The sequence below is a fragment of the Streptomyces sp. NPDC089424 genome, from assembly GCF_044749345.1.
Lineage (GTDB): Bacteria > Actinomycetota > Actinomycetes > Streptomycetales > Streptomycetaceae > Streptomyces.
This window is the reverse complement of record NZ_JBIVHU010000001.1, coordinates 1,403,021-1,514,050: the sequence shown is the minus strand read 5'-3', so window position 1 is coordinate 1,514,050 and position 111,030 is coordinate 1,403,021. Positions and strand designations below refer to the sequence as shown.

Annotated in this window: 111 protein-coding genes and 4 pseudogenes (1 of these 115 running past the window's edge); 54 read left to right on the top strand and 61 right to left on the bottom strand. The window is 69.9% G+C overall.

Features of this window, described 5'->3' with window-relative positions:
- On the bottom strand, positions 1-368 hold the beginning of the coding sequence (locus ACIP2X_RS06680) for a trypsin-like serine protease (RefSeq protein ID WP_401668346.1). The gene continues 1,450 nt to the left of window position 1, outside the view; the window shows 368 of its 1,818 coding nt (coding positions 1-368); its start codon is at positions 366-368; the stop codon falls past the left edge of the window.
- Between the two features lie 294 nt (positions 369-662).
- Between ACIP2X_RS06680 and ACIP2X_RS06675 the strand changes: the two genes are divergently transcribed.
- From ACIP2X_RS06675 to ACIP2X_RS06665, 3 genes are all read left to right on the top strand, one after another.
- The gene (locus ACIP2X_RS06675; RefSeq protein WP_401668344.1) at positions 663-1,163 is read left to right on the top strand and encodes an alpha/beta fold hydrolase; all 501 of its coding nucleotides are present in this window, start codon (positions 663-665) and stop codon (positions 1,161-1,163) included.
- A 100-nt stretch (positions 1,164-1,263) separates the two neighbouring features.
- Positions 1,264-1,740, top strand: coding sequence for a DUF6924 domain-containing protein (locus ACIP2X_RS06670; protein WP_401668342.1), 477 nt, complete (start codon positions 1,264-1,266; stop codon positions 1,738-1,740).
- A gap of 222 nt (positions 1,741-1,962) precedes the next feature.
- Positions 1,963-2,370: a DUF6193 family natural product biosynthesis protein gene (locus ACIP2X_RS06665; RefSeq protein WP_401668339.1), complete on the top strand. Its 408-nt coding sequence runs from the start codon at positions 1,963-1,965 to the stop codon at positions 2,368-2,370.
- A 33-nt stretch (positions 2,371-2,403) separates the two neighbouring features.
- Here ACIP2X_RS06665 and ACIP2X_RS06660 read toward each other — a convergent pair whose 3' ends face one another.
- The 8 genes from ACIP2X_RS06660 to ACIP2X_RS06625 form a co-directional block, all read right to left on the bottom strand.
- On the bottom strand, positions 2,404-3,069 hold the full coding sequence (locus ACIP2X_RS06660) for a nitroreductase (RefSeq protein WP_401668336.1): 666 nt from the start codon (positions 3,067-3,069) through the stop codon (positions 2,404-2,406).
- Complete coding sequence (locus tag ACIP2X_RS06655) at positions 3,017-3,880, bottom strand: hypothetical protein (RefSeq protein ID WP_401668334.1); 864 nt, start codon at positions 3,878-3,880, stop codon at positions 3,017-3,019. The genes ACIP2X_RS06660 and ACIP2X_RS06655 overlap by 53 nt, the downstream gene beginning before the upstream one ends.
- A 69-nt stretch (positions 3,881-3,949) precedes the next feature.
- On the bottom strand, positions 3,950-4,255 hold the full coding sequence (locus ACIP2X_RS06650) for a hypothetical protein (protein WP_401668332.1): 306 nt from the start codon (positions 4,253-4,255) through the stop codon (positions 3,950-3,952).
- A 355-nt stretch (positions 4,256-4,610) separates the two neighbouring features.
- A complete protein-coding gene (locus ACIP2X_RS06645; protein WP_401668329.1) occupies positions 4,611-4,928 on the bottom strand; it encodes a hypothetical protein in 318 nt (105 codons plus the stop codon).
- Between the two features lie 136 nt (positions 4,929-5,064).
- Entirely contained in the window at positions 5,065-5,934 is an 870-nt protein-coding gene (locus ACIP2X_RS06640) for a GyrI-like domain-containing protein (protein WP_401668327.1), read from the bottom strand.
- Positions 5,935-6,067: 133 nt separating this feature from the next.
- Entirely contained in the window at positions 6,068-7,231 is a 1,164-nt protein-coding gene (locus ACIP2X_RS06635) for a hypothetical protein (RefSeq protein ID WP_401668324.1), read from the bottom strand.
- Between the two features lie 263 nt (positions 7,232-7,494).
- The gene (locus ACIP2X_RS06630) at positions 7,495-7,662 is read right to left on the bottom strand and encodes a hypothetical protein (RefSeq protein ID WP_401668322.1); all 168 of its coding nucleotides are present in this window, start codon (positions 7,660-7,662) and stop codon (positions 7,495-7,497) included.
- A 130-nt stretch (positions 7,663-7,792) separates the two neighbouring features.
- Positions 7,793-8,362, bottom strand: a complete 570-nt coding sequence (locus tag ACIP2X_RS06625; RefSeq protein ID WP_401668319.1) for a TetR/AcrR family transcriptional regulator — start codon at positions 8,360-8,362, stop codon at positions 7,793-7,795.
- Between the two features lie 137 nt (positions 8,363-8,499).
- Between ACIP2X_RS06625 and ACIP2X_RS06620 the strand changes: the two genes are divergently transcribed.
- Positions 8,500-9,423: an SDR family NAD(P)-dependent oxidoreductase gene (locus ACIP2X_RS06620; RefSeq protein WP_401668316.1), complete on the top strand. Its 924-nt coding sequence runs from the start codon at positions 8,500-8,502 to the stop codon at positions 9,421-9,423.
- Between the two features lie 78 nt (positions 9,424-9,501).
- Here ACIP2X_RS06620 and ACIP2X_RS06615 read toward each other — a convergent pair whose 3' ends face one another.
- The 4 genes from ACIP2X_RS06615 to ACIP2X_RS06600 all read right to left on the bottom strand — a co-directional run bounded on the left by ACIP2X_RS06615 (position 9,502) and on the right by ACIP2X_RS06600 (position 12,932).
- Positions 9,502-9,795, bottom strand: a complete 294-nt coding sequence (locus tag ACIP2X_RS06615; protein ID WP_401668314.1) for a hypothetical protein — start codon at positions 9,793-9,795, stop codon at positions 9,502-9,504.
- 128 nt (positions 9,796-9,923) lie between these two features.
- Entirely contained in the window at positions 9,924-10,724 is an 801-nt protein-coding gene (locus ACIP2X_RS06610) for an IclR family transcriptional regulator (RefSeq protein WP_401668311.1), read from the bottom strand.
- Between the two features lie 39 nt (positions 10,725-10,763).
- Positions 10,764-11,702 carry a hydroxymethylglutaryl-CoA lyase gene (locus ACIP2X_RS06605; protein ID WP_401668309.1) on the bottom strand — a complete coding sequence of 313 codons (939 nt, stop codon included), beginning with the start codon at positions 11,700-11,702 and terminating at the stop codon, positions 10,764-10,766.
- Complete coding sequence (locus ACIP2X_RS06600; protein ID WP_401668307.1) at positions 11,703-12,932, bottom strand: CaiB/BaiF CoA transferase family protein; 1,230 nt, start codon at positions 12,930-12,932, stop codon at positions 11,703-11,705.
- A 323-nt stretch (positions 12,933-13,255) separates the two neighbouring features.
- Here ACIP2X_RS06600 and ACIP2X_RS06595 point away from each other — a divergent pair, with 323 nt between their 5' ends.
- A complete protein-coding gene (locus ACIP2X_RS06595) occupies positions 13,256-14,785 on the top strand; it encodes a GntP family permease (protein WP_401668306.1) in 1,530 nt (509 codons plus the stop codon).
- Positions 14,786-14,831: 46 nt separating this feature from the next.
- Here ACIP2X_RS06595 and ACIP2X_RS06590 read toward each other — a convergent pair whose 3' ends face one another.
- From ACIP2X_RS06590 to ACIP2X_RS06580, 3 genes are all read right to left on the bottom strand, one after another.
- The gene (locus tag ACIP2X_RS06590) at positions 14,832-15,359 is read right to left on the bottom strand and encodes a hypothetical protein (protein ID WP_401668922.1); all 528 of its coding nucleotides are present in this window, start codon (positions 15,357-15,359) and stop codon (positions 14,832-14,834) included.
- 136 nt (positions 15,360-15,495) lie between these two features.
- On the bottom strand, positions 15,496-16,383 hold the full coding sequence (locus ACIP2X_RS06585; RefSeq protein WP_401668304.1) for a septum formation family protein: 888 nt from the start codon (positions 16,381-16,383) through the stop codon (positions 15,496-15,498).
- A 423-nt stretch (positions 16,384-16,806) separates the two neighbouring features.
- Positions 16,807-18,126, bottom strand: coding sequence for a tetratricopeptide repeat protein (locus ACIP2X_RS06580; RefSeq protein ID WP_401668302.1), 1,320 nt, complete (start codon positions 18,124-18,126; stop codon positions 16,807-16,809).
- 267 nt (positions 18,127-18,393) lie between these two features.
- On the opposite strand from ACIP2X_RS06580, the gene ACIP2X_RS06575 reads away from it, so the two are divergent.
- Both ACIP2X_RS06575 and ACIP2X_RS06570 read left to right on the top strand, forming a co-directional pair.
- Entirely contained in the window at positions 18,394-18,555 is a 162-nt protein-coding gene (locus tag ACIP2X_RS06575; protein WP_401668920.1) for a hypothetical protein, read from the top strand.
- Between the two features lie 408 nt (positions 18,556-18,963).
- Complete coding sequence (locus tag ACIP2X_RS06570; protein WP_401668300.1) at positions 18,964-19,725, top strand: maleylpyruvate isomerase family mycothiol-dependent enzyme; 762 nt, start codon at positions 18,964-18,966, stop codon at positions 19,723-19,725.
- Between the two features lie 236 nt (positions 19,726-19,961).
- Here the strand turns inward: ACIP2X_RS06570 and ACIP2X_RS06565 are convergent, their stop codons facing one another.
- On the bottom strand, positions 19,962-20,513 hold the full coding sequence (locus ACIP2X_RS06565) for a hypothetical protein (RefSeq protein WP_401668298.1): 552 nt from the start codon (positions 20,511-20,513) through the stop codon (positions 19,962-19,964).
- Between the two features lie 92 nt (positions 20,514-20,605).
- Here ACIP2X_RS06565 and ACIP2X_RS06560 point away from each other — a divergent pair.
- The 3 genes and pseudogenes from ACIP2X_RS06560 to ACIP2X_RS06550 form a co-directional block, all read left to right on the top strand.
- Positions 20,606-21,051: pseudogene (locus ACIP2X_RS06560) on the top strand (transposase family protein); the annotation flags it as partial.
- Between the two features lie 206 nt (positions 21,052-21,257).
- A complete protein-coding gene (locus ACIP2X_RS06555; protein ID WP_401668296.1) occupies positions 21,258-21,662 on the top strand; it encodes a type II toxin-antitoxin system PemK/MazF family toxin in 405 nt (134 codons plus the stop codon).
- 242 nt (positions 21,663-21,904) lie between these two features.
- The gene (locus tag ACIP2X_RS06550) at positions 21,905-22,126 is read left to right on the top strand and encodes a hypothetical protein (RefSeq protein ID WP_401668293.1); all 222 of its coding nucleotides are present in this window, start codon (positions 21,905-21,907) and stop codon (positions 22,124-22,126) included.
- Between the two features lie 25 nt (positions 22,127-22,151).
- On the opposite strand, the gene ACIP2X_RS06545 is transcribed toward ACIP2X_RS06550, so the two are convergent.
- The gene (locus tag ACIP2X_RS06545; protein ID WP_401668290.1) at positions 22,152-22,379 is read right to left on the bottom strand and encodes a hypothetical protein; all 228 of its coding nucleotides are present in this window, start codon (positions 22,377-22,379) and stop codon (positions 22,152-22,154) included.
- Between the two features lie 423 nt (positions 22,380-22,802).
- On the opposite strand from ACIP2X_RS06545, the gene ACIP2X_RS06540 reads away from it, so the two are divergent.
- Positions 22,803-23,009 (top strand): hypothetical protein, encoded by a 207-nt coding sequence (locus ACIP2X_RS06540; protein ID WP_401668288.1) that lies wholly within the window; start codon positions 22,803-22,805, stop codon positions 23,007-23,009.
- Between the two features lie 49 nt (positions 23,010-23,058).
- On the opposite strand, the gene ACIP2X_RS06535 is transcribed toward ACIP2X_RS06540, so the two are convergent.
- Together ACIP2X_RS06535 and ACIP2X_RS06530 are read right to left on the bottom strand one after the other, a co-directional pair.
- Positions 23,059-24,672, bottom strand: coding sequence for a phytoene desaturase family protein (locus tag ACIP2X_RS06535; protein ID WP_401668285.1), 1,614 nt, complete (start codon positions 24,670-24,672; stop codon positions 23,059-23,061).
- A 339-nt stretch (positions 24,673-25,011) separates the two neighbouring features.
- Positions 25,012-25,926, bottom strand: coding sequence for a pentapeptide repeat-containing protein (locus ACIP2X_RS06530; RefSeq protein ID WP_401668283.1), 915 nt, complete (start codon positions 25,924-25,926; stop codon positions 25,012-25,014).
- Between the two features lie 484 nt (positions 25,927-26,410).
- Between ACIP2X_RS06530 and ACIP2X_RS06525 the strand changes: the two genes are divergently transcribed.
- The 5 genes and pseudogenes from ACIP2X_RS06525 (at position 26,411) to ACIP2X_RS06505 (ending at position 30,614) form a co-directional block, all read left to right on the top strand.
- Positions 26,411-27,367: a GlxA family transcriptional regulator gene (locus ACIP2X_RS06525; protein WP_401668281.1), complete on the top strand. Its 957-nt coding sequence runs from the start codon at positions 26,411-26,413 to the stop codon at positions 27,365-27,367.
- A gap of 107 nt (positions 27,368-27,474) precedes the next feature.
- On the top strand, positions 27,475-28,473 hold the full coding sequence (gap, locus tag ACIP2X_RS06520) for a type I glyceraldehyde-3-phosphate dehydrogenase (protein WP_401668278.1): 999 nt from the start codon (positions 27,475-27,477) through the stop codon (positions 28,471-28,473).
- A 64-nt stretch (positions 28,474-28,537) separates the two neighbouring features.
- A pseudogene (locus ACIP2X_RS06515) lies at positions 28,538-28,906 on the top strand (DUF4240 domain-containing protein); the annotation flags it as partial.
- An 89-nt stretch (positions 28,907-28,995) separates the two neighbouring features.
- Entirely contained in the window at positions 28,996-29,619 is a 624-nt protein-coding gene (locus ACIP2X_RS06510; RefSeq protein ID WP_401668276.1) for a hypothetical protein, read from the top strand.
- Positions 29,616-30,614: a nucleotidyl transferase AbiEii/AbiGii toxin family protein gene (locus tag ACIP2X_RS06505; RefSeq protein WP_401668274.1), complete on the top strand. Its 999-nt coding sequence runs from the start codon at positions 29,616-29,618 to the stop codon at positions 30,612-30,614. The genes ACIP2X_RS06510 and ACIP2X_RS06505 overlap by 4 nt, the downstream gene beginning before the upstream one ends.
- Positions 30,615-30,712: 98 nt before the next feature.
- Here ACIP2X_RS06505 and ACIP2X_RS06500 read toward each other — a convergent pair whose 3' ends face one another.
- A complete protein-coding gene (locus ACIP2X_RS06500) occupies positions 30,713-31,090 on the bottom strand; it encodes a fic family toxin-antitoxin system, toxin component (RefSeq protein WP_401668272.1) in 378 nt (125 codons plus the stop codon).
- Positions 31,090-31,329 (bottom strand): hypothetical protein, encoded by a 240-nt coding sequence (locus ACIP2X_RS06495; protein ID WP_401668270.1) that lies wholly within the window; start codon positions 31,327-31,329, stop codon positions 31,090-31,092. Before ACIP2X_RS06495 ends, ACIP2X_RS06500 begins: the two co-directional genes overlap by 1 nt.
- Positions 31,330-31,842: 513 nt before the next feature.
- On the opposite strand from ACIP2X_RS06495, the gene ACIP2X_RS06490 reads away from it, so the two are divergent.
- Together ACIP2X_RS06490 and ACIP2X_RS06485 are read left to right on the top strand one after the other, a co-directional pair.
- Entirely contained in the window at positions 31,843-32,349 is a 507-nt protein-coding gene (locus ACIP2X_RS06490; RefSeq protein ID WP_401668267.1) for a hypothetical protein, read from the top strand.
- 359 nt (positions 32,350-32,708) lie between these two features.
- Positions 32,709-33,638, top strand: coding sequence for an ADP-ribosylglycohydrolase family protein (locus ACIP2X_RS06485; protein WP_401668264.1), 930 nt, complete (start codon positions 32,709-32,711; stop codon positions 33,636-33,638).
- 1,486 nt (positions 33,639-35,124) lie between these two features.
- On the opposite strand, the gene ACIP2X_RS06480 is transcribed toward ACIP2X_RS06485, so the two are convergent.
- Positions 35,125-36,069, bottom strand: coding sequence for a LysR family transcriptional regulator (locus tag ACIP2X_RS06480; protein WP_401668262.1), 945 nt, complete (start codon positions 36,067-36,069; stop codon positions 35,125-35,127).
- A gap of 295 nt (positions 36,070-36,364) precedes the next feature.
- Here ACIP2X_RS06480 and ACIP2X_RS06475 point away from each other — a divergent pair, with 295 nt between their 5' ends.
- Positions 36,365-36,670 carry a DUF6355 family natural product biosynthesis protein gene (locus ACIP2X_RS06475; RefSeq protein WP_401668260.1) on the top strand — a complete coding sequence of 102 codons (306 nt, stop codon included), beginning with the start codon at positions 36,365-36,367 and terminating at the stop codon, positions 36,668-36,670.
- Between the two features lie 241 nt (positions 36,671-36,911).
- Positions 36,912-37,286, top strand: a complete 375-nt coding sequence (locus ACIP2X_RS06470; RefSeq protein ID WP_401668258.1) for a peptidase inhibitor family I36 protein — start codon at positions 36,912-36,914, stop codon at positions 37,284-37,286.
- Between the two features lie 18 nt (positions 37,287-37,304).
- Here ACIP2X_RS06470 and ACIP2X_RS06465 read toward each other — a convergent pair whose 3' ends face one another.
- Together ACIP2X_RS06465 and ACIP2X_RS06460 are read right to left on the bottom strand one after the other, a co-directional pair.
- Positions 37,305-37,778, bottom strand: a complete 474-nt coding sequence (locus ACIP2X_RS06465; RefSeq protein ID WP_401668255.1) for a hypothetical protein — start codon at positions 37,776-37,778, stop codon at positions 37,305-37,307.
- 110 nt (positions 37,779-37,888) lie between these two features.
- A complete protein-coding gene (locus ACIP2X_RS06460; RefSeq protein ID WP_401668253.1) occupies positions 37,889-38,119 on the bottom strand; it encodes a hypothetical protein in 231 nt (76 codons plus the stop codon).
- 95 nt (positions 38,120-38,214) lie between these two features.
- Here ACIP2X_RS06460 and ACIP2X_RS06455 point away from each other — a divergent pair, with 95 nt between their 5' ends.
- Both ACIP2X_RS06455 and ACIP2X_RS06450 read left to right on the top strand, forming a co-directional pair.
- Positions 38,215-38,775: a GNAT family N-acetyltransferase gene (locus tag ACIP2X_RS06455; RefSeq protein ID WP_401668251.1), complete on the top strand. Its 561-nt coding sequence runs from the start codon at positions 38,215-38,217 to the stop codon at positions 38,773-38,775.
- Between the two features lie 250 nt (positions 38,776-39,025).
- Positions 39,026-39,235, top strand: a pseudogene (locus ACIP2X_RS06450) (SDR family oxidoreductase); the annotation flags it as partial.
- 200 nt (positions 39,236-39,435) lie between these two features.
- On the opposite strand, the gene ACIP2X_RS06445 reads toward ACIP2X_RS06450, so the two are convergent.
- Both ACIP2X_RS06445 and ACIP2X_RS06440 read right to left on the bottom strand, forming a co-directional pair.
- Positions 39,436-41,856 carry a SpoIIE family protein phosphatase gene (locus tag ACIP2X_RS06445; protein ID WP_401668248.1) on the bottom strand — a complete coding sequence of 807 codons (2,421 nt, stop codon included), beginning with the start codon at positions 41,854-41,856 and terminating at the stop codon, positions 39,436-39,438.
- Positions 41,857-42,048: 192 nt separating this feature from the next.
- The gene (locus ACIP2X_RS06440; RefSeq protein WP_401668246.1) at positions 42,049-42,642 is read right to left on the bottom strand and encodes a DinB family protein; all 594 of its coding nucleotides are present in this window, start codon (positions 42,640-42,642) and stop codon (positions 42,049-42,051) included.
- 467 nt (positions 42,643-43,109) lie between these two features.
- Between ACIP2X_RS06440 and ACIP2X_RS06435 the strand changes: the two genes are divergently transcribed.
- Positions 43,110-44,096, top strand: coding sequence for an aldo/keto reductase (locus ACIP2X_RS06435; RefSeq protein ID WP_401668244.1), 987 nt, complete (start codon positions 43,110-43,112; stop codon positions 44,094-44,096).
- A gap of 118 nt (positions 44,097-44,214) precedes the next feature.
- On the opposite strand, the gene ACIP2X_RS06430 is transcribed toward ACIP2X_RS06435, so the two are convergent.
- Positions 44,215-44,709 (bottom strand): cupin domain-containing protein, encoded by a 495-nt coding sequence (locus ACIP2X_RS06430; protein WP_401668241.1) that lies wholly within the window; start codon positions 44,707-44,709, stop codon positions 44,215-44,217.
- A gap of 345 nt (positions 44,710-45,054) precedes the next feature.
- Between ACIP2X_RS06430 and ACIP2X_RS06425 the strand changes: the two genes are divergently transcribed.
- A complete protein-coding gene (locus ACIP2X_RS06425; RefSeq protein WP_401668239.1) occupies positions 45,055-46,302 on the top strand; it encodes an epoxide hydrolase family protein in 1,248 nt (415 codons plus the stop codon).
- 38 nt (positions 46,303-46,340) lie between these two features.
- Here the strand turns inward: ACIP2X_RS06425 and ACIP2X_RS06420 are convergent, their stop codons facing one another.
- The 5 genes from ACIP2X_RS06420 to ACIP2X_RS06400 form a co-directional block, all read right to left on the bottom strand.
- The gene (locus ACIP2X_RS06420; protein ID WP_401668236.1) at positions 46,341-46,688 is read right to left on the bottom strand and encodes an ArsR/SmtB family transcription factor; all 348 of its coding nucleotides are present in this window, start codon (positions 46,686-46,688) and stop codon (positions 46,341-46,343) included.
- Between the two features lie 145 nt (positions 46,689-46,833).
- A complete protein-coding gene (gndA, locus tag ACIP2X_RS06415; RefSeq protein WP_401668234.1) occupies positions 46,834-48,273 on the bottom strand; it encodes an NADP-dependent phosphogluconate dehydrogenase in 1,440 nt (479 codons plus the stop codon).
- A gap of 168 nt (positions 48,274-48,441) precedes the next feature.
- A complete protein-coding gene (locus ACIP2X_RS06410) occupies positions 48,442-48,879 on the bottom strand; it encodes a MarR family winged helix-turn-helix transcriptional regulator (RefSeq protein WP_401668231.1) in 438 nt (145 codons plus the stop codon).
- A gap of 94 nt (positions 48,880-48,973) precedes the next feature.
- Complete coding sequence (locus ACIP2X_RS06405; protein ID WP_401668229.1) at positions 48,974-49,741, bottom strand: SDR family NAD(P)-dependent oxidoreductase; 768 nt, start codon at positions 49,739-49,741, stop codon at positions 48,974-48,976.
- Positions 49,742-49,943: 202 nt separating this feature from the next.
- Positions 49,944-50,612, bottom strand: coding sequence for a hypothetical protein (locus ACIP2X_RS06400; RefSeq protein ID WP_401668226.1), 669 nt, complete (start codon positions 50,610-50,612; stop codon positions 49,944-49,946).
- Positions 50,613-50,797: 185 nt separating this feature from the next.
- Between ACIP2X_RS06400 and ACIP2X_RS06395 the strand changes: the two genes are divergently transcribed.
- Complete coding sequence (locus ACIP2X_RS06395; protein ID WP_401668224.1) at positions 50,798-51,151, top strand: hypothetical protein; 354 nt, start codon at positions 50,798-50,800, stop codon at positions 51,149-51,151.
- 58 nt (positions 51,152-51,209) lie between these two features.
- Here the strand turns inward: ACIP2X_RS06395 and ACIP2X_RS06390 are convergent, their stop codons facing one another.
- Together ACIP2X_RS06390 and ACIP2X_RS06385 are read right to left on the bottom strand one after the other, a co-directional pair.
- Entirely contained in the window at positions 51,210-51,956 is a 747-nt protein-coding gene (locus tag ACIP2X_RS06390; RefSeq protein WP_401668221.1) for an aminoglycoside phosphotransferase family protein, read from the bottom strand.
- Positions 51,957-52,055: 99 nt separating this feature from the next.
- Entirely contained in the window at positions 52,056-52,223 is a 168-nt protein-coding gene (locus ACIP2X_RS06385) for a hypothetical protein (RefSeq protein WP_401668219.1), read from the bottom strand.
- A gap of 47 nt (positions 52,224-52,270) precedes the next feature.
- Between ACIP2X_RS06385 and ACIP2X_RS06380 the strand changes: the two genes are divergently transcribed.
- The 4 genes from ACIP2X_RS06380 (at position 52,271) to ACIP2X_RS06365 (ending at position 55,698) form a co-directional block, all read left to right on the top strand.
- Positions 52,271-52,792 (top strand): aldo/keto reductase, encoded by a 522-nt coding sequence (locus ACIP2X_RS06380; protein WP_401668917.1) that lies wholly within the window; start codon positions 52,271-52,273, stop codon positions 52,790-52,792.
- Positions 52,793-53,044: 252 nt separating this feature from the next.
- Entirely contained in the window at positions 53,045-54,370 is a 1,326-nt protein-coding gene (locus ACIP2X_RS06375; protein ID WP_401668217.1) for an FAD-dependent oxidoreductase, read from the top strand.
- A 64-nt stretch (positions 54,371-54,434) separates the two neighbouring features.
- The gene (locus ACIP2X_RS06370; protein ID WP_401668214.1) at positions 54,435-54,881 is read left to right on the top strand and encodes a hypothetical protein; all 447 of its coding nucleotides are present in this window, start codon (positions 54,435-54,437) and stop codon (positions 54,879-54,881) included.
- Positions 54,882-54,978: 97 nt separating this feature from the next.
- Complete coding sequence (locus ACIP2X_RS06365; protein ID WP_401668211.1) at positions 54,979-55,698, top strand: beta-glucanase; 720 nt, start codon at positions 54,979-54,981, stop codon at positions 55,696-55,698.
- Positions 55,699-55,753: 55 nt separating this feature from the next.
- Here the strand turns inward: ACIP2X_RS06365 and ACIP2X_RS06360 are convergent, their stop codons facing one another.
- The gene (locus tag ACIP2X_RS06360; protein WP_401668208.1) at positions 55,754-57,259 is read right to left on the bottom strand and encodes an aldehyde dehydrogenase family protein; all 1,506 of its coding nucleotides are present in this window, start codon (positions 57,257-57,259) and stop codon (positions 55,754-55,756) included.
- A gap of 325 nt (positions 57,260-57,584) precedes the next feature.
- Between ACIP2X_RS06360 and asnB the strand changes: the two genes are divergently transcribed.
- Together asnB and ACIP2X_RS06350 are read left to right on the top strand one after the other, a co-directional pair.
- Positions 57,585-59,429 (top strand): asparagine synthase (glutamine-hydrolyzing), encoded by a 1,845-nt coding sequence (gene asnB, locus ACIP2X_RS06355; protein WP_401668206.1) that lies wholly within the window; start codon positions 57,585-57,587, stop codon positions 59,427-59,429.
- 32 nt (positions 59,430-59,461) lie between these two features.
- The gene (locus ACIP2X_RS06350) at positions 59,462-59,944 is read left to right on the top strand and encodes a MarR family winged helix-turn-helix transcriptional regulator (RefSeq protein WP_401668203.1); all 483 of its coding nucleotides are present in this window, start codon (positions 59,462-59,464) and stop codon (positions 59,942-59,944) included.
- A 15-nt stretch (positions 59,945-59,959) separates the two neighbouring features.
- On the opposite strand, the gene ACIP2X_RS06345 is transcribed toward ACIP2X_RS06350, so the two are convergent.
- On the bottom strand, positions 59,960-61,087 hold the full coding sequence (locus ACIP2X_RS06345) for a PP2C family protein-serine/threonine phosphatase (RefSeq protein WP_401668201.1): 1,128 nt from the start codon (positions 61,085-61,087) through the stop codon (positions 59,960-59,962).
- Between the two features lie 195 nt (positions 61,088-61,282).
- Between ACIP2X_RS06345 and ACIP2X_RS06340 the strand changes: the two genes are divergently transcribed.
- Both ACIP2X_RS06340 and ACIP2X_RS06335 read left to right on the top strand, forming a co-directional pair.
- A complete protein-coding gene (locus ACIP2X_RS06340; protein WP_401668199.1) occupies positions 61,283-61,729 on the top strand; it encodes a hypothetical protein in 447 nt (148 codons plus the stop codon).
- A 34-nt stretch (positions 61,730-61,763) separates the two neighbouring features.
- Positions 61,764-62,327 carry a hypothetical protein gene (locus ACIP2X_RS06335; RefSeq protein WP_401668197.1) on the top strand — a complete coding sequence of 188 codons (564 nt, stop codon included), beginning with the start codon at positions 61,764-61,766 and terminating at the stop codon, positions 62,325-62,327.
- A gap of 454 nt (positions 62,328-62,781) precedes the next feature.
- Here ACIP2X_RS06335 and ACIP2X_RS06330 read toward each other — a convergent pair whose 3' ends face one another.
- A complete protein-coding gene (locus ACIP2X_RS06330; RefSeq protein WP_401668195.1) occupies positions 62,782-63,342 on the bottom strand; it encodes a hypothetical protein in 561 nt (186 codons plus the stop codon).
- 173 nt (positions 63,343-63,515) lie between these two features.
- Between ACIP2X_RS06330 and ACIP2X_RS06325 the strand changes: the two genes are divergently transcribed.
- A complete protein-coding gene (locus ACIP2X_RS06325; RefSeq protein ID WP_401668193.1) occupies positions 63,516-64,097 on the top strand; it encodes a TetR/AcrR family transcriptional regulator in 582 nt (193 codons plus the stop codon).
- Here ACIP2X_RS06325 and ACIP2X_RS06320 read toward each other — a convergent pair.
- From ACIP2X_RS06320 to ACIP2X_RS06300, 5 genes are all read right to left on the bottom strand, one after another.
- Positions 64,094-64,642 carry a YciI family protein gene (locus ACIP2X_RS06320; protein WP_401668190.1) on the bottom strand — a complete coding sequence of 183 codons (549 nt, stop codon included), beginning with the start codon at positions 64,640-64,642 and terminating at the stop codon, positions 64,094-64,096. The two genes, ACIP2X_RS06325 and ACIP2X_RS06320, sit on opposite strands and share 4 nt — an antisense overlap.
- Before the next feature lie 167 nt (positions 64,643-64,809).
- The gene (locus ACIP2X_RS06315; RefSeq protein WP_401668188.1) at positions 64,810-67,191 is read right to left on the bottom strand and encodes a beta-glucosidase; all 2,382 of its coding nucleotides are present in this window, start codon (positions 67,189-67,191) and stop codon (positions 64,810-64,812) included.
- A complete protein-coding gene (locus ACIP2X_RS06310) occupies positions 67,188-68,006 on the bottom strand; it encodes a carbohydrate ABC transporter permease (RefSeq protein WP_401668185.1) in 819 nt (272 codons plus the stop codon). The genes ACIP2X_RS06315 and ACIP2X_RS06310 overlap by 4 nt, the downstream gene beginning before the upstream one ends.
- Complete coding sequence (locus ACIP2X_RS06305; protein ID WP_401668183.1) at positions 68,003-68,959, bottom strand: carbohydrate ABC transporter permease; 957 nt, start codon at positions 68,957-68,959, stop codon at positions 68,003-68,005. Before ACIP2X_RS06305 ends, ACIP2X_RS06310 begins: the two co-directional genes overlap by 4 nt.
- 7 nt (positions 68,960-68,966) lie before the next feature.
- Positions 68,967-70,268, bottom strand: coding sequence for an ABC transporter substrate-binding protein (locus tag ACIP2X_RS06300; protein WP_401668181.1), 1,302 nt, complete (start codon positions 70,266-70,268; stop codon positions 68,967-68,969).
- Between the two features lie 138 nt (positions 70,269-70,406).
- Between ACIP2X_RS06300 and ACIP2X_RS06295 the strand changes: the two genes are divergently transcribed.
- Positions 70,407-71,429 (top strand): LacI family DNA-binding transcriptional regulator, encoded by a 1,023-nt coding sequence (locus tag ACIP2X_RS06295; protein ID WP_401668179.1) that lies wholly within the window; start codon positions 70,407-70,409, stop codon positions 71,427-71,429.
- Positions 71,430-71,570: 141 nt separating this feature from the next.
- Here the strand turns inward: ACIP2X_RS06295 and ACIP2X_RS06290 are convergent, their stop codons facing one another.
- A complete protein-coding gene (locus ACIP2X_RS06290; RefSeq protein WP_401668177.1) occupies positions 71,571-73,199 on the bottom strand; it encodes an ABC-F family ATP-binding cassette domain-containing protein in 1,629 nt (542 codons plus the stop codon).
- A 58-nt stretch (positions 73,200-73,257) separates the two neighbouring features.
- Complete coding sequence (gene abc-f / locus ACIP2X_RS06285) at positions 73,258-74,892, bottom strand: ribosomal protection-like ABC-F family protein (protein ID WP_401668174.1); 1,635 nt, start codon at positions 74,890-74,892, stop codon at positions 73,258-73,260.
- A gap of 416 nt (positions 74,893-75,308) precedes the next feature.
- On the opposite strand from abc-f, the gene ACIP2X_RS06280 reads away from it, so the two are divergent.
- Both ACIP2X_RS06280 and ACIP2X_RS06275 read left to right on the top strand, forming a co-directional pair.
- Entirely contained in the window at positions 75,309-76,493 is a 1,185-nt protein-coding gene (locus ACIP2X_RS06280; protein ID WP_401668171.1) for a hypothetical protein, read from the top strand.
- Positions 76,494-76,588: 95 nt separating this feature from the next.
- A pseudogene (locus ACIP2X_RS06275) lies at positions 76,589-76,813 on the top strand (hypothetical protein); the annotation flags it as partial.
- Here ACIP2X_RS06275 and ACIP2X_RS06270 read toward each other — a convergent pair.
- The gene (locus ACIP2X_RS06270; protein ID WP_401668169.1) at positions 76,799-77,107 is read right to left on the bottom strand and encodes a WhiB family transcriptional regulator; all 309 of its coding nucleotides are present in this window, start codon (positions 77,105-77,107) and stop codon (positions 76,799-76,801) included. The pseudogene ACIP2X_RS06275 and the gene ACIP2X_RS06270 overlap by 15 nt on opposite strands.
- A 407-nt stretch (positions 77,108-77,514) precedes the next feature.
- Between ACIP2X_RS06270 and ACIP2X_RS06265 the strand changes: the two genes are divergently transcribed.
- The 3 genes from ACIP2X_RS06265 (at position 77,515) to ACIP2X_RS06255 (ending at position 81,498) form a co-directional block, all read left to right on the top strand.
- Positions 77,515-78,858 (top strand): PP2C family protein-serine/threonine phosphatase, encoded by a 1,344-nt coding sequence (locus ACIP2X_RS06265; protein ID WP_401668167.1) that lies wholly within the window; start codon positions 77,515-77,517, stop codon positions 78,856-78,858.
- 910 nt (positions 78,859-79,768) lie between these two features.
- Positions 79,769-80,422: a nicotinamide riboside transporter PnuC gene (pnuC, locus tag ACIP2X_RS06260; RefSeq protein ID WP_401668165.1), complete on the top strand. Its 654-nt coding sequence runs from the start codon at positions 79,769-79,771 to the stop codon at positions 80,420-80,422.
- Positions 80,419-81,498 carry an AAA family ATPase gene (locus tag ACIP2X_RS06255; RefSeq protein ID WP_401668163.1) on the top strand — a complete coding sequence of 360 codons (1,080 nt, stop codon included), beginning with the start codon at positions 80,419-80,421 and terminating at the stop codon, positions 81,496-81,498. The genes pnuC and ACIP2X_RS06255 overlap by 4 nt, the downstream gene beginning before the upstream one ends.
- 22 nt (positions 81,499-81,520) lie before the next feature.
- Here the strand turns inward: ACIP2X_RS06255 and ACIP2X_RS06250 are convergent, their stop codons facing one another.
- From ACIP2X_RS06250 to ACIP2X_RS06230, 5 genes are all read right to left on the bottom strand, one after another.
- The gene (locus tag ACIP2X_RS06250) at positions 81,521-82,618 is read right to left on the bottom strand and encodes a PP2C family protein-serine/threonine phosphatase (protein WP_401668161.1); all 1,098 of its coding nucleotides are present in this window, start codon (positions 82,616-82,618) and stop codon (positions 81,521-81,523) included.
- Positions 82,619-82,689: 71 nt separating this feature from the next.
- Positions 82,690-83,385 carry a hypothetical protein gene (locus tag ACIP2X_RS06245; protein ID WP_401668159.1) on the bottom strand — a complete coding sequence of 232 codons (696 nt, stop codon included), beginning with the start codon at positions 83,383-83,385 and terminating at the stop codon, positions 82,690-82,692.
- Positions 83,386-83,467: 82 nt separating this feature from the next.
- Positions 83,468-83,836, bottom strand: a complete 369-nt coding sequence (locus ACIP2X_RS06240) for an STAS domain-containing protein (RefSeq protein WP_401668157.1) — start codon at positions 83,834-83,836, stop codon at positions 83,468-83,470.
- Complete coding sequence (locus ACIP2X_RS06235; RefSeq protein WP_401668914.1) at positions 83,833-85,095, bottom strand: PP2C family protein-serine/threonine phosphatase; 1,263 nt, start codon at positions 85,093-85,095, stop codon at positions 83,833-83,835. The genes ACIP2X_RS06240 and ACIP2X_RS06235 overlap by 4 nt, the downstream gene beginning before the upstream one ends.
- Positions 85,096-85,340: 245 nt before the next feature.
- Positions 85,341-88,061, bottom strand: a complete 2,721-nt coding sequence (locus tag ACIP2X_RS06230) for a SpoIIE family protein phosphatase (protein WP_401668155.1) — start codon at positions 88,059-88,061, stop codon at positions 85,341-85,343.
- 206 nt (positions 88,062-88,267) lie between these two features.
- Here ACIP2X_RS06230 and ACIP2X_RS06225 point away from each other — a divergent pair, with 206 nt between their 5' ends.
- The 4 genes from ACIP2X_RS06225 to ACIP2X_RS06210 all read left to right on the top strand — a co-directional run bounded on the left by ACIP2X_RS06225 (position 88,268) and on the right by ACIP2X_RS06210 (position 90,652).
- Complete coding sequence (locus ACIP2X_RS06225) at positions 88,268-88,585, top strand: hypothetical protein (protein ID WP_401668153.1); 318 nt, start codon at positions 88,268-88,270, stop codon at positions 88,583-88,585.
- 35 nt (positions 88,586-88,620) lie between these two features.
- Entirely contained in the window at positions 88,621-88,905 is a 285-nt protein-coding gene (locus tag ACIP2X_RS06220) for a hypothetical protein (protein WP_401668151.1), read from the top strand.
- Positions 88,906-89,004: 99 nt separating this feature from the next.
- Entirely contained in the window at positions 89,005-89,544 is a 540-nt protein-coding gene (locus ACIP2X_RS06215) for a hypothetical protein (RefSeq protein ID WP_401668911.1), read from the top strand.
- 178 nt (positions 89,545-89,722) lie between these two features.
- A complete protein-coding gene (locus tag ACIP2X_RS06210) occupies positions 89,723-90,652 on the top strand; it encodes a restriction endonuclease (RefSeq protein ID WP_401668149.1) in 930 nt (309 codons plus the stop codon).
- Positions 90,653-90,667: 15 nt separating this feature from the next.
- Here ACIP2X_RS06210 and ACIP2X_RS06205 read toward each other — a convergent pair whose 3' ends face one another.
- A complete protein-coding gene (locus ACIP2X_RS06205; protein WP_401668147.1) occupies positions 90,668-91,087 on the bottom strand; it encodes a hypothetical protein in 420 nt (139 codons plus the stop codon).
- Between the two features lie 390 nt (positions 91,088-91,477).
- Here ACIP2X_RS06205 and ACIP2X_RS06200 point away from each other — a divergent pair, with 390 nt between their 5' ends.
- From ACIP2X_RS06200 to ACIP2X_RS06190, 3 genes are all read left to right on the top strand, one after another.
- Positions 91,478-93,559 (top strand): NPCBM/NEW2 domain-containing protein, encoded by a 2,082-nt coding sequence (locus ACIP2X_RS06200; protein ID WP_401668144.1) that lies wholly within the window; start codon positions 91,478-91,480, stop codon positions 93,557-93,559.
- A 155-nt stretch (positions 93,560-93,714) separates the two neighbouring features.
- Entirely contained in the window at positions 93,715-94,275 is a 561-nt protein-coding gene (locus ACIP2X_RS06195) for a hypothetical protein (RefSeq protein ID WP_401668142.1), read from the top strand.
- A gap of 71 nt (positions 94,276-94,346) precedes the next feature.
- Positions 94,347-94,856: a hypothetical protein gene (locus tag ACIP2X_RS06190; RefSeq protein WP_401668140.1), complete on the top strand. Its 510-nt coding sequence runs from the start codon at positions 94,347-94,349 to the stop codon at positions 94,854-94,856.
- Positions 94,857-94,920: 64 nt separating this feature from the next.
- On the opposite strand, the gene ACIP2X_RS06185 is transcribed toward ACIP2X_RS06190, so the two are convergent.
- Entirely contained in the window at positions 94,921-95,970 is a 1,050-nt protein-coding gene (locus ACIP2X_RS06185; protein ID WP_401668138.1) for a zinc-binding dehydrogenase, read from the bottom strand.
- Between the two features lie 89 nt (positions 95,971-96,059).
- On the opposite strand from ACIP2X_RS06185, the gene ACIP2X_RS06180 reads away from it, so the two are divergent.
- Positions 96,060-96,614, top strand: a complete 555-nt coding sequence (locus ACIP2X_RS06180; RefSeq protein WP_401668909.1) for a TetR/AcrR family transcriptional regulator — start codon at positions 96,060-96,062, stop codon at positions 96,612-96,614.
- Positions 96,615-96,700: 86 nt separating this feature from the next.
- Here the strand turns inward: ACIP2X_RS06180 and ACIP2X_RS06175 are convergent, their stop codons facing one another.
- Positions 96,701-97,126, bottom strand: a complete 426-nt coding sequence (locus ACIP2X_RS06175; RefSeq protein ID WP_401668136.1) for a hypothetical protein — start codon at positions 97,124-97,126, stop codon at positions 96,701-96,703.
- A 26-nt stretch (positions 97,127-97,152) separates the two neighbouring features.
- Positions 97,153-98,184 carry an NAD-dependent epimerase/dehydratase family protein gene (locus ACIP2X_RS06170; protein ID WP_401668134.1) on the bottom strand — a complete coding sequence of 344 codons (1,032 nt, stop codon included), beginning with the start codon at positions 98,182-98,184 and terminating at the stop codon, positions 97,153-97,155.
- Positions 98,185-98,354: 170 nt separating this feature from the next.
- Between ACIP2X_RS06170 and ACIP2X_RS06165 the strand changes: the two genes are divergently transcribed.
- Complete coding sequence (locus tag ACIP2X_RS06165; RefSeq protein WP_401668132.1) at positions 98,355-98,924, top strand: TetR/AcrR family transcriptional regulator; 570 nt, start codon at positions 98,355-98,357, stop codon at positions 98,922-98,924.
- Between the two features lie 89 nt (positions 98,925-99,013).
- On the opposite strand, the gene ACIP2X_RS06160 is transcribed toward ACIP2X_RS06165, so the two are convergent.
- The gene (locus ACIP2X_RS06160; protein ID WP_401668130.1) at positions 99,014-99,637 is read right to left on the bottom strand and encodes a class I SAM-dependent methyltransferase; all 624 of its coding nucleotides are present in this window, start codon (positions 99,635-99,637) and stop codon (positions 99,014-99,016) included.
- Between the two features lie 257 nt (positions 99,638-99,894).
- Here ACIP2X_RS06160 and ACIP2X_RS06155 point away from each other — a divergent pair, with 257 nt between their 5' ends.
- The gene (locus tag ACIP2X_RS06155; protein ID WP_401668127.1) at positions 99,895-101,067 is read left to right on the top strand and encodes a sensor histidine kinase; all 1,173 of its coding nucleotides are present in this window, start codon (positions 99,895-99,897) and stop codon (positions 101,065-101,067) included.
- Positions 101,064-101,765 (top strand): response regulator, encoded by a 702-nt coding sequence (locus ACIP2X_RS06150; RefSeq protein ID WP_401668125.1) that lies wholly within the window; start codon positions 101,064-101,066, stop codon positions 101,763-101,765. The genes ACIP2X_RS06155 and ACIP2X_RS06150 overlap by 4 nt, the downstream gene beginning before the upstream one ends.
- Before the next feature lie 44 nt (positions 101,766-101,809).
- Here the strand turns inward: ACIP2X_RS06150 and ACIP2X_RS06145 are convergent, their stop codons facing one another.
- The 3 genes from ACIP2X_RS06145 to ACIP2X_RS06135 form a co-directional block, all read right to left on the bottom strand.
- Positions 101,810-102,523, bottom strand: a complete 714-nt coding sequence (locus ACIP2X_RS06145; protein WP_401668122.1) for an SDR family oxidoreductase — start codon at positions 102,521-102,523, stop codon at positions 101,810-101,812.
- Between the two features lie 97 nt (positions 102,524-102,620).
- Positions 102,621-103,463, bottom strand: a complete 843-nt coding sequence (locus ACIP2X_RS06140) for an alpha/beta fold hydrolase (RefSeq protein WP_401668119.1) — start codon at positions 103,461-103,463, stop codon at positions 102,621-102,623.
- Between the two features lie 241 nt (positions 103,464-103,704).
- Positions 103,705-104,655: an alpha/beta hydrolase gene (locus ACIP2X_RS06135; RefSeq protein ID WP_401668117.1), complete on the bottom strand. Its 951-nt coding sequence runs from the start codon at positions 104,653-104,655 to the stop codon at positions 103,705-103,707.
- 285 nt (positions 104,656-104,940) lie between these two features.
- On the opposite strand from ACIP2X_RS06135, the gene ACIP2X_RS06130 reads away from it, so the two are divergent.
- Complete coding sequence (locus ACIP2X_RS06130) at positions 104,941-106,998, top strand: SpoIIE family protein phosphatase (RefSeq protein WP_401668115.1); 2,058 nt, start codon at positions 104,941-104,943, stop codon at positions 106,996-106,998.
- A 14-nt stretch (positions 106,999-107,012) separates the two neighbouring features.
- On the opposite strand, the gene ACIP2X_RS06125 is transcribed toward ACIP2X_RS06130, so the two are convergent.
- Positions 107,013-107,699: a DUF2848 domain-containing protein gene (locus ACIP2X_RS06125; protein ID WP_401668113.1), complete on the bottom strand. Its 687-nt coding sequence runs from the start codon at positions 107,697-107,699 to the stop codon at positions 107,013-107,015.
- A gap of 144 nt (positions 107,700-107,843) precedes the next feature.
- Between ACIP2X_RS06125 and ACIP2X_RS06120 the strand changes: the two genes are divergently transcribed.
- A complete protein-coding gene (locus ACIP2X_RS06120) occupies positions 107,844-109,178 on the top strand; it encodes an MFS transporter (protein WP_401668111.1) in 1,335 nt (444 codons plus the stop codon).
- A gap of 53 nt (positions 109,179-109,231) precedes the next feature.
- Positions 109,232-110,032 (top strand): carbon-nitrogen hydrolase family protein, encoded by an 801-nt coding sequence (locus ACIP2X_RS06115; RefSeq protein ID WP_401668109.1) that lies wholly within the window; start codon positions 109,232-109,234, stop codon positions 110,030-110,032.
- A 64-nt stretch (positions 110,033-110,096) separates the two neighbouring features.
- On the opposite strand, the gene ACIP2X_RS06110 is transcribed toward ACIP2X_RS06115, so the two are convergent.
- On the bottom strand, positions 110,097-110,726 hold the full coding sequence (locus ACIP2X_RS06110) for a GntR family transcriptional regulator (RefSeq protein WP_401668106.1): 630 nt from the start codon (positions 110,724-110,726) through the stop codon (positions 110,097-110,099).
- Between the last annotated feature and the right edge of the window lie 304 nt (positions 110,727-111,030).

Sequence of the window (111,030 nt, the reverse complement as noted above, 5' to 3'; positions counted from 1 at the left end):
GCCGTCCCCTTGTCGTCGCCGTACCAGAGCTGGGCCATCCACGGCGCAGCGGTGATGGTCGTGGTGGTGCCGCCGATGATCTTGGGGTCGATGCCCTGTGCGGTCGTGCCGGCACCGAACGACGACTTGGTCAGCGCCTGCCCGGCCTTGTCGTCCCCGGCGATCGCGGTGGTCAGCCGCTGCTCGAGCTCAGCGGCGGAAGGCGCGCTGATGGCGGGATTGACAGAAGGCTGCGGCAGGGGCGTCGCCGCCTCGGCGGAGGTGGTCAGCAGCGCGGCGGCGACAGCGACGGCGACACCTGCCGCGGATACGGGCAGGGCTATGCGTATCCGGCGTCTGTGCCGACCGCCGGACGTGGTGGTGAACAACTAGGTCCCCCCAAGGGTGCACGAAGTGAAGAGAGCGTGTTGATACGCCCCTTCCTCTCAGCGCCGGAACGCCGATCTTCGTCACTCACCGGGACGGGTCTGGGTGCCGCCGGCCTCGGCCATCCGGCCCGAGCGATGCCGCCGGAGTCGCCCCACCTTCTGGCCTCGCAACCACGCGGCGTCGTGACCTCCCCCATCGAGCGTCTCGTCCAGCAGCTCGACGGTTCGGCCGACACGTTCTACGACGCGCGCTGACCGCATCCGGATCGGCTCGGAAGCCAGCCCGGAGTCGAGGTGGAGGCGCTGCGCGCCGACCCCTCCCCCATCGCGTCACTGACCGTGCCGGAGACCGTCGCCCACCTGGAGAAGGTGATCACCGAGCTGCCGGAGAAGCCGATCCTCATCGGCCACTCCTTCGGCGGGGTACTTACCCAGCTCCTGCTCGACCGGGGCCACGCCGCAGCGGGAGTGGTGATCGACTCGGCGCCGCCGCAGGGCATCCGGGTCAACCCGCCCTCCCAACTGCGGTCCCTCTTCCCCATCTTCACCAACCCGGCCAGCGGCACCGGGGGGGGCGGGCTTCACCCCGGAGCAGTTCCACTACGCCTTCACCAACACCCTGCCCGAGGCCGAAGCGCGGGCGGTCTACGACCGGTACGCCATCGCGGCGCCGGGCAGACCCCGACCGGGCCCCACTGGTGTCCCCTGGGAGGAGGTCGCCTACCACGCGCTGGACTGGGCGTCGCGTCACGCCAAGCCCTGAGTGAAGCCGCGCGTGGGGCACCTGGTTCCTGACCGGAACCGCGTGCGGAACGCCGGGTCCCGTGGGGCGTGACAGACGGACCATGAGACAGTCACAGCACGGCTCACCGATCGTCACCGAGAAGAAGGACCCATGGGAACGTTGCCCGTTGTCACTGGCCATGATGAGTTCGATACCTTGGTCGTCAGGACCGACTACCGCGACGACCAGGCGTGGCAGGACGTGGTGGCGGCGCTGATGAAGCCCTGGGGAGACGGGCAGTACGAAGCGCACGTCCACCTCGTCAACGACCCGGCCTGGGCGGAGGCTACCGTCGACGAGGTGCTGACGGCGGTCCGCGCTGACGAGAACCTGTCCATCGTCTTCCTTGCCGACCGGGCAAGCATGCAGGCCGAACACCACCCGCTGCTGGCGGTCACCACGCTGACGCGGGAGGAGTGCGTCGACGAGGAGGACTACGAGCAACTGACCGAGTTCGGCAGCGAGTTCCGCGCCATCCCCGCAGCGGTCCACGAGATCTACGCGAACCTGAGTATCGGCAACCTGGGCTTCGAGGAGTACGCGGCTTGGGCCCAGGATGATGCCGAAGGGATCTTCCGCCACTCCTGAGGGGGAAGCGGGGAAGGCGCCGTACCCGACGCTGCTCTGCGGCGAAAACTCCCCGCGCCGCCTCCTGGGCGGCGCCCGGTCCGGCGAAGCTTGCGGAGAGTGTGCCCGCTGACCCGCCGGCCGTTCACCCTGGGACCGGCCAGTCGCGGCCGAGGGTATGGGCGGAGTGCGTAAATCCCAGTCCTGATCGGTGAGTTAACGTGGGCCCCGCACAATAGCGGTATGACGAACATCGTCGACGCAGCCTGGCAGCGCATCCTGACCACTTACGGCGAACCGTCCCGGACGGCGGAGTCACCACTTCTGAAACCGTTTGCCAAGCTCGTGCGGATAGCGCATGCCGAACCGCTGCTTCGCCAGCTCTCCCCATGGACCGGTATGTGGGAGCTGCACTTCAGCAGGTGCACGGAGATGGATTACACCTGGGACATCCCGTACATCGGCACCGTGAGAGACGGCCGGTACTACGTCGAAGGACCGCATCGGAACAGCCCTCGGATCGCCGAGACGGACAGTGCGCAGGCCGCAGTGGCGATGGTCGTCGATCGCCTACCGCCACATTGCGGCCCCGCCTTCATCGGCCATGCGGGAGAACTGGCCGCCTACGAGAAGGCAAGAGACAGCAGGTAGGGCGGGCACACCCGCTCGGCGGAAGGGCCCTGGTCACACTCCGACGAAGCTCACTGTTTCCGTGAGGTCCGCCCGCCCGGTGCGTACTCGCGGTCCGTCTTCTGCCTCGAACCCCACGGAGACGCCGCAGAACATCACGAGCTCCGGTCCTGCACCGACTATCTGGCTGACAGTCTTGCGGTACATGGTCCACATCACCTGAGGACAGCTGTGCAGCCCCTCTGCCCTCAGAAGGAGCATGACCGTCTGCAGATACATTCCCGCATCGCCCCACTGTCCTGGGCCCATCTCCCGGTCGAGATAGCAGAACAGCACGACCGGCGCCCCGAACGCCCCCGAGTTCAGGGCAGCTGTCTTCATGGGCCTGGCGGGGTCGTCGCGTTCGATCCCCAGCGCCTTGTATCGCTGGGCGGCCGCGGCGTGGAAGCGGTCCAGGTACGGCGAGGCCAGTTCCGCCGGGTACATCGGATACTCCCGCTCGTCACCCGGGTCACCGGCCAGCGCCCTGGCCGTCGCACGCCTCTTCAGCTCAGCCAGGGACCCTCCTCCCACGACGTACACGCGCCACGGCTGGAGGTTGCCGCTCGACGGCGCCCGCGCGGCCGCGGCCAGCACCCGTTCGAGCACCTCCCTGGACACCGGCTCATCACTGAACGCCCGCACCGCTCGGCGACTCTCCACGGCCTCGTACACGTCCACGTCTTCGCGTCCTCTCAGCCGGCAGGCCCCCCACCGTATTCGTCGGTCGCGCCTCCCACGGCAGGCGGGCTTGAACCGCGTCCTCCCAGGCGTGCGGACAACGGTGGTGGTTCCTGTGTCCCGCGGTGAGTACGTGGCGTAGTTCCGCAAGGTGCTGGGTGTTCGTCGGAAGGTCCAACTGATCGAGGAGGGGCAGCGCGGCTGCCGGTTCCAGGTCGCCGTACACGTCGTGGAAGCTCGTCAGGAGTCCCTTGAAAACGGCTCCATGCAGGGAGGGAAGCCGCATGGCAGTGCGGTACACCGGCTCCTTCACGGGCCAGCGCACCGGGCCCGAGCACTCCAGAACCCTCCGGGCTCGGCGGAGCCGGGCCTTCGAACGATCGGCCACCACTCTGTCGATGTCGTTACCGAGCACTTCGGCAAAGGCTGTCGCAGAGGTGACGTGGTCCTGGAACCAGTCCACCCACAGCGAGTAGGAGACGGCCTCGACGTCTCCGTCCGCCTCCAGCCGTCGGCGGTGGCCGTCCCACAACAGTTCGGCAGGCAGGGGACCCGCGGCACTCTCGTGTGCGAACCGGATCTCGCAGGTGACCCAGTAGTCGTCCAGGAGGTCGAGCAGCTCGAAGGCCAGCCGTAGCTGGTCAGCTGCATCGAGGTTCTCGGCGAACACATCGCCGGCCCAGGACTGCGCCACTTCGTTGGCTGTCAGGAGCGCGTCCGGCTCGTCTTGGCTCACCCACCCGTCGCGCACCTGGTTGACGCCCCGATCAGCCAGCCATCGTCGGGCCATCTCCAACGCTTCCTCCTCCATCCAGGCAGTATGGGAGCGGCCTGCGAGTCGCGATGGGGGCCAGTATCGCTGCAACCTGGCCGGCGCCGCTCAGCGGTAGTCGTCGGGATGGTCCTGCATCCAGGCGTTGATCCGGTCGCGGACGCCGATCAGTTCCGTGCGGTGGGTTTCCAGGTTCTCCGTGGAGGTGTCGCCGTCGAGTGTCGTGCGGAGGTCCGCGATCCATGCGAGGGGCTCGGGGAAGTGGCCCGGTCCCTTGGCGTCCGCCTTCATCGCCGCGTCGAGGCCCATCAGTTCCTCGTGGACCCGGCCCAGGAAGTACCCGCAATCTCCCGCCCCTGGGGTGCAGGTGTCGTTGAGGGTGGCCTGGAGGCCGGCGAAGGCGTCGCGGACCAACTCCGGTCCCGGCGACGCGGCGAAGTCCGAGTCGGGTGCTGCCTCTTGTGCCTCGGCTGTTGGCCGGCTTCCGTAGGTGTCGAGGCCGCGGAGGAAGAAGAAAGGGATGTGTCCGGGCTTTCCGCGTCCCCGGATCGGGGTTCCGCGGCTGCGGAACAGGCCAGCAGGCAGGTCGCGAGCAGCGCAGTGCCGAACGTCGTTCCCCAGGCGGACGGAAGTTGCACAGGGTCGTCCCCTTGTAGTGATCACGGCGGACTTTACTGCACGGGCCCGTAGCCGAATCGGCGGCAGGCAAGCCGGGGTTCCGCGGTGCTCCTCGCACCTCAGGCGGGCCGCCGGGCCGAGGCCGTACGCGTCACTTCCTGCGGACGGACGCGAGTGCCAGCACCATGCTCGCGAGTAGCACGAAAACTACGAGCGAGGCGAAGAACAGAGCCTCGATCCACCCAGCGTTCGCGCCCGTCAGCGTGCCGTCCGCGGACACGCATGCCACCTCCGGGGGGAAGCTCTGGCGGCGCAGGTCACCGCAGGCGTTCGGCAGGTCGTCGTTCACGACGTACGCGTTCACCCAGCAGAGCGCCCAGCTGAGGAGGAAGACGCACAGGGACGCCAGAGATACGCCCCACAACGCGGTCGGGCGGACTGCCTCTGTGTTCGTCGCTGGTGGCGTCATGGCCGCGAGCGTAGCGGTCGGCCTGCCCGCGTTGCGGCCGTGGAGTGCGCGCTTCTGCCCGGACCGGCAGACTTCGGCGCTCAGTCACGCCCTCGCAAAGCAGGGACGTGACTGAGCGTTCGTCACTCGTGATGCGTCACGCCGGTTCGACCGGCAGCCACAGCTCACAGGTCGCGGTGCTGAAGTCTTCCGCACGCTCAAGGGTGGCTACGAGCGAGGGGCCCGGTCGCAGCCGCCACGGGTTGGAGGGGAACCAGTCGGTCGCGGTCGCCGCCCAGGTCGTCTGCAGGGCCTGCGGATGCGGTCCGCTCGTACGGAAGACCGCCCAGGTGCCCTCCGTTACCTCGATGGCGTCTAGACCGTCCGGGGCGGGCGTGTCCCGGCCCACCGCGACTCCGTGCAGGTAGGTCAGTTCGCTGCCCTCCGTGCCGTCGGGATCTACCCCGTCGCTGACCTGCAGCAGGCCTCCGGGTTCGGTGTCGCTGAGGGCCTTGAGCCGCAGGTGCTCCTCCTGCGGAATGGCGGCGATGTGCTGCTGGATGTGCGGGTTGACGCCCTGATGGATGAGCGGGACGCGCGTGGCGTGTCCGATCAGCCGGAAGGCGGGTCGATTGACGAGCCGGGTGTCCATGGGGGTGCTCCCTTCGACGGTCAGGCGGAACCTGAGCTGCGGTTGTGTGCGCAAGGGGCCTCCATGGCGGCGTACGTCTCCGGGGCCGGCACCGTGGACCGCCCGGAACGCACGTCCGAACGCCTCGGTCGAGCCGTATCCGTGCCGGACCGCGATGCTCAGCAGATCCGTCTCGCCGCGGACGACGTCGGCGGCGGCAACGGTCATGCGCCGCCGACGCACGTATTCCGACAGCGGCATGCCGGCCAACGACGAGAACATCCGGCGCAGGTGGTACTCGGTCGTGCCGAGCCCCGCCGCCAGCCCCTGGACGTCAGGCTCCTCCGCGAGGTGCTCCTCGACGAGATCGACGAGCTGGTTCAGTCCCGAGATCATGAGGCCTCCTTCCGACTCCAAGCCTGGCAGCGGGCGCCCTGGCCGTACCCGACCGCTGCGAACCGATCCGATCATGCACCGGCGCCGGCAGCAGGGGCTGTCGGGCGCTCCGCAGCGCCCGGAGGGGGCGAGGTCAGATCAGCACGCCGGTCAGTGGGTCGTACCGCAGCACCTTCGCGTAGCTCTCGCGGGGATCCTGCAGGCCCAGGACCCGCACGGTCGTCACACCGATGCGCTGGTGGTCGTCGGTCGTCACACGCAGCCAGGGCTTTGCGTCGCGCAGGACGGTGACCTGCTCGATCAGGGAGCCGTCGCGGCCCGCCGCGATCGCGTAGGCCGGGCCCTCGGGCGGCGCGATGTCGATGCCGCCGTCCTCTCGGATGGTCATGGTGGCGACGAGATCGCCACGGCCGTCGTTGGCGTCGCCGTTGAAGTCGTAGATGCGCGCGGGGTCGCCCACGTAGTGCTTCAGGCGGCCGAGACCGGTGACGTCCATGCCGTTGTAGAAATTCCGGGCATCGCTGTCGAGCCAGAAGTGGGTGTTGTGGGTCGGGGCGTTGAAGTCCGCTCCGGAGTTGTACGAGATGTGCCAGTGCGGTGGGTTGTCCGCGTGCAGGGTGTTGTTGGTCTCGAAGCCCGCGACGAACCAGCGGTGGCCCTTGGCCGCGGCCGTCGCCTTGAGACCGGAAGCGACCAGGATGGTGTGGGCGGCGACGAGCTGGTGGGTCTGGGACCTGACCTCGTTCGCCGGCCAGGGCACGTCCCGCCAGGGCCCGGCGACCCGGTCCGGGTCGTTGTGGTCGATCTTGTAGTACATGCCTGCCGAGATGTCGGGGTGGCTCCAGATCTGGAGCGTGGGCTCATTGGCCCCGATCGTCGGCCGGCTGACGGGGAGCGTGAAGGTGATCCGGTAGGGATCGGCGGGGTCACGCTTCACCGCGAGTCTGGTCTCCATGTGGACGACGGCCTTCACGAAGACTCCGGGCCAGCGGACGGAGACCTCGATGCCGGCGGCGTTCTTCGGGCCCGTGACGAAGCTGTAGAACTCGGCCCGGCTCGCCACCTGGTACTTCTCGCCCGGCAGGGCGGTGTACCCGGCGGGCAGGGTGATCTCGGGATACCCCGGCTCTCCCGCTCGCGCCCGGACGACGCGGAATGCCGCGTAAGCGGTCTCCGCCGCAGAGGCGGACTCCTCCGCGGAGGCGGACTCCCCCGCCTGGGCGGGGTGGGGCAGTGTCAGGGCGAGACCGGCGGCGGACGCGCCCGTGACCAGCGTGCGACGACTCAACAGGGACATAGGGAGGCGAGCCTTTCTCGGTGGGGCGAGCAACGGCGGCTGACACGAGTGATCGTGCTGGCACAGCGCAGCGGCGGGCCGTCCTGGGCGTGAAGGAGAGCGGAAGAGCGGGCAGCGGAGACACGCCGGGGCGGGGCGAGTTGTAGGTGTGTCGGCTCTCGCCTGACCCGGACCGCATCCGGATGCGCCCCCGCTGACTACTGCTGCCAAGTCACCCGAGTGGTGGCGTCAGCCCGGTAGCCCACCCCGCGACCTCCAGGGCGTCAGCGCCCCCCTCCCCGTGCCAGTGTCGTCGCGATCGCCGCCGTCATGCCCGCCTGCACCACCATGATCACGACAAAGTAGATCCGGACGCCGTTGGACAAGTCCACCGTGGCCAGGACGACGGCGAGCGCGACCAGCACGCCCGCACCCAACAGGGCCAGCGCCATTCCGAGAGGTCTTCTGCCGTTCATACCAGTTCTTCCTCGATCAGTAGGCACCAGGACAGGCAACGTAATTCCTGTGGAGGGACGTGCTTCCGCCGTATGCCGGTTGCGGTGATCGTCCTTCACTTGAGAGCTACTTATGGTCCGACCGCAGCAGTCCGTTGATGACCACGTCCAGGTAGGGCGTCACGGTCCGCCCGGTTGCCGGGTCTTTCGGCAGGGCGCCGACCAGTGTCAGTACCTGCACGGCCGAGATGTCGGTGCGGACGGCGCCTTCCTCCTGCGCGCGGGCGAAGAGCTTGGCGAAGTTGCGTTTCATCGGTCGGCACAAGGGCTCTACAGGGGAGGTGCTGTCCGCCAGCCCGCCACCCACCTGAGCACTCATCCCCGGATAGTCGGTCGCGCTCCGGTCGTACAACCGCAGCCATTCCACCAGCGATGAAGCCGTGTCGGGCGCGTCGAGCAGCGTACGCGCCCTGAGATCGAGTTCCTCGACCCGCTCGCGCATGAGCGCGACGAACAGGTGCTCACGGGTGGGGAAGTGCCGGTACAGCGTCCCGCGTCCGACTCCGGCCTGCTGACAGATGGCTTGCAGGGGGGCGTCGGTACCCAGGCGCGTGAACACGTCCTCGGCGGCGATCAGCAGCGCTTCGCGGTTGTGCCGCGCGTCGGAGCGCGTAGGCGGCGGTTCGGCTTCGGCCATGGCGCCAGCATAAACCCAAACGGACACTGTGTCCGGAAGCACAGAGCCAAACGGACACAGTGTCCGTATCATCGAAATCGGAGCCGGACCCGGACAGGGCGTCCGGCAGGTCACCGGGGCCTGACAGCCGACGCCTGGTGACCGAGCCGGGCGCGGCCACCCACCCGACGGGCGACCCGAGACGGCGTCGTCCGCCCAGCACTGAGGAGATCGTCATCACCAGGTCCATCGCCGTGGTCACAGGCGCCAGCCGTGGAGCGGGCAAGGGAATCGCCCTCGCTCTGGGGAAAGCAGGCGCGACCGTCTACGTCACGGGTCGCACGCGGGCCGCCGAGGAATCGCCGTACGGGGGTTCGGTCTTCGAGACGGCGGAGATGATCGACGAGGCGGGCGGACACGGGGTACCCGTGGTCGTCGATCACGCCGATGATGGCAGTGTGGAAGGGCTGTTCCAGCAGATCGCCGACGAGCAGGGGCGTCTCGACATCCTGGTCAACAACGCGGCGAAGCTGAACGGAATCACAGGGCCGATGGGCTTCTGGGAGAAGCCGCTCGAGGCGGCCGACCTGATCTCGGTCGGCTTGCGTTCCCACTACGTCGCCGCCTACTACGCAGCGCCTCTCCTGTTGGCGAACGGACGAGGGATGATCGTGGCCACCGGCCACTACGGCGCGGTGTCCTACTACCAGGGACCCGCGTACGGGGCGCAGAAGGCCGGGGCGGACAAGATGGCTGCCGACATGGCACACGAGTTGCGGCCGTACGGCGTGGCCTCCGTCTCGATCTGGATGGGTGGTCTCGACACGGAACGCGCACGCGCCTACCTGGACACCCTTCCTGCTGAGCAGCGCCCCAGTACGCCGCGTGAGTCACCGGAGTTCACCGGGCGGGTCATCTCCGCTCTGTACGCACGGGAGGACCTGATGGACTTCTCGGGTCGCACCATGATCGGTGCGGAGTTGGGCGCCCGTCTCGGCGTCACCGACATCGACGGCACCACGCCCCTCTCCCAGCGCTACCGGATGGGAGGACCGCCGGAACCACACGCAAGCCTGCTGTGAGAAGGCGAATCCCCCTCGGTGTCGGGTGCGGTGTGGAACCGCACCTCACCCGACACCGCAGGGGCACTTCGCCGGGGGTCAGGCACTCGCATGGCGTGGGCCGACCGCGCGACGCGGTGCGGCGTGATGCGCCGGCCGATCTGCTGCTGTGGCGGCCCTGAGGCGCCGCAGCCAGACAGATGCGGTGAACAGCAGTGCGGAGAAGACGACCAGCAGGAGCAGGGAGACCCACATCTGCCGGCTCGCGGAGTTCGCCCATCCCGTCCAGGCCGCCGCCGCCCACAACAGGGCTCCTCCCGCGTAGAAGGCGCGGACCCGGCGCAGTTGTCGGACGGCCCGGGAGGGAATGAGGTGATCGGTCTTCGGTGCCATGCTCAGCCGTGTACCCCCGACCGCGCCACCCAACAGACCGTTCTTGTACAGGTGGAGTCCGGACGTGCGTGCGATCTTCGGGCCCACGGAGGGCAGTTGTATCTGCCCTCCGGCGCAGGACCGGTCCGTCAGGAGGAGTCGCCCGCCCGCGCGCGGATGCCGGGGCGGTAACCCAGGAGGCGGGAGGCCTCCTCGCCGGCTTCGACGACCATGGGCGCGACCTGGGCGACGTCGGCCGGGGTCAGACGCTGGGTCGGCGCTCCGACGCCGATGGCCGCGACCAGTTCGCCGCTGCTGCCGAAGACGGGCGCACTGACCGAGGCGGCGCCCAGATCTCGTTCCTCGAACGTCGCGGAGAAGCCGTTGCGGCGTACCTCCTCCAATTGACGGTCCAGGACGTCGATGTCCACGACGGTGCGGCTGGTGTGCCGCGTGAGGCCGTGACTGACCGCGGCCCGGCGCGCCGAGGGGTCGTAGGCCATGAACACCTTGCCGGCCGATCCGGCGTGCAGGGACATCACCATGCCGATCATGAACAGCCGCATGACCACATGCCGGGTCTCCGCCAGGGAGACGACGGTCCGGAAAGCCCCGTCCCGCACATAGAGGCACGCCGTCTCACCGGTCCGGTCGCGCAGCTGCTGCAACGCGGGGCGGGTCAGCTGAACCATGTCCAGTCCGAACGTGCCCGGCGCGGACCAGCGCACCAGGCCGAGGCCGATGCGGTACCTGTCGTCGGTGCGGTCGAGGAATCCCTCGCGCGTGAGGTTGTGCACCAGACGCTGACAGGTGCTGGCGGGAAATCCGGTGGTTCTGGTGAGCTGCTGAAGGGTGAGCTCGGGCTGCTCGATCGTGAAGCATTCGAGGATCTGCCGGATCTTGTTCAGGACCAGCAGCGGCGCCGTACCGCCCTTGTCTTGCGTGCTCATCGCCACGTCTCCCCGCCGGAACTCCGCCCGTACGAGCACCTACGGTATGTCAGACAGGGCCGTGACACGCAGCGGTGCCGGTGCGGCCGGCACGGCCGCCAGCGCCGAGTCCAGCTTCCGCCCGAGCAGCGCGTGCAGTTCGTCGCGTAGCGCCACGAGCTGGTCGACATCGATGCCGGTGGCGATACCGGCGTGATGGCAGAGGTTGACGAGATCGTCGGTGGCGATGTTCCCCGCGGCACCGGGAGCGAAGGGGCAGCCGCCTACGCCGCCCAGGGCAGCGTCGAACCGGCGAATACCCAGGTGCAGGGCCTCCCAGACATTGGCTGAGGCCATGCCGTAGGTGTTGTGCAGGTGCAGACCGAGGGGCATGTCGCGGAGCTCGTCCTGAACGGCGGTCACCGTCCGCCGGATGTGCCAAGGGCTGGCCGCACCGATCGTGTCGCCCAGATGGAGGGCGGACACACCGAGGCCGGCCAGCCGGTGGGCGGTGTCCACGACGCGGCCGGGGGGCGTCTCGCCGTCGAACGGGCACACGAAGGCGGTGGCGATCGTGGCCTCCAGCTGGACCTTGGCGTCCGTGAGCGCCTCCGCCGCGGGGCGCAGCCGGTCCAGGGCCTGCCGGGTCGGGAGTCCGGCGTTGGCCCGGCTGTGGCCGTCGCTCGCCGAGACGATGAGGCGGACGTGTCGTACTCCGGCTTCGAGGGCCCGGCGGGCGCCCTTCTCGTTGAAGACCAGGGCGTGCAGGGAAGCGGCCTCGCCGGCGCACAGTTCGGTAGCCAGTCGGTCGGTGTCCGCCATCTGCGGCACCTTGTCGGGATGGACGAAGGAGCCGATCTCCAGCGACGTCACTCCGGCCTTGAGGAAGCCGTAGGCGAGGCGGAGCTTGTCGTCGGTGGGGACGATCACCGGCTCCATCTGGAGGCCGTCACGCAGCAACACCTCGGTGATCAGGACCTGGTCCGGCATGCCGTTCATTCACACCACTCCCCTGTCACGCAGCGCGGTGCGCCGTGCGTCGTCGATTCCGATCTCGGCCAGGATCTCGTCGGTGTGTTCGCCCAGGTCCGGGCCGAGCCAGCGGGTGCGGCCGGGCGCTTCGCCGAATGTGGGCACGATGCCCGGGAAGGCCACCTCGCGCTCGTCACCCTGGGCAATGCTCACCAGATGGCGCTCCAGCATGCCGCGTGCCGCGTAGTGGGGGTCGGTGGCGATCTCCGCCGCGGTGAAGATGGGACCGGACGGGATGCCGCCGTCGTCCAGGAACTTGAGGACCTCGTCGTGCGAGAAGCGCCGGGTCCAGGCGGAGATCGCGTCGTCGAGCTCCCCGGCGTGCCGGACGCGTCCGGCGTTGTCGGCAAGGCCCGCGGCCTCGGCCAGGTCCGGTCTGTCGATGACGTGCATGAGCCGCTTGAAGATGGAGTCGCCGTTGCCGCTGATGACGACGTACCGGCCGTCGGCGCACACGTAGGTGTTCGACGGCGCGATGCCCGGCAGCGAGCTGCCGGAACGCTCGCGCTCCACGGCGAAGGCGTCGTAGTCGGGGGTGAGGGACTCCATCAGGGAGTAGACCGCCTCGTACAGTGCGACGTCCACGGTGTCCCCGCGACCCGTGGCGGCGCGGCGCTGGAGGGCGGCAAGTGAGCCGATGACCGCGTACAGACCCGCCACGGAATCGGCGAGGCTGATGCCGAGCCGGGTCGGCGGCCGGTCGGGATAGCCGGTCAGGTGGCGCAGTCCGCCGACGGCTTCGGCGACGCCCCCGAATCCGGGCCGGTCGCGGTAGGGCCCGGTCTGTCCGTAGCCCGATATGCGGACGACGATCAGACGGGGGTCGGCTTCGCGCAGTTCGTCGACCCCGAGGCCCCAGCGCTCCAGCGTGCCGGGCCGGAAGTTCTCCAGGACGACGTCGCAGCGCCCGATCAGTTCCCTGGCGACCGCACGGCCTTCGGGGTGCCCCAGGTCGAGGGTGAGTGATCGCTTGTTCCGGTTCATCGCGCGGAAGAGGAGCGAGGTGTCCCCCTCGTACAGACGCCAGCGGCGCAGTTCGTCACCGCGCACCGGCCGCTCCACCTTCACCACGTCGGCGCCGAGGTCGGCCATCAGTCGGCCCGCCGACGGGGCGGCGATGAAGTTGCCCAGTTCGACCACGCGCAGTCCGTCGAGTGGCCCGGGGACACGCTGCCCACTCGCGTCGGTTGCGGCCATGTGCAGCCTCCTACCGTCAACTCACTATGTGGGTCCACACTCCAGAATGCGGTTTTCGTCCCCATCGGTCAAGGCTTACTTCATATCCCAAAACTTATACAAAATGTGACGATCGAGGCGCGACATCCGCCATTTAGTTCTATTCTTGACCATTGTCCTGCCACCATCGGCGCGCAGTCTGGGTTGCCATCCCATGAGATGAACGGGTGCAGGTCCCGTCCCGACGCCGTGACAGCGCCGTCACAGCGACCAGCGACTCGACATGCCGGCCACCGCCACCCGCGCAGCACGGCTCTCAGGGCCGCAGGCAAGGAGCGAGCGGTATGTCAGACGTTCCGGTCCTGGTCAACACGGGCGTGGCCATCCTGGCCATGGTCGTGCTGATCGTCAGATTCCACGTGAACCCCGTGATCTCCCTCGTGCTGGGCTCGCTCTACCTGGGCCTCACATCGAAACTCGGCCTCGACAAGACCGTCCAGACGATCACCAAGGGCTTCGGCGACATCATGGCCGAGGTAGGCCTGCTGATCGCCTTCGGCGTCCTCATGGGCGCGATGCTTCAGGAGATGGGCACGATCGAGCAGCTGGTGCAGCGGCTGATCCGGGTCTTCGGGCCCAAGCGGCTGCCGTACTCGATGTCCCTGACGCTGGGCACCCTGCTGCAGTCCATATACCTGGACGTGCTGCTGGTGATCTCCGCACCGCTGGCCCGCTCCGCCTCACGCCGCATCGGCCCCCTGGGCACACCCCGCATGGCCGTCGCCATGGCCATCGGCCTGGAGAGCGGCATCGTCCTGGTCGTCCCGGGAGTCGGAGCGCTGGCGCTGGCCGCGCTGCTGCACGTACCGCTGGGGACGATGCTGCTGGGGGGCGTGGTGTTGATCATCCCCACGATCCTGATCTCGGTGGCAATCATGACCTTCCTGTTCCGCAGGGGCTTCTGGAACCCGGCCACGGACGAGACCGCCGCCGAGACGTACGAGGCGGATACGGAGGCAGGTTCCGGCAGGCAAGCCGGGGAAGACCCGGTCACGGCAGGTCAGCGGACCGCGGCACCCCCCACCGCTCCGGCGAACGGGCCGGGCACCACCACGGCCGCTACCGCCACGCTCGACAGGGCCGCCGAAGAGGATGGCGGGGAAGGCGGCGGGGGCGGTAGCGGGAGGGGTGCAGGGGAAGGCGCCGACGGACTTCAGGCCGGGCACGAAGCCCCGCACCTGCTGATCAGCTTCGCTCCGCTTCTCGTAGCCCTGCTGATGATCGCCACCGGCGCCCTCGCGGACGCCGCGAACGTGCACAACCACGTGCTGGGCTTCTTGGCCGATCCGGTCGTCGCGCTTCTCGTCGGCCTGATCGGCACGGTGATCATCGGTCGGATCCGGCTGGGGCGGCAGCGGGCCGAGGACGCCATCGTGCGCGGCTTCAAGGACAGTGGCCAGATCCTCATCCTCACGGCCGTCGGCGGATCACTCGCCGCCGTGGTCGCGGCCGGAGGCTTCGGCTCCGTCCTCCGCGGCTACTTCGGCACTCACTCCTTCGCTCCCCTGCTGCTGGTCTGGGCAATCGCGGCCCTGCTGCACCTGGCGGTCGGTTCGGTCACCATCACTGCCATCACCGCAGCCGGTGTCCTCGCGCCACTCGCACCGAGCCTCGGCATCGACCCGGTGCTCATCGCGCTCGCCGCGGGCACGGGTTCGCTGTTCGCCATACATGTCACCAGCAACACGTTCTGGCTGCTCCGGTCACTCATGGGACAGACCACCCGCGGCACGCTCAAGACCTGCACGGTCGGCGTGTCCCTTGCCTCGGTCGTCGGCATCATCCTGTTGCAGCCGATCAGCCTGCTGTTCTGACGGGCGGTTGGTGACTGCGCTTCCGCCGTCGGGTGGTCCGTGCATCTCACGGACCACCATAAGCAAGATCCCTGCCGCCACTGGCCTCGATCAGCCAGTACAGCGAACCGCTGCCGAACGGGCAGCCGGTGGTGGCCACTTGAATCCAGCCGACTCCCGATTCGTCGGTTCCGGCGTGCCACCACCACCAACTGCGGTCGGCGCCGGCCCCTTCCGGGTCGAAGTCGTGCAGCCAAGCCGACAACGTCCACGGTCCCTCGTCGTCAGCTGTCTGCAACGGCAGCATCGCCCGCCACCGCCGCAGCCATGCTCCGGCACCGACGCGCTCACCAGGCTCCGGCCGAAAGGGCTCGGGCGCGCACCGCTGGATGAACCATGCCGGCAGCAGCCGCGGCCACCGCTCCCGGTCGGGCCAGTCGCCGGTCCGCTCGACCACCCGCGTCAGCACCGCACGGGCATCGGCGATGACCTGGCCGGGCTCGTCGGCCGTGAACCGGACCTCTACGAGGAACGGCCGTTGCCTACCGTCCTCAGTCGTCGGCCCGAAGCGAAGACGCCGTAGCTCGCCCTCCATCAACTCCACGCGAGGAAGGGTGCACCAGCACCGGCCTCGCGGCACCTCAATAGTGAGGCCGGTGCTGGTTGCACGGAGCGGGGCCGGGCCGGGGCCGGTGCCCTGGGAGGCTTGAGCCCCGCTCCTCGGGCGGGGGTCAGCCTGCCCAGACCTCGGCCTCGTCGGCCGGAACGGTGGTGGCCAGACCCAGCTCCTTCCGGGCGGCGACCGACTTGCCCGGGTCGATGCCCGTGAACGCCGGGTCGTAGGCGAGGTAGAACGCGTCGGCGTCCGCGGCGTCCGCCGCCTTCTTCCAGTCCCCCGCAGCCTTCGTCAACGTCTCGCGGAGCTTGCCGACCTCGGCGCCCTCGATACCGCTCAGACCCTCGACGTGTGCGTCGAGAGCGGCCGCGACGGCCTTGGCCTGCGCCTTGTAGCCGGCCAGGTCGTCCTCGACGGTGTCCTTCTCGGACTGGTTCGCCCACAGGGCCTCGTAGACCGCGTTCGAACCCTTCAGGTACGTGCTCTGCTCGGGCTTGAGGGACTTCGCCGTGTCCAGCGAGCCAGTGAACGTGCCCTTCTCCACGGTGTAGGTGCAGCTCACCGCACGGTCACCGGTGGCCCAGCTCTCGCTGGTCGGGGTGTAGTAGAAAAGCGCGACGCCCTTGGGGAGCGCCCACGTGTCCGGCGCGTACTTCTGCGCCTCGGCCGGGCAGCGGTCGTCCGCGATCGCCGCGACACCGTCGTCGCCGGGATACTTGTTGCCCTCGTCGATCGCGAACTCACCGACGACCTGACCCTCGTGAGCCTCGCCGCACGGCACGACCTCGACGGCGTAGGCAGTTCCCTCCGCATTGCCGTTCGGGTTGTAGCAGTCACCGACGTCCAGCGAGAACACCGACTGCTGGCGCGCCACCTTCCTCGCACCGTCCTTGGCACTGTCCACGGCGTCCGTGACGTCCGAACACCCCACAGCCCCTATCGCGAGCAGTGCGACAACGGCGGATATGCCGCGAAGGGAACGATACGGAGTATGGGCTGCCATGACGTGTACATCCTCTTATCTGATCTTTATGAGGTCGCGCGCATCGTATGCCATCCCGGGCACCCCGCTGCACCAGGCCCTCACCTCACTACGACGACTCCGACTCGCGACGGACGCCGAAGGTTGTATGGCCGCTGCCGAGGCCGGGAGCACGGACGAGTTCAGGCACGAGGAGATCTCGTGGCTCCCACCGGTCGGTTCAAACAACGGACTACGCCGCGGCATCCACGAAGTGCTGCCGCCGAGCATCCCGCACTCTGCACATCCGGTACGCGCATTCGCCGCGCGATCGCGGATGGGCGACCGAGCAGCACCAGGCTGGGACCACTCCTGGCACGGCAAGTCTCCCGACCTTGGAGGCGATCACCCCTGACGACCAATCCACTGGCCCGCGAGGGGAGTTGCCTCAGCAGCACGACTGGGTCAGCGGAAGCGGGAGCTGGACACCGGCCCCGTCGAGTTCAGGCCCGCTCGGTCGCCTGTCAGCCAGGTGTCGCGGACCGCGGAAACGAAGTCGGTGAGCTTCTCGACAGGATCGGCGGGTGCACCGCCGTCGCCTTCGTCCGGCGACGCGTCGGCCGCCAGGATGTCGGCGGCGATGTCCTCCTCCGGCCGACCGTCGGGAGCGCCTCGGTCGACGTTGCCGTCCTCGCCGGCGCGCAGTTGTCCCTCCCAGGGCGCGGTCGCCGACTGGTGGAGCAGGGTGACGCTGTCAGCGGTCACGACCGGCGGGTCGGTCCAGCTGCTCGCGTGCTCGTGCAGCACTTGGCCCGGCGTCCGCTCCAAGAGCCGGCCGAGGATCTCCGGACCCTGCTCGGCGTCGGCCACCACGTTCAGGTCGTACGCGACGACGACCGTGTCCTCCCGGTCGGGCGCGAAGGGCTTGGCCGGCAGCTCCAACACCTCGGCCGCCGCGAGGCCGAGAATCCTGCTTCCCCGCTCGGGCAGCAGGGACACCGACGTGGGGCGCACCCCGGCGGCGCCCAGGACCGCCTTGAGCCGCAGCAGGCCGCGCAGGCACTGGCCGTGGGTGTCCTGGAGCCAGGCGAACCGCCCGGTCATGCCCGACTCGAAGCCGTACGGGGACAGGGTGCCAAGCACCGTGCCGCCGATCACGTACTGCCACCCTCGCAAGTCGGTGGCATCCAACGGGCTCACCGGCTCGGTCCTGCCTGCTCGCTCCAGCATGCGTCGCTGGCGGGCTTGAGCGGGCAGCCACATCGCGTCCTGCGGATCGGGAAGACGGGCGTGCCGGCGACGGGCAACAGCAAGATCACCGGCCATGAGGGCGTTGTAGACCAGCAGGTAGCGGTCCGGCCAGTCGACGAGCCCGCTTTCATGCGCCGTGAGCACCTCCACGGCGTCGCGATGCCGGCCCTCACGCTCGTACGCCGAGACCAGCTCGCGCAGGACCGCCGCGGATCCCTGCGCCTGGCGCAGGGCCAGACGCAGGGCAGGTATCGCCAGGTAGGGCACACCTCGCTCGATACACGCGTAGCCGAAGTCGTAGAGAGCCTGCGCCTTTTCCGGACGGGCCGCCAACGAGTCGGCGGCCGTGCGCAGATCATCGAAACCGGCACTCCCGGCGGCCCGGGCGACCACGAGAGCGAGCTCATCGAGGGGCAGGTCATCGGTTCCCTGCCGCAACTGGCGCAGGGCTCCCGGGACATCACCCTCATCGAGAGCCTGCCACGCGTTGAGCAGTTCGGGAGTCTTCGGGCGGCGATTCTTGCGGGAGAACATGCCGAGGATTTTCATCGATGATCCGCATCACCCTCAACCGCATTATGCGGGGCCCTTCGTGCCTCGGCACGGCTTCCGCGCGCTGGAGCCGGGCCCGATTCCGGTCGGGCCCACGCGATGCCCCCTCGTGGAACCGATGCCACGGAACAAGTAAGCCTGCCTCAGGCCTCCTGACAACACGATTGGTCGGAGACGGTAGGCTCGGCGGCCGTGAGTCAGAGCGGTTCGCAAGCGGCGGCATTCTTCCGAGATGTCCGCCAGAGCCGAATGGTCTGGCTTGTCAGGAATGACGATGGAAGCCCGACTCACCTCTCCGAGGACAGCACGCGAAGTCTTCCCTTCTGGTCGACCTCGGCCCGCGCCCAAAGGGCGGCCAGGATCTGGGGACATGGGACACGTTGCATCCGTGCCCTTGGACGTCTGGTGTGAACGCGTACTGCCCGATGCCGCCCGGGATGGACTCGTGATCGGCATCAATTGGAGCGGGCCGCGGCTTGTCGGCTGGAGTTTCACCTCCGTTGAAGTTCTCAACCGACTGGCGGCGACTGACTAGCTCACAGCATCGCTCGCCAGAGCGCGCAGTCACCAGCAGCGGATGAGAGCGCATCCTAGGACGGAGAAGGCCTGACCAGCAGCAACGGCTCGATCCGATCCGCCCCGCTGGTCATCTTGCACAATCCACGGAGAACCGTTCCCCTCCCCCAGGACTCGTTCAACGAGCCAGCCAGGAAGGGGGTATGGCTACGACCAGGCTCTCCTACTCGGTGCTCCGGCTCCCCCAGCTGACGGCCCGAAAATGGGGTGCGGTCGGCTCAGCTGGGGTGATAGCCAAGCGATGTGACAGAGAGCCTTGAGTATTCCGCCCTGCTGCAACTGATCAACGAGCGGTCGGCCGCGTTCCGGAGTGCGGTTGCCGCCGCGCCCAGCCTTGACGCGCCGGTGCCGTCCTGCCCTGAGTGGACGTTGTTCGATCTGGTGCAGCACCTGGGTACGGGCCAACGCTGGTGGGCCGCGATCGTCGCCGCGGGCCCGGCGGAGGCTCCGCCGGCCAAGGATGCCGCGGCGGCGCCTCGCGAGCTCGAGGCGCTGCTCGCTTGGTACGCCGAGTCGAACGAGCTGCTCCTGAGTGCGCTGCGCGAGGCCGGACCGGAGCGCGAGTGCTGGGCGTGGTGGCGCGCCGGCGTGTCGCCGGCGAATTCCTGGGGCGTTGCCCGGCGCCGGGTGCACGAGGTGCTGGTGCACACCTACGACGCCCAGCTCGCCGCAGGCGCCGTGCAGCCGATGCCGGCGGACGTCGCGATCGACGGCGTGGCCGAGTTTCTCGACACCTGCAACTCCACGCCGGCGGCATGGCCGCACGAGGCCGCCACCATCCACTACCACGCCACCGAGGGCCGCTCCTGGCTCCTCGTGCTGGACGGCACCGGCGCCTGGCCCGCACCCCTCACGGACGACGCCGCACCCGCCTCCGCTTCGGCCACGGGCACGGCCGAGCAGCTGCTCCTCTTCGTCTGGGGCCGCCTCACGCTGAGCGATCTGAAGGTCAAGGGCGACCAGCAGGTGTTCGAGCAGCTGATCGCCTGGGAGCCCGAGGAGTAGCCGGTCGACACCGCCAGCGGACGGCCTCGTTGACGTCCGGGTCGGTCAACATCACGAACAGCTCCGCCTCCGCGCGGGAGACGGCCAGTACGGCCTCGTACAGCTCGGGCTCGAGCGCCTCCCGCAGCACTGCCGACTCAGCCAGGAAGGGGTTGCAGCTTCGACGAGCCCTTCTGCTAGAGGTTGTCCAGCAAAGGGCTCCGAGTGCGGAGCGGCCTGAAGGACTGGCAAGGTGCTCAGCCGGTGGTTCGTGAGGTGCCCAGCGACTGGGCGAAGTCGGCGAGCGTGTGAAAGTCGGTCTCCCGCAGGCCAATCCGCGGGTTGACGTGGTGGAGCAGCCCAGGTCCTTGGTGGTGGGTTGTCACGTAGGTCTGATCCAGCTCGCTCTGCTCATCGTCCACCCAGGCGAAAGGACGGCCGCCTGCGTAGTCCACCAACGGTCCGGTCTTCCAGTGCACTCCATCAGGGCGTTCCTGGAACAGGGCGTCGCCGAAGTCGACGAAGGGGAGTTCCGGGAGGCCGAGGACCGGTGCGATCCACCGGTTGGCGTCGTCCATCCATGTGGTGGCCCAGCACAGCTCGAAGCCGAGCTGGAGCAGGGTTCGCCCGTGCTCTGGGTGGAGCCAGACCCGAAGGGGGCGTCGTCGGGACGAAAGGCCCGTACCGCCCTGATGGGCGTTATTCCGGGGAACTCTGAGCGTGGTGTAGCCGTCGGGACGCCTCTCCGGCTGAGCCGCATAGGGGTTGAGTGGCCCGTCCACGTCGAGGAACAGCAGTGGTCGGTTCACGGTCTCCCCGGTCTTGCGCGCTGTGGACTGCCCTGATCAGCGTAGCTGTGGGACCTTCTCGACATGGAGCCAGCCTGAGTGATGATCATGAAGTGGCGAGTGTGATCACGGCATCGGAGCCGTTCTGGATGACCCCATTCACGGGGCTGAGCCCGCGCATCTTCGGCAAGCTACTGACCACGCTGCGGTGCTATGGAGCAGATGTGGTCCACCGAGGCAGGTCGTGGAGTTTACCGCTGGAGGACCGCGTGTTGCTGATCACGGCCTACTGGCGTACCAATCTGACGTTGCGGCAGCTAGCTCCGCTGTTCGACGTCTCGAAGTCCACAGCCGGCAGAGTCATCCCGCACCTCCGACCCTGCTCGCGCTCAGGCCCCGCAAGCGGTTCGCCAAGGACACCGTTCTCATCGTGGGCGGCGCCCTGGTCCCTACCCGGGACCACACCATCGCGGAACGGTCGAAGAACTACCGGTACTCCACCAACCACCAGGTCGTCACCCACCTCGTAGCGGACCTGGTCGGCATCCCACTTCGGCCTCCCTAGCAGGTGCTACATGCCGTCCAGGGCCCTGTCCCCCGCCCACTCGGCAATGGCATGCCAGCGGACAGGGTCTACGCTGTGACCTGCCGCCACCGCATGATCGTTTGTCTTCACACACCGATGATCAACGGTGGCCGCACCCGTCTCCACACCACGTCAGGGCTGCGCAGCTTCTGCCTGCCGTCCTGTGTATCGGAGGGCTTGTGCAACGTGGCGAAGTCTGGTGGGTGCAGTTCGACGAGCGGAGGTTGGTCGTACTGCTGTCAGGAGACGACGCGTCCGGGTTCCAGGTGATGCAGGTCGTCGCTCCGGCGGGCGTCGACATCAGCGGTCTGGGCATCGAAGTTACGATCGGCGCCGGTGAAGGGCTGCCGTTCGAAGGCGTGCTGCGGCTCGCGTTCCCGCGTCCAGGCTTCACCCCGTGCACGTGGGTGACCACCGTTTCCCAGGACGACCTGATAGAGCGGGCGGCCGTCCTGTCCTCCAGGAAGCTCAGCGAGATCGACGATGCCCGCCGACTCGCTGAACAAGCAAAGGAGCGGACCCCGGCAACGACCGCGAAGCTCAGCGAGATAAGGGACGCCCTCCGTCGCGGTGAACTCGGGTAGACGGAAAAGGAGCCGACGCCCTCGACGGCACGGTCGATCTCGGGCGAGATGATGCACGCTGACACACCTGCTGCCTCGACGCCCCTCACCATCGGGATTATGATCTACGGCTGGAGTATCAGGCCCTCTCGTTCGGATCTTGAGGGTTCAGTCGATTCCTGTGCGAAGTCCTGGGCCTGTCTGGGCCGGCGAAGGCGTAATCCGATGGCCCCTTTGCTTGCAATGTCCCTAGGGTCGCTGGGGTGACACACAACACCGTTGACCCGGCAACGATCACGCCGGAGATGGCTGCGCAGATCCGCAGGTGGCGATGTGATGAGGACTACACCTGGCGCGCTGTGGCCCAGGCCGCGTCCGACCTGTGGGGATCCGAGTGGGGCAGCAACCAGCTCTTCGGTGAAGACCTCTGTGTGGCCGCAGCGAAGTTGCTGGGCGAAAACCCCCACCGGGAACCGTGGAACTGACGCTCCTCAGATGGCCTCACTAGGATCAGCTTGCGGACCAGATGAAGAGGGCCGCGATGTGGAGTCCCGCCTGTAGGACGGTGGCAGGCTTCTCGTAGCGAGTGGCCGGCCCGCGCCTGTTCTTGTGGCGCTTGACGCAGCGCTCGACCGTGTTGCGCTGCGTGTATGCCTGGCGGTCGAACGACGGCGAACGGCCGCAGTTGCTGCCCATGCGCTTGCGGTTGGCGGTCTGGGCCCGATCAGCCAGGACCACGACGGGTGGGTGCGCGGCCGACCGATTTCCTTGCGCACGCGCAGGGCGGTCTCGTCCCGGGCGATCCCAGAGCAATTGCGAACGTGCGGAATTCGGGCGGTCATTCCCCAGCCCGCCGACCTGACCAACACTCGGATGATCAGAAAAAGCGGCCTAGATGGTCTGGGCGGCGGCGACCGTGTCCGGTCCCGTGCGAGCACGTGTATCAAGCTCCCTGACCCGGGAGTTCACCACACGGGGCCGAATTTCTCGTGCGGGTGCATCCAAGGGGGACGCCGGCGGCGAATGCCATTCCGTGGAGGTCCGGGCGCTGAAGGACATCGGGGGGCGACCTCCGGCACCGGGCGTATCACGCGATGGGCAGGAGCTTCTGGTGGGTCTCCTCCCTGCCAAGGGCAACACGTGCAGCGAGTTGGAGGCTCAGTGACCGAAGAACAGTCCCCATGGGTTGGCGACCAGGTGTACGACTCCAGCGCGGACCAAGAGGGCATCATCACCGACGTGAAGAACGGGACGTACATCCTGCGGCCCGTACACACGTGGGCCCGCACATGGACGGCTCCCAGTGCCGACACCCTGGAGATCACCGTGCCGCGGCAGGAGCGGGTCGCGAGAGATCGGCAGGGCTGACCACACACGCCGCTTCGCGATCAGGTCAACAGCTGGGCGGAATTCCCGGTCAGCGACGACCGTCGGCAGCGAGGATCAGGTTGGCCACGGTTCGGCCCGACGCGCCGCTCACGCCCGGTCCCGGCCAGGCGGACGCTCCGATCAGATAGACGCCCGGTACGGCGGTGGCGTACCCACCGCCGTGGGCCGCCAGGGGGCGCTGAGTGAGCCCCTGGGACAGCGCCATGTGCCCGGCGTTGCTGTCGCCTGGACCCGCGTTGGGGTTCGCTGCCGCCAGGTCCTTTGGACTGACCAGGTGGCGGGCCAGGATCAGTTCCTCCAGGCCGGGCAGGTGCTGGGAGGCCTCCGCGATCACGCGGTCGGCGAAGCGTTCGGCCACGGCGGTATTCCAGTCGCCGTCGGCGGTGATGGTGCCGACCGCGTCCCCGACCGGGTGCAGCGGCACGTCCAGGACTTGCAGGCGCGCCACGGCTGCGCCGGCAGGAGCCCTGCCGGGGTCGATCGCGGTGGGTTCGTGCCAGGAGATGGAAGGGTGCTCGGGCAACAGACCGTCGTCAGCTTGGCGCACGGACCTGACCAGTTCTGCCACACCTCGACCGAGATTGATGGCACCCCCTCGGTCAAGGCGGCGATCGTGGAAGTGCGGCCTGGCTGACAGGGCCAGGTTGATCTGGAAGCAGCCGCGCCGGTACTTGTAGCGCGCCGCTTGGCTGCGCACCCCCACCGGGATGTCGGCGGCGCCCCGCAGCAGGCGGCCGTAGAGCTGAGGTGGGCTTGTGGTCGCCACGACAGCCTCGGTCGCCGTGTACACAGCCCCGTCCTGAGTGCGTACTCCGGTGCCACGCCCCTCGGCGACCAGGATCTCGTCCACCTCTGCATCAGTCACCACCACCGCGCCATGCCGTTCCACGAGCGAGGTGAGCGCAGTGGTCAAGCGTCCGCTGCCTCCCTCGGCCGCCGGCATCCCCGCAGGCAGCATGGCGACGAACACAGCGGACCACAGCGCCCCACTGGCATCGTGCGGGCCCACTCCCGCGTGCAAGGACCATGGAAGGAACGCCGAGTGCGTCTCCTCCGTGTGGAAGCGGTCGGTGATCAGGTCCCACGCGCTGCCTGTCACAAGCTCCTTGAAGGGCAGTGCATTTGTGGCACGTCCGTCGTCCAGCTCGCGCAGCGCCGTAGCCGCTTCGGTAGAAGTGAGGTCCATACCGAACAGAGGCATGATCGAATCGAAGGTCGGAGCCAGATCCGCCAGGAGCCCGGTCCAGGCTTCCCGTTCTCCCAAACGGTCCAGTTCTGCCGCGAGTTCACTTGGATCAGTGGAGACGACCATGCTGCGGCCGTCGGGCAGGGAGGCTCCGCTGGACACCTCGCCCTGCAGATATCGCAGGCCGAACTCTGCCAGCTCGTCCCCCAGTTCCGCCCAGACGGGTCCGCCGACCAGGATGGGGTGCACTGCGGCGTAGGTGTCGTGCAGGAAACCAGGCAAGGTCAATTCCTCGGTACGCACGAAACCTCCGGGTACAGCTGCACGCTCCAGCAGTGCCACGCTGCGTCCGGCCTTGGCGAGGTGCACCGCCGCGACGAGGGCATTGTGCCCGGCTCCGACAAAAATCACGTCGAACGTTCGCTTTGATATATCTTGCGGACTATTCGCAGACATGTCGGAATCCTACATTCGTCCGACAGCGGCGCACGTCGCCCCTCAACTGCGCTTTTGCCGGTGGGACAGCTGTCGCGAGTGGTCGATTTACGCGGGCTCCCGCCAGCAGCACGGACGCTGGTCGCCGTATCCCGGCGCAGGAGAAGCCCTTTTCGCCCTGGTGGCAACCACTGGGGAGTCACCCCGGCTGCCGGACGGCCGGCGGGATGCGGACCGGCACCCCAACACTTGTAAGTTCAAGCACACTGGCGGAGAGCCCAGGAGTAAATACCTATACAAATGACTGAGCGTTGCCGGCGATCACGTCCTGGATACGAGCGGCTAAGGCGCCCGTTCACCTCACCGCGGCAGATCCTGTACGGATTGCGGGCGCAGCGGTGGTGCGTCTTCCGCAGCCGTGACCACCCCGGCGGCCGCGGTGTCGAAGCCCGAGGGCCACACCGTGGTGGTATCGGCCACCGCTCCGGTCAAACTGCACGTCGTGGGGTCGGTGCCGGTGAGGTCCGTGCCGCGCAGGTCGGCCTGATCAAGCCGTGCACCTCTCAGCACCGCGCCCGTCAGGTCGGCACCGGTGAGGTCGGTGGCCGCCAGGTCGGCTCCGTCGAGCCGGGCATGCCACAGGATCGCGGACCTCAGGTCGGCTTGGTGGAGGTCGGCGTCGATGAGGTTCGCACCCGCCAGCCAGGTGCCGGTCAGGTCTGCACGCCGTAGATCGGCGCCCCGCAGACCCGCGATGGCGAGGTCGCTGTAGTGCAGGTCCGCATCGGCGAGACCGGCGAAGGGCAGTCGCACCTGCCGGAGGTCGGCCCAGTCCAGTCCTAGTTGGTGGTGGTACGGAGCCTTCGCCCGACGGCCGAGCACGGTCAGCGCTGCCTGACGGTCGACGGACCGTACGGACATGGGCCCCTCGCCACCGTAGGTGCGGGCCAGTGCACCTTTGTGAGCCTCATCGCGCGCCACGGGCCGCGCGCGGAACGGATCGGAGGTCCCGGTGCGCTTGAGAAAGGCACACAGCACCTCCGCGATCGTCACGCGGTCGTCCGGCGAGTCGTGGGCGATGTGTTCGAGAGCGAAGACCGCTCCCAGGCGCACCTCGGGGCTGGAACTCCCCAACTGCTCGACCGCTGCCGTGAAACGCTGCGTGATCTGGCCCCGCCGGCCGATCTGCAACTGCCGCCAGCTGAAGAAGGCGCCAACCAGCAGCGCGACACCGGCCAGGCCCTGCAGCAGCGTGGCGCGGATGTCGTTGATCATTTTGGCGCGATCGGATGCGGGCGTCGCCGGGCCGTCCCAGTCGAGGAGGTAGCGGGGGCCACCACGGTGACGAGGGTGACCAAGAGCAAGCTGCCGCACACAGCGGCCACGGACAACGCCCGCGGCGGGCCGTTCGGGCGGGTGCCGGGAGGCTTCTGTTCGCGCACGGGATGCCCGGGTAAGGCTCGTTCTCGTCTCGCCATTCTGGCCTACCCCCACCGCTTCTCAGCCTTGTCGGCCGCCGCCGAACGTGTCGGCAGGACGTGCGCCACCACGGTATTCCAAACGCCGCGTGGCGGGTTGGGAATGGCCGGCTCCTGCGCGGACGTGCGTCCCGCTCGTGGCGGACGTCGGGCCGACGCCGCCCCCTTGAGGGCGTGTTTCCGTTCGGATCAGCTGAAGGCGTCCGTCGTCCGGTCGGTGTGTCGTCCGGTGGGTCCGTGGGCTGCGCGTAGTGAAGGCACGCCGGACGTAACCTCTTGCTGTGCCCGCACCCCGCCTCCATCGCGTAGCCGTCCTTGTCCTCGAAGGGGCGAAGCCGCTCGACGTCGGAATTCCCGCGCAGGTCTTCACGACCCGGGCGAGCATGCCGTACGAGGTGCGGGTGTGCGGGGCGGCACCCGGTCTCGTGACCGGCGGCGACGGTCTGGCGTACTCCGTCGCCCACGGCCTCGACGCGCTTGCGTGGGCCGACATCGTCTTCGTCCCCGGGTACCGGTTCCCGGACCGCGACGACCCGCCGCAGGCCGTCGTCGACGCGCTGATCACCGCCCACGACCGGGGCGCGCGGCTCGCCGCCATCTCCACCGGTGCCTTCGCGCTCGCCGCCACGGGTCTGCTCGACGGCAGGCGCGCCACGACGCACTGGCACTACACGCGGGCACTCGCCACCAGGTATCCGCTCGTCCAGGTGGACGAGAACGTGCTGTTCGTCGACGAGGGCAGCGTGCTCACCTCGGCCGGCGCCGCCTCCGGCATCGACCTGTGCCTGCACATCCTGCGCGGCGACCTCGGCGTGGCCGCGTCCAACCACGCTGCCCGGCGTCTCGTGGCAGCCCCGTACCGCAGCGGCGGCCAGGCCCAGTACGTGCCACGCAGCGTTCCCGAGCCGCTCGGTGAGCGGTACGCCGCCACCCGCGAGTGGGCGCTGCACCGCCTCGGCGAGCCCCTCACCCTCGACCTTCTGGCGCGGCAGGCGGGGGTGTCGCCGCGCACGTTCTCCCGTCGCTTCGTCGAGGAGACCGGCTACACGCCGATGCAATGGGTGATGCGCGCCCGCATCGACCTGTCCCGGGAACTGCTCGAACGTTCGCAGCGCAGCGTCGAGCAGATCGCCGCTGACGTCGGGCTCGGCACCGGCGCCAACCTGCGCCTGCATTTCCAGCGCATCCTCGGCACCACGCCGAGCGAGTACCGGCGCACCTTCACCCGGGGCGAGTAGGCCGGCTGCCACCGGGTGGCGGGATCCTTTTGAACCGTGGCGATCCGGCCACTGTCGGCGGCGGCAGGCGCGGGCGAGCCTGGTCGGGAAGGGAAGGGACATCACTTATGACTCGCATCGCCATCAACGGATTCGGCCGCATCGGACGCAATGTGCTGCGCGCTCTGCTGGAGCGTGACAGCTCCCTCGAGATCGCCGCCGTCAACGACCTGACGGAGCCCGCCACACTCGCGCGGCTGCTCGCCTACGACAGCACGGCCGGCCGGCTCGGGCGCCCGGTGACCGTCGACGGGGACGCGCTCGTGGTCGACGGCCGTCGGATCACCGTGCTGGCCGAGCGCGAACCGGCCCAGCTGCCGTGGGCCGAACTCGGAGTCGACATCGTTCTGGAAGCCACCGGCCGCTTCACCTCGGCCAAGGCCGCCCAGGCCCACCTCGACGCGGGCGCACGCAAGGTGCTCGTCAGCGCGCCGTCGGACGGCGCCGACGTCACGCTCGCCTTCGGGGTCAACTCGGACGCCTACGACCCGGCCGTCCACACGATCGTCTCGAACGCCTCCTGCACCACCAACGCGCTCGCGCCGCTGGCCAAGGTGCTGGACGACCTCGCCGGTATCGAGCACGGGTTCATGACGACGGTGCACGCCTACACGCAGGAGCAGAACCTGCAGGACGGTCCGCACCGCGACGCCCGTCGCGCCCGGGCCGCCGGTGTCAACATCGTGCCGACCACCACCGGCGCCGCCAAGGCGATCGGCCTGGTGTTGCCGAACCTCGACGGCAAGCTGTCGGGCGACTCGATCCGCGTGCCGGTGCCGGTGGGCTCGATCGTCGAGCTCAACACGACCGTCGCCCGGGACGTGACGCGCGACGACGTGCTGGCGGCGTACCGCGCCGCGGCGGACGGGCCGCTCGTCGGCGTCCTCGAATACTCCGAGGACCCGCTCGTGTCCTCCGACATCACGGGCAACCCCGCCTCTTCGATCTTCGACTCGGCCCTCACCCGCGTCGACGGGCGGCACGTGAAGGTGGTCGCCTGGTACGACAACGAGTGGGGCTTCTCGAACCGCGTGATCGACACGCTCGAGCTGCTCGCCGGCCGCTGACCGGATGCCGGGCCTCCTCTGGGCGCTGTGATGGACCAGGCGGGTCCATCACAGCGCCTCGTCACAACAGAGGAAGGTTCTCCAACAGCTCGCGGAAAGACCACGGCAGGAGATCCTCGAATACGCCGGACGCTTCGATGAGTTGCACGACGCCCTCTACCGCTGGGACGTGTGGGCGGCTGCCTACCTCATCGGGGGCGGGTGCTCCGACGACAGCTTCATGGACTTCCGTGCGGGGGTGATCGCCTTGGGTCGCCAGTGGTACGAGCACGTGGCCGCTGACCCCGATGCCCTCGCCGGGCACCCAGATGTGGTCAAGGCCGCGCACGTCAGGGACCGTTCCGAGGTGCTGTTCTGCGAGGACGTGAACTATGCGGCCAGCGAGGCGTTCGAACGGATCACTGGTGATGCGGATGCCTTCGACGAGGCTTGACACCCTTCAGCCTCTGACGGTCTCCGAGCAGGCCGTGTCGTGGGAAAACACGGATGCCGCGTACGGCGTTGGTCTGGCAGGATCCGTGAGTGCCCGTCTCCCTGTACGAATCGCATGTGACGATCCGCTGTGCTGACCGCGACGAGCAGGCGCGGTTGGACCGGTGGGCGGCCGTCGGCGGGCTGAAGCTGACCCACATCGTGCTGGCTCGCGGCCGGATGCGCGAGCAGCCCATGCTCACTCTGTCCGGCTCCTCGTCGTACGCCGAGCAGGCCGCGCGTGTGCAGGACGTGGTAGCGAGGCTCCGGGGGGACGGCTTCGAGCCGGTACGGGTGAAGACCGAGTCCACACCATGCGCTCCCGAGGTGCCGGCGCGGCTCGTCGAGGGGGACGAGCGCTACTTCGAGCACCACGTGAAGCTGCTGCTGGACGCGGACACGGACCTGGCCACGCTCGCCGCGCGTGTGGTGCCGCATGGCGCCCACCTGTCGTGGAACGCCCGGCGTGTGCGGGCCGGGGCTCGGCACGAGCGGTTCGTGACGCAGCGCTGCCGCGGGGTGACCACCGACGGCGCGGGGCTGGCCCTGGACCGGCTGTTGACGGAGTTGGGCGGTTTGACCGTGCTGGATGTGGAGCGGGAGTTCGTTCTGCACGACAGTGACCTGTCCGTGGACGACGGCTGGATCGAGGAGCCCGTGGGGGTACGAACATGAGTGGCACAGCGTGGGACGGGTTCAGCCGGCGAAGCACCCAGCTGCCCCGGGAGCCGTTGGACGAAGCCACCCGCAGGGCGGCGGACCTGCCGAGGACGCTGCAGTGGGTGCCGGGGGACGACGTGGTCCAGCGTCCCGTCTTCGACCCGTCGCTGAAGCATCACCAGAACGCCTATCGCGCGACCGACCCGCGGTTCGGCGATCCGGCGCGCGGCGAGGCGTGGCGGGCAGCCCGGCGCCAGGCCCTGCACCTCGTGCTGGACGCGATCGCCGCGTCGCAGTGGGTCGACGCGCTGATGCTGCGCGGCAGCGTGCTGATGTCCGTGTGGTTCCCGGATGCCGCCCGCGAGCCTGGTGACCTCGACTTCGTCGTCGTTCCCCATACCTGGCGAATCGACGACGGCCGCACGGACTTGATGTTGCGCGGAATCGCCGACGCGGCGCAGGCGCTGGCCGAAGCGCGCGGACGCGAGGTCGGGATCTCGGCGCGGGGGGCGGTGGTCGAGGACATCTGGACCTACGACCGGGTGCCGGGTCGCCGGATGGTGCTGCCGTGGGGCTCGCCCGGGCTGCCGGGCGGCCACGTCCAGCTCGACTTCGTCTTCAACGAGCGCCTCGCTGAGGCGCCGGAGCCGACCGAGCTGCCGGGTGGCACGGTCGTGCAGGCGGCCACGCCTGAAGTGTCCCTGGCCTGGAAGCTGATGTGGCTGATCAACGACATGCACGCCCAGGGCAAGGACCTGTACGACGCAGTGCTGCTGGCGGAACGGCACGCGCTGCGCTACGAGTTGCTGCACGAGGTGTTCCGGCTGTCGGGCGAGTGGCCTTATCCGTACCGCGAGAAAATTCTCCTCGAGGACGTGACGGAGGCGGTGGGCTATGTGGAGTGGAACCACTTCGTCACCGAGTATCCGCAACTCCGGGACGCCGAACGGGAGTATGCGGACCGGCTGGTGCGGGCCGTGACGCCGACGTTTGATGAGGCCGCCACCTGAGCCCAATGTCAGCGATTGGCCTCCGATTCAGGAAGTCGCCCCGCTCATATGGCCCGCCTCACAGCGGGATACGGCATTGACCAGAGACGTGCAGGGCCTCAAGTAGCAGTGGGCCAGGTCCGTAGCAGAGCGGCGATCTTGGCCGCAGTACAGGCGGGGCTCAGGAGGAGGTCCTTGAGGGCGACGGCATCCTCACGGGCGGGCTTGACGGCGATCCCGGCGGCATCGAGGTACATCACGCCGGTAGCTGCCGCGACAGCCATGTTGGAGCGCTCCAGCCATCGGCACCGGCCCAACGTGTGCACCAGCGCGGCAGCCCTCACGTAGGCCCCGTCGTAGACCGGCTCGCCGAACAGCTCCGCCCGGTGGCGGGCGACTGCCGAGATGGGGACACCGTAGTCGTCCGGGGCTGGATCGTCGGCGCCGGCGGCCTCTGCCACCTGCAGGATCCAGGGAACGTCGATGTGCAGTTCCATCAGGCGGCGCGCGCTCCCCCGGTCGCTTGCTGGGTTTCTTCTGCCTCGTCGAAGATCGCTTGGTGCTCGGCCAGGAAACGGGCCGCCGCCTCCACGGATCGGGCACGCAACCCGCTCGCATCGTCCTGCACCAGCCTGGCCAGGTAGTCCCCGATGCTCAGACCCAGGTCAGCGGCTCGCTTCTTCGCGAGCTCCGCCACGTCCTCGTCCACGCGCGCACCGAGCTGTGTCTTCCTCATGGCAGCATGGTAACAGCCGTTACCCGGGGTCGGCCGCCTATCGCCGAGCCGCGTTCGCTGAACATGGAGGGGAAGGGAAGATCGGCGGCGCACCTGCGGTGAGATCGGACTGCGGGCACCGCCATGCGCGCGTGGCCTCAGCCAGCGCAAGCGCGAGGTGCAGGGCCAGGGCGTCGACGTCCTCACGGAGGATGCCCACGGCGTGATGGAACGGCTCCTCCGAGAAGTGGCGCCTCTCGACCTCCGCGGGTCCGGTCGACAGAGCTGATGGCCGCCGCCTGCCACGACGCCAAGCGCACGACGTAGTCCTCGCCCTCCAGGCGGACACGGAACTGTGCTCTCAGAGTGCATCTCCTTGCTCGTCAAATGCCGTGAAAAGCGTGCCCCGCCCGCGCACTCATACAGAGAGTCGTCCCACACCGTCGTGACGGCATGACGAAGGCTTCGGCAGCTGTGCATGGAGGCAAAGGGCCCAACTGCGGGAGCCGTCAGCATTTCGACCAGGGAGTAGACATGCACGGTATGCGCCGGATCCTCAGCGTGGGAACGACCGCGTTCGTACTCGGGGCGGGGCTCTTGGCCGGTTCTTCCGGCGCGGCTCAGGCGGCGCCGTCCGACTGCACAGGGGGCGCCAACGGTTTCACCGACATCCCCGACAGTCTCAGCGGCCAGGGTGTGGCAGGGGCGGGAGCACTGGTGATCAGCAATCCCCACGCCGTCGCCTCGTGGGCGATGCAGGCGGGCAACGTGGGTGGCAGACAGATGGGCTGGGGCGTCCTGAGCACAGGAGGAGCCGGCGACTGGGGGCCCGGCGTCAGGGCCAGCGTCTGGATGTATGTCACCAACAACAACCACGCGTCGTCCATCACATGCGGCCCCTTCGAGGTGAGGTCGGCCGGCACCAGGATCACGACCCCGGCCTACCCGACCAGTAGCTCGTCGAGCCGGGCCTTCCAGGTCTGCGCGATCCTGTACAGCCCCGCAGAAGCCACCGACGCCGTGTGCACGCCGTGGTGGTAGGCCGTCGCCAGGAAGTTGGCCGGCGCGACGGGAGCCTGATCGGATGAGGTGGCCCCCAGCGGGGACCGGCCCTTGAAGGCAGGGCCCCGCGGGGCGGCCGTCCATCCGGGGCTCAGGTATCCGTCGAACACGACGGATACCGAGTCGGCAGGCGGCCTTTCGGCCGTTGCTACCGCGGTCTCGGCCTGGTTCCACAGGCGGGGCGGACGGCCTGAAAGCTGCCTTCTGCCTTGATGCACCTCGGCGTCAGACTCCGGGGGCCGGGTTGGCGACCTGGTCGCGCCGCCTTGTTGCCCACGACACGATCGGGGCTGGTAGGGGGACGGAGCCCTTCGGTTCGGCAAAGGTAGCCTGCGGGAATGACGCGCATGCAGCGGGCCGCCGGCGTGGTCGTCGGCTCGGCGGTGGGTGACGCCCTGGGCGGGCCCTTCGAGTTCGGTGCCCAAGGGGCGTTCTCCGCGCGGTTTCCCACCCCTGGTGCCGGAGACGAAATGAGCGGAGGCGGTGGCTGGGATCCCGGCGAGGCCACTGACGACACGCAGATGGCCGTCCTGGTCGCGGAGTCCCTGCTGGAGCGGGGCGGACTGGATCTGCCGGACGTCTTCGCCCGATTCCAGCGATGGGCAGCATCAGAACCGAAGGACATCGGATTGCAGACCGAGGATGTCCTGACCAGCGGCATGCCCTGGGACCTCGCCGCCAAGGTCCATTTCCAGGTCAACCAACGAGCAGCAGGGAACGGCTCCTTGATGCGGGCATCGACCTCCGCGGTCCATTTCGCGGCGGCCGGCCAAACGGCCACGATGGACGCGGCCCGCCACATCGCTGCTCTCACCCACGGCGACCGCGCGGCCTGGGAAGGCACCGCGATCTTCCACGAACTCGTTCGCCGCACCTTGGAGGGCACCGACCCGCTCGCCGAACTCCCGGGCATCCTGGCTCTTGTCCACCCCGAACACCGCGGCCGCTACGCCACAGTCCTCGGGACCGACTGGCATCCCGATCAGGCAACAGAGTTCAACGGTGCAGTCTGGCCCTGCCTCGGATCCGCCGTCTGGGCTCTGCGCACCACGACGAGTTTCGAAGACGCACTACGCGCGGCCATCGACCTCGGCGGTGACACGGACACCGTCGCGGCCGTCACCGGAGGCCTCGCGGGGGCGTACTACGGGCTGGACGCCATCCCCGCCCGCTGGACACAGCCGCTCCACGTTCCCCTCCCGGGATTCGACGGGCGCGTGCTGCACCTGGCAGATCTGATCCACCTGGCACACCGCCTCAGTGGCTGACCAGGCCGGCACAAATGTTGGTGATCGTGGAGCTTGGATGTGCGATGACGTCCGCTCCGACCACTGGAGGCGCGAACCGTGTGCCGCTGATCACCCACTTTTTCAGCCCGACGAAGACACCACCCGCCATCACAACGCGAGCCGGCTGGGGATGCGTGACCCCGCAAACTCTGTGCCCCTCCTCGAACCCTTCCCGCAGGGGACCAGGCGAGAGCTGTCGCGTCTCAGTTTGCCGTGTCCTCTGGGACAGGTTCGCCCCTGCCGACGGTCACAGCCCACGTCACGGTTGGGGGTGCCTTCACAGAAACGGTGCCAGCCCTGTCGGCGGTCCTGAGTGCGAACTGGTTGTACGTGACAGAGGGCTCCGCCGCGGAACACTCCACGACGAATGACACCTTCATCACAGGAAGCCGAACGGTGAGCTTGGCTCCGCCCGAACAACTCACCCCTACGATCAAGGGCTTGCCAACTCGCCCGCTTACGTACCGCAGGCTCCCACTGCCACTGGTGACGGTGGATTGCCCGGCGCGGATCTCGCCGAGGTCTGTGTCCAGCGGTGGCGGCATCACCGGACTGACTTTCCGCGTCCCTGATGGGATCGGCTGCTGGGAAGCCACCGCTGTCGTTGAACGGGGCTCGTGTTCTTCTGCAGCCGTGTCCTGCGAGGACGTGCAGGCGGTGGTCAGCAGGAGCAGTATCCAGGCCGCCGCCGCGGAACGGTTGCGAGACCTCAGCTTAGCCACAGGTCGGTGACGGTGTTCTTTACGCCGCGGGTGTAGTCCTCCCGACGCCGGGTCGTACGCACGCGTCGCTACGTCGGGGACACGCCGCTCTGGCCGCGGCGGGGACGCTGGCTCGACCACCGGCACATCAGTCACCCTGTGAACCGCCTTCTTCGATAGACGATCAGTCATCGAGAAATTACGGTTCGGGCATTGCGGGTGACAACAACAACTCGTGCTTACTGAGGATTTGTTGAGGAACCGCGCGTAATAGCGCAGCAACCAGCCAATCAATGACGAAGAACAGTCAATTACGTACAGTCGACTCAAAGAGCTGAAGATTGCCGCCTCAAGGGCAACGGTGTTCACCAGGCCGTGCTGGGCATCGCCTAGTGTCCCGCCCGTCCGGCGTCGTGACCCCGTCCGGCGAGGTGGAGACCGTTACGACCTCGTCGCCGGCCAGGACCTCGTCGTGGTTCTTGATCACACACGCCACCGTGACGTTCCGCAGCGTCAACGAACTGAACCTCGACGAGGCCGGGAAACGGCTCGGCATTGACCCAGCGAACCGCTTCACAGCGCAGCTCAGGCACTCAAGCTCCTGTCCAAGAGCCGGCCAGTGCCGGCAATGAGCGTCAGTATGCCTGAGTCGCCTACCTCGCTTGCGGGGCGACCTTTGGGTCAGACCGTTCGTGGCCGACGCTCCAATTCATGACGCGCCGTCCGGGTCCGGGCCAGGAGCACCGGCAGCGTGCGGCGGCGGGTCAGGGGCCAGGGCGTTGGGAGTATGTGCGGGCGGCGTGGCGGGCCGCGGTGATCGTGGGGGCGTTGCGGCGGGCGGCGAGCCAGGCCAACGACGAGACGGACGGCACCAGTCCGGCGACATCCACGTACCGGACCCCGGGGCGGGGGAAGAAGTCCCGGGCGGCGGCGGGCAGGAAGCACATGGCCTCCCCGGCAGCCACGGTGTGCAGCAGCGCCTCCATGTCGGGGACGACCGGCCCGTACTTCACGGGGCTGCCGTCGGGGCGGGGGTCCGCCGCCCAGAAGTCCCGCCATACCCGCGGTAATCGCTCCGGCATGCCGACCACCGCACGGTCGGCCAGCTGCTCCAGCGCGATCTGCGGCAGGGCCGCCAGGGGGTCGTCGGCGGACAGGCAGGCGACGCGTGGTTCGGAGGCCAGTTGATGGGTCTCGATGCCGTCGGGAACGGGCGGGCGCAGAAAGACCACGTCGGCCTCCTGACGGAAGAGCGCATCCATGTGGTCGACGAAGTTGAGGGTGACCACCTTGATCTCCGTTGCGGGGTGGCGGTCCTTGAGAACCCGCAGGACGGCCCGCGTGTGCGGCATGGCGGCCTCGGCCCCGATGGTCCCGACCGTGAGCCGGGCGGAGAGCTGGCGGGACTGCGCACCGGCGACACGGCGGAGCCGGTCGATGCCCGCGACGGCTTTCCGGGCCTCGGGCAGCAGTGCCTCTCCGGCCGCGGTGAGTTCGACCGTGCGGCTGGAACGGCGGAAGAGCTGTACCTGAAGCCGCCTCTCCAGGTCCCGGATCTGCTGGCTCAGAGCGGACTGGGAGATGAACACACGTGCCGCGGCGCGGCCGAAGTGAAGCTCCTCGCCCAGCGTCAGAAACAGCCGTAACTGGTGAACGCTGGGTTCCGCGTCGCCCGCGACCCTCGCAGCGTCCGCCCTGCCTGGCGCCATAACGTCCTCCTTATCGCATGGCGAGGATTTTCCATGATCGAACCCGCTGACAACCATGGCGCCCTCCTGCATCCTTCTGATGTCGCCCGAAACGCTGGAAGAACCGGCGGACAACGGGCGATGTCCTCCCGATGTCCCCGCCCCACGGCAACAGGCACGGCCTCCCGGGCACGTCGCATGTCGCACGTGGTCCTCCGTCACCCCGTGCCCCGGCCTCCGGACCGGCGCGCCCGCCACAGGAGAAGAGCGTCACCGGCGGCACATCGTTCCGCTGGACCAGTCGTCAAGGAGTCACATGGGTAAGAAAGTCAGCCGTCCGCTGCGTATCGCCGCGGCCGTCTTCAGCGCCGCGGCCCTCGCCGGCACGGCGCTCACCTCGACCGCCCAGGCCGCGCCCGCGGGAGACGTCTCCGCCATGGCATGCGGCTACTACGAGGCGGGGAACACCGCCTACTACGGCCACTGCGGTTCCAATCGCGTCATCATCGAGATCGATCTGGACTGGACCACCACCGAACGCTACCAATGCGTCGGAGAGGGTGAGACCGCCCTCGGCAGCACCGACGACATCGACTACGCCCACTACGTCGGGGACTGCTGACAGCACCGGCCGTCCGCCGCCCAGGCGGTCGGGCACCGCCTCATGACACAGCGGGGAACACCGCGGTGCCCTCTGCATCACCGCACGTGCGTACCGGGGAGGCGGGCCGGCCGGCCGAAAGGCCGCCCGTCTCCCCCGCCCCCGGCCGTCCGTCTCCCCCCGCCGGGGCCGACCGTCTCCACCCCGGCCGCACGGCACGACGACCACCACCGACCATCGCAAAAGGTATAGAGGATCAGTCATGCGCGTTCGTACCGCGAGTATCGCCGCCGTCTCCGCCGCCTTCGCGGCGGTCGTCGCCTCCGCCCCCGGCGCTTCGGCCGAGCCTGACCCGCCGGGCTGCCCCCGGGGCTACTTCTGTGCCTGGCAGGGTCCGGAACGCACGGGCCCCATGGTGGTGCGCACCGCGGGGAACTGGAGTGGAAGGGCGTACTACCAGTCGTTCTTCAACAACGGCTACCCGTCCCCCGGTTCCGACCATGTCGACATCCACTACGACTGGCAGGGGCTGGAGGACAAGTTCTGCGTCCACTACAACCCCGGCCCCGGCACCTACAGCGGCGATGTCGCCCCGGGCGTCGTGATCACGGGAGTCACGTGGCGCGGGGAGTGCTGAAGCGCGGCCTGTCGGGCGTCACTGCTCGTCGAGTGACGCCTGCCGGGCGAGGAACTCCTCGAACGCCGCCCTCTGTCGCGGATCCATGAAGCCCTGCCGCACCTTGCGGGACTGCTCCTCGAGCCACTGGGCCTCCTCGGGATCCACCAGCTCGGCCACCACGACGCCCTGGCGAACCACCGCCGTGCGCCCTCCGGCACGACGGCGATAGAGCGTGAACGCGCCGAACTCCGCCGGGTGGGCCAGTTCCGGTTCCTCCGCCGCGGCCCGGTCCTCGGTTCCCGCGGCATTCGTCGGGTAGGCGTCGGGGGCCCAGTGCTCCCAGAGCGCCAACGTGGCCGCGGGCACGAGCACCGCGCGTTCCGCCTCTTCGCGCCCCTCCCACAGGAACGTGACGGACACGGGCTCGCCGACCGCCTCGGCCAACCCGAGCACCCGCTCCATCTCGTCGTTGACCGGGTAACCCGCCACCACATCGATCTGAATGCCCATGAGGCTTGAGGCTAGTTGCCGCCACCGACAAGCCTGCCGAGAGTTCCTGTGCCGATGGGTCGATGAGCCGGCGTTGCCGGCGAAGGTGTCCGCACCGGTCGGCCGTGCCGCTACCGCGGGTACCGACTGGCCTCCGTTCCCAGGACGTTCAACAGGTCCAGGGCCTCGGCGCCGGACGACCCGGGCGGCGCGGTGTACAGCACGAGGTGTTGATCGCGGTCCGTGAGGGTGAGCGTGTCGCAGTCGACGGTCACCTCCCCGACGGCCGGTTGGTGGAAGGTCTTCGTGAGCATCGGGGGTGCGATGGCCGACGCCGTCGAGGTCTTGTGCTCCAGCTGCATCGGTGCGCCACGTCCGGGTCACCGGGTAAGTTCGCGCCGCGACCGTTCGGATAAACGGATGGTCAGGGTCGAGCGTGACACGGCAGCATGCCCGCATGACATTGCCCACCCCCGAGCTGCACACCGCCCGCCTGCGACTGCGGCCGTTCACCGACTCCGACGCGGCGCCGCTCTACGCGCTGCACAGCAGCGCCCACGTGCTGCGTTACTGGGACTCCCCGCCGTGGACCGAACCGGCCCGCGCCCAGCGCTTCATCGCGACCTGCCGGACAATCGAGGAGGAAGGCACGGGAGCGCGGTTGGCCGTCGACCGTGTCTCCGATGGGGCGTTCATCGGTTGGTGCGGCCTGACCAGCTGGAACCCGGACTTCCGCAGCGCGTCCCTGGGCTACGTCTTCGACGCCGCCGTGTGGGGCCACGGCTACGCCACGGAGACCGCGCACGCCGTCCTGCGGTGGGCGTTCGACACCCTGGACCTGAACCGCGTCCAGGCCGAGACCGACACCCGCAACGTGGCGTCCGCCCGGGTACTGGAGAAGCTCGGCTTCGTCCGCGAAGGCACCCTCCGCGAGGACTGCGTCGTCAACGGCGATGTCTCCGACTCCTGGGTCTTCGGCCTCCTCCGCCGCGAGTGGCACCCGACGGCCGGCCGCTAGGACCGACACCTGCCGGCTTCCGGTCCGCACCTCACCGAGGTCACCGTGGGCCGCTCCGGCGAGCTCAACGTTTTAGCTCGCCCCACCGATCCCGACCATCCGCACCGCTTGAGCATCCGGTGGCTCGTAGGGTCCGCCTGGAGCGGCAACATTCTCATCGGCGTGGACGCGGGCATCGCGATAGTGCGGGTCGACGCCGAATGCCCTGCGAACGGTGCCGCCAGCCCAGCGTGCGGGGTCTGGTCGAACCGGGTTCATGCCCGGCGGCACCGCCACGGACATGATCGACGAGTGGGAGGCGGCGACCCCGAGGACGGTCGAGGCCATCAGCGCGGCGACCCCGCTCGGCCGCATGGCCCACCCACGCGAGATCGCCGAGGCGGCGGCGTGGCTGCTCAGTGACCGCGCCTCGTGCGTGACCGGCGCCATCGTGCCGGTCGACGGCGGCGCCGGTGCGTGAACGGGGCTGCCCCGGCCGCGGACATCTCCGGCGTGTACGTGTACGTGAACGGCAGCGGGAGTCTGGTGGCGGCGATGCGGTCGTCGTCCTCGGTCGCTCGTCGCGGTGCGCGAGGACTGCCGTCGCGGACCTTGATGTCCAGTGGTGGGCCGGGATCGTCGCCTCACGTGGGTGACGTCGGCGCGCCTTGACGGGCTCGGTCAGCGGCCGGATGCGGGGGCCAGGTCCGCTTCGGCCCACAGGACTTTGCCGTCCTGCGACGGGCGGGTGCCCCATCTGCGGGAGATCCGGGCGACCTTGGCCAGGCCGCTGCCGTGACCGTCGGTGGTGCGGGCGTCGAGTCGAGGCGGGGAGTCGGCCTCGGCGTCGGTGACTTCGACGGTCAGGAACTGATGGTGGATCAGTCGAAGGCGGATCGCGCCGTCGCCTTGGCGGTCGGCGTTCGTGACCAGTTCGCCGACGATCAGTTCGATGGCGCTCTTGGAGCCGTCCAGGCCCCATGCGGACAGTTGGCCGGCGGTGAGTTCCTGGGCACGGTGGACGGCGGTGTCGTCACGGGGCAGGTTCCAGGTCGCGACCTGGGCCGGGCTCAAGGAGCGGGTGCGGACCAGGAGCAGGCTGGCGTCGTCGGACGCCTCCTGGTCCTGGACGAGCGCCGTCGCGCGGGTGCAGAGCTCTTCCAGGGACAGGTCCGTCGAGGCGAGGGCGGTGCCCAGGCTGCGCATGCCGTGCTCGATGTCGCGGTCGCGGGTCTCGATCATGCCGTCGGTGTAGAGGGCGACGAGGGTGCCCTCGGGGAGTTCCAGCTCCGTCGACTCGAAGAGGGCTCCCGCGCCGATGCCGAGCGGAACCCCGGTGGGAAGGTCGGGGAAGGACACCTTGCCTCGCGGGTCGATGATCGCGGGCGGGGGGTGACCGGCGGCCGCCATGGTGCATCGGCATGTGGCCGGGTCGTAGACGGCATACAGACAGGTGGCACCCATGACCGGTGTGTACTCGTCCGGCGCGTCGGCGTCCGCTTCGGCCAGTCGCTGCACCGTGTCGTCGAGGCGGGCCAGGAGTTCGTCGGGGGGCAGCTCCATGTCCGCGAGGGTGTGGACGGCGGTACGGAGCCTTCCCATGGCCGCGGCCGCGTTGATGCCATGTCCGACCACGTCGCCGACCACGAGGGCCACCCGGGCGCCGGACAGCGGGATCACGTCGAACCAGTCGCCCCCGACGCCCCTGTCGATCTCGGACGGCAGGTAGCGCGAAACCGCATCGACCGCCGCGCCACCCCGCAGACGGTGCGGGAGCAGACTGCGCTGCAGTGCGAGGGCAGCCGTCTGTTCACGGCAGTACTGGCGGGCCTGGTCCAGCGACCCCGCGGCGCGGCTGACGAGTTCCTCGGCCAGCAGCAGGTCGGCCTCTTGGAAGGGCCGCGGATTCTCGGTGCGGATGAACACCGCCATGCCCAGCAGGACGCGCCGCGCCTGGATGGGGACCACCATCACGGAATGTATGCCGTTCTCGCGGATCCGCTGCGCCAGTGCGGGCGACTGGTCGATCCACCCGCCTGGGACGGTGTCGACCTTCGGTTCCAGGCGGGACTTGCCGCTGCGCAGGACCTCGGCGACGGGAGAGGTGTGCGGAAGGAGTATCCGCTCACCGCGCTTCCACGGGGACTCGGGTATCCCCGGATGGATCGAGGCCACGCCGGCCCGCAGGAGAACGGGAAGGCGCTCGCCGACCGACCCGATGCGCACCGGGGGGCCCTCGCCGAACTGGACCGACTGCTCCACGTCCACGGAGACGTAGTCGGCGAACTGCGGCACGGCGAGATCAGCCAGCTCCTGCCCGGTCTGCATCACATCCAGGGTGCTGCCCAGGCGCATGCCCGCCTGTCCGAGAATGGTCAGACGCTCGCGCTCCAGCCGGCTCTCGGTGAGGTCGGCGCTGATCATGCATACGCCCAGCGCTTTGCCGTCGGCGCCCTGGAGACAGGAGATCGACACCGCGCACGGGCGCTCGTCGCCCTGCCTCGTCGGCAGCCACGTCCGGTATTCGTGCACCCTGATGCTGCCGCTCTGGAGCACCTGCCGCATCACGGCCTCGAGCGTCTCGGCCTCGACACCCGTCCACGCGTCGGTGACCCGACGCCCGAGCCGCTGGACCCGGGAGATGCCGTCGTGGCTCTCCATCGTGTCGTTCACCCAGGTGCAGCGCAGTCGCAGGTCACGCACGACGACGCCGATCGGCGCGCGGTCGAGGATCGCCCCCTGCACCAAGACGTTCACCGCGTCCGCGGACGGTACGGCGATGTCGGTCGCGGACACGAGCCAGCACACTGTTCGGTCGTGCCCCCGCACGAGCGAGACGCGCAGGCCGACCGTGAGCGAGCGGCCGTCTCTATGGCGCATGCTCGGCGCGCCCGACCAGCCGTTCCGGCCACGGCACTGCTCGACGTAGGACGTCATCGTCTGCCCTGTGCTGAAGCACGGCAGGACGAATTCGGCGGACCGGCCGACCACCTCCCGGGCGGAGCGACCGACCAGGGCCTCGGCGGCCTGCGTCCACGCCATCACGGTCCCCTGCTCGTCGATCAGGGCGAAGGCCGTGTCGGAAACGTCAGAGGTGTGCATCCTCCTGCTGAGCGTCACATGACCGGCACTGGACGTTGTCTTAGTCATGGACCGTCGCCCCCGGATGGCTCAGAGATCGAAGATATGGGGCACAGGGATAAATTTACCTCTCATCGAGCAGCCGGCCGCAGCGCTCCACCCGGACCCTCCAGCCCCCACCATGTGCGCCCGGCGCACTGGCCGGCCTGCAAGTCAGCAGCTCGATCGCCGACTGCCGAAAAGTCGGACTCGGCGCGGTACCGCTCCGTCCTGCCGGCGATAGAGGTCGCGCAGCAGTGAGATCTCGGCGCCGTGGTGGATCAGCTCCCTGTTGACGTGCTGGACGATGACCTCCATGGGGATCCGCTCGGGACCCACCGCAGGCGGATTCTCCAGGTCGTCGTCCGAGAGTTCGCGGACCCCCGCGTCCCATCTCCCGTACATCTCATCGAGCTGTTTCAGGGCCTCGTCAGCGGTCCCCGCGTAGGCGAATGTCTGGGAGTCGACGTCGTGGCCGCCGAAGTGCCATCCGACGCGATAGCCGAGGCACGAGACGATGATGTGCGCCAGCCGCCAGGCAATCGTGGTCACCGGCGCCGGCACCGGGTCGGGGGACGCGAAGTCCATCGTCCACTCCCCCGAGCCCATCGACATCGGTGCGGCCGACGTGCCGTGTGGGCGGATGCTCCAGCAGTCGCGCACCGGCTCCCAGAGGTACTCGTCATCGGTGAGACCGTCCAGCCGGGGCCGCAGGTTCTTGCGCCAGTGCCGGTCCAACTGCTCCGCGAGCCGCTCGCTTCTCGTCATTTCCGCACCCTACAGAGCGCGAAGACCTGGCCGCGGGCCTCGCGGACGCGTTCGCCGGCCGAGGGAAACGAGACGTACTGCCCGGGAGATGCGCGATCCGGAGGGGTTGCGCCGCCCTCGGCGGTGGTGCGACACAGTGGGTGCCGAGGACGGCGAAGGGCCGGGGTACTGACGGCCCTCTTTGCCCCTTCCGTGCCGGCCGGTTCGGCGGATGCAGTCCGTCCCGCCGCTTCATGCTGTGCCGCTGCGGGAACGCTACGTACTCGCCGGGCGGCGGCGGTCGTTCGGGGCGGCCGCGACCTGCGTCCCGCCCGTCCCGTCCCGCCTCCGGGTGGGTGGACACACGGTGTTATGTTGGGACTCAGGTACAACACACATTGTGTGTGCAGTCCAGTGCGTCGGGTCAGCAGCCTCTCGCGGGCATGCGCCGCCCGAGCGCGTGGCCGAGTGGGATGGGAAGTCAGCAGATGAGAACGGTTCGACTGGGCAGTCAGGGGCTGACCGTGTCGGCGCAGGGCTTCGGCGCGATGGGCATGAGCGGGGCGTACGGCGCGAGTGACGACGAGAAGGAATCCATAGCCACGCTCAACCATGCCGCGGACCTCGGCATCACCCTGTTCGACACAGCCGAGTCCTACGGCCCCTTCGAGAACGAGCGGCTGCTGGGCCGGGCCCTGGGGCACCGGCGTGACGAGATCCTGCTGGCGACCAAGTTCGGTCTCGACTTCACGGACGACGGTCAGCCCGGCCCGTTGGACGGCCGCCCGGAACACATCCGCCGCGCCGTCGATCGTTCCCTGCGCCACCTCGGCACCGACCGCATCGACCTCTACTACATGCACCGCCTCGACCCGGACACCCCGGTGGAAGAGACGATCGGCGGCATGGCGGAGATGGTCAAGGCGGGCAAGGTCCGCCACATCGGCCTGTGCGAGGTGTCCGCGGACACCGTTCGCCGGGCGCACGCCGTGCACCCGCTCACCGCCGTGCAGTCGGAGATGTCGCTGTTCAGCCGGGATCTGCTGGAGTCCGGAATCAAGCAGACCCTGGACGAACTGGGTATCGGCCTGGTGGCCTACTCCCCCATCGGACGGGGGTTCCTCTCGGGTGCGATTCGCAGCGTGGACGATCTGGAACCAGGCGACTCCCGCCGCGGACTCCCCCGGTTCTCACCGGAGAACATCGCCGCCAACCTGGAACTCGTCGAGCACGTCCGGGCCGTGGCAGAACGCCGTGGCGCCACCCCGGCGCAGGTGGCGCTCGCCTGGGTGGCAGCGCAGCAGGCGGTGCCCATCCCGGGCACCAGACGTCGCACCTACCTCGCCGAGAACGCGGCCGCGGCCGACCTGGTGCTGACGCCGGAGGATCTCGCCTCCCTGGACGCGACTGTTCGGCCCGACACCGTGCACGGTGCCCGCTACACGCCGCAGCAACTCGCCTCCACCAACCGCTGACCTCGTCCTCTTCTGCGCGGCGGCGCCTCAGCTCGCCGCCGCGGCACGAAGCCCCGGCGCCCAGGCCGTTCCGACGACACCGGATGCCTTGGTCGCGGGGCTCGCGTCGTGCGGGCGACTACTCCACGAAGTACGAGTCGTGCTTGTCGAAGAACGCGGCTCGTTCCTCCTCCGAGGCGTTCGCCAGCTGTCCCACCTGCTCGAAGTACTCCTCACGCGGCGCGCCCGGGGTGAACAGCAGCAGCATGTCCGCCGGGGCGTCGGAGTCGTTCCGGAAGGCGTGCAGCCCGCCCTGCGGCACGTGCAGGAAGTCGCCCTTGCGGGCATCCACCCACTGCACGCCGTCAAACACACGCACTGTGCCGTCCAGGATGTAGAACGACTCCGAGATCCGCTTGTGGAAGTGCGTCTTCGGACCGCCGGCCCTCGGCTTCATCTCCACGCGGTACAGCCCGAACTCACCCCTGGTGATCTCGGTGGTGGCCAGATAGTGGGTGGCGTTCTTCCCGGTACCGCTCTCGCCGATGTCCGGCGGGGTGCTGGCTGGGCGGAAGACGGCGCTGACTTCGCCGTCCTCTCCCCAGTACCGCTGTTCCGGGTAGGGATACGACATCGCTGGTTTCCTTTCCTGACGCGGCCTCGCCTGATCAAGAGCTGAGTGGGCTGTCGGCCGGCAGCCCACTCCTACACGAGACAAGCCGGCGCCGTTCGTTGTGACAGCCGACACGCGCATCCGTGTCTTGTGGCACGGCACATACCGGCGCTCGTTCCGCCGCTTTCCACACGGTGTTACCGTGGCAAATGATTCGATGTTTTACGAACATCGAACGTTGGGCCATGCGGGCCCCACCACCACGGAACCGGGCTGCGGCGAACCTTCGCCCGCCCAGCATGAGGGGACCAGAAGATCATGACGAGTGAAACACCCCGCCTTCACCGCCGACGCGCACTGCAAGCCATGGGCGCCCTCGCGGCAGGGACTGCGCTGTCGTCCGTGACGTCAGGCGACGCTCTCGCAATCACCCGAGCCGCCCCCAAGTCCGCCACCCTGCGCCTGCCCTCCTCTGCCTCCGGCGTCGTGCCGATGAGGCTCCATGTCCCCGAGAGCATGCTGCGGGATCTGCGGCAGCGGCTGGAGATGACGAGGTGGCCGGCGGAGGAGCTGGTGGACGACTGGTCACAGGGTGCGCCGCTCTGGCGGGTGCGACGCCTCGTGGAGTACTGGCAGCGTCACTACGACTGGCGTCGTGTCGAAACGCTCCTCAATTCCTTCGGCCAATACCGAACCGAGATCGACGGCGTCAGCATTCACCTGCTGCATGCGAGGTCGCCCCACCCGAATGCCATGCCGATCATGTTGACGCACGGCTGGCCCGGCTCGGTGCTCGAGTTCCGAAAGGTGATACGCCGCCTGACGCACCCGACGCAGTACGGCGGATCCGCGAGGGACGCCTTTCACGTGGTCGTCCCCTCACTGCCGGGCTTCGGATTCTCCGACCAGCCCGATGAACTGGGGTGGGGCCGCGTCAGAACGGCGCGGGCCTGGTCCGAGATCATGCCCCGCCTGGGCTACGACCACTACCTCTCGCAGGGCGGCGACTGGGGCGCAGCGGTCAATGTGCAACTGGGGGTGCTCCGGCCTCAAGGCCTGCTGGGCATCCACGTGAATTTCCCGCAGATCGTACCGCCCGACCTCGACATGGCCCACCTCACGCCGGAGGAAAAGGTCGCGATGGAGCAGCTCGGCGCGCAGCAGCGGAACGAGATCGGCTATCAGCTGGAGATGATGACCCGGCCGCAAACCGTCTCCTACTCCTTGGCCGACTCCCCCGTCGGCCAGGCCGCGTGGATCTACGAGAAGTTCGGCGTGTGGACGGACAGCGGCAGGAACCCGGAGTCCATCCTGACCATGGATGAGATGCTGGACGACATCACCCTCTACTGGCTGACCAATTCGGCAGAGTCGGCCGCGCGCTTCTACTGGGAGAATTCAGACATCACCATGAACGCGGTGAAAATAGACATCCCCATGGGCGTGACTTTGTTCCCCAAGGAGTTTTACACCCCTCCTCGCGCATGGGCGGAAAAGGCGTACTCCCGCCTCGTGTACTGGAACAAGGCGAGCAAGGGAGGACACTTCGCGGCGTTCGAGCAGCCTGCGATATTCGCCGAGGAGGTCCGCCGATTCGGCCGGCTGTTCCGCTGAGGGATCGGGCCGGGGGGCCACCCCCCGGCCCTGGTGGGTCAGGCCACCTGGTCGCGTTCGGTGACGTGCTCTCCGACGTTGTCGGCGACGGTCGCGGACAGCAACGCCGACAGCAACCCCGGGAACCGGGCGTCCAGTACATCCCGGCGCAGCGTCACATAGCATCGCGTGCCTTCCTGGCGGGTCCGGGTCACCCCCGCCTCACGCAGCACCTTGAGGTGATGGCTCATGGTGGACTTGGCGACCGGAGCGCACAGTTGGCCCCACCCGCGTTCGTGACCGTCGGACAGCAGACGGACGATCCCCAGCCGCGTCGGATCACTGAGCGCCCCCAGCAACCGTGGCAGCTCGATCTCACGGTCGGTGGGAAGCGAGTGATCAGGCATAGTGGCAAGTCTAGCGCTCGTTCGGCGCCAATCGAACGTGGTCCGACGAGGCCGCCGGATGAGCCCCTCAACCGGACATGTACGACTCTCGTCGGGCGCCGGCGGATCGGGCCGGGGTGCATGCCACCGTGTGGGACCGGCGCCGTCACAGCTGTGATTCGGAGCGTTCGGGCTGCGCCCAGTGGGTGTGGAAGCGTCCAGGCAGGTCGGTGCGGTGGTAGGTGTGGGCGCCGAAGTAGTCGCGCTGTCCCTGCACGAGGGCGGTCGGCAGGCGTTCGGCGCGCAGGGTGTCGTACGAGGACAGGGCTGCGGTGAGGGCGGGTACGGGGATGCCGCGCCGTGTGGCGGAGACGACGGTTTCCCGCCACGGCACCTGGGCGTCGGTGATCTCCTCGGCGAAGTTCCGCTCGGCGAGGAGGCTCGTCATGTGCGGGTTGGCCGAGTAGGCGGCGCGGATGCGGTCGAGGAAGGCGGCGCGGATGATGCAGCCGGCGCGCCAGATGCGTGCGACGGCGGCGAGGTCGATCTTCCAGCCGTACGCGGCCGCCGCGTCCTGGATCATCGTCCAGCCCTGGTCGTAGGCGATGACCTTCGACGCGTACAGCGCGTGCTCGACCTGCGCGGCGAAGCGTTCGGCTTCTGTGCGGCTGAGCGGAACGGGGGTGCCGCCTGGCAGTCCCCGGTAGGCGGAACGCAGATGGCTGCGGCCCGACGCGGAGCGGGCGAAGGCGGCCTGGGCGATCGTCGTGCTCGGCGACGAGAGATCGAGCGCGGCCTGCACGGTCCAGCGCCCGGTCCCCTTCTGGCCCGCGGCGTCGGCGACGATGTCGACGAAGGGCGAACCGGTGTGGACGTCGGTGTGGGCGAGTACCTCGGCGGTGATGTCCAGCAGGTACGAGTTGAGGCGCCCTCGGTTGAACGTACGGAAGACCTCCGCGATCTCGGCTGGGGTGTACCCGGCGATCTGGCGGAGCAGGTCGTAGGCCTCGGCGAGGAGTTGCATGTCGGCGTACTCGATGCCGTTGTGCACCATCTTGACGAAGTGACCGGCGCCGTCGCTGCCGACGTGGGCGCAGCAGGGCTCACCGTCCACCTTGGCGCTGATGTCCTCCAGCATCGGACCGAGGACGGCATAGGCCTCGGCCGACCCGCCGACCATGATGGAAGGTCCGTTCAGGGCGCCTTCCTCACCGCCGGATATGCCGGTGCCGACGAAGTGGATGCCCAGGTCCCGGAGCGCGGCCTCGCGGCGGCGGGTGTCCGCGAAGTGGGCGTTGCCACCGTCGATGATGATGTCGCCGGGTTCCAGGAGCGGGGCGAACTCGTCGATCACCGCGTCGGTGGCCGGGCCCGCCTGCACCATGATCATCAGGCGTCGGGGCCGCTCCAGTGCCGCGACGAGTTCCTCGGCGGTCTCTGTCGCCACGAAGGAGCCTTCCTGGCCGAATCCTTCGAGGAGTGCGCGGGTGCGTGACACGGTGCGGTTGTGTACGGCAACGGCGTAACCGTGACGGGCGAAATTGCGGGCAAGGTTGCGGCCCATGACACCGAGGCCGGTGACCCCGATGTGTGCTGTTGTGCTCATGGTTCGAGGGTTCCTTCGTGCGAGCGGCGGGGAATTGGCTGCTAGTGCAGGCGTTGTGCGCAGTCTCGTGTTCTACGTTCTATGTTCGTCGTACATAGAACAAGCTATCAAAGGTGTGTGACATCGCAGATGCCGGTAGCCACACCCTGTGTCGGACAGGGTCGGCCGTCACGGCCGTCGGGACGGCTGCAGGAAGAGGAGCAGAAGCGGGTTGATCTCGGCGGGGTTCAGCGCGGCGAGGGCCGCGGCCGTGACTGTCTCCACGACAGAACTGCCCTTGCCCATCAGTCCGTCAGCCTGTGAGGTCAGGGCGACACCGAGGATGCGGCGGTCCGTGCTGCTCGTGTGGAGGGTGATGAGACCGCGCCGGTGCAGTCGGCCGAGGAGCCGACTCGTGGCGGATGCGCTCAGACCTGTCGCCGCGGACACGGTCCGTACCTGGGGGCCGGATGAGGGATCGTGCTCCTTCAGCGCGGTCAGAGCGCGGTACTCGCGCATGCTGATCCCCAGTTCGTCCTGCACCTGCCGGTCGATGCGCGACGAAACATCGCGGTGGAGGCTGTCGAAGGTGCTCCAGCGCTGGTTCGCAGTCGTGGTTTCGTTCATTGCTCCCTCAGGGGGCGGCGAGGATCGCCGGCGCCGCGGGCGGCCCGATGATGCTGCGGCCGCCCGCGATTCGTCCGGGTCGCGGCCCGAGCTGTCAGATGAGTTCCAGGCCGCCGTCGACGGTGATCACCTGGCCGGTGGCGTGGCGGCCCGCGGGCTCTGCCAGCCTCAGGATCCAGTGGGCCATCTCGTCCGCGCTCGCGATGTGGTGCGTGGGGATCCGGTCACGCTCGTAGGCGTACATGTCGTTGGCCGCCTCCGGGGTGAGGCCGGCGTGCACCATGACGTCGGTGCGGGTGGGACCCGGGGCCACGGAGTTGACTCGTACCCCTTCACCGGCGAGCTCCAGCGCCCAGCTCCGGGTCATCTGCTCGATGGCCGCCTTGGTGGCCGCGTAGTGGGCACCGCCCGCCATGGGGCGGTGGCCGTAGGTGCTGGAGACGTTGACGATCGTCCCCGAGGTCTCGCGCAGGTGAGGCAGCGCCTCGTGGGCCAGCAGGCTCGGGGCGACGACGTTGAGGGCGAGGAGGTCGACGATCACCTGCTTCTCGGTCTCGGCCAGCGGCATGACCGCGGTCGCGCCGGCGTTGTTGATGAGGTAGTCGAGACGTCCCCATCGCTTCACCGCGCGACGGACCACCTCGGCGGGCGCGCCGTCGTCGCAGATGTCGATCGCCAGGACGTCGATCTCGGGGTGGGCCGAGGCCGTCTCGCGCAACGGCGCCTCGCGGCGGCCCACGCCGAGCACATGCGCGCCTGCCTGGGCGAACGCGATGGCCGTGGCCCGCCCGATGCCGGAGCCTGCGCCGGTGACGATGGCTACGTGCCCGGAGAAGTGGTGATCAGCGGAGTTCACAGTCACGAGGGTTCCTTGTTCGATGTTCGATGAATATTGCACTTCCCCCTCTCGACAGGACAGCCCGCCGTTCTGTGACAGCACGGTCTTCGACGTGACCGCGGTCACCCGCAGGGCGCGCGCACCGGGCCGTCCACCTGCTCATCATGAAGATGCCGGCCGGCGACGCGCATGGCGGCCTGCAGCTGGTCTACGCGTTGTCCCGTTCTCAGGCGATACCCAGGCGTGCCAGGACTCCGCCGGCAGTGGGGCCGGGAGAGCCTGAGCCACCACTGAGGGGCGAGCCCCACGTGGGGTCATGCCATGCCATCCCGGCTGAGTGCTCCAGGAGGTGCTGTGCAGTGGCCGGGGCGGCATCCCGAGGGGCTCCTACCGCGATCAGAGCAGCGGTGAGCGTCGCAACTGCCTCGTCCGGCAGGGCATGATCGATGAGCAAGGGAAGCAGCAGCAGGAGACGGGCAGCTGCGTCCTCGACCCCTTCGGCTGTCGAGCTCGGACTGTCGACGATGTGGACGAGCTCACGCCACGTCAGTGCGTCCCCGTGCAAGTCGCCGTCCCAGCTGGCGATCTGCCGGGCACTGCTCCAGGTCGGATGCGTGAACATGTGGTCGACGCCGTAGTCGCCGACAAGATTGCGGTAGACCACCACGGCCTCGTACCCGCCCTCGACCGGCACCCGGAACACCGGCCACCGCTCCGGGTCCGTGAGCAGGTCGGACATGGCGTCGACATCAGCTCCGTCATCGCCGAACCACTCCGGTTCGCCACCCGCGTCACGACAACACGGGCCCCACAAATGGTTCGGCCAGAAGCCTGGACGGTCTGCCAGTGGCTCTCCGGCGACCAGCGGGCCGCCGTCGTATCCCTCGATCAGCACGCCGTAGAGCGTGCCACCTGCCGTTGCCCCGCGATGCAACCCGTCAGCCTTGGATGTGCACCCGGCGAGGTCGCCAAAGCCGGGCCGGGTGCGGAAAAACCGTGTAGCTGCCGAGTTCGCGGTGCCGGTAGCGTCCGGTCTCCCGACTCGCCGTACCAGTGACCTACGTTCAGAGAGCGACGCACATGACCAGCCGTCGAGCGACGACAACCCTTTGGCGCCCCACCGGTCCCAAGGAACTGGATCTGGTTCGGCAGCTGAACTGGCGTGCGTGGCCGCCTCGGCTGCCCGAGCAGCCGATCTTCTACCCGGTCCTCAATGAGGACTACGCGATCCGGATCGCGCGGGATTGGAACGTGAGGCACGATGGCGCCGGTTTCGTCACTCGCTTCGAGGTCGAGTCGGAGTTCCTGAGCCGGTATCCCGTCCAGCAGGTGGGCGGACGGACGATCCTCGAACTCTGGGTCCCGGCCGAGGAGCTGGAGGAGTTCAACGCCCACATCGTCGGTGAGATCCAGGTGGTCCACGAGTTCCGCTGAGACGAGGGGATTGCCGACATCACACATCGGACCGGTACTGCGGTGCGCCCACCCAGCCTCACAGCCGGGACCTCAGCACGTCGACCTCGCAACCCGGCGCGAACGGGTCGAAGCCATGGTCGAGCAGCCAGCGCACCACGAGCAGGCTGCGCATCGACCACCAGGCGCGGATCACGTCGAGGTCGACGTCGGTGCCGTAGCCGGCGATGACGTCGCCGAGGCGCTCCTCGTGGCCGAGCGTCAGGATGGCGAGATCGAACGAGGCATCGCCCTGGCCGGCCTCGGACCAGTCGATGATGCCTGTGACCTTGTCGTCGTCGACGAACACATGGGTGATCTGCAGGTCGCCGTGCGTGAACACCGGAGTCCACCGCCGGAACGCGGCCTCGGCGACCTGGCGGTTGCGGGCGACCAGATCGGCGGGCAGGACGCCGTTCGTCACGAGCCACTCGCACTCGCCGTCGAGCTCCGCCGCCAACTCGTCGATGCTGCGGCCGGCCCGGCCGTGTCGGGCCGGCAAGGGCGCGTCGTGCAACGTCCGGATGGCGGCACCGGTCGCGGCCCACGCCGCCGACGACGCGCTGGACGGCTCGCCGAGGGAACCGAGCGCCGTCCCCGGGAGCGCGGCGAGCGCGAGCACGGGCGGCTTGCGCCACAGGACCTGCGGGGTCGGAACCGGCGCCTGGGCCATCGCCTCGACCTCGACGTCGATGCGCGCCTGATCGGCGTCCACCTTCAGGAACACGTCGCCGACCCGCAGGGTCGCGCGCTCGGAATGGGCGACGACGACTTCGACCTCATCCATGGGCGACAAGTATCGCGGGGACGGCCCTCGGCGTCGCCGGGTTTGTCACGTGCGGTTACGCGGCCGACAGCGGGCGGCCGCGGGACTGCTCCGACCTGTCTACTCAGCCCGGTCGGCTGTCTCCTCGCCCGCCGGTTCGGGTTCCTTCGCCACCGCGTCGAGGGCGGAGTGCAGATAGGGGATCAGCCGCTCGACCTCCGGACCACTGAGGGCGGTGTGACCGAGCAGCATGCGGTTCAGCAGGACTCCCCCACAGATCGCGGCCACCCGGGCGGCCATCCTGCGCGCGGCACGCACAGGCCGCGCCCGACACGCTGCGCCGCGCCGCGGCCGTCCACCCGATCACCGCGCTCCAGACCGAATGGTCGCTGTGGGCACGGGGCATCGAGTCCGAGATCCTTCCGGTCTGCCAGGAACTCAACATCAGCGTCGTCCCCTACAGCCCCCTGGGCCGGGGCGCGCTGACCGGGACCATCACCTCCCGCGACGATCTCGCCGAGAACGACCACCGGCGCGGCATGCCGTGGTACTCGGAAGAGAATTTCGAGCGCAACATGCGTACGGTCACCGCTGTCCGGGGGATCGCTGAGCGGCACCGGGCGACTCCCGGTCAGGTGGCCCTGGCGTGGCTGCTGGCCAAGGGCCCGGATGTGACGCCCATTCCGGGCACCCGTCGCGTCGCGTTCATGGAGGAGAACGCCGCGTCTGCCGAGCTGGCGCTGACCCCGGAAGAGCTCGCCACCCTCGACACCCTGACCGTCGTGGGCGACCGAGAGGGTGCTTCCGCGATGGCCGCGACGAACTGGTTCGACGGTGTGACGCCTCCGCAGCGCTGATCCGTCCCGGCTCGGTATTCGGGCAAGTAGAATCTCGCATCGCACGCCCCGGAATCACCTCTGCGCACAGAGGGTATGCGGAATTCTCATACCGAGGTCGGTAAGTGGCCCGCCCGTATATGGTGTGTACATCTACACACCTAGGCGAAGGAGGCCCGCGTGCCTCGCCTTTTCCGTCACAGGGCCAGTAGATTCGCCGAGCTGGGCACGGTAGGCCCACCTCCTGATGCTGCTCCTCTGTTCACTCGTGCCGTGGTGGGCGGAGGCAGCATCGCGGGCCTGATGGCAGCTCGGGTGCTCGCCGACCACGCCGAGCAAGTCGTGGTCATCGAAAGGGATATGGCGGAGACCGGTGCCGGTTTGCGCCCGGGTGTCCCCCACGGAGCCCAGTTGCATGTCCTGCTGCCCGCCGCACGGAGACAGTTCGACCGCTGGTTTCCCGGATTCTCCGAGCAGGCGCTGGCGGCAGGAATGCTGATGATTCCCGGAGGAACGAGGCGTTACGTAAACGGTGAGCGGAAGGTCGCGGTCCCCGATGAGATCGACCAGTTGACGGGAAGCCGGCCGCTGATCGAGAGTCTGGTGCGGCGGCGCACCTTGGAGCTGCCCAACGTCACCACGATCTCCGGTCGCGTCATGGGCATCGGTGTCGATGCGGGCAGGGTGAGCGGCGTGCGGTACGCGCCCGTCGAAGCGCCGCTCGCCGGTCTGGACAGCGTGATACGCGCAGATTTCTTCGTGGACGCGATGGGGCGTTCGAGCCGGCTCGGGACCTGGCTCGGCGAGGACGGCTGGGACCGCCCTGCCGCGAGGCGGATGACCATCGATCTCAACTACGCCACCGCCTTCTTCCGCCGCGAGGACAAGGAGCCCGACGCCAGCCCCGTGGTCGACGTCCTCACCCAGGACCGCTCTCCGGACATCGCCGGCGCCGCCTTCAGCGCCATTGAGGACGCACGCTGGATCGTCACGATCGGCGGTTACGGGGATCACCGGCCTGGACAGAATCCCGAGGACTTCGCACGTCGACTCCGTACGAAATTCCCGCCGGAGTTCGGGCGAGTGACAAGGAGCGAGATGCTCGGCCGTATCCAGACGTACAGGCATGGATACAGTCTTCGCCGCGACTACCATCGAGTACGCCGCTTTCCGGCGGGCGTGGTCGCCGTCGGTGACGCGGTGGCCACCTTCAATCCGATCTACGGCCAGGGAATGTCGTCAGCGGCACTCCACGCGGCATGCCTGTCCCTTTACCTGCGTTCGGATCCGGACACGAGCCGTCCTGCCGCGGGCTTCTTCGACCTCCAAAAGGTCGTCGTGGACGCGGCATGGTCCGTCTCCACCTCCGCGGATCTGGCTCTCCCCCATGTCCATGGGCCGTATCCACCTGGCTGGCGGCTCTCCAACTGGTACAACGGTCAGATCCTCGCGGCCTCCGTTGTCGACGTGAGTGTCGCGCGGCGCTTCAACGAAGTCACCAACATGCTCCGCCATCCCCTCTCCCTCTGCGCTCCCGGGATCGGCCTGCGAGCGCTGAACGTCAACCACCTCAACCCCGGTCGCGGCGAAGGTCGGTGAGCGGGCGCCGAGTCACACCGGGCGCACCTGCCGGGCGCAGTCGGCTGATGCGACAGAGACGATCATGAGTGACGAGACGGTCGAGGTAGGCGACATCCTGCGGGTCAGCTGCGCCTTCGCGCCCACGCAGGTGGTGAACGTCTCGGAGTGGGACGTGTCGATCGTCTGGCCCTGGGAGCAGATCGACCCTGCCTCCGCATCCCAGTGGAACGGTCGGTGCGCCATTCCTCGCAGGCAAGGCTCCTTCGAGTCGCGGACCAGCCTCTTCCAGACCGATCCCGCCCCCTGGACGCTGTCTGCGGGCGACAGCTGCGGTGTGGGTATCCCCGAGCAGTTGGTACGGGTGATCGACATCGGGTATTGCGATCCGCCGCAGGACGTGGGGTGGCTGCCGCGCCCTCACACCATGTTGATCGTGCTGCCCGTCGATCTCGAGGACCCCGAAGGGCTCGCCGAGGGCGACACCATCTCCCTGCCTTCCGTGGCGCCGATCAGGTTCGAGCTGGTGTAGCGGCGACGTCCTCCGGAGTACACCCGGACGTGGTGTTTGAGCCGCCGGTCAGGTGGATTCGGGTATGGCGGTGGGCTGTTGCGGACATGACCCCGTCATGCGTGAGCCCCCGCAGGACAGCACGTCACGCCCGCCCGACAGCCCCCGTGCGACGGACGTGGTCTTCACGGCCGACTTCGCGTCGACCCGGCAGTGGGTGGCCGGCCGCTCGTGGGCGTATCCCGGCGGCGGTCCCACCAACCCCGCCGACAACAAGCTGGATCACCTCGTGTCCGATCCGGCGTACTCCCGCCAGGGAAGGTTCCTTGCGAGGCGTAGACCCGACGGCCGATGGAACGCGGGGCTGCTCACCACGGAGGAGAGCCAGGAAGGGTTCCTCGTCCGCGCGGGCGACGTGCTGGAGGCCCGCGTACGCCTTCCCCGGGAGATCGGGGCCTGGCCGGCCATCTGGACCTGGCGGGACGGCGATCAGGAGATCGACATCTTCGAGTACCACCCGGACAACCCGGATCTGCTGGAACTCAGCAACCACATCCGGGACACGGGCCACTACTACCGGCACGAGGCGATCTCCCCGGGAGCGTGGCTCGATCTGCGGGTCGAGTTCGGCGCGCGGTCCGTCGTCTGGTGGGTCGACGGGATCCGGGCCTTCTCGGACGGGCGAGGGGTGGGAAGCCGGTGGCACGCCTATCTCATCGTCAACCTCTCCGTGTGTGCGGGGCGTTACCACCCGCCGCCGCAGGACGGCGTGAACGAGATGTCGCTCCAGGTCACGCGACTGGTGGTGCGGCGCCCACGGGGTCGCACCGCACACTGAGCCGCGATCGCGAGCACCTCACAAGAAGGCCGCAGAAGCCGGCCTTCAGAAGACCTCAGAAGCGTACGTAGACGTTCTTCGGCTGGGTGTACCCCTTGAGTTCCTCGATGCCTTCCTCCCGGCCGACGCCGGAGTTCTTCACCCCGCCGAAGGGGGCGCCGGGGAGGTGGGAGGAGCTGGCGTTGACCCATACGTACCCGGTGCGAAGGTCGCGCGCGGCTGCCATCGCCGTGTGCAGTGAGGTGGTCCAGACGCTGGCGGTCAGTCCGTAAGGCAGGGCGTTGGCCTGCGCCACGGCCTCCTCGTAGGAGTCGAAGGGCGCCGCCACCAGCACCGGGCCGAAGATCTCCTCCCGGAACAGCGGCCCGGCGGGGCCGGAGGGCGCGGAGAAGAGCGTGGGTCGTACGTAGTACCCGGGCCGGTGCGGGGTGGTCCCGCCGGCGACGAGGTCAAGGGCTGGATCGGACAGGCCCGTTCGCAGGTAGGAGGTCACCTTGGCGTAGTGGTCGGCCGAGACCAGCGGGCCGATGTCCGTCGCGGGCTCCGCCGGGTCGCCGAGGCGCATCGCGTCCATCCGCCGCCCCACCTCGCTGACCACGTGGTGGTACAGCGAGCGGTGGACGAGCAGGCGCGAGGTGGAGCCGCAGCTCTGGCCCTGCCAGGTGAAGTTCATGCCTGCCATCGCGCCGTCGACGGCCGCGTGGACATCGGCGTCGGCGAAGACGATCAGCGGGTTCTTGCCACCCAGTTCCAGGGAGACCGTCTTGACCGCGGCACTCGCCGCACGCGCCTGTACACGGCGTCCGGTGACGGACGAGCCGGTGAACGCGATCCGCGGTACGTCCGGGTGGGTCACCAACTGCTCACCCGCCACGGACCCCAGACCCGGCACGATGTTCAGCACGCCGGGAGGGACGATCTCTGCGGCCAGTTCGCCGAGCCGCAGCGCGGACAGGGAGGTGGCCTCCGCGGGTTTCAGCACCACGGTGTTGCCCGCGAGCAGCGGTGCGGCGATGCGGGCGGCGGCGAACATCAGGGGATGGTTCCACGGGATGATGCGCCCGACGACGCCGAACGGGTCGCGCAGGGTGAAGTCGAGGGCGTCGTGATCGGCCATGGGGATGGTCTCGCCGCCCAGTTGGAGCGCGAGTCCGGCGAAGTAGCGGAGTTGGGCGACGGCGACACGGAAGTCGTTTCGCATCACCCGCACCGGGGTGCCGTTGTCGATCGTGTCGGTCCAGGCCAGTTCCTCGCCGTGCGCCTCGATGGCTCCGGCCAGCTCGGTCAGCACCCGCGCCCGGTCGACGATGGAGGTGGCCCCCCATGCCGGTGCCGCCGTGCGGGCCGCGTCGACGGCGGCGTCGATGTCGGTGGCGCCGCCCAGGGGTATGCGCGCCACCACCGTCTCGTCGGCGGGATTGACGACGTCGAGGGTGTCTCCGGAGGCGGCGTCGGTCATCCGGCCGCCGATCAGCATGTGCCAGGGCCGGTCCACGATCTCGCGCACGGCCGGCCGAGCACCGTACGCGCTCTGCACAGTTGACAACTTGGAGGTGGACATAGAACCCAGAATCGCACCATTAGATGCCGTATGCAGCTATTGATTCTTTTTAATGGGCAAACACACCGTATAGAGCGGACCAAGCGTCGAGCGATCAGCAGTCGAGCCGCCGCCGAGGGCCTCAACACCGGCCCCCCGCAAGAAGACTAGTCGAACACCGACATTTGACTCATCACGCACATCGACGGACACTCGAAACATAGGTGCACGATACAAATCACTCAACGTGACGGCATGTGACGCCGGGGAGCGGAATGGGCCCACCGGACCGCGACGTCGCGAACGAACCCGACACAAGAGCCCGGACACAGCCGGAGGAGTACGCATGTGCGGAATCACCGGGTGGATCTCGTACCAGCGGGACCTGCGACGCGAACACACGACGGTCGACGCGATGACCGAGACGATGGCATGCCGTGGGCCCGACGCGCGCGGCACCTGGGTGCACGGACCCGTCGCGCTCGGCCACCGCAGGCTCGCCATCATCGACCTGCCGGGCGGCAAGCAGCCCATGAGCACCGAGACGCCCGAGCGCGGCGCGGTGGCGATGGTGTATTCGGGTGAGGTCTACAACTTCACCGAACTGCGCGCCGAACTGGCCACGCGCGGCCATCGGTTCACCACCACCTCGGACACCGAAGTGGTGCTCCACGGCTATCTGGAGTGGGGCGCGGGCATCGCCGACCGGCTGAACGGCATGTACGCCTTCGCGATCTGGGACAGCCGCGAGCAGAAGCTCGTGATGATCCGCGATCGTATGGGCATCAAGCCGCTGTACTACTACCCCACCCACGACGGTGTGTTGTTCGGCTCCGAGCCCAAGGCGATCCTCGCCAACCCGCTCGCCGAGCGCCGCGTCTCGCTCGACGGTCTGCGCGAGGTGTTCGCCTTCGTGAAGACGCCCGGCCACGCGGTCTGGGAAGGGATGCGCGAGGTCGAACCGGGCACCGTGGTCACCGTCGGACCGAGCGGCATTCGCACCGACGTCTACTGGAGGCTGAGGACCGAGCCGCACACCGACGACAAGGAGACCTCCATCGCCCGGGTGCGCGACCTGCTCGAGGACACCGTGCGCCGCCAGCTCGTCTCCGACGTACCCCGCTGCACCCTGCTGTCCGGGGGCCTGGACTCCTCCGCGATGACCGCGCTCGCGGCGCGGCAACTGGGCGCCGTGGGCGAGAGCGTACGCAGCTTCGCCGTCGACTTCGTCGGCCAGACCGAGAACTTCGTTCCGGACCCCTTGCGCGCCACTCCCGACACGCCGTACGTCCACGACGTGGCGGCGCTGGCCGGCACCGAGCACCAGGACATCGTGCTGGACTCGCAGCAGCTGGCCGACCCCGAGGTCCGCGCGAAGGTGATCCGCGCCCGCGACCTCCCCGCCGGACTCGGCGACATGGACTCGTCCCTGTACCTGCTCTTCAGGGCCATCCGGGAGCATTCCACGGTCGCCTTGAGCGGGGAGTCCGCGGACGAGGTCTTCGGCGGCTACCAGCAGTTCTTCGACGAGAAGGCCCGCGCGGCCGACAACTTCCCCTGGCTGGTCCGTTACGACCGACACTTCGGCGACTACGAAGGCATCCTCGTCGACACCGTGGCCAAGGCCCTCAACATGGAGGCCTATCTGCGCGACAACTATCGCAAGGCGGTCTCCCTGGTCGAGCGACTCGACGGCGAGAGCGACTTCGAGAACCGGATGCGGGTCATCAGTCACCTCCATCTCACCCGCTTCGTGCGCATCCTCCTCGACCGCAAGGACCGGGTCAGCATGGCCGTCGGCCTGGAGGTGCGGGTGCCGTACTGCGACCACCGGCTGGTGGAGTACGTCTACAACGCCCCGTGGGCACTGAAGTCCTTCGACGGCAGGGAGAAGAGCCTGCTGCGTGAGGCGACAGCCGACCTGCTGCCACGCTCGGTGTACGATCGCGTCAAAAGCCCATATCCCTCCACACAAGACCTGAAGTACGCCATAGCGCTCCAGGAGAATGCCAAGGACCTGCTGGCCGAGCCGTCCCATCCGGTGTTCGACCTCGTCAGCCGCGCATGGCTGCAGGACGCTGTCAGGAGCGACCACGCCGGGACGACCTTCGCCTCACGGCATGGTCTGGAACGCACCTTGGACCTCGCCCTGTGGATGGACATGTACCGGCCCACCGTCGAACTCCCCTGATCGGCGGACACGACACCAAGGGGGCGTGGACGATGACCCGGTCCGGCAAGGTCGACGACCCCCAGCTCGGTGAGCCCGACCCCCGCGTGGTGCTCGAGGAGACGGCCGTGGAGCTCGTCGTGTCCCTGCACCGGTTGCTGCGGACACTGCACAGGGCCCGTCCGGAACCTCGCCTGCAGCCCACCCCCTTCATCGTCCTCGTCCTGCTCAACCGGTACGGCCCCTCACGGATCGGCGTCCTGGCCGACCGCGTCCCGTGCACCCAGCCGACCGTCACCGCAACGGTGGCGCAGCTGGAGGCCGAGGGGCTCGTCGCCCGCGAGCCCGACCCCGCCGACGGCCGCGCCATCCAGGTGGCCATCACGGCGTCGGGCTCGGACGCGCTGTGCCGGATCGCCCGCAGCGAGGCGGACGCCCTCCTGTCACGCCTCGGCGTCCTGTCCCCCCAGGAGGTTCGGCAGGTGCTGGAGGTGGGCCCGTTTCTCCGTCGACTGGCCGAGTCCGAACCTCGCTGATGCGGTCCTCGCCCTCTACGGGCAGTGCTCCTGATCCCGGTTGCCGGGGCATCGTACGGAGAGGGCGGCGATGTCGTCGTCAAGTCTGCCGCCGCTGTGGTGGAGCAGGTCCCGGTGCAGCCGGTCGAGCAGTTCGCGGGGCTGCGCCGAGCCCTGTCGGCCCATCCAGTCCGACAGCGGGAAGAACGCACCCGTGCGGTCCCGGGTCTCCGTGACGCCGTCGGTGTAGAGGAGCAGCTGGTCGCCCGGGGCGAAGCTGACGGTGTCCACGGAGTAGTGCTCTCCGATGAGCGCGGAGAAGTGCAGGGGCGGCGAGGGGGTGGTGGGTTCCAGAACGCGGATCTGCCCGTGGTGCATGAGCAGCGGTGGAGGGTGCCCGCAGTTGAGGAGTTTGACCTCGCCGCCGCCGTGCGGGATCTCGGCGATGAGAGCGGTGGCGAAGCGCTCGGGGAGTTCCTGGGAGGGGAACCCGGCACTGTGGCGGGTGCTGCTGATCTCCAGGCGATGGATGATGCCCCTCAGGTCGGGTTCGTCGTAGGCGGCCTCCCGGAAGCAGCTGATCACCGCCGACGCCGCGCCCACGGCGGACAGGCCCTTGCCGCGGACGTCTCCGATCAGCAGACGTACCCCGTACGGCGTACCGGCCGCCTCGTAGAAGTCGCCGCCGATCCGGGCCTCCTCCTGGGCCGCCAGATACAGCGATTCGATCTCGACGTGCTCGATACGGCGCGGCAGGGGGCGCAGCAGCACCTTCTGGGCCGCGTCGGCGACGAGCCGGACGCGCAGGAGCGTCTCCTCCCGCTGGAGGCGGACCCGGCTCGCGTACGCGGCCGCCAAGGTCACCGCCACGATCGCGGCCGCCGTGTAGGGCGTCCCCAGGTCGGTGTAGACGAAGCTGAGGCCGATCATGACCAGCAGGCAGAACGCGCCCAGCAGGATCGTGGGGAGCGTGGACCACATCGCCGCGGCGAGTGCGGGTGCGACCGGCAGTAGGCGGCTGATGGCGATCTCCCTGGGGGTGGAGAAGGCCAGGCCCGCGATGAGGAAGGTGAGGATCACCGGTGACAGCAGGGGAGCTTCCCAGCGGCCGCTGCGTGGAGGACGACGGCGCTGCGGCCGTCTCTGCGTGATCACAAAAAGCATCATATCCGGGTAAAGCGGACGCCGAGATGCCCGCGCCGCCCCGCGGCCGCGCCCGACGCCGCCCCCGTGCCGCTCCGACCGGGCAGGGCGCCCACTGCCCCCCGCTCCTGACGGCGGAACCGTTTCACCGGGCACCGTGTCCTTCTTCGCGGAAGGTGGTTCCACGCCGCGGACCCACCTGAGAAGGGGGATGCCATGGGGCAGGTACGCGAGGGGGCACGTATAGGCACTTGGGCCGTCGTCGGGGTCATCGGACTGGCGGTCCTGTATGTGATCGGGGCCTTCGCCTTCGGTGGCGCGGGGTGGATCACTGCCCCGTTCCGCGGTGAGGCGGACAAGCGGGAGAACACCATCGGCTCGGGTGAGTTCCGTCAGACCACGTACGAGGAGTTCTTCGACCTGTGCGAGGCCGCCCAGAACGCCGAGGGGACGATCCAGGCGCTCCAGGAGGAACGGAAGACCGCCGCGCCGGCGCGCACGACGCAGATCGACCAGTCGATCACCGCCCTGAAGGCGACACGGATCGAGTCGGTCAACGCCTACAACTCCAAGGCCGCCCAGGAGCACCGCGCGCCCTTCCGTGACAAGGACCTGCCGTACCGGCTGGACGCCACGGCCGAGCGCACGACGTGCACCGACTGATCCCCGTCTCCTCCAGGGAAGAGGGCAGCACCGTATGAAGAAGTTCGCACGCATGGCCCTGGCCACCGTCGTCGCGCTCGTCGTGGGCCTCGCCCTGACGTCCTGCACCGACTCCAGCCAGGACAAGGAGAACAAGGCCAAGCAGGAGAACTACGACCGCCTCGTGGCCCAGCAGCCGGCTGGCCGCATGGAGTACTCGCCGACGCGCGAGGCGATCAACCAGTGGGTCAAGACGTGGGGGAAACGGGGCAAGCTCTCGTACGTCTACATCCAGAACGGCGCCGGCGAGTACGGCTACTTCATCATGAAGGGCCTGCCGGTGCCGCGCTGCAAGATGCTGACTCCGACGGAGCGGGTGGAGTCCACCTCCAACGGCGTCGCGGTCCTGGCCCAGCCCGGCATGGACGGCACCTACACGTCGGGGTCCACCTGCAACGCCTACTACGGCTTCGACGCCACTACCGGCGCGTACATGGAGTTCACGGTCGGCACGAACCAGTCGTTCTTCCTGTTCGACAAGCCCATGACCATGCCGGAGTACGCCAGTGCCAAGCAGCTGGGGCCGAGCTCGGTGAAGGACGTCGAGAAGCGGCCTTGACCCGTCGGGCCGGTCCCAGGAGTTCCGGCCCCGGCGTCTTCATGTAGTGATGGATGAAGTGGTCCCGGACCCCGTCGCTGCCGGGTGCCAGGGCGTCGGCGGTCACGCCCTTGGCGCGGTCGGCCAGGGCACCGAGCAGGGGCATGGAGGTACGGATCCGTCCGCTCGCGTCGATGTGGCGCAGGGTGTCGACGTGGGTGTACGCCGGCTCGGGCGGGAGGAGCGGCACGATGTCTTTGGAAGGCGGTGACGCACTGGTCGAAGCCCCACGTGCGGGCCGTGTCCTCGACGATCCGCTCGCTCCGGGAGGCCAGGGCGGAGGCCCGCACCATCGCGTAGCCGAGTTGAACGCTGTACATGCGGGCGCGATGGTCGATCACCGGCGGGGCGACGTCTTCCACGGCCCGGCCGGTGGAGAAACACCGGCCGGGCCCGCGACGCTCGGCGGCCGGGGTCACGCGCCCCTGGCGGCGCGTCCCAGACGGAGAGCGGAGATGAGGAAGAAGACGCCTCCGAGGAAGGCGTAGCCGGCGAGGTTGCTCAGGGAGGGCTCGGCCGTGCCCGCCTGGAAGAAGAAGGACGCACCGGCGACGGTGGAGATGGCGCCGCTGGCGATCATCGCCCACTGTCCGCCCAGTCGGCGTCGGGCGACGCCCACGGCGAGCTGGACGAGGCCCGCGGTGACGGCCCAGATGCCCCAGACGCGCAGCACCGCGGGGATCCCGGACGTGGCGGCCACCGCGAGGCCGACGCCGGCCAGGGCGCTGAGCGCGATGTTCAGGTACAGATGGCGCACGGGTCCGTCGTTCGCCTGTGCGGACCGGACGTCGACGACGGCGCAGGCCACGTCGAAGAGGGGGTAGATCACCAGGAGCGTGGCGCTGAGCGGGGACAGTGTGTCGGCGGTCGTGAACAGCAGCGCGGCCCATACGGCGGCGAACGCGAAGCGCGTGAAGTAGAGCTTGCGCAGGGCCGCGGGAACGCTGGTGGGGGTCGCTTCGAGGAGGGTGTCCACGGGTGTGCCTTTCGGTGACGGTGCGTGGGTGCGGAAGGGGCTGCCCGGCAGACAGATCATCGGACTGACCGGCTGGCGAGGGAGAACGTTCGGTCTCACGAGTATCTAAGGGCTCCTCGGTGACGGATGTCAAGACCGAACGTTCTCCCTCGGCTTTTGGTAGCCTCTCCCCCATGAGTCCGGGCACACGAAGCGGCAGCACATCCGAACCACGGGCCAGGCTGCTCAGCACCGCAACGAGGATCTTCTACACCCAGGGGATCCACTCCGTCGGCATCGACCGGATCACCGCGGAGGCGCAGGTGCCGCGGGCCACGCTCTACCGGCATTTCTCGGGCAAGGAGGACCTCGTCCTCGCCTATCTCGACGCGGCCGACCGAGGGATCCGGGCACAGATCACGGCGGCGCAGGCGGACATCGAGTCACCGGCCGAGGTGGTCCGAGCCGTCTGCCGCTCCATCGCCGAAGGCATCGGGTCCCAGGGATTCCGCGGATGCGCCTTCCTCAACGCAGTGGCCGAATACCCCGACCCGGCCCACCCCGTCCACCAAGCAGTGCTGGCCCACCGGCAATGGTTCCTCGACACCGTCACGGAGCTGCTGGCACGGACCGGCCGCACGCCCGCCGACGCGGCCGGCCGACACCTCGTGATGCTCCGTGACGGCGCCATGGCGGCCGGCTGCCTCTTCGACCCGCACCTGATCTCCGAGACCTTCCTGCAAGGCGTCGAGGGAATCCTCGCGACACGGCACTAGGGCCTGCCGCCGAACTGCCAGTTGTGCACCTCGATGTCGGCATACCGGTCCGGGGTCAGCAGGGCGCGTGCCGTCTCCGGGTCCGGTGCCCGGACCAGTGCCGCCGTGCCGAGCCAGGTGTCGCCGTCGTCGGACAGCAGCGGGCCGTAGGCGACCAGCTCGTTCTCGCCGGGCGGCAACGCGATGTCGGCGGCCTGCCCGGCGCCGAGACCGAGCACCAGGTAGCGCTTGCCGCCGGACCGGCCACCGGGGAAGTCCCACATGGTGCGTCCCAGCGTGTTGTGCCAACGGCGCAGCAGCACGTCGCGGTAGACGCCGGCCTGATGGTTCGGCTCGTCGAAGGCGAACGCGCGGGCCGCGTCGGGACCGGGCAGGTCGAGGATGTGCACACTGCCGGTGGGTGTCTCGCCGTCGTCGGCGAGAGTCGGCCCCCGGGCGATCATCTCCTTCGCGTATCGGTCCATGTAGGACCAGTGCGCGGCGAGCAGTTCCTCGCGCAGGTGCAACGAGCCGGGCCGGTCGCGGTGGTAGCAGAGGAATTCCATACCCGAGGATCTCTTCCCCGGGGCAGCGAGGTCGAGTTGGTTTCGCTACGAGGGTCGCCCCGCGGTCAGGTCCCACTGGGGCTGACCCGGTCCGTCGGAGGGAGGAGCGCGGACGTCCGCCGACGTCCGCGCTCCTCCCGGTCGGAGAGGACCAGGACCGGACCCCGTCAGGCCTCCTGTGCCGGTGCGTGGTCGAAGGTCGCGTGGAAGCGTCGGGTGTGGTCGAGCCGGCGTTCCGGACCGGTCAGGGAGACCGTCGCCGTCATGTGGACGGTGGCGCTCGACGAGGCCAGGCGGAGTTCCAAGTCCCCCGGTTCGAGGATGCGTTGGCCGTCGCGTCCGGTGAAGGACGCCACGTCTGCCGGGACCGTGACGCGGACGCGGCGGGCCTCGCCAGGTCCCAGGGGGAGGCGGGTGTAGCCGATGAGACGCTGCACCGGCTGTACGACGGAGGCGACCGGGTCGTGCAGATAGAGCTGGACGACCTCCGTGCCCGGACGGTCCCCGGTGTTGCGCACGGTGAGGCCGAGGGTGAACTGCCCCGAGGTCGGCGCTTCTTGCTCCTCCACGGTCAGGTCGCTCCAGGCGAAGCTGGTGTACGTCAGGCCGTGGCCGAAGCCGAACGCCGGGGTCGGGTCGATGTTGGACACGTCGCTGGCCTGCGCGAGACGGGCGCCCAGGTACGTGGTGGGCTGGGATCCGGGACCGCGCGGGACGCTGACGGGGAGCCGGCCGGAGGGGTCGGTACGGCCGCTGAGCACGCCCGCGATGGCCCGGGTGCCTTCGGCGCCGGGGAAGAAGGACTGCACGAGCGCCGCCGAGGCGTCGACGGCGCGGCCGAGGGCGTAGGGCCGGCCGGCGAGGAGGACCGTGACCACGGGTGTGCCGGAGTCGAGCAGGGCGTCCAGGAGGTCCTGCTGGGCGCCGGGCAGGGAGAGCGATTCCGCGTCGCAGCCCTCGCCGCTGGTGCCGCGGCCGAACAGGCCCGCGCGGTCCCCGAGGGCGACCACGACGACGTCCGCAGCGCGTGCCACGTCGACCGCCTCCGCGATGCCGGAGGTGTCCGCGTCGTCGACGCCGGTGCCGCGGGCGACCGTGATGTCCGCGTCGGGGAACTCGGCGGCCAGGGCGTCGTGCAGGGAGGGCAGGTCGATGCCGACGGGGACGTCCGGGTGCTGCACTCCGACGTGCATCGGGAAGGAGTAGCACCCCAGTACGGCAGTGGGAACGGTCGCGTTGGGGCCGATGAGGGCGATCCGGCGCGGCCGGGAGAGCGGCAGGGTGCCGTCGTTGGTGAGCAGGACGACCGCCTTCTCGGCGACCTCGCGGGCCAGGGCGCGGTTCTCCGGCGGGTCCAGGTCGACCTTGCCGCGCAGGGCGTCCGGCGCGTCGAGGTCGGCGCCTTCGAGGACGGCCGGCACGGCGGTCCAGTCGGGGTCGAGCAGGCCGAGGGCGGCCTTCTGCCGCAGGACGCGGGTCAGGGCGCGGTCGATGACGGACTCCGCGACGCGGCCCTCGGTGACGGCCTCGACGAGGGGGGCTCCGAAGGTCTTGACGGTGGGCAGTTCGACGTCGACGCCCGCCGCGAGCGCGGTGCCCGCGGCGTCGGCCCAGTCGGCCGCGATGCCGTGCAAAGTCTTGAGGAAGGCGATGCCGAAGTAGTCCGCGACGACGGTGCCGTCGAAGCCCCAGGTGTCGCGGAGCAGTCCGGTCAGCAGGTCCTCGTCGGCGGCGGCGGGCAGGCCGTCGGTGTCGTTGTAGGCGTGCATGACGGACCGGGCGCCGCCCTCGCGGACGGCCATCTCGAACGGCGGAAGCAGGATGTCCGCCCGCTCGCGGGCGCCCAGGGGCGCGGGGGCGAGGTTGCGTCCGGCGCGGGAGGCGGAGTAGCCGACGAAGTGCTTGAGGGTGGCGACGATCCCGGCGGACTGGAGGCCCTGGACGTAGGCCGTGCCGATGGTGCCGACGAGGTAGGGGTCCTCGCCGATGGTCTCCTCCACCCGGCCCCAGCGGGCGTCGCGCACCACGTCCAGCACCGGGGCGAGGCCCTGGTGGATGCCGACGGAGCGCATGTCGCGGCCGATGGCGGCGGCCATGCGGCGCACCACGTCGGGGTCGAACGTGGCACCCCACGACAACGGGACGGGGTACGCGGTGGCGCCCCAGGCGGCGAAGCCCGCCAGGCACTCCTCGTGGGCGAGAGCGGGGATGCCGAAACGGTTCGCCGAGGCGATGCGCGCCTGGGTGCGCTGCAGGGACAGCGCCCCGAGCGCGGGGTCGACGGGTACGGTGCCGAAGGGCCGGGTGAGCTGTCCCAGACCGTTCGGCAGCAGCGCCTCCAGGTCGACAGCCTCCTCCATGTCGTGCTGGTGGGGGGCCACTTCACCGCCCTGGTCGGACGCACCGACCCACACGCCGAACAGCTGGGCGATCTTCTCCTGGAGGGTCATCGCGTCGATCAGCGCGGCGACCCGGTCGGTGAGGGGGCGGGTGGTGTCGTTCCAGAGGGGGATCTCGGGGGTGGTCTCTACGGCCACGTTGGCAGTCACTTTCCTCCGACGCCCATCAGCCCCTGGACCAGGGCGCGACGGGCGAACAGGTAGACGAGCAAGACGGGCATCATGGACAGCACCACGGCGCCCAGCAGGCCCGGGATGTCGATGCCGTGTTCGGTCTGGAAGTTGTACAGACCCAGCGTCACGACCTTCGCGGAGTCGGACTGGGTCAGCACGAGCGGGAACAGGAAGCCGTTCCAGGCCTGCAGTGCGGAGAACACGGTGATCGTGGACAGTCCGCCCCGCGACAGGGGGACGACGAGCTGGAAGAACATGCGCCGCGGACTCGCTCCGTCCACGGCCATCGCCTCGAACAGTTCCGGTGAGATGTCGCGCATGGCGCCGCTGAGGATCAGTGCGGACATCGGCAGGCAGAACGCCGCCGTCGGCAGGATGACGCCGAGCAGGTTGTCGTAGAGCCCGGCCTCGCTGATCAGGTAGAACATCGGCACGATCACGGCCTGGGCGGGGATGGCGAGTCCGAGCAGGAACAGGCGGAAGACCTGCGAGGTGACCTTGCTGCGACTGCGTACGATCGCGTAGGCGAGCGGGGGCACCAGGGCCAGGACCAGTCCGACCACCGCGGCGGTGACGACGAGCGTGTTGAGGAAGTACTGGCCGAAGCCGGAGTCGAAGGCGCCGAGGTAGTTGTCCAGGGTGAAGCTCTCCGGGACGGACACCGGGCCGTTCTCGGCGTAGTCGCCGCGGGTGCGCACGGTCGCGGCGAACATCACGTACAGCGGCAGGCCGACCAGGAACAGCCAGACCAGGGAGCCGGCACCCGCCAGGTAGTTGGGGCGGCGCCTCATGACACACCCTCCATGGTGCTGCGCATCTTGTCGTAGCCGGAGACGCGGACGACGACGAGGGAGATGACGGTGGCGGCGACGACCAGCACGAGGGCGATCGCGGATCCGGCACCGAAGTCGAAGCCCTTGAAGGCCTTTTGGTACATGTAGTAGGCGCTGATGGTGGTGTCGGTGCCCGGGCCGCCCTGGGTGAGGATGAGGACGGTCTCGAACGTGGTCAGGCCACCGACGATCATCAGGATCATCGACGTGATCATGGCGTTGCGCAGTTGCGGCAGCGTGATGTGGAAGAACTGCCGGTAGCGGCCCGCTCCGTCGATCTCCGCGGCCTGGTAGAGCACTTGGGGAACGGCGCGGGCGGCACCCTGGTAGATCAGCGTGTGGAACGGGGTGAACTGCCAGGTGCTGACGAACGCGAGGACGCCGATGGCGGTGACCTGTTCACCGAACAGGTTGCCGTCGCCGAACAGCCAGGTCGCGTCGGCCGGGATGCCGAAGTTGGGGTCGAGCAGGGCCCGCCAGACCACGGAGACGGCCGTCGCCGACAGCAGCAGCGGCACGAAGTAGATGACGGACAGCACCGCGCGGTTGCGCTGGTGTCCGGCGGCCCAGACGCCGAGCACGATGCTCAGCGGTGTCTGGATGACCACGCCGAGCGCGGTCAGGAGCAGGGTCAGCCAGACGCTCTTGAGCATCACGGGGTCGTCCAGCAGTCGGGACCAGTTGTCCAGGCCGACGAACTCGGGCGCGCCGAGGCCGTTCCAGCTCGTGAAGGACAGCACGGCGACCATGACCAGCGGGACGATCGCGAAGAGGGCGAAGAAGACGGTGGCGGGAAGCGCCCAGCCGAAGCCGGGCCGTCCCACGTGCGCTGCGGACGAGCCGGCCGGCCGCCGCCGGGCCTCCTTGCGGGACCCGGCGGCGGGCGGAGCGCTCGTGATCTGTGTGGTCATGAGCCGTTCATTCGGTGGGGAGGGCCTGCATGGCCTTGATGAAGCCGTCCGCGTCGAGCTGGCCGTTGAAGAACTGCTGCACGGCCTGGAGCATGGGCGTGCCGGCCGACGGGGGGTACGCCTGGTCCCAGGACAGCTGGAACGCGGGTGCCTTCTCGACGAGGTCGTACTGGAAGCGCGAGTAGTCGGGGTTGGCCGACGAGTCGAGGAACTGCGGGGTGTTCGTCGTGGTCGGCAGGTTGCCGATGGCCAGCTGCGCCTTGACGAACTCGTCCGAGTACATGAGCTTGAGGAACTCGGCGACGGCCTCGGGGTGTTCGGTCTTCTTCAGCACCGAGTAGAAGTTGTTGGTGTTGCCGACGATGTTCGCCGTGTCGCCCTTGCCGCCGGGGACGGTCGGGAAGGTGGTGTAGCCGAGGTCCTTCTCGGCGAACGTCTTGGCGTCCGTCTGCTGCTGGGCGTAGTACCAGGAGCCCATCAGCTCGAACCCGGCCTTGCCGGAGGCGAGCAGTGCCGGGGAGGCACCGTTGGTGTACTTCACCGAGTCGTAATTCTTGCCGAACGCGCCCGTGTCGACGAGTTCCTTGAGCGTGCTCAGCGCCTTCTTGCTCTCGGGGCTCTCCCAGGCCGCCTTGTCGCCCTCCAGCGCCTTCTGGAACAGGCCGGGCCCGGCGATGCGGTCGTAGAGGTACTCGAACCACATGAGTGTCGGCCAGCGGTCACCGCCGCCGAGGGCGATCGGGGTGACACCCGCGTCCTTGAGCTTGCCGACCGCGTCGATCAGCTCGTCCCAGGTCTTGGGCGGCGTGACGCCCGCCTCGTCGAGGACCTTCTTGTTGTGGAACAGCAGGATCGGCTGGGTGCCGCGCATCGGCACGCCGTACGGCTTGCCGTCGACGACCGCGCTGTTGAAGACCGAGGGCAGGAACCTGTTGTCCAGGTCCGGGTTCTCCTTGATGAAGCCGTCCAGCGGCATCAGCAGGTCGGCCTTGACGAACGGCTGGATGCTGCCTCCGCCCCAGTTGAAGAACACGTCCGGGGCCTGGGGCGTGTTGATGATCGTCTGGAGCTTCTGCTGGTAGTCCGCGCCCGGGATGGTGTCGAGGACGACCTTGACGTCGGACGTCTTGTTGAACGTCTCGACGATCTGATTCTCGACCTTGTTGCTCGCGTCCCCGTACACCAGGACATGGATCTTGCCGTCCGACGACGCCTCGCCGGCGCCGCCACCGCAGGCCGACAGGGTCAGCGCCAGGCCGAGCGTCGCGCCGCAGGCGACCAGTCTGGGCAAGCGCGCACGTGTCTTCATCGTTCGCCTTTCGAAAGTTTCGGCGCCATTACCGAAAGTCCATGCCGTGGGACAGTAGGTCAGACCCAGGTTTCGGTCAACGGTCGTGGAGCTGGTCACTCAAACCGTTACCGAGGCGCGGTGACTTACCCTGCTGCTATGCACGATGAAGAGGCGGCTCCGGGCAGAGTGACCCTGGCTGACGTGGCGAAAGAAGCGGGCGTCTCGATGCCGACAGTTTCGAAGGTCCTCAATGGCCGTCCCGACGTCTCCCGCTCCACCCGGGCCAGGGTGGAGCGCCTGCTGGAGGCCAACGGATACCGCCGCCGGCCGAGGACCACCGCCGGCCCCCCGCTGATCGAGCTGGTCTTCCACGAGTTGGACAGCACCTGGGCGATCGAGCTGATCAGGGGTGTGGAGAGCGTCGCCCGGGAGAATCAGGCCACGGTGGTGCTCACCCGCAGCGGAACCCGGCACAGGCCGGCGCCGGACTGGCTGGAGGGCGTGCTCCGGCGCAGACCGCTGGGTGTCGTACTCGTCTTCTCCACGCTCCCGGCGGACGTCAGGAGCCGGCTCAGGTCGGCGGCGATCCCCTTCGTCGTCATCGACCCGGCGGGCGACCCCGACCCCGATGTGCCGTCGGTCGGTTCGGCGAACTGGGCCGGCGGTCTCGCCGCGACCCGCCACCTCACCCAGTTGAGGCACGAACGGATCGCGATCATCACCGGCCCCGAGGACATGCTGTGCTCGCTGGCCCGCCTCGACGGCTACCGTTCCGCGCTGGCGATGGCGGGCCTGGAGACGGATCCCCGGCTGATCCGCTTCGGCGACTTCCAGGTACGGGGCGGTTTCGAGCACGCCATGGACCTGCTGGACGGACCGGACCGGCCGACGGCCGTGTTCGCGGGCAGCGACCTGCAGGCACTGGGCGTACTGGAAGCAGCCCGCCTCAAGGGCCTGCGCGTCCCGCGGGACCTCTCGGTGGTCGGCTACGACGACGTGCAGCTCGCCCAGTGGTCGAGCCCACCGCTCACCACGGTGCACCAGCCGCTTCGGCACATGGCGCAGGAGGCGGCACGCATGCTGTTCCGGCCGGACGACCCGGGCACGGGCGCCCAGCGCATCGAGCTGGCCACGCACCTGGTGACACGGCAGAGCACGGCAGAGCCGGGCGGGGGGTGAGACACCGGCTCACCCCTCAGCCCCTCAGCCCCTGGCGCCTGGCTCCTGCTCCTGCTCCTGCTCCTGCTCCTGCTCCTGCTGGGCGTCCGCCCCCCCGTCGTCGGCGGGTACTCGCTGACCTCAGCGGCGGTCGGCGCAGGCTCAGCGCAGGCCGTCGTCGGGCAGCCGGAACTCCCGCCCCTCCCAACGGCTTCGCAGCCAGCGGTCATGACTGGCCAGCACGACGGTGCCCGGGCCCGAGTGCAGGGCGTCCTCGAGTTCGTCGCACAGCCGCGGTGACAGGTGGTTCGTGGGTTCGTCCAGCAGCAGCAGTTCGGGCGGGCGCGCGACCAGCAGGGCCAGGGCGAGCCGACGGCGTTGCCCCACGGACAGGTGCCCGACCGGCCTGTCCAGCTCCGCCTCCGCCAGCAGGCCCAGCGAGTCGAGCGGTACGGCCTCCGCACGCTCGGCGCCGAGGGCCGCGTCGTACGTGTCACGGACCGTGCGCTCGGGCCGGCCGAAGTGGGTGTCCTGAGCCAGCAGACCGACCGTCAGGCCCGGACGCCGCTCCATCCCGCCGTCCGCCACGGGCAGGCGTCCGGCCAGTACGGCGAGCAAGGTGGACTTCCCCGTCCCGTTGCCTCCCGTGACGAGCAGGCGTTCACCGGCCGGCACGACCAGCTTGCGCACCCGCAGCCGGCCCGGCACCCCCACGTCACGCAGTGACACCAGGTCGCCCGTCGCGGAGCCCGCCGCGAGGGCGGTGTGGAACCTCAGCGGTGGCACGGGCCTGGCGACCTGGGTCCGCTCCAGGTCGTCCAGCCTGCGGGTGGCGTTGCGCACCCGGCGCGAGATCTGGCTCTGCACCCGGCCCGCGCGGTGCCCGTACCCCATCTTCTCGTTGTCGCGCGGTCCGCGGTCCGGGGCGAGCCGGTGCGCGGTCACGTTCGCCACCTCGCGCAACGCGACCAGTTCCTCCTGTTCCTCGGCGTACCGGCGCTCCCAGCGTGCGCGCTGCGACCGCTTCTCGCTCAGATAGGCGCTGTAGTTGCCGCCGTGCCGGACGGGTCCGTCGACGGCCGGGTCGAGGTCGATCAGGTCGGTGCAGACCGCGTCGAGGAAGGCCCGGTCGTGGCTGGCCACGACAACCGCGCCGGGCAGGCCGCGCACCTGTTCCTCCAGGAACGCCGCGGCCGCGTCGTCCAGATGATTGGTCGGCTCGTCCAGCAGGAGGGCCGACGGCCGCCGCACCAGCAGCGCCGCCAGCGCCAGCCTGCCGCGCTCGCCTCCGGACAGCGAGCCGAGCGTGCGCCGGTGCGCCATCGCGCCGAGGCCGAGCCCGGTGAGCACGACCGCGGCACGTCGGTCGGCGTCCCAGGCCTCTCGTTCCTGTGCCCGCTCCAGTGCCCGGGCGTACTCCCCGAGCAGGTCCGCGTGGTCGGTCGAGTCCTGCGGCGTACGGGCGAGCAGCCGTCCGGCCTCGTCGAGGCGCTTGAGGTCGTCGCGGGCCTCACGCAGCGCGTCGTCGAGGACGTCGGCGATCGTCGTCGCCCCGTCGAAGGGCATCTCCTGGCGGAGATGACCGAGGTCGGCGGGGCGGACCACGCTGCCGGAATCAGGCTTGTCGGCTCCGGCGAGCACATCGAGAAGGGTGGACTTCCCGGCACCGTTCTCCCCGATCAGGCCGATGCGGTGGCCGGGGGACGCGGTGAGGGAGACGCCGTCGAGGACCTTGCGGTCCCCGTGGACGCGGACGAGGTCGTGGGCGAGGAGGGCCGGCTGGGCAGGCATGTGTGTCTCCACGGAAAGAGGTCGCGGTCACAGACGGATGAGCTGCTGCGGGCGGTGGTCACACCTCTGGTGCGGACGACTCCGTCAGCGTCCCGTCGGCCAGTCGCAGCCAGCGGTTCACGCCGACCTCCTTGAGGAAGCGCTCGTCGTGGCTGACGACGACGAAGGCGCCCTGGTACGCGCCGAGCGCGCTCTCCAACTGCTCCGTGCCGACCAGGTCGAGGTTGTTGGTCGGCTCGTCCAGCAACAGGAGGTGGGGAGCGGGTTCCGCACACAGGACGCACGCCAGGGTGGCCCGCAGCCGTTCACCGCCCGACAGGGCTCCCACCGGCAGATGGGCGCGGGCCCCGCGGAACAGGAAACGGGCGAGCAGGTTCATCCGCTCGGCCTCCGAGCGGTGCGAGGCGAACGCGGCGAAGTTGTCGGCGACCGTGCGGTCGAGGTCCAGGAGGTCGAGCCGCTGGGAGAGGTGGGCGATGCGGCCGTCGGCCCGCGTGATCTCGCCGGTCTCCCCCTCGATGTCCCCGTTGATCAGCCGCAACAGGGTCGACTTGCCGACGCCGTTGGGTCCGGTCAGCGCGATGCGTTCCGGTCCGCGGATCGACAGGTCGATCCCGTCCCCGGCGAACAGGGCGCGCTCGCCGTGCCGTACCTGCAGGCGCGCGCCGAGGAAGAGGGTGCGCCCGGCGGGGACGACGGTGTCGGGCAGGTCCAGCGAGAGACGTTGCTCGTCGCGCAGCGCGCGGCCGGCCTCGTCCAGCCGGGCCTTGGCCTCTTCCGCGCGGGAGGCGTGCAACTGACCGGCGCGGCCCGCGGATTCCTGCGCGCCGCGCTTCATGTTGCCGGCGAAGATGCGCGGCAGGCCGGCGTTCTTGAGGTTGCGGGCGGCGTTGCTCGCCCTGCGTTCGGCGCGCTCGCGAGCCTGCTGCATCTCGCGCTTCTCCCGCTTCAGCTCCTGCTCGGCGCTGCGGACGTTCTTCTCGGCGACCTCCTGCTCGGCCCGCACCGCCTCCTCGTAGGCGGTGAAGTCGCCTCCGTACGTGCGCAGTCGGCCGCGATCGAGTTCGGCGATCCGCTCCATGCGGTCGAGCAACGCGCGGTCGTGGCTGACCAGCAGCAGACAGCCGGTGAAGTCGCCGAGCACGTCGTGGAGTTTGTGGCGGGCGTCGATGTCGAGGTTGTTGGTCGGCTCGTCCAGCAGCAGCACGTCGGGGCGCTTCAGCAGTTGGGCGGCGAGACCGAGGGAGACGACCTGGCCGCCGCTGAGCGTGCCCAGGTCGCGGTCGAGGGCGAGGCCGGCGAGTCCGAGGCGGTCGAGCTGGGCGCGGGTGCGTTCCTCGATGTCCCAGTCGTCGCCGATGACGGTGAAGTGCTCCTCGCTGACGTCGCCGGACTCGACCGCGTCCAGGGCCTTGATGACCGGGGCGACGCCGAGCACCTCGGCGACGGTGAGGCGGGCGTCGAGGGGGAGGCTCTGCGGGAGGTAGCCGAGGGAGCCGGAGACGGACACCGATCCCCTCGTGGGTCGCAGCTCCCCCGCGATCAGCTTGAGCAGGGTGCTCTTGCCCGCGCCGTTGGGGGCGACGAGGCCGGTGCGGCCGGGCGGGACGGTGAAGGACAGGTCGTCGAAGACAGGGGTGTCGTCAGGCCAGGAGAAGGACAGGCCGGAGCAGACGACGAACGCGTCGGACATGGTGAGAGACCTCGTGTGTGACGCGGAGATGCCTGAAGAGGCACCTCGACGCGGAAGACGGAAGGCGCAGGCTGAGGGAACGACCGCATGGCCACGCGGGCCGGCGCTCCTGAGCGCCAGGCCGGTGGCCTTCACCTCCGGGTATCACCCCGAGATGTCGTCGTCACCCACCACGGTCGGTCTCCTCGACACACGAAGAACAGGGATCAGCATGCTAACAGCAACGACGCCCACGCCCGCAGCGCGGTGACGATCGTCGGGGCGAGACGACGCCCTCCAGCAGCTCGGCGACCTCGCGCGCGAGCGGGCCTTCGGGCGGCACGTCGGGTCCGATCGGCTCATCCGGGCGGGGCTCGACACACTTCGACCTCGTGGGCCGACCTCGGTGTCAGTGCTTGCTGACAGCATCGGGTGCCATGAACACCCACCGGACCACCCCGCCGCGGCCCCTCGACGTCACCGCGCTTTTCCCGCAACTGGCCCCCCTGGCACGCACGGCGACCCGTCTGCACCCGCGTCCCGGGGCGCCGACCGTGCACGACAGCTCCGTCGGCGGGCCGCTGCTTTGGCCCGCCGACGAGCCGTGGCCGTACTGCGAGGGCCCTCATGAGCTGGACGGGGTGAACCCGGCCATGTCCCTGGCGGACGTGAGGGCGGAACGCCGGATCCGCGCTGCCGCGCAGGGCAGGGGCCTGACCCCGCAGGAAAAGGAGACCCTCGCCCGCATCCGTCCCCTGAGGACCTATCCGATCAGGAGGTCGCCGGGCCGTCCTCCGCACGTCGGCGCGATGGCGATGCTGCCGCTGGCGCAGCTGTACGTGCGTGACGTGCCCGATCTGCGCGCGCCCGCGGGAACGGATCTGCTTCAGGTGCTGTGGTGCCCTTTCGACCACCCTCCGCGGCAATTCATGCCCAGGACCGCCCTGTTCTGGCGATCCGGTGCAGCGGTCACCGACATCCTCGCCGCACCCCCCGAGCCGTCCTCGGTGCAGTTCGACACCTACGTGCCCGAGCCGTGTCTGCTCGACCCGGAACAGATCACCGAGTACCCCCACCCCTTGGAACTGACCAAGGAACTACGTGACCCGCTTCGGGACTGGAGCAGGTGGCAGACGGCCGGCGCCGCTGTCGACAGCCGGTATGCGTCGTATCCGGAGGAGTTCTACGCGACCGACCTGTCCGTCGCGCCGGGTTGGAAGGTCGGCGGCTGGGCCTCTTGGGGCTACACCGACCCCATCCCCCAGTACTGCCCCGCCTGCGACACCAAGATGGACCCGCTCCTGACGGTCCCCACCTACGAATGGGACGCTGCCACGCGTGGCTGGATACCGGTGGAGGAGGGCGAGGACCGGGCCAGCGCCACGCCACCCTCCACGCACGCCGGCCCCCAGACCCAGGCCGTGATCGACTTCTTTCGCGCCAAAGGCATAGAGGTGCATGATCGTGGCCGCGTCCGCCTCAACGCTCGCGCCGCAACCCCGCCACTCGACGACCGGCCCCCAAGACAGCCGACCGCCGTCCAGATCGCCAGTGGCCACCGACAGCAGCTCTACGTCTGCCCCACCGCACCGGAGCATCCCCACACCGAACTGATGCAGTAGCCGGGCAGCAGCCCGTCGAAGAGCGCGTAGCGGCCGCGCCCCTCTCCCTATGCCCGTTGTCAGACCCTCCTGGCGACATCACCGCCCTGAACGCCATCCGCACCACCCCGCCGAGGCCGGTCGACGTGAACGCGCTCTTCCCTCGGCCGGCCCCGCCGGCGCGCACGGCGACCCGGCCGCACCCGCGTCCCGGGGCGCCGACCGTGCACGACAGCTCCGTCGGCGGGGCGCTGCTGTGGCCCGCCGACGAGCCGTGGCCGTACTGCGACGAGCAGCACGACAGGCGCGTGGCGCCGGTGGTGCACTCACCGGACGACATCGGGTGAGGCCGTGGCTGCCTGGACGTGGTGGAGCTGGGCCGTGCGCAGGAGTCGCCGCCAGGAGGTGACGGAGGGGCGACGGCGCAGCAGGGCGCGGCGTTCGCGTTCGGTCATCCCGCCCCAGACACCATGTCCGATCCGCTCGTCGAGAGCGTATGCCAGACATTCGGTACGTACGGGACATCCCGAACACAGTGTCTTGGCGCGGTTCTGTGCGGCGCTCTCGCCGAAGAGTTCGTCCGGGGGTGCGGTCCTGCACAGCCCCTGCTTGCCCCAGTCGGTGTCCGTCAACACGTTCGTCCCCTCCCTCGACTCCCCCGGTCATACGCGCGCACGCCGCACACCATCGAGGTCCGGTTGCCCGCGTGCGCCACGCACATGTGCCCCGGCCGGTCGCCGTGAAGCCGGCCATGCCCTGTGACCTGCATCGCACCGTGAGCCGGAGCGCCCGTCGGACGCCGACGGTTTCGTGCTACAAATGTCCCCTCGGCTCCCGTAGCCGGTACAGGTCGGCTGTTGGGAAGAAGCAGCCTCTCCGATGCTCGCCCATGCCAAAGCGTGCCGACCTCAGCGCACAGCGCTTCGCGTCCGTCCGGGACGCCGTCGCTGGGTTGTCGCGCCCTGAACGCGTAAGGAAGTCAAACCGCCGTCGACGAAGCTGACTTGTGCTGATCTTTCCGACGGCGGACCGAGGGGCGGCCATGCCTGACCACATCCACCACGACCAGCCTCGGGGGGTGACTCCGACGTCTTTGTCCGACCTGGAGCGGTTGGCCCTGCTCGCCGACACGACGGCTCAGCTGATCCGCAACAACGACGTGGACAACGCCCTCCACCGGGTCGTGGCGCTCATGGTCCCCCGCCTCGCGGACTGGGCCGTGGTCGACCTGGTCACCGAGTCCGACGAGGTGGCACGGCACCTGGTGGTGCACGCCGACGGCGGGCGGCTGGAGCGGCGCGAAGACCTGCAGGGTCCGATGCCGCCGGTCTCCGACGCCTCGCCCATGCCCCTGTCGAGGGCGCTTCGTGGCGTCGCCTCCAACCTGGCCGGGCCGGAGACCTATCAGGGGTCCCCCGACACGGGCATCGCCGTGGAACAGCACAGACTGTTCAAGGCCACCGGCATCAAGACCGCGGCCATCGCCCCCATCCGCGGCCCCCGAGAAGTGCTGGGAGCGGTGACGCTGGGCCGTTCCGGCCCGCACTACCAGGCCTTCACCGCGGACGATCTCGCCCTGCTGGAGGACATCGCGGGCCGTATCGGCCTGGCCCTGGAAAACGCACGCCACTACCGGCGCCAGGCCCAGATCGCGGAGACCATGCAGCGCTACCTGCTGCCGCAGCTCCCCCCGCCGCCGGGCGTCGCGATGACCGCGCGCTACCTGGCCGCACCGGACGCCTCTCACGTGGGTGGCGACTGGTACGACGCGTTCCCGCTGCGCTGCGGCGACACGGCCCTGGTCGTCGGAGACGTCGTCGGACACGATCTCGAGGCGGCGGCCGGCATGGCCCAGCTGCGCAACATGCTGCGGGCCCTGGCCTGGTCGCAGAACCAGCCGCCGCACCGCATAGTCGAAGAACTCGACCAGGCCATGAGTCACATCAGCGACGTCCGCATGGCCACGATGGTCCTGGCCCGGCTGAGCACGGAACCGCACGGCTCCTGGCACCTGCGCTGGACCAACGCCGGCCACCCGCCCCCGCTCCTCGTCGACCGCGACGGCCTGACCCGTTACCTGGACGACGCGAACGGCATGCTGCTCGGGACGGCCACACAGCACCCCCGGCCCGACGCCCGGATCCCTCTGCCTCCCGGCTCGACCCTGGTCTTCTACACCGACGGCCTCATCGAGACCCGCACGCATCCCCTCGACGTCGGGATGGAGACCCTGCGCCGACACGCGGCGGCGCTGGCGCACCGGCCTCTCGACGCCTTCGCCGACCAGCTGGTGCAGCGGGTCCGGCCGGCCGACAACGACGACGACGTCGCGCTGCTGGCCATCCGCATTCCGCATGCCGACCCGCACGACCGGCCCACGAGCTGAGCCGCACCCCTCGTCGTCGGGCGGCGCCCTGACGGCACGGGTGAGGGCGGGGGCCGTCACACTCCCCGTCCTCACCTCTTCGACGTTACGCCTGTCGGGTCCCTGGGCGGGGGTGGTTGCCGGTGAACACCGGGGCGGGCACCTTGGCGTCCACCGCGAGGCGCGTTCCGGCGGGGCCGGGTGCCTCGGAATGCGGGTCCGCGAGATGCGGCAGCTGATCGAACCCCGTCGGAGGTCCTTCGCCGAGCATTCCTGTGAACACCCTCAGCACACGCTCGGTCACGTCCACGCTCGCCGCCTTTGTCTCCAGGCCCGCCCTCTCCAGCATCCCAGGCCACAGCGGCCACGCGTGATGCGACACAGCGACTTGCCGCGAGAGCGAGAAAACGCCCAGTCGCCGTCAGGCGGGTACGCCCGCCCGGTCCAGGCCAGCAGGGCCGCCCGTACGGCGGGGTCCGGGTCGTCGAGGAGGCGGGCGCACACGTCGTCCGGCAGCGGCGCGACGGTCCTACGCGGGTCGCGCCACTCGGGTCCGTACGCGAGAGCGGCCCGTACCTCGGGGGAAGGAACGTCGGCGAGTCGGGCCCGCTGGGCGGGTTCGGCTCGGGTGCTCGTCGCGAACTCGATCCGGGTGCCCGGGTTCGGGTGGGCCAGGATCACCTCGACGGCGGGGTCGGCAGTGCCGGGTTGCGGGCGACGCCGTCCCACGCGGACGCGTGCAACGCGACCATGGTTCTCCTGGCTCGGTTTCTCCCATTTCTCCCATTGTCAGCGGGAGTTGGCGCGTCACCCGGGCGACGTCGGCGACATCGTGACCGCTCGGGGGTCGTGGGCTCCTTCGTGAGTCTGTCGCACTTGTGGCCGAAGCCCGTCGCACTTTATAGTCAACATGACTTTTAAGGAGGCGGGCGTGAGCCTCGCGAACATACTCGGACCCCTTCAACAACCGCTCTTCACCGTCCTGGACACCCCCATCAGCTGGACGGAGGTCCTCGGATTCGGCAGCGGAGCGCTCTGCGTCTGGCTGGTCGCCCGCCAGCACCTCGCCAACTGGCCCATCGGCATCGCCAACAACCTCTTCTTCATCCTGCTCTTCACCCAGGCCGGGCTCTACGCCGACGCCGGCCTCCAGATCGTCTTCATCACCCTCGCCGTGTACGGCTGGTGGACCTGGACCCACGGGGGTGGACCAGGCTCCGACACGCTCCCGGTGCGCCGCACCTCGCGTACCGAATGGACGTGGCTGATCACGGCGGGGGTGGTGGGGACCCTCGCCCTCACCGTGCTGCTCGACCGCGCCACCGACTCGACCGTCCCCTTCTGGGACGCGCTGACCACCGCGCTCTCCCTGACGGCGACCTACGGCCAGTGCCGCAAGCGGCTGGAGTCCTGGTGGCTCTGGATCGCCGCCGACGTCGTCTACGTACCGCTCTACGCCTACAAGGAGCTGTACCTGACGTCCTTGCTGTACGTCGGATTCATGACGCTCTGCGTACTCGGCCTGCGCAGCTGGAGCCGCGACCTCGCCGAGCGGCCCGCGCCGCGCGTGGAGGCGGTGGCATGAAGCGCTACGAACACGGCCTGGTCCTCGGCAAGTTCTATCCCCCGCACGCAGGCCACCATCACCTGGTCCGCACCGCGCGCGACCGCTGCGAGCGCCTCACCGTGCTCGTCTGCGCCTCCTCCGTGGAGACCCTGACACTGGAGGACCGGGTCGCCTGGATGCGCGAGATCCATCCCGACGTCCATGTCGTCGGCACCGTGGACGACATCCACGTCGACCTCCTGGACCCCGACGTGTGGGCCGCCCACATGGCCATATTCCGTGCGGCGGTGCCCGATCGCGTGGACGCGGTCTTCACGTCCGAGCCCTACGGCGAGGAGCTGGGGCGCCGTTTCGCCGCCGACTCCGTGTGCGTCGACCCGGACCGCACCCTCTTCCCCGTGTCCGGCACGGCCGTGCGCAAGGACCCCGTCGGCTGCTGGGACTTCCTGGAGCCGCCCGTACGGGCCGCGCTCACCCGGCGCGTCGTCGTCCTCGGCGCGGAGTCGACCGGCACCACCACCCTGGCCGTCGCTCTCGCCGACCACTACCGGCGCCGCGGCGGACCGTGGTCCCGCACCCGGTACGTCCCGGAGTACGGCCGTCAGTACAGCGAACTCAAGCTCGCCGCGCTGCGCGCAGATCGCCCGGACGCCAACTGGCCCGACGTCAGCTTCCGTTCCGGCGACTTCCCCGTCATCGCGCGGCGCCAGGCCCGGTTGGAGGAGGAAGCCGCGCGGGACGGGTCCCCCGTCCTCGTCTGCGACACCGATGCCTTCGCCACGACCATCTGGCACGAGCGGTACATGGGCACCACCAGCCCCGGCACTCAGGCGATCGCCGCCCGAGGCCGCCAGCACCTGTGGATCCTCACCGACCACCACGGCGTCGCCTTCGAGGACGACGGGCTGCGCGACGGAGAGCACCTGCGGCCCTGGATGACGGACCGCTTCGCCACGGCGCTGGCGCACAGCGGCCGCCGTACCGTCGTCGTCACCGGCCCGCACGAGGAACGTCTCGCGACCGCCGTCGCCGCCGTGGACACCTTGCTCGCCGAGGGCTGGCACCTCGCGGACCCGCTCCCGGAGCGCCGGTGAACCACGGCCGGGGCCCCCACCGCTAGTCGGAGTTCTCGCACAGACGCACCGCGAGTACGGCGATGTCGTCGTCCAGGCGTCCTCTGCTGTAGTGGAGAAGGTCGCGGTGCAGCGCCGTCAGCAGCTCGCGGGGCTGCACCGGGGGCTGTTGGCGCATCCAGGACGCGAGCGGGAAGAAGCCCCCGTCGAGGGCGCGGGCCTCGGCGACTCCGTCGGTGTAGAGGAGAAGCAGGTCGCCTGGGGTGAACTCGTAGGTGTCGATGCAGTAGTGATCGCCGATCAGCTCCGCCAGGTTGAGCAGCGGGGAGGGGCTGGTGGGCTCGAGGACACGGACCTTGCCGCGGTTGAGGAGCAGCGGCGGGGGGTGTCCGCAGTTCAGGATCGCGAGGCGGCGGCCTTCGTGCGGAATCTCCACGAGGAGGGCGGTGGCGAAGCGCTCCAGCTGCTTCTCGGGGGGAAAGGCGGCGTTGTAGCGGGTGCTGCTGGCGTCGAGGCGGCGGGCGACGCCGACCATGTCGACCTCACCGTGGGCCGCCTCCCGGAAGGAGTTGACGATCGCCGCGGCCGCCCCCACCGCCGGCAGGCCCTTGCCGCGCACATCGCCGATGAGCAGCCTGACCCCGTGCCGGGTCTCGACCACCTCGTAGAAGTCCCCGCCGATGCGGGCCTCCGCGGCGGCGGCGAGATACAGCGACTCGATCTCCACACTCCCGAAACGGCGCGGCATCGGGCTCAGCACCACCTGCTGGGCCGCGTCGGCGACGAGCCGCACCTGAAAGAGGGTCCGCTCCCGCTGGAGCCGCACATGGCTTCCGTACGCGGCCGCCACCGTGACCGCGATGATTCCCGCGGCCGTCCACCACGTCCCGAGGCCGGGGAAGACGATGCTGAGGCCGATCATCAGGAGGAGGCAGACGGTCCCCAGCAGAACCGTGGGGAGTACGGGCCACATCGCGGCGGCGAGTGCCGGCGCCGCGGGCAGGAGGCGGCTGAAGGCCATTTCCGGGGGCGTGGCGTAGGCGAGGCCGGCGATGACGACGGTCAGAATCACCGGCGACAGCCGCACAAACCTCCCCCGGCCACGGCGACGACGGAGCCACAGCCGTCCAGACTCAATCACACGTCACAGAATATCCAAACAAACAGGACATAGCGCTTCAGGCCGTCCGCGGGGCGGGGCGAGGACGGGGCTCAGCTCTCGGGTCTGACCTTCGAGGACAGGAAGAACAGCCCTGCCGTGGCCGCGATGAGGACTCCGGCCAATTCTTCGTAGCCCTGGAAGTAGGCGACGGGGATGCCGATGCCGCACGCCGTGCCGACCAGGTCGATGAGGCGGCCGATCACGCGCCGGAATCTGCCCGGCGACGGCGGGGGATGAGGACTGGGCGGGTTCGCCCAGTAGGGAAAGGGGCCCGGCCTGGCCTTCCAGTCCTCCTCCAGCAGCCGCTGGAACTCCGGGTGGTGGCGGGCGTGGCCCAGACGCCGGGGTGCCAGGCGCCGCCACGGGAGCCATGCGTGCCTGAGGGCGATCCAGGTGAGTCCCGGCAGGCAGGCCACCGCCGCCCAGATCGCGGCGACCGTCCGCTCGCCGGTGGAAGCCGGGAGAATGCCGAGGAGTTGGTCCAGTTCACCGCTCGCGGCGTAGGCGATCAGCGCGGCCACGGAGAGCGCCGCCGCGGTCCGCTCGATCTGATGCCCGGTGTGGCAGCGGGCGCAGCGCGGCACGTGGACGACTTCCTGACGCCACGTAGTGCGCAGGACCACGATCCACGGGGTCATGGTGGTGTCGACGCCCTGGTGCAGCCCCAGGACGCGATCGTGCCACGACGGCGGTGCGACATCGCCGCAGAACCAGCACACCCGCACCCCGCGTCCCCCCTCCCGCATCCGGCGACATCGTAGAGGCGGCTCCTGTCAGGCGCGAGGATCCGCACCTGACTGCTCGGCCCGCGAGGGCGACCCTCGTACGTCAGGACTCGTCGTGGCGCGACGATTCGTGGGCCAGGGCCTGTGCGAGGCTGCGGTAGACGGGAAAGACGGTGCCGGCGCCGGTGAGTGTCAGCAGTCGGTCCACCTGGGGAGGCGGGGCGGCGAGGGCCAGCCGGCTGCCGGCTTCCTGAGCGCGGCGGCGCAGGCGCAGGAGGGCGTTGAACCCGGACGAGTCGCAGAAGGTGACCTGGGACAGGTCGAGGACGACGGTGACGTGTTCGGAGATCGGTGCCGCGGTCTGCTGGTACACCGCTGTGGAGGTCTGCATGTCCAGTTCTCCGGACACGGAGACCACGGCGAGGTGGCCGTCGGCCTCTTCATTGATGTTCACGCGCAAGTCGGTACTCATGTCCCTGTGTTGGTCCGTGGGTCGGGGAGGTCGGAGGCCGGTGTGCTGTCCGGCAGGCCGACCAGGGCTGCTGCTGTCTCGGTGCCGTCCTGGCTCGGTCCGAGCCATTCGCACAGCAGGACGGTGGCGTCGTCCTGGAGCTTGCCGTCGTGGTGGTCGAGGACGGCGAGGATCAGGCGGCGCAGGGTCTCGGGGACGGGCAGGCCGTCCGCGTGGTGGCGGATGATGAAGTCGGTGAAACGGTCCACGCCGAATTCGTTTCCGGCCGGGCCGCGGGCCTCGGTGATGCCGTCGGTGTAGAGGACGATGCGGTCTCCTGGTTCGAGTTGCTCCTGGCACACGACGCTGTCCAGGCCGAGGCCGGTGCCCATGGGATGGGCGGGCGGGCATTGCAGGCGGGTGGTCCAGCGGCTGCCGCGGATGACGATGGGCGGCAAGTGGCCGCGGTTGACCCAGCTGAGCACGCCGGTGCGGGTGTCGAGGGTGGCGAGGACGCCGGTGACGTAGCGCTGGTGGTCGTACTGTTCGATCAGCGCGGCTTCCACCTTGTCGGCCTTGGCGGCCAGGCCGGCCCCGGCCCGGCGGGCGTTGCGGCAGGCCCCGAGGGCGAGGGCCGCGCTCAGTCCGGCGGCGGTGTCGTGGCCCATCGCGTCGAAGACGGTCAGATGCACCAGAGGTCCGTCGGTGGCGTACTCGTAGGCATCACCACTGATCTGGTAGGCCGGTTCCATCGACGCGGAGATGATCACCCGCCCGTCGGCGTAGGTGCCCGGCGGCATCAGGTTCCACTGCATCTCGGCGGCGATGCTCAACGGCTCCGTGCGGCACAGTTTCGCCAGCGTGTCGCTGGAGGTGCGCTTGCTGACAAGGATCAGGGCGAGCAGGGCGGCCAGCAGGTCCAGGTCCTCCTTCGTGCGGGCGTCGTCGTGTTCCGCCGCCGCGTACAGCAGGCCGAGCCGCTCGGTGCCGTCCAGGATCGGAACCCACCACGCCGAGACCTCGCCCTCCCCCGGGTCGGCGGAGACCATGTGGCCGTACTGGTACGCCCGTCCCGGCGCGGTGCCGTCGATCCGGATCTCCGTGCGCTGCCCGACGCCCGGCGGCCTCGCGTCGGGCAGCAGGCGGACCACCCGCCGCTGCAGGTCGCCCAGGTAGATCGACACCGTGGTGAAGCCGGCAGCGCGGGCGTGTCCTGCCGCCACCTCGCCGAGCCGGTCGATGGGCAGCAGATGACTGGCATCCAGCAGGCCGGCGAGCATCCGCCGCCCGCCCGCCTCACGCTCCGGATCCACGCATCCCACCTCGCCCCACCGACTCACCGGCCGCAGCCGCACGCATCGGACGTCCGTCGCCCCGCTCCCGCCCGCGACGGCAGCGTGCCTACCACCAGGAGTGCCCCGCCGGCCGCATCCCTACCACGAGCACCTCGCGGCAAAGGGGCAGCGGCGATCCGTCGGCGACAGCGCCGGCCACCGCGGTGGCATCCACGGCGGCCGAGACCTCGTCACATGGCCGAGGTGTCGAACAGGTCGAGCAACGAGGCGGCGTCCTGATCCGCGTCCGGCAGCGACTGCTGCGCCCAGATGATCTTGCCGGTGGCGGTGTAACGGGTGCCCCAGCGTTCGGTGATCTTGGCGACGAGGAACAGCCCACGGCCTCCCTCGTCCGTCGAGGCGGCATAGCGCAGATGCGGCGAGGTGCTGCTCCCGTCGGCCACCTCGCAGGTCAGGCCCTGATCCTTCAGGAGCCGGACCCGGATCGCACCGGAGCCGTGGCGGATGGCGTTGGTGACCAGCTCGCTCAGGACGAGTTCGGTGCTGAACGCCAGCTGCGACAGGCCCCACTCCTCCAGCTTCGCGACGGCTGCCGCCCGTAGCCTCGCCACCGCGCTCGGATCGCGCGGGATCACCCACTCGGCGACCCGGTCGGGTCCCAGTACCCGGGTGCGGGCGATGAGCAGGGCCACGTCGTCCCTGGGCCGGGCGGACAGCAGGGCCCGCAGCACTGCCCGGCAGCTCTCCTCCGGCGGCCGCCCTGGATACGCCAGGGCGCGACGCAGCTGCTCGATCCCGACGTCGATGTCACGGTGGCGGTCCTCGATCAGCCCGTCCGTGTAGAAGACGAGCTGGCTGCCCTCGGCGAGCTCCAGCTCGATGGCCTCGAAGGGCATGGCACCGAGCCCCAGCGGCGGACCGGCCGGAAGGTCGGGGAACCACACGGTGCCGTCCGGCCGGACGACGGCGGGCGGCACATGCCCGGCACGCGCCATGGAGCAGCGCCTCGACGCCGGGTCGTAGATCGCGTAGAGGCAGGTCGCGCCCGTCATCGCCTGCCCCCAGGCGGAATCCGTCTCGTCCTGGTCGTTTGCCCCGACCAGGTCGTCGAGATGGCCGAGGATCTCGTCGGGAGGCAGGTCGAGCGTGGAGAAGTTGTGCACTGCCGTACGCAGGCGGCCCATCGTCGCGGCGGCGTGCAGACCGTGGCCGACGACATCGCCGACCACCAGCGCCACCCGGCTTCCCGGCAGCGGGATCACGTCGAACCAGTCGCCGCCCACACCGGACTGCGCCGGCAGGTAGCGGTGGGCCACCTCGACCGCGCTCTGTTCCGGGAGGGCACGGGGCAGGAGACTGCGTTGGAGGGTCACTGCCAGGGCGTGCTCGCGGGTGTAGCGGCGGGCGTTGTCCACGGCCACCGCCGCGCGGGCGACCAGTTCCTCGGCCAGTGAGAGGTCCTCCTCCTCGAAGGGGCCCGGTTTCTCCGAGCGCCAGAAGTTGGCGACGCCGAGGATCGTCCCCCGGGCCTGGAGCGGCACCGTGATGAGCGAGTGGATGCCGTAGTCCACGATCCGCCTGGTTCTCTCCGGGTCCTGGGCCTGCCACCCCGGCGCGTCGGACAGATCCTTCACCACCTCGGACCGTCCGCTGCCGAGCCCCCGGGCCTGCGGTGTCGACGGCACGAAGTTGATCAGGAGGCCCTGCGGATAGAGCGGGTGGTCGTCGCGGATGCCGCTGACGGCCGTACGGCGCATGCCCAGCGCCACATCCGACTCGTCGCCCCGCAGGACGGGGTCGGCGATGTCCACGGTCACGAAGTCGGCGAACCGGGGGACCGCGACTTCGGCCAGCTCCTGGGCCGTACGCCTGACGTCGAGTGTGGTGCCGATGCCGACGCCGGCGTCGTAGAGGAGTTTGAGCCTGGTGCGGGCGACCTCGGCCCGGCCGGTCACCGCCTCCAGCTCGGTGGAGTCACGGATCGTGGCCACGGTGCCCATCGGGCCGCCCGGCTCATGGGTCGGGCGCTGGTTGACCACCAGGAGCCTGTCCCCGGCGAGCCTGACCTCGTCCGTGGCGGCCTGCCCGGAGGCCAGGAGGACGGCGGTGGCGGCATCGAGGCCGGGCAGCTCGGTCACGCGCCGTCCCTCGCTGTCGGGATCCAGGTCGAGCAGCCGTCTGGCCTCGTCGTTGGCGAGCAGCAGCCGTCCGTCTCCGCCGACGATGACGACACCCTCGCGTACGGCGTGCAGCACGGCGTCGTGGTGCTCGTACATGCGGGTCATCTCGGCCGGGCCGAGACCACGGGTCTGCCGCTTGAGCCTTCTTGCCGCGAGTGCCGTGCCCGCGGTGGCCAGCGCGAGCGCGAGGGCGCCCGTGCCCAGGATGACCGGCAGCTGCTTGTAGACCGCGCCGGTGACGCTCTCGACGGTGAGGCCGGCGGCGACCAGGGCGACGACGGAGCCGTCGGCGTCGGTCACCGGGACCACCGCCTGCACCTCTTGGCCGAGGGGACCGTCGACGCTCTCGAGGACGACGCGCCCGGCCAGCGACGGTCCGATGGTGCCCACGAAACGCCCGCCGATCCGGTCCGGCTGCGGATGGGTGTAGCGCATCCCCTTGGTGTCCATCACGACGATGAAGTCGACGCCGGCGCGCACCCGGGTCTCCTCGGCGATCGGCTGCAGCACCCGGGACGGATCGGGCAACCGGAGGGCCGCCAGCAGGCCGGGCGAGTGCGCGAAGGTCTCCGCCACGGCGACCGAACGCGTCCTGGCCTCCTGGTCCCCCTCGTAGCGGGACTGGAGCACGAGCGCCAGGATCGTCCCGCACACGAGCAGGACCACGACCACGACCTGAAGGATGAATGCCTGCCCGGCGACGCTCCTGGGGCGTTTGTCGATGCGTGGCCGAACCGACAGACCCCGGAAGGGGGCGAAACGCCTGGTCACGTGGTCCTTTCTAGCACCGCTGGGCGGATCGGGCGATACATGCCGGGACGGGCGCCCATGACCTGGCCGGGTGTGCGCTCGGGGCGTCCCCCGCTCGTCGCGCCAGAGGTCCGCGGCGCCGCGCGGAGCTGTTCTTCAGCCGCCCGCCGGCCACCGGACACGCCGCGTTCTGGACGGGGCATCGCCCGTCCCCCACCATGATTGTCATGAACGCAACTAGCGCACTGGGTGTCGCCCTCTCCGCGACCGCCGCTCTCGTCCTGAGCACCGCCGGTGCCGCGCAGGCCGAGCCGACGGTGCCGGAGCACGCGGTCATCGTCTGCGAGAGTGCCAGCTTCTACGCGAACTACGACAGCGCGTCGGGGCCGGCCGGCCTGAAACGGGTCCTGCTGCGGGGCGACAAGGTGGGACACACCCGGGGCGCCCACCCCGTCTACAACGGCTGGGCGGCCACCTTCGACTTCGGTCCCAACGACTGGGGCTTCGTCAGGCAGGAGTGCCTGGGGGGCTTCGGATCGTGGTGACCGAGGACCACCGCCGGACGACGGAAGGACCACGTATGACCCGCACGAGCAAGCTCGCCACCCTGACCCTGGCCGTCGCGGCGATGTCCGCCATGACCGTCGGTCCCGCCGCATCCGCGAACGGCACGGTGGGTCAACGGGAGACCGTCTGCGCCCAGGACCTCTTCGTCCGCGTCACCGCCCCGCACGGAGCGTGGATGGGCACCCTGTACCGAGGACAGACCTTCCTGGTCGAGCAGGCCGGCGGAGAGTGGGTCTACGGCTTCGCGTACGGCGACATCAACCGCCGGGGCTGGGTGCAGAACGGCTGGTTCTGCTGACCCTCCCGCCGGGCGCCGCCCATCGAATTCCGTTGGGCGGTCCTGCCGTCGCCCAGTACCGTGCGCGGCAGGACCGAGGGAGGTGAGCCGGTGCGTCCCGTGCTGTTGGTGGATGTGGACGGACCCCTGAACCCGTACGCCGCGAAACCGCACCGCCGGCCCGAGGGATACGAGACGCACCGGCTGCTGACGCCGCGCTGGGAAGCAGCAGAGCGGCGTCGGCTGGCCGAGTGGGGGCTGTACGGCAGGCCGGTGAAGCCGCTGCGCGTGTGGCTCAACCCGGAGCACGGGCCCGCGCTGCGCGCGCTCCCCTTCGACCTGGTGTGGGCGACGACGTGGGAGGAAGAGGCCAACGTCTTCGTCGCGCCGGTACTGGGACTTCCCGAACTGCCCTGCGTCTCCTGGTCATCGCGGAGGGCCGGGCCCGGCGGCGGTGTGTTCTGGAAGACGCCGGAGATCGTCGCATGGGCGGAGGGCCGGCCGTTCGCCTGGATCGACGACGAGATCACCGACGCGGATCGCGCCTGGGTACGGGCGCACCACGACGGCCCCGCCCTGCTGCACCGGATCGACCCCCGATGCGGCCTGGTCGGCGAGGACTTCGCCGCGCTGACGGCATGGGCGACCGGCCTGGACTGACCCACGGTCAGCCCGTCGCGCGCCGTCCGGTCGCCATGTGCGGTGCGACGGGCGCGCCCGCGGAGAGCGGCGGGCACTCCGGCTTCATGGAAGCGGCGGCCAAGTTGTTGATCAAGTGCGCGAACTCTGGGCAGACGGCTTGGTGATCTTCGTCGACCAGGGAGGGCGTTTCACCACCGTGACCACACCCACACGCCGCATACGGCCTGGTGGCCGCCGTCGCCGCAGCTTCGACCTGCGCGCGACGGCCGTGTTCTTCGGACTGCTCGCGCTTCTGCTGAGCAGCGCCGGTTTCGTCGTCCGTTCGGCGGCGGGCGCTCTCCGGCACAGCCCCGTCTGGATGGTCGTGCTCTGCCTCGTCGTGACCGCGACCGTCCTCGTCCTGCGCAGGCACAGGACGCGGCGCGGGTTCTCCGCGAAGCGCACCGCCCTGCGGGCCGCCGCGGCACTGCAGGAGGCCACGCACACCACCCTCGACCTGATGGAGACGCGCACGGCCCCCGCCGTGGCGGCTCCGGCCGTGGACGACGCGCCGCCGGCCGGCACCCCCCTGGCGTTCGAGCAGCACATCGCCGGCAACGGAACCGAGTTGACGATTCCGCTCCCGGACACCGGGGCAGCGGCGAGGCCGTTGACCGACACCGCCTGCCTGGACGACACGGCGACCGTGGCCGTGGCCGAGCCGGAAGTCGTGTACGTGGACGACACGGCCGGGGCCGGGACTGTCGACTACGACGCACTGGACGCCGATGAGTTCGAGCGGGCGATCGCGGGGCTGTGCGAGCGGGACGGGTGCTTTCCGGTGGAGGTGGTCGGGGGCGCGGGTGACCTCGGCGCCGACGTCCTCGCCGTCGCTCCGGACGGGCGGCGCGTCGTCGTGCAGTGCAAGCGCTACTGCGACAGCAACCGCTGCGGTTCCCAGGACCTGCAACGCTTCGGGGGCACCTGCTACACCGTCCACGAGGCCGACGTCGCGGTCGTCGTCACGACGAGCGACTTCACGGCGCCGGCCGTCGAGTACGCCGAGCAGTGCGGGATCGTCTGCGTCGACGGCGCGGCCCTGCGGGCCTGGAGCGACGGCACGGGCCCTGCGCCATGGAACGCGTAGGGCCTGTCTGAGCGATCAGCGCCCGTAACGCTCGCAGCGCAGGGGCTTGTGGAGACCGTCGGTGAGGCAGATCCGTACGACCGCCGCCCCTCCGGAGACATCCGCCGGCACGCTGAAGTGGAAACGGGCGCTGGAGCCGCACACGACGTTGTCGCTGAGTCCGTCGCCCAACTGCCCGTCATGGCTGTCGAGGGTGTACGCCCGGGTCGCCCGGCAGCTCGCCAGATCGGCGTCGCTCACCGATTTGTGCTCCCCGAACACGACGACCTGCCGGTCGTACCAGGTGATGAGGCCTCGCGTGTACGTGTTCCCGATGGTGACGTCGAACTCGCTGATCGGGTAGTCGGCGGCGTGGACCGTGGCCGCCGGGGCGCCCAGGAGCGTGCCCGTGGTCAGCGCCACGGCGCTGAGGGCAGCGGCCAGGTGAGTGCGCATGCGGCCTCCAGGAGGTGAACTCGCCGCGGCCGGCGGGGCTGTCGCGGCCGGGAACCGCCCCAGTCTCCGGGGGCGCGATCCCCGTGTCTACGACAGATCGAGCCACCCGGCACGGGCATGGGCGACGCCGCCATGAGGTGCGACTTCATCTCACCTGTCCGTCGACGCACGGCAGTTGAGGGAGACGAGGACGAGATCCCGGTAACTCTTAATTTAGGAATTATTATTGACGCGCCTCGGTAACCCCTGCAAGATCCTGGCAACAACCCGCAGGCGCGCGGGCATCGACCGGTCCGCAGCACGACCGCCGCACCCTCCGCGAGGGAACGGCACCTCGCACTCACGACCGGGACGGGTCGGCACGCCTGATCGGACAGCGAAGGATCCGATGTGAAACGACATCTCACCGTCCTCCTGGCTCTTCTGGCCGGCTTGCTGGTCGTGAACGCGCCCGCCGTCGCCGCCCCCGCGGCCGGCAGTGCCGTCGGCACGGCGCCGGCACCTGAGCAGGTGCTGAGCCCGACGCCGTACATGGGCTGGAACACCTACTACGCACTGGGCGGCGATCCGACCGACGCCGAGGTCAGGTCGATAGCCGACTTCCTCGTCACCAGCGGCCTGCGGGACGCCGGTTACGAGTACGTCTGGATCGACGGCAACTGGGCGGCGCCGACCCCGCGCAGCTCGGCCGGCGACCTGGTGCCCAACCCCGACCAGTTCCCGAACGGACTGAAGCCGCTGGTCGACTACATCCACGCCAAGGGCCTGAAGGCCGGCATCTACACCGACGCCGGCCCCTACATCCCGGGCAAGTGCGGACTCGGCAGCCACGGCTACTACCAGCGTGACGCGGACCAGTTCGCCGCCTGGGAGTTCGACGCGGTCAAGGTGGACTACCTCTGCGGCATCGCCGCGGACCTCGACCCCAAGACCGTCTTCACCGAGTTCGCGCAGGCGCTGCGGAACAACGCCGCCGGGCGCCCCATGATCTTCAACCTCTGCAACCCGGTGACCTCCCCGGACTGGGGCGACTACCCGGAGGAGCAGCAGTCGACGTACTCCTGGAGCTACGCGCCGGGGATCGCGCAGTCCTGGCGGACGTACACGGACGTGGGTTTCGTCGGTGAGATCAAGTTCAAGGACGTGCTGCGGAACTACGACGCGAACGCGCGGCACCCCGAGGTCGCCGGGCCGGGGCACTTCAACGACCCCGACTACCTCGGACCCGAGCTGGGGATGAACGACGAGGAGTTCCGTACCCAGATGACGCTGTGGTCGGTGGCGGCCGCGCCGCTCGTGATCGGCAGCGACGTCCGCAAGCTCAGCGAGACCTCGCTCGGGATCCTCGAGGACCGCGACGTCCTCGCGATCAACCAGGACACGGCCGGCGTGCAGGCCGTCCGCGTCGGCCCCGCCGGTACGACGGAGACCTGGGTGAAGCGTCTGGCCGACGGTGACCGCGCCGTGGTGCTGCTGAACCGGGGCGACAGCCCGGCGACGGTGACCACGACCGCCAAGTCGGTCGGGCTGCACGGGGACCGGTTCACTCTGAAGAACGCCTGGACCGACCAGGTCACCGAGAGCGCCGGCACGATCAGTGCCGCCGTCCCGGCCCACGGCGCGGCCCTGTTCCGGGTGAGCCGGGCGACGGGCAAGCCGGGCGTTCCGCACGTCGTCGCGGGTCTGCCGCAGGTGACGCAGGTCGGTGGCGACACGGTGCCGGCCGGCGTCGCGCCCGTGATGGCCGGCGGCGACCAGGCCCGGGTCGAGGTCACCGTCCGCAACGACGGTGCGCGGCCGGTCCTCGCGCCGCGGGTCGAGCTCGCGGTGCCCGCGGGCTGGTCGGCCCGGCCGCTCGGCCGGGCGCCGAAGCTGCTGAACCCGAACCGCTCCGCGACCTCGGCCTTCACAGTGACGCTGCCGCCCGGCGCCACGCCGGGCAACGCCACGCTGACCGCCACCACTTCGTACGAGGTGATCGGCAAGGGACGGCTGCGGCAGACGACGGACACGGCGGTGGTCGTGGCACCGGCGGCTCCGGACGGCGAGGTCGTCCTGTCGCACCACGACTGGATCAGCGCCACCAGCGGGTGGATGAGCCCGACGGTCGACCGGAGTGTCGGAGGCTGGTCCCCGATCAGCATGCTCGGCCAGGTCCACCCGACCGGCATCGGCGTCGCCTCGCCCTCCACGGTGCGCTACTACCTGGGCGACCGGTGCACCCGGCTGACCACCACCGTCGGCATCGACGACGCGGTGCGCAACGTCGGCCCCGACGGCGGCACGTCGACCTTCCAGGTCATCGGTGACGGCCGGGTGCTGTTCGACAGCGGTGTGCTCGGCCGCGACGACGTCCGCGAGGCCGACGTCGACCTGACCGGCGTCCGGGTCCTCGACCTGGTCGTCGGCGACGCCGGGGACGGCGGCTACAACGACCGGGCCAACTGGGCCGGTCTGAACGCCACCTGCTGATCCGGCTCGGCCGCACCCGGGTGACACCTCACCCGGGTGCGGCCTGTCCGAGGCGTCTTCGGCGCCCGGGTCTCCGCACTCCGTTTCAAAGGCAAAGAAGCGGCAATTCGGCAGAGAAAGGCACAAAAGGGCCCGCAAGTGAGGAGGCCTGCCTGATGTCAACAGGGACACTTCTGGCCATCATCATTCCCCTGGTGGTAGTGATCGCCGTGGTCGCCTTCGCGATCTCCATGTTCATGCGCCGCCGCAAGCTGCAGGAGCGCTTCGGCCCGGAGTACGGGCGGACGGTGGAGGACGCCGACAGCCGCATGGCCGGCGAGCGTGAGCTCAGGGCCCGCGAGAAGCGGCACGACGCGCTGGACATCAAGCCACTGGACAGCGGCGTCAGGGACCGGTATTCCCGGGACTGGAACAGCGTGCAGGAAGAGTTCGTGGACCGCCCCGAGGACGCGGTGCACGACGCGGATCGCCTCGTGACCTCCTTGATGCACGAGCGCGGCTACCCGACCCAGGACTACGAGCAGCAGCTCAGGGACCTCTCGGTCGAGCACAGCCGCACGCTGGAGCACTACCGGGCCGCCCACGACGTCGACGAGCTGAGCACCCGGCACGCGGCGACCACCGAACAGCTGCGCGGGGCGATGGTGCACTACCGGGCCCTCTTCGACGAACTGCTGTCCGACGGCGGCGGCCCGCGTCGCCACGCCCCGGCCTGATCCGCGCGGCCGACAGGGCCGCGGCAGCCCCGGTCCGGGCGGCGAGGACCGGCCCTCGGAATGGAGGAGACATGCAACGCAGAGACATACCCGACACCGCCGGCGCGAGCGGCCTGTCCACCGAAGACCTCGCCCGCCCCCGGGACCCGGCGCCCACACAGGAGGGCCCGCCGAGCACGACGGCCGATGTGCCGACCTTCCCCGGCGAGAGCACCGACACACCCGGGCGGCCCGCCGACGAGGAGGCCGTGGCGCCCCCCGCCGACACCGAGCGCGAAGCCGTGGCGCAGGGCGGACAGGCCGAGGACGAGGTGCCGCAGCTCCTCACCACGGAGGACGAGGAAGGCTTCCGTACACGCTGGCAGGAAGTGCAGAACAAGTTCGTCGACGACCCTCGCGACGCGGTGCACACCGCGGACGCGCTCGTCGCCGACGTCATGCAGCAGCTGGCCACCACGTTCGCCGACCACAAGCAGGAACTCGAAGGGCAGTGGAACCGCGGCGAGCAGGCGAACACCGAGGACCTTCGCCAGGCCCTGCGCCACTACCGGTCGTTCTTCAACCGGCTGCTGGTCACCTGACCGACGCCGCTCACGCATAGGCACCGGCGTCGAAGCCGGCGACGGTGATGTTGCTCTGCCGGCCTCAGGGGTGCAGGACGATCTTCCCCACGTGGCCCCTGCGCGCAAGCTCCTCCTGCGCCCGCGCGGCCTGCTCCAGCGGGTACGTCGCGGCGACGACGGGCTGGACCTCGGCCCGTCGCGCCATGCCCATGAGGAGGTCGAAGTGCGCGGGCGTGTGCATCGAGGATCCGATGACCTGTGCGTTGTGCAGGTAGATGCGGCGCACGTCGAAGGCCACGTCGTATCCGCCGAGTGCGCCGGCGACCACCCATCGGCCCCCTTCGCGCAGCAACGGCAGCCCCTCCTGCACGAGTTCGCCCGCCACGACGTCGAGTGCGACGTCCACACCGTCCGGGGCGGCGGCACGGATCTGCTCGGCGACGTTCCCCGAGCGGTCGACGACCGCGTGCGCGCCCGCTGCGCGCACCGCGTCGATCTTGGGACCGCTGCTGAGGGCGAGGACCCGTGCGCCGCGCGCCCGGGCGAGCTGCACCAGCGCCAGGCCGACGCCGCCGGACGCTCCCGAGACCAGGGCGGTCTCGCCCTGTCGCAGGCGGCCTCGCTCGATCATGCCCAGCGCGGTGCCGTAGGCGGTCGGCAACGTCGCGAGCTGGTCGTCCGTCAGCGCGGAGCCGGTCACGTCGTGCGCCCGCTCCACCGGCGATGTCACGTACTCGGCGTATCCGCCGTCCCGTTCGCTCCCCATCAGGCCCACCGGGTGGGCGTCCGGTCCCTCGGAGTCGTAGAGCGCGGGGTCGACGACCACGCGGCGCCCGAGGACGCTCTCCGCCACGCGGGGCCCGACGGCCACGACCCGTCCGGCCACGTCGGCGCCCTGGATGCGCGGGAAGTCGACGGGGCCGCGCCAGCCCGACAGTGCTTGCGGGTCCCCCGGGCGGCCGTAGGCGCCCTGCCGGGTCCACAGGTCGGTGTTGTTCAGGGCCACCGCGCCGACCTGGACCAGCACCTCCCCGGTCCGCGGCACGGGGACGGGGACCTCGGCGACTTCGAGTACCTCCGGTCCTCCGTGCCCGGTGATGCGTACCGCTCGCATGGACTGGGACACGCTCATCCCTGGACCTCCCGTCGGTATACTGATCTGTGAACATCTCCCACCGTACACCGATCAGTGAAGGGGGCGTCGTGCACGAGACGCGGCCGATGACGCCGGCCGGCCGCCGCATCGTGGCGGCCGCCGAGGAGTTGTTCTACGCGCGCGGGATCACCGCGGTCGGGGTCGATCTCATCGCCGAGCACTCCGGCGTCACCAAGCGGACCCTGTACAACCAGTTCGGGTCGAAGGACCACCTCGTGGCGGCCTGCCTCTCGGAACGCGACCGACGCTGGCGCTCCCTCGTCCGGGCCGCCGTCGACGCCAGTGACTCCCCCGGCGACGCCGTCACCGCGCCCTTCGAGGCACTGCGCACCTGGAGCGAGACCAACCGTCGCGGGTGCGCGTTCCTCAACGCGCTCGCCGAACTGCCGGACCCCGCGCATCCCGCGCACCGCGTCGCCGCGGGCCAGAAGCTCTGGCTGCGGAACCTGTTCGAGGAACTGGCCGCCGCGGCGGGCTGCTCGGACCCGGCCGGCCTCGCCACCCGACTCCTGGTGCTGCACGAGGGCGCCCTGGCCCTCCAGCCCCTCTCCCCCGACAGCCTCCAGGAAGGCACGACCCTGGCACACACCCTGGTCCAAGCCGCCATGAGGCGCCGCTGATACGGGGCTGGTTGCTACCTTCCGGAGCCATCACGTCGTGTGGGGCCGGGGCGTCGAGCACTCCTGGTTCGCGGAGGAGGAAACGATCACCAGTCGAACCAGCCCCGGGAGGTGTCGTGGAGGTTCGTGGGTTCGTCGCAGGTCTGGGTTGCCGCGATCTGCCGGGCGATGTCGTCCGCGCGCGCCGCACGGCCGTCCGCGAGGATCACCAGGGCGAGAACCGAGAACAGCAGGAGCGCGGGAAGAGCGCGTCCGCGGCCTAGGCGCGAGATTCCCAGCGCGCTCACGGACAGCACGAGGCCGGCCAGCAGGAGCCACCGGTTCGTGCTCGCTTCCCGGTCGAGTCGCGCGGACAGCCCTTCGACGTCACCGCAGAGCACGTACGTCGCCGGTCCACCGAACAGCGAAAGAACGCGTTCCAGTACCGCGGCCCGCACGACAAACACGCCGAGCACCGGCAGCAGGCTCCGCTCGCTCCTCGACCCCGGATCCGTCCTGACCTGCTGCTTCACCCCTACGACACCCCATCGCCCCCACCCTAGCCGCGTTCGACGGCCCCGTGGGCAAACAGGCTCGTGGCGCAGTCGAGGACGGTTTCCCGGGCCGGGCGGGGCTGCCAGCCGAGCAGGGTCCTCGCCTTCTCGGTGGTGTGCCGGTTGCGACGGCCAAGGGAGGGGGTGATCTCCCGCAGCATGGGGTCACGGAACCGGGCCAGGAGGCGGACGACGACGTCGGGGATCTGCCGGGTGGACACGTGGCGGCCGTCGTCGCCGAGGCCGTCGCGCAGGACGCGGGCCATCTCGCGCATCCACATGAACTCGCCGGTGGCCAGGAAGCGTTGGCCGGCCGCGGCAGGTGACTCCATCGCGCGCAGATGCACGTCGACGAGGTCCCGTACGTCGACGACCTCCAGACCGATCCGGGGGACGCCCGGCATCTTCCCGGAGAGCATGCGGGCGACGATGCCGACGGAGCCGATGTTGCCCTTGGTGAGGATCGGCCCGAACACGGCGCCCGGCAGCACGGTGGTCAGTTCCGTGCGGCCCGTGTGCTCCGCGATGAAGTCCCAGGCGGCCCGCTCGGCGAGGGTCTTGGAGCGGCGGTAGGGAATCAGCGTGGGGTCCTCCGGGTCCGTCCACAGCGTCTCGTCGGTGACGCCCTCGCTGGTGTACGAGGACGGGCTCGCGGTGTTGGCGGCGGAGGTGATCACGACCCGCTGGACACCGGCGGCGGTCGCGGCGCGTAGGACGCGCAGGGTGCCGTCGCGGGCCACGTCGATCATCGCCTCCGGGTCCGCGCCGGAGGAGATGCCCAGCGGGGAGGCCACATGCAGCACCCGGTCGACGCCTTCCAGGGCCGACTCCCATCCGGCGTCGTGCGCGAGGTCGGCATGGGCGAAGCTCAGCCGGCCCGCGGGGTCGACCTCGCCGGACAGGGCGTCGAGGACCGATTTCTCGCGGTCGGCGGACCGCACGGTGGTGCGGACGTCGTAGCCGCGACGGAGCAGCTCGGCGATGCACCAGCCGCCGATGTAACCGGTGCCGCCGGTGACGAGGACCAGCTCGGACATGAAGAACCTCCAGGTTCTGCGGGGTATGGAAGAATGAAAAACGGAGCCCCCTCCGGAACTCCCCCAACGTAACGGAGGGCCCTCCGTCTAGCAATTCCAGCCCCGGTCCGCCCGTCGCCCCGCACCGCAGCCTCGGCGGACCCCGACCCGAGGAGAGGACGTCCCCAGCCGTGGAACCGCCATCGCCCACGAAGCCGACCCGGAAGGACGCGCGCGACAACCGGGAGCGCATCCTGAACGTCGCCCGTGAGGCGCTCGCCGCTTCCGGGTCCACGTCGCTGACCGCGATCGCCAAACAGGCCGGTGTCGGCATCGGCACCCTGTACCGGCACTTCCCGACGCGTGAGGCGCTGGTCCTGGAGCTGTACCGCAACGACATCCAGCACCTCATCGATCGCCCCCCTGTCCTGCTGGATGCGCACCACCCGGTGGACGCGCTCCGCCTGTGGTTCACGGAGATCGCGCACTACGGGCGGCTGAAGTTCGCGGTCGCGGACGTGATCCACGCGGCCACGAACGACGGGCGCGACGACGAGAACTACGGGCCGTTCCTGCGCTCCCTCGCCCTGCTGCTCGATGCCGGTGCCGCCGACGGCTCCCTGAAGCCGGGCCTGGACCCCGAGGACGTGCTGCTCCAGCTGAGCGTGCTCTGGCGTATCGACCCGGCGCGCGGGGGCGAGGAGCGGGCGGCCCGGATCCTCGACCTCATCGTCGACGGTCTGCGCCGGCCCGCCGTCTGAGGCCACCTCGGGTACGGGACTACGTCGGCATGGGCAGGGTCAGCGGGCAGCGGAGGCCGTTCGGGGCGGCTCCGGCCGCGCTGCGTGGGTCATGCGCCGGTGAGCCGGAGGACGGACGCCGGAACCGGACGGCGGCAGTGGTAGACGAGGGCGGGCGGCAGGTTCCCCCACACCGTGCGGCCGACGACGACCTCGTCGAACCGCGCGTGCAGCGCCCGCGACAGCCGCCGCGCCGGCGCCATCCACCGGGCGTGCACGTAGGCGAACGTGGTGAAGACCCCGTCGGCCGGCAGCACCTCGGTGACGGCTTGCAGCACATCGCCCTGCTCGCGCGACGAGAACGCCGCCCACGGCAGGCCGCTGACGACGACATCGGCACCGCTCAGTCCTCGTTCGGCCAGGACGGCGGGCAGGTCGCGGGCGTCGGCGCGGACCACGTCGACGCCCCCGTGGGCGAGCGCGAGCCGGGCCGCGAACCGGGCGTTCAGCTCCACCGCGACATGCCGGCCGCGACCTCCGAGCCGCCGCTGTATCACCGCGGTGAACGCGCCGGTGCCCGGGCCCAGTTCGACCACCACCGGCTCCCCCGCGCCGCTCGGTACCGACGCGGCGGCCACCTCGGCCAGCGCCCGGCCACTGGGCGCCACGGCACCCACCGTCAGCGGACTCCGCAGGAACTCCCACAGGAACGACACCGTAAGGACCTCTCTCACTCATGGACTGCGCATCCCTGGCCGGGGTCCTGCCCGTGCGCCGCTCTCGCCCCGGCACGTCCGGGCCCGCGGACCCGGACGGATCACGAAACGGCGGGCTCCGGCCCGCACCGGCGTGCCCCGGCCACGCTGCCGACGCTAGATCCGCGCAGGTGGGAGCGGCTTCCTGCGCCCAGCCGGGGCCACGGCCGTTGGGAGGGGGCGGGGCGGCCACAAGGAGGAGACGCCCGGTGCGGAGCCGGACGTACGGTGAGGCCGTGAGCGCATCCCTGCGGCGCCGCCTGAAGCTGGACGTCCCGCTTGCCCTCGCGGCGGCCGGCGTCGGCGCGGCCACCGTCGTCACCGGCCCCTCCCCCGACCGTCCCGCGCTCCAGTGGGTGCTGGTCCAGGCCGCCGCCCTCGCCCTGGTCCTCGTCAGGTACGCGCCCCTGGCCGCGCTGCTCACCGAGCTGGCGCTGGTCATCACGATCGACGTGACCATGCCCGGCGCGAGTCATGTGGCGCCGCTGGCCGCCGCCGTGGCACTGGGCGCGGTGTCCCTCCGCCACGGCGAACGGATCACCGCCGCGTCCTACCTGGCGACGCTCACCGCCGTCCTGGTCAGCATCGGGCGTGACCCCGACCACCCGTTGGAGGGCGCCGACGGGGTCGTACTCGTCCTGTCGACCGCGCTGGCCGTCGCCGCGCCGGTCGCCTTCGGCTGCTACCTCGCCGCCGTACGCCGGGCAGCGGGCGTCGCCGAGGCGCGGGCCAGGGAGGCCGAGGAGCACCGGGTCGCCGGAACCCGCGCCGCCCGCATGGCCGAACGCGCCCGCCTCGCCGGAGACCTGCACGACCTGGTGGCCCACCACGTGTCGGCCATCGCGCTCAACGCCGGGTCTGCGCGGTACGCCGCGACGCACGCCCCCGACCCGCACGACCGGCTCGACGCGGCTCTGGCCGGTCTGGACTCCATCCAGTCCAGCGCCCGCCAGGCCCTGGTCGATCTGCGCGGACTGCTGCGCATCCTGCGCGACCCCGACAGCCCCGACTCCGTCACGGACCCCGAGCGCATGATCACCGAGGCAGTCGAACGCAGCCGCAGGGCCGGGCTGCGCGTCACCCTCACCCATGACGAGCAGGCGGCGCGCGTACCGCTGGCACTGCGGATCACGGCTGCCCGGGTGATGCAGGAGGCCCTCACCAACGCCCTCAAGCACGCGGGTGCCGGCTCCGACGTCGCGGCGACGGTGGCGGTGAGCGGCGACCGCCTGGTCATCGACGTCGCCAACACGCTGCGGCTGCCGCCGACCACCTCGCTGCCGCCCTCGGGACACGGCCTGACCGGGATGCGCGAGCGGGTCGAGGTGCTGGGCGGCACACTCGCCGCCGGCCGATCGGGCGACGGCTGGCGCCTCAACGTCCTCCTGCCCCTGGAAGGACGGTCATGATCCGCGTCCTCGTCGCCGACGACCAGGCCATCGTGCGGGCGGGCGTGACCCTGCTGCTGCGCACGGCGGGCGAGGACGTCGTCGGTGAAGCGGCCGACGGCCACGAGGCGGTCCGGCTGGCCGAACGACTCCGCCCCGACGTCGTCCTCATGGACCTGCGGATGCCCCGCATGGACGGCATCGAGGCCACCCGCCGCACTCTCGCCACCGTGCCCGGCACTCATGTGCTGATGCTGACGACGTTCGAGGACGACGCCGAGATCTACGGGGCGCTGAGCGCCGGCGCCGTCGGCTACCTCCTCAAGGACGGCCCGGCCGAGTCGATGCTCGACGCCGTGCGCCGCGCCGTGCACGGTGAACACCTCCTCGCGCCCGCCGTGCTGACCCGGGTGCTCGCCCGCGCCGTGCAGTCCCACCGCGACTCCCACGTGCCCGCCCGCGCCGTCGACGGCACCGATCGGCTCGCCGCTCTGACCCCGCGCGAACGCGAGGTACTGGCCCTGGTCGGTGCCGGGCGGTCGAACGCGGAGATCGGACGGACACTCCACCTGGGCGTGACGACGGTGAAGACCCATGTCTCCGCGGCGACGCAGAAACTCGGCCTGCGCAACCGCGTCCAGGCCGCGGTGGTGGCGCACCGGCTCGGCCTGGTGGACGACGACTTCACCCCCACCCACCCCGACGCCCCACGAACCTGAACCCCGGCGCACCGAAGTCGGCAGAGGAGGGGGGTGTGCCGCTGTCAGGCGCGCCCGACGCTCGCGCCGCCGTCGACGCGCAGGATCTGGCCGGTGACGAACCCGGCGTTCTCGGAGAGCAGGAAGGCGATGGCGGCGGCGAGTTCGTGCGGGCGCCCGAACCGCCCCATGGGGACGCCCGCCAGGTAGCGGGCGGCAGAGGCCGAACCGGGCGGGTTGTTCGCCCGGAACAGCTCGGTCTCGGTGGGGCCCGGGGCGACCGCGTTGACGGTGATGCCGTGTGCGGCGAGCTCTCCGGCCCAGCCCCGTGTCAGGAACTCCATGGCGGCCTTGGCCGCGCCGTAGGACGTGCGGTCGGGCAGTCCGAGGGCGACCAGGCTGGTGACGTTCACGACGCGGCCCCAGGAGCGTTCGCGCATGCCGGGCAGGACGGCCTGCACGACCTGGACGGCGGTGCGCACGTTCAGGTCGAGCACCGCGTCGAGGTCGGACAGCGCGACCTCCCCGACGGGCGCGGGCCGCACCATTCCCACGTTGTTGACCACGGCGTCGACCGGTCCCGCGCCCAGCACCGCGCCGAGGACCTGGTCGGTGGCCGCACGGTCGGCGAGGTCGGCTTCGTGGAACTCGCCGGGAAAGGACGGCGGTGCGCTGCGGGCGACACCCACGGGGGTGTGGCCTTCTCCCGCCAGTTGCTCCGCGAGGGCGCGGCCGATCCCTCTGGACGCGCCCGTGACGAGTACTCGCCTGTGGGTCATGCGTTCACTCCTCAACTGGTCTCGTCCGCGGCGCCGGTGTGGGAGGGGGGAAGGACCGGCACCCCGGTGACGGCCCTCCCCCCATGGGCTGCGCCGGTCAGCGGACCGTGCGCGCCGCGCGCTCGATGACGCGGGTGACCGCGTCCGGCTGGGACACGCTCACCGCGTGGGAGGACTTGACCTCCGTGATGCGGGCGTCGGCGCGCTTGGCCATGTAGAGCTGGAGTTCCCGGGGGATGATCCGGTCGTTGGTGCCGACCACGGCCCAGGAGGGGATGGTCTTCCAGGCGGGCTCACCGGACGGCTCGTTCAGCGCGGTGCCGGTGCCGGGGCGCTGGGTGACCGCCATCAGTCCGGCGGTGCTCGCGGGGACGTCCGCACCGAAGGCCTTGTGGAACTTGGACTGGTCGATGTAGAAGTCGAAGTCCTTGGAGCCGTCGGGGTTGGTGATCGGGACGGGGCGCAGGACCTTGCCGATGACGCTGCCCTCGAACTTGCTCGCCAGTTCGTTGGCGCTTTCACCCTTGTCGGGAAGGAAGGCGTCGGCGTACACGAGCGCCTTGACGTTGTCGGAGCCGTGCGCGGCGTTGCTGATCACCGCTCCGCCGTAGGAGTGCCCGACGAGCACGACCGGCCCGTCGATGGCGGCGAGGAGGTTCTTGACGGCGGCGGCGTCGATGCTCACGCCCCGCAGCGGGTTGGCCGCGGCCACCACCGGGTAGCCGTGCTGCTTCAGCCTCTTGATGACGCCGTTCCAGCTGGAGGAGTCGGCGAACGCGCCGTGGACGAGGACGACGGTCGGCTTGCCGGCCTTGGAGGGCGCGGGCTTGGCGGCACTGGCCGGACCCACGGTGGTGGCGAGGAGCCCGGTGGCGACAGCCGCCGTGGCCGCGAGGGTGAGAGGTGTCCGGGCACGCCGAAGGCGCGAATGACGGTTCACGAAATGGCCCTTTCGAGGCAGAGGTTGTCGGCCGGTCCGAACAGTGGACATGGCCGCATGCGGCAGGCATGACTGCCGCAGGTCTTGAGGAAACGCACGGTGCGCGGGGGCGGAACCGGATGATCACAGTTCTACGCCCATGAGTTCCGCGCGCACGGGCGCGGAAGAGCTGTCAGGTCAGCTCTGTCGAGGTCGTTCAGGTGCTGCGGACGCGCAGCACGGTAGTCTCGGTCGCCGAGTCTCAGTTGCCGTGCAGGACGCTGCGCAGGGTGTGAACGGCCTGCTGAACAGCGGCCGTTGTGGCCTGCGTGGGCCGCAGCGGGTTGAGCATCATGAAGTCGTGCAGGATGCCGTTGTAGCGCAGGCTCGTGGTGGGGACCCCGGCCTGGGTCAGCTTGCGGGCGTAGGCCTCGCCCTCGTCGCGCAGCACGTCGTTCTCGTCGACGATGACAAGCGCCGGCGGCAGGCCCGCGAGCTCCTCCAGGGTCGCCCGCAGCGGCGAGGCGGTGATCTCGGCCCGCTGGGCGGGGTCCGTGGTGTAGCAGTCCCAGAACCAGGCCATGCCCCGCGCGGTGAGGAACGGCCCGTCGGCGAACTCCCGGTAGCTGTCGGTGTCCTGGGCCGCGTCCGTGACGGGGTAGTACAGGGACTGGTGCACGAAGGTCACGTCGCCGCGCTGCTTGGCCATGAGGGTCAGTGCGGCGGTCATGTTGCCGCCGACGGAGTCGCCGGCCACCGCCAGGCGCGAGGCGTCCAGGCCTTCGTCGGCGCCGTTCGCGACGATCCACCGCGCGGTCGCGTACGCCTGCTCGATGGCGACCGGGTACCTGGCCTCCGGGGAGCGGTCGTACTCGACGAACACGAGGGCGGCGTCGGCCCCGACGGCCAGCTCGCGCACCAGCCGGTCGTGGGTGCCGGCGTTGCCGAGGACCCAGCCGCCGCCGTGGACGTACAGGACGACGGGCAGCGTGCCCGCGCTGCCGACGGGCTTGACGATGCGTACCCGCACATCGCCCACCTCGGCCGGCACGGTGATCCACTTCTCCTCGACGTCCGGCTTCGCCACCGGCGCCGCCTGAAGGTCGTCCAGGACCTTCCGGGCACCCTCCGGGCCGAGTTCGTAGAGGAACGGCGGGTTGGCCGTCGCATCTGCAATCTCCTGCGCCGCGGGTTCAAGAACGGGACCAGTCATCACTGCACTCCTTGGGTCGGCGGGTCGTTTGCTGCTTACAACCCCTATGACAAAGGACATCTGAAATGTGTGACACGCGCGAAGCGGTACCGCTGGACCCACCGCACGTCACTCTCGGTCAGTCGCCGTCACGGATGGGCGATCATGGTGCGTCTTGAGCGGTAATAGCCCGTCTTGCCCACAATGGGGAAAGGCGATCGGGTTTGTCCACCGCTCCCGGAGTGCTCCCGGAGTGCTCCCGGAGCGGCCGCGCGACCCGCGCGCCTCAGGCGGAAGGAACGAGCTGTGCGACCTGATCGGCCGGGAGACGAGAGGGAGCCGTTGCGGTCGGAGCCCGGCTCCCTGCTCGAACACGTGTCCATCGCCGTCTTCGGCATGGACGAGGAGGACCGGATCTGCTTCTGGGGCCCCGGCGCCCACAGCCTCTTCGGGCACGCCCCCGACGGAATCCTGTCCGCGCCGGCGGCCTCCCTCTTCCCCGGCCCGCCCGAGGGCAGCCCCGGCGCCGCCGAGAGGCTCGCGACGCTCGCCCGGACCCTCGGCTACTGGCGCGGCCGGCTGCCGGTACTGCACCGTGGCGGCGCGGTCTTCGACTGCGGGTTCCGGGTCTTCCCCGTGACCGGGGCCATGGGGCGTTCGGTGGTGATGGGCCTGGCGGCCAGGAGCGACGAACTCGACAGGGTGAAGACCAACCTCGCGTTCCTCGACGCCCTCTTCGAGACGTGCCCCATCGGCCTGGTGATGCTCGACGAGGACCTGCGGTACGTCCACCTCAACCAGGCGCTGGCCGAGATGGACGGCATGTCCGTCGACAGCCACCTCGGGCGCCCCGTCGACGACATCATGATCACGTCTGACGGCGGTGAACACCGCCACATGCTCCGCGCCGTCGTCGCGGGCGGCCCACCGGTGGTCGGCACGCTGGTCGGACTGCGCACCCCCGGCCACCCGGACCGCGACCAGGTGCGCTCGGTGACGTGGTTCCCGCTGAACCGGGCGGCCGGCACCCGGCCCGGACTGGGCGGACTCATGGTGGACGTGACCGACCGGGAACGGGCCATCCTCGAAGCCACCGCCGCACGTCAGCGACTTGCCCTGCTCAACCGGGCGACGGCCAGGATCGGCACGTCCCTGGACGTCGGCGTCACCGCCCAGGAACTCGTGGACGCCGCGGTCCCGGACTTCTCGGACGCCGCCGTGGTGGAACTCGTGGACCGGCTGGGCAACCCCGAGGTCTTCGATCCCCGACAACCGCTGATCACCCGCCGGATCGCCTCCGGCACCGTCCTGCCGCCGCCCGCCATCGAGCTGGTCAGCGGCCTGGAGACCGTGACGTACCCACCGGGCTCCAGGATCCATGAGGTACTGCGGACCAACCGGCCCGTCACCTTCGGTGTCGACGCGGACTTCGCGACGACGACCGTCCTCCACAAGGCACGCGCGCGACTGCTCCTCGACAGCGGCCTGACCTGCATCACCATCGTCCCGCTCATCGCCCGTGGCACGGTTCAGGGGCTCACCATGTTCGGGCGCTCCGCCGCCCGTCCGACCTTCGACGAACAGGACCTGGGCCTCGCCGCGGAACTGTCGTCCCGCGCGGCCCTGTGCCTGGACAACGCGCGGCTCTACAGCCGCGTCCAGGACATCGCGCTGACGCTCCAGCGTGCCCTGCTCCCCTCCGCCCTGGCACCCAGTGTGCACGTGCACGTCGCCCACCGCTACGTTCCCGGCAGCCGCGTCACGGAGGTCGGCGGCGACTGGTACGACGTGATCGAGCTGCCCGACGACCGGGTCGCGCTCGTCGTCGGCGACGTGATGGGGCACGGCGTCCAGGCCGCGGCGAACATGGGCCGGCTGCGCATCACGGCCAAGGCCCTCGCCCGGCACAAGGAGGACCCGGCCGACCTGCTCGCCGAGCTGGACTCCTGCGCGGTGGAGGCGGGCATCGAGCTGGCCACCTGCCTCTACATCCGCTACGACGCCAGGAGCGGCCGGGCCCGCATCGCCAACGCCGGCCATCCCCCGCCGCTGGTGCTCCGGGCCGACGGCACCGTCGAGACGATCGGTGACGTCCTCGGCGTCCCCCTGGGAGTCGGCGGACAGCCGTTCGCGACGACCGAGGTCGACCTCCCCGACGGCGCGACCCTCGCCCTCTACACCGACGGCCTCATCGAGGCGCGGGACCGGGACATCGACCAGGGCACCGCGCTGCTGCGCACCGCGCTGAGGGGCGCGTCGGGTCCGCTGGAGGAGATGGCCGACCACATCCTGGCGCGCCTGCTGCCGCACCCTCCTCATGACGACACGGTGCTCGTCCTCGCGAACGTCCGGCGGGCCGGCTGAGCCGCGCGCCGCCCTCAGCCGATCGGCGCCGCCATCGCCACCACGTCGTACCGCAGGCCGATCACGTCGCCCGTGTCCGGGTCCCCCAGCTCGACGCGCCAGTGCGCCGCGAACTGGTCGACCCCCTCCACCATGGGGATCGTGCCCGAGATCAGCACCGTCCCCGGCACCAGGTCACCCCTGTCCCGCAGCACGTCCGCCCAGTACCTGGGCGTGAGCAGCTCCGCCAGCGTGCCGTCCTGGATCACGCTCTCCTCGCCTCCGTGCGTGACCCACGCCCGCAGCGTCAGCCGGTCGAGCCGCTCCTCTACGTCGGACAGGCGCCACGCCCGCCGCGCCAGCACGTCGGGGCCCGCGTTCTTGCTCCAGGCCACGCCGTGCACCTCGAGCTCCCGGTCGGTGTGGTCGCAGGCCGCCGTGAGCAACAGCTCTCCGTCGCCGTCCACCACCAGCGCCCACTCGGCTTCACCCGAGGTGCGGTCGTGCTGCACACTGACCGACCGGGTCTGCTGCGCGAGGTAGGGCGAGACCGGGTAGAGCGCCGGGGTGACGGACGGCGCGGGGACGCCCAGCTCGGCGAGCTCGGCGACATGCGCGGCGACGTCGTCCTGGCTGCGTCCCGCGTATCCCGCGTTCAGGACCTGGACGACGTCGACGTCGCGGGTCGAGCCGTCGGGGAGTTCAAAGGTCAGCTGGGCCATGCGTCTCTCCACATCGGTCGTGACATCGGAGCGGTCGACTTTGCGCCAAGGGCTTGCGCATACGGCCTGTATACAACAAGTATGCCGGAAGGTCGACCCGCGTGCTCGGCCCGGACACCCGCCTCACAAGGACGGACGGACAACGTGAACAAGCCTGAGAACGCAGGCGCGGTGCGTCGCGCCTTCTTCGCCAGCCTGACCGGCACGGCCCTGGAGTGGTACGACTTCGCCATCTACTCCGCGGCCGCGGCACTCGTCTTCGGTGACCTGTTCTTCCCCTCCGAGGACCCGACCACGGGCACCCTGCTGGCCTTCTCCACGTATGCGGTCGGCTACGTCTCCCGTCCTCTGGGCGGTTTCGTCTTCGGCCGGCTCGGAGACCGGATCGGCCGCAAGAAGGTCCTCATCACGACGCTCGTCCTGATCGGCGCCGCGACCCTTCTCATCGGCCTGCTGCCCACCTACGGCTCGATCGGTGTCACGGCCCCGATCGTGCTGGTCCTGCTGCGGTTCGCGCAGGGCATCGGGGTCGGCGGGGAGTGGGGCGGGGCCGTACTGCTGTCCAGCGAGTTCGGCGACCCGCGCCGCCGCGGCTTCTACGCGTCCGCCGCCCAGATAGGCCCGCCCGCCGGAAACCTCCTGGCCAACGGTGTGCTCGCGGCGCTCGGCGCCCTGCTGAGCGAGGACGAGTTCCTGTCCTGGGGCTGGCGCGTGGCGTTCCTGCTCTCCGGAGTCCTGGTCGCCTTCGGCCTCTGGATCCGCACGAAGATCGAGGAGACGCCCGTCTTCAAGGCGATGGAGGCCGAGCACAACCGCCCGGCGGCGCCCATCAAGGAAGTACTGACCACGCACCCCCGGCTGCTCGCCGCCGCCATCCTCAGCCGGGTCGCCCCGGACGTGCTGTACGCGCTGTTCACCGTCTTCGTCCTGACCTACGCGACCGGCGAGCTCGGGATGTCGAAGGGGTCGGCACTCGCCGCCGTACTCATCGGCTCCTCGCTTCAGATCCTGCTGATCCCGCTGGCCGGCGCGCTGTCCGACCGGGTCAACCGCCGGCTCGTCTACGGGGTCTCCGCGGCCCTCGCGGGAGTCTGGCCGTTCGTCTTCTTCCCGATGGCCAGCGGCGGCAACTGGGCGCTCCTGGCGCTGGGCGTCGTGGTGGCCCTCGTCCTGCACTCGTTCATGTACGGACCTCAGGCGGCATTCATCGCCGAGCAGTTCGACCCGCGGCTGCGCTCCACGGGCTCCTCACTCGCCTACACACTGGCCGGTGTCATCGGTGGAGCGGTCGCCCCGCTGCTCTTCACGGCACTGCTCGACGCGTACCACTCCTGGGTCCCGCTGGCCCTGTACATCGCGATCGCCGCGGCGGTCACGCTCACCGGACTGCTGATGGGCCGCGACGCGCCCGCCGAGGAGGCCGCTCCGACGGTGGCGGACACGTCCGTCGGCCCGAAGAGCGCGGTCACGACCGGCTGACGCCCCCCACACGAGCACCCGAGCACCCGAGCACCCGAAAGGACACGACCCGCGTGCGCATCGCGCTGAGCCAGATCACCACGGGCCCCGACCCCGAGCGGAACCTCACCGTGGTCCGCGAACAGGCCCGCCGTGCCGCCGAGTCCGGCGCCCGGCTCGTCGCCTTCCCCGAAGCGACGATGGCCTGCTTCGGCACCCCGCTCGCGGCCCTGGCCGAACCCCTGGACGGCCCCTGGGCGACGGGGGTCCGGGACATCGCCGAGGAGACCGGCCTCGTGGTCGTCGCCGGGATGTTCAGCCCCGCACCCGACGGCAGGGTCACGAACACCCTGCTGGCCACGGGGGCCGGCGTCGAGGCCTCGTACGACAAGATCCATCTGTACGACGCCTTCGGGTTCGCCGAGTCCGACACCGTCGCCCCGGGCTCGGAGGTGGTCACCCTCGACGTGGACGGCGTCCGTGTCGGACTGGCCACCTGCTACGACGTCCGCTTCCCCGAACTCTTCCGCGCGCACGCGGACGCCGGTGCGGTCGTCTCCCTTCTGCCCGCCTCCTGGGGCGCCGGGCCGGGCAAGCGCGACCAGTGGGAACTGCTGACCCGGGCCCGCGCGCTGGACGCCACGCTCTGGCTCGCCGCCGTGGACCAGGCCGATCCGGCCGCCGCCGGCACACCGACGACGTCGAAGGCGCCGACCGGAATCGGGTGCAGCGCGGTGATCGGACCCGACGGGACCGTCCGCGGCCGGCTCCAGGAGGGGCCGGGGCTGCTCGTCGCGGACCTGGATCCGCGCGAGGTCTCGTCGGTGCGCGGGGCGGTGCCGGTGCTGGACAACCGCAGGCTGGGCAGGGCCTGACCCGGCCGGGAGCCGGCAACGGGCAAACGGCCACCGGCCACCGGCCACCGGCCACCGGCACGCGCTACCAGCCGGAGAGCAACACCTTCAGGGTCGAGTCCAGGTGGCCGTCGATCGCGGTACGCGCCGCGCCCGCGTCCCCGGAGGCGATCGCCGACAGGATCGCGTGGTGCTCCTCCAGCACCGCGGCCTGCCGTCCGTGCTGGTTGAACAGCGCCACCACACCGGCCCGGACCTGGCGGCTGCGCAGCCCGTCGTAGTGCCGGTCCAGGAGCACGTTGCCCACCGCGGCCACGAGCGTCGCGTGGAAGAGGTGGTCCACCGCGATGAACTCCTTGGCGAACTCCGGCCCGCTCAGTGCCCGCTGCCGCGCCAGGATCTCCCGGAGCTCCTCCAGCGGTGCCTTGCCGTCCGCGATGACCCGCTCGGCCGCGTACCGCTCGACGATCCCGCGCAGTTCCATCAGCTCGTTGAGCTCGCGCCCCGTCAGCGGCACGATCTGCGCCCCGCGCTTGGGCACCAGCCGCACCAGGTCCTCGGCGGCCAGCAGCAGCAGCGCCTCCCGGATCGGCGTACGCGAGACACCGATGCGGTCGGCGAGCTCCTGCTCGGAGAGAAAAGTGCCCTGCAGCTCAGGGTCGGTGAGCACGTGCTCCTTGAGGAAGGCGTAGGCCTTGTCCCGTCCCGATGCCACAGCGACCCCCTCCGTTGCATACAACTGGTATACGAACTTACCACCGGTCGGGCGCCCGGTCAGGCAGGACGGATTCGTTGAAAGTTTACTCAACTTGACCAAATGCGGTAAGAGAGCATTCCTGCTGCTCATCTGCGGCGCCCGGAACGGAAACCTGTGATCCGCCGAGTCCGTGTGCGGTGGACGTGGGGGGGGGGGGGGCCCCCCGCCCCCCCCCCCCCCCCGCCCCGCCCCCGGCCCCCGCCCCCCCCCCCCCCCCCGCGGGCCCCCCCCCCCCCCCCCCCCCGCCCCCCCCCCCGGCGGC

Excerpts from the sequence above, each read along its gene's own strand:
- ACIP2X_RS06500 (WP_401668272.1), bottom strand. The coding sequence starts at position 31,090 with ATGGAACTGCACATCGACGTTCCCTGGATCCTGCAGGTGGCAGAGGCC.
- ACIP2X_RS06320 (WP_401668190.1), bottom strand. The coding sequence starts at position 64,642 with ATGGAATTCCTCTGCTACCACCGCGACCGGCCCGGCTCGTTGCACCTG.
- ACIP2X_RS06585 (WP_401668304.1), bottom strand. The coding sequence starts at position 16,383 with ATGGCAGCCCATACTCCGTATCGTTCCCTTCGCGGCATATCCGCCGTT.
- ACIP2X_RS06185 (WP_401668138.1), bottom strand. The coding sequence starts at position 95,970 with ATGAGCGTGTCCCAGTCCATGCGAGCGGTACGCATCACCGGGCACGGA.
- ACIP2X_RS06430 (WP_401668241.1), bottom strand. The coding sequence starts at position 44,709 with ATGTCGTATCCCTACCCGGAACAGCGGTACTGGGGAGAGGACGGCGAA.
- ACIP2X_RS06255 (WP_401668163.1), top strand. The coding sequence starts at position 80,419 with ATGAAGCGCTACGAACACGGCCTGGTCCTCGGCAAGTTCTATCCCCCG.
- ACIP2X_RS06150 (WP_401668125.1), top strand. The coding sequence starts at position 101,064 with ATGATCCGCGTCCTCGTCGCCGACGACCAGGCCATCGTGCGGGCGGGC.
- ACIP2X_RS06645 (WP_401668329.1), bottom strand. The coding sequence starts at position 4,928 with ATGACGCCACCAGCGACGAACACAGAGGCAGTCCGCCCGACCGCGTTG.
- ACIP2X_RS06195 (WP_401668142.1), top strand. The coding sequence starts at position 93,715 with ATGTCAACAGGGACACTTCTGGCCATCATCATTCCCCTGGTGGTAGTG.
- ACIP2X_RS06580 (WP_401668302.1), bottom strand. The coding sequence starts at position 18,126 with ATGTTCTCCCGCAAGAATCGCCGCCCGAAGACTCCCGAACTGCTCAAC.
- ACIP2X_RS06495 (WP_401668270.1), bottom strand. The coding sequence starts at position 31,329 with ATGAGGAAGACACAGCTCGGTGCGCGCGTGGACGAGGACGTGGCGGAG.
- ACIP2X_RS06440 (WP_401668246.1), bottom strand. The coding sequence starts at position 42,642 with ATGACGAGAAGCGAGCGGCTCGCGGAGCAGTTGGACCGGCACTGGCGC.
- ACIP2X_RS06305 (WP_401668183.1), bottom strand. The coding sequence starts at position 68,959 with ATGACCACACAGATCACGAGCGCTCCGCCCGCCGCCGGGTCCCGCAAG.
- gap (WP_401668278.1), top strand. The coding sequence starts at position 27,475 with ATGACTCGCATCGCCATCAACGGATTCGGCCGCATCGGACGCAATGTG.
- ACIP2X_RS06610 (WP_401668311.1), bottom strand. The coding sequence starts at position 10,724 with ATGAGCACGCAAGACAAGGGCGGTACGGCGCCGCTGCTGGTCCTGAAC.
- gndA (WP_401668234.1), bottom strand. The coding sequence starts at position 48,273 with ATGAGCACAACAGCACACATCGGGGTCACCGGCCTCGGTGTCATGGGC.
- ACIP2X_RS06280 (WP_401668171.1), top strand. The coding sequence starts at position 75,309 with ATGAACACCCACCGGACCACCCCGCCGCGGCCCCTCGACGTCACCGCG.
- ACIP2X_RS06345 (WP_401668201.1), bottom strand. The coding sequence starts at position 61,087 with ATGCTTTTTGTGATCACGCAGAGACGGCCGCAGCGCCGTCGTCCTCCA.
- asnB (WP_401668206.1), top strand. The coding sequence starts at position 57,585 with ATGTGCGGAATCACCGGGTGGATCTCGTACCAGCGGGACCTGCGACGC.
- ACIP2X_RS06425 (WP_401668239.1), top strand. The coding sequence starts at position 45,055 with ATGGGCGCCCTCGCGGCAGGGACTGCGCTGTCGTCCGTGACGTCAGGC.
- ACIP2X_RS06530 (WP_401668283.1), bottom strand. The coding sequence starts at position 25,926 with ATGATCAACGACATCCGCGCCACGCTGCTGCAGGGCCTGGCCGGTGTC.
- ACIP2X_RS06170 (WP_401668134.1), bottom strand. The coding sequence starts at position 98,184 with ATGTCCGAGCTGGTCCTCGTCACCGGCGGCACCGGTTACATCGGCGGC.
- ACIP2X_RS06135 (WP_401668117.1), bottom strand. The coding sequence starts at position 104,655 with ATGACTGGTCCCGTTCTTGAACCCGCGGCGCAGGAGATTGCAGATGCG.
- ACIP2X_RS06290 (WP_401668177.1), bottom strand. The coding sequence starts at position 73,199 with ATGCCTGCCCAGCCGGCCCTCCTCGCCCACGACCTCGTCCGCGTCCAC.
- ACIP2X_RS06470 (WP_401668258.1), top strand. The coding sequence starts at position 36,912 with ATGCGCGTTCGTACCGCGAGTATCGCCGCCGTCTCCGCCGCCTTCGCG.
- ACIP2X_RS06410 (WP_401668231.1), bottom strand. The coding sequence starts at position 48,879 with ATGAACGAAACCACGACTGCGAACCAGCGCTGGAGCACCTTCGACAGC.
- ACIP2X_RS06370 (WP_401668214.1), top strand. The coding sequence starts at position 54,435 with ATGAGTGACGAGACGGTCGAGGTAGGCGACATCCTGCGGGTCAGCTGC.
- ACIP2X_RS06655 (WP_401668334.1), bottom strand. The coding sequence starts at position 3,880 with ATGGAGGAGGAAGCGTTGGAGATGGCCCGACGATGGCTGGCTGATCGG.
- ACIP2X_RS06245 (WP_401668159.1), bottom strand. The coding sequence starts at position 83,385 with ATGCGGGAGGGGGGACGCGGGGTGCGGGTGTGCTGGTTCTGCGGCGAT.
- ACIP2X_RS06460 (WP_401668253.1), bottom strand. The coding sequence starts at position 38,119 with ATGCAGCTGGAGCACAAGACCTCGACGGCGTCGGCCATCGCACCCCCG.
- abc-f (WP_401668174.1), bottom strand. The coding sequence starts at position 74,892 with ATGTCCGACGCGTTCGTCGTCTGCTCCGGCCTGTCCTTCTCCTGGCCT.
- ACIP2X_RS06490 (WP_401668267.1), top strand. The coding sequence starts at position 31,843 with ATGCACGGTATGCGCCGGATCCTCAGCGTGGGAACGACCGCGTTCGTA.
- ACIP2X_RS06640 (WP_401668327.1), bottom strand. The coding sequence starts at position 5,934 with ATGATCTCGGGACTGAACCAGCTCGTCGATCTCGTCGAGGAGCACCTC.
- ACIP2X_RS06665 (WP_401668339.1), top strand. The coding sequence starts at position 1,963 with ATGACGAACATCGTCGACGCAGCCTGGCAGCGCATCCTGACCACTTAC.
- ACIP2X_RS06360 (WP_401668208.1), bottom strand. The coding sequence starts at position 57,259 with ATGTCCACCTCCAAGTTGTCAACTGTGCAGAGCGCGTACGGTGCTCGG.
- ACIP2X_RS06635 (WP_401668324.1), bottom strand. The coding sequence starts at position 7,231 with ATGTCCCTGTTGAGTCGTCGCACGCTGGTCACGGGCGCGTCCGCCGCC.
- ACIP2X_RS06455 (WP_401668251.1), top strand. The coding sequence starts at position 38,215 with ATGACATTGCCCACCCCCGAGCTGCACACCGCCCGCCTGCGACTGCGG.
- ACIP2X_RS06475 (WP_401668260.1), top strand. The coding sequence starts at position 36,365 with ATGGGTAAGAAAGTCAGCCGTCCGCTGCGTATCGCCGCGGCCGTCTTC.
- ACIP2X_RS06225 (WP_401668153.1), top strand. The coding sequence starts at position 88,268 with ATGAACGCAACTAGCGCACTGGGTGTCGCCCTCTCCGCGACCGCCGCT.
- ACIP2X_RS06395 (WP_401668224.1), top strand. The coding sequence starts at position 50,798 with ATGACCAGCCGTCGAGCGACGACAACCCTTTGGCGCCCCACCGGTCCC.
- ACIP2X_RS06535 (WP_401668285.1), bottom strand. The coding sequence starts at position 24,672 with ATGTCTGCGAATAGTCCGCAAGATATATCAAAGCGAACGTTCGACGTG.
- ACIP2X_RS06220 (WP_401668151.1), top strand. The coding sequence starts at position 88,621 with ATGACCCGCACGAGCAAGCTCGCCACCCTGACCCTGGCCGTCGCGGCG.
- ACIP2X_RS06190 (WP_401668140.1), top strand. The coding sequence starts at position 94,347 with ATGCAACGCAGAGACATACCCGACACCGCCGGCGCGAGCGGCCTGTCC.
- ACIP2X_RS06265 (WP_401668167.1), top strand. The coding sequence starts at position 77,515 with ATGCCTGACCACATCCACCACGACCAGCCTCGGGGGGTGACTCCGACG.
- ACIP2X_RS06595 (WP_401668306.1), top strand. The coding sequence starts at position 13,256 with ATGTCAGACGTTCCGGTCCTGGTCAACACGGGCGTGGCCATCCTGGCC.
- ACIP2X_RS06325 (WP_401668193.1), top strand. The coding sequence starts at position 63,516 with ATGAGTCCGGGCACACGAAGCGGCAGCACATCCGAACCACGGGCCAGG.
- ACIP2X_RS06125 (WP_401668113.1), bottom strand. The coding sequence starts at position 107,699 with ATGGCCCAGCTGACCTTTGAACTCCCCGACGGCTCGACCCGCGACGTC.
- ACIP2X_RS06480 (WP_401668262.1), bottom strand. The coding sequence starts at position 36,069 with ATGGCGCCAGGCAGGGCGGACGCTGCGAGGGTCGCGGGCGACGCGGAA.
- ACIP2X_RS06300 (WP_401668181.1), bottom strand. The coding sequence starts at position 70,268 with ATGAAGACACGTGCGCGCTTGCCCAGACTGGTCGCCTGCGGCGCGACG.
- ACIP2X_RS06420 (WP_401668236.1), bottom strand. The coding sequence starts at position 46,688 with ATGCCTGATCACTCGCTTCCCACCGACCGTGAGATCGAGCTGCCACGG.
- ACIP2X_RS06340 (WP_401668199.1), top strand. The coding sequence starts at position 61,283 with ATGGGGCAGGTACGCGAGGGGGCACGTATAGGCACTTGGGCCGTCGTC.
- ACIP2X_RS06310 (WP_401668185.1), bottom strand. The coding sequence starts at position 68,006 with ATGAGGCGCCGCCCCAACTACCTGGCGGGTGCCGGCTCCCTGGTCTGG.
- ACIP2X_RS06435 (WP_401668244.1), top strand. The coding sequence starts at position 43,110 with ATGAGAACGGTTCGACTGGGCAGTCAGGGGCTGACCGTGTCGGCGCAG.
- ACIP2X_RS06205 (WP_401668147.1), bottom strand. The coding sequence starts at position 91,087 with ATGCGCACTCACCTGGCCGCTGCCCTCAGCGCCGTGGCGCTGACCACG.
- ACIP2X_RS06335 (WP_401668197.1), top strand. The coding sequence starts at position 61,764 with ATGAAGAAGTTCGCACGCATGGCCCTGGCCACCGTCGTCGCGCTCGTC.
- ACIP2X_RS06145 (WP_401668122.1), bottom strand. The coding sequence starts at position 102,523 with ATGACCCACAGGCGAGTACTCGTCACGGGCGCGTCCAGAGGGATCGGC.
- ACIP2X_RS06575 (WP_401668920.1), top strand. The coding sequence starts at position 18,394 with ATGGTCTGGCTTGTCAGGAATGACGATGGAAGCCCGACTCACCTCTCC.
- ACIP2X_RS06590 (WP_401668922.1), bottom strand. The coding sequence starts at position 15,359 with ATGGAGGGCGAGCTACGGCGTCTTCGCTTCGGGCCGACGACTGAGGAC.
- ACIP2X_RS06605 (WP_401668309.1), bottom strand. The coding sequence starts at position 11,702 with ATGAACGGCATGCCGGACCAGGTCCTGATCACCGAGGTGTTGCTGCGT.
- ACIP2X_RS06465 (WP_401668255.1), bottom strand. The coding sequence starts at position 37,778 with ATGGGCATTCAGATCGATGTGGTGGCGGGTTACCCGGTCAACGACGAG.
- ACIP2X_RS06630 (WP_401668322.1), bottom strand. The coding sequence starts at position 7,662 with ATGGCGCTGGCCCTGTTGGGTGCGGGCGTGCTGGTCGCGCTCGCCGTC.
- ACIP2X_RS06485 (WP_401668264.1), top strand. The coding sequence starts at position 32,709 with ATGACGCGCATGCAGCGGGCCGCCGGCGTGGTCGTCGGCTCGGCGGTG.
- ACIP2X_RS06505 (WP_401668274.1), top strand. The coding sequence starts at position 29,616 with ATGAGTGGCACAGCGTGGGACGGGTTCAGCCGGCGAAGCACCCAGCTG.
- ACIP2X_RS06445 (WP_401668248.1), bottom strand. The coding sequence starts at position 41,856 with ATGCACACCTCTGACGTTTCCGACACGGCCTTCGCCCTGATCGACGAG.
- ACIP2X_RS06235 (WP_401668914.1), bottom strand. The coding sequence starts at position 85,095 with ATGCTCGCCGGCCTGCTGGATGCCAGTCATCTGCTGCCCATCGACCGG.
- ACIP2X_RS06180 (WP_401668909.1), top strand. The coding sequence starts at position 96,060 with ATGACGCCGGCCGGCCGCCGCATCGTGGCGGCCGCCGAGGAGTTGTTC.
- ACIP2X_RS06600 (WP_401668307.1), bottom strand. The coding sequence starts at position 12,932 with ATGGCCGCAACCGACGCGAGTGGGCAGCGTGTCCCCGGGCCACTCGAC.
- ACIP2X_RS06365 (WP_401668211.1), top strand. The coding sequence starts at position 54,979 with ATGCGTGAGCCCCCGCAGGACAGCACGTCACGCCCGCCCGACAGCCCC.
- ACIP2X_RS06240 (WP_401668157.1), bottom strand. The coding sequence starts at position 83,836 with ATGAGTACCGACTTGCGCGTGAACATCAATGAAGAGGCCGACGGCCAC.
- ACIP2X_RS06350 (WP_401668203.1), top strand. The coding sequence starts at position 59,462 with ATGACCCGGTCCGGCAAGGTCGACGACCCCCAGCTCGGTGAGCCCGAC.
- ACIP2X_RS06295 (WP_401668179.1), top strand. The coding sequence starts at position 70,407 with ATGCACGATGAAGAGGCGGCTCCGGGCAGAGTGACCCTGGCTGACGTG.
- ACIP2X_RS06390 (WP_401668221.1), bottom strand. The coding sequence starts at position 51,956 with ATGGATGAGGTCGAAGTCGTCGTCGCCCATTCCGAGCGCGCGACCCTG.
- ACIP2X_RS06625 (WP_401668319.1), bottom strand. The coding sequence starts at position 8,362 with ATGGCCGAAGCCGAACCGCCGCCTACGCGCTCCGACGCGCGGCACAAC.
- ACIP2X_RS06670 (WP_401668342.1), top strand. The coding sequence starts at position 1,264 with ATGGGAACGTTGCCCGTTGTCACTGGCCATGATGAGTTCGATACCTTG.
- ACIP2X_RS06615 (WP_401668314.1), bottom strand. The coding sequence starts at position 9,795 with ATGGCACCGAAGACCGATCACCTCATTCCCTCCCGGGCCGTCCGACAA.